The sequence below is a fragment of the Lacisediminihabitans sp. FW035 genome (genome assembly GCF_054880895.1).
The window spans coordinates 3,739,095-3,842,169 of sequence record NZ_CM142187.1 but is presented as its reverse complement, the minus strand read 5'-3'; the positions used below and the strand labels follow the sequence as shown (position 1 = coordinate 3,842,169).

The window sequence follows — 103,075 nt, the reverse complement described above, 5'->3', positions numbered from 1 at the left end:
TTTTTCCTCGCTGTGATCAGGGGTAGTTATACACAGGGTTATCCACCGTCTGTGCAGTCACACCACCTTAGTTCCGGTCGCATGTCGCTGCCACGCCGACTTTGTGGGAGTGTGGATAATGCGCGGGATCGCCCCAGAGTTTGACCGCAGCACTTTAAGACCGTATTTTTAATCAGTTGACTTCAGCCTGACGGCTAACCTTCACTTCCCTGGCTTCCTGGCTCCTCCCGAGCTGGCCATGCGGAGTTCTGACACGCGAGAGATCTAAATCATGAGCAAGAGAACCTTCCAGCCGAACAACCGGCGCCGCGCCAAGGTGCACGGATTCCGCCTGAGAATGCGCACCCGTGCCGGCCGCGCCATCCTGGGTGCGCGTCGTCGCAAGGGACGCACCGAACTCTCCGCGTAGTCGAGCCCACGTGTTGGCCAAAGCCAACCGGCTCGTCCGGGCTGACGACTATCGGCGCCTCGTGCGCCGTGGTCGGCGAGTGGCGACCCGCCATGCCCTTGTCTACGTCAATCGCGGCGACGCATCCCATCCCCCACGGTTCGGTTTCATCGTGCCGAAGACGGTGGGCGTGGCTGTCGACCGCAACCTCGTCCGGAGGCGGCTGAAGGCCCTCACCTTCTCGGCGATCCCACAACTCGCTCCGGGCACCGAGATCGTGATCAGGGCTTTGCCAGGCGCAGCGCAGGCTGGCTGGGATACCCTGCGTCTTGAGATCTCGGGAGTTTTGAGCGGAGGAGTGACACGAGCGTGAATTCCGTCGTGGCATTCGTGCTCCTGCTCCCCCGCAATCTCAGTGTGCTGATCCTGCGGGTCTATCGTGCAGTGATCTCACCGCTCTACGGCGACGTGTGCCGTTACTACCCCTCTTGTTCTTCCTACGCACTCCAGGCACTCCAGCAGTACGGCGTCATTCGCGGCAGTTGGATGGGAATCCGGCGGATCGCGCGATGCCACCCCTGGGCCGCCGGCGGTGTAGACGACGTTCCCCCACGGGTCGAGCAGAAGTACGCGGTGACTCGCTTTGGTTTTGTTGTATCGATGGCCACGGAAAGGTGACCTAAACGCATGGACATTATCGGCACCGTCCTTTGGCCCATCAAATGGGTCGTAGAACTCATCCTCGTGGGCTTCCACGAGTTCTGGACCTTCCTCGGTCTTGACCCAAATGCGGGTCTGACCTGGGTTTTGTCTATCGTGGGACTCGTCCTGGTTATCCGCGCGGCCCTCATTCCGATCTTCGTGCGCCAGATCAAGAGCCAGCGGCGCATGCTCGAGGTCGCACCCCAGTTGAAGAAGATCCAGGACAAGTACAAGGGTAAGAAAGACCAGTTCTCGCGAGAGGCGATGTCGCGCGAGACGATGGAGCTCTACAAGAAGACCGGCACCAATCCCCTCAGCTCCTGCCTCCCCCTGCTGCTGCAGATGCCCATCTTCTTCAGCCTGTTCTCGGTGCTTCACAACGCACAGACGGGCTTGGTGGGGGTCGGACTGCTCAACAAGGACCTCTCGAAGTCCTTCGGCTCCTCGTCACTCTTCGACATCGCTCCCCTGCACCTGGCGATCAGCACAGCGGACGGCAACGTCGCCGTCATCGTCATCGCAATCATCATGATTATCCTGATGACCGGATCTCAGTTCATTACCCAGCTTCAGATCATGTCGAAGAACCAGTCGGCTGAGATGAAAGCCAGCCCGATGTTCAAGCAGCAGCGCATCCTGCTGTACCTGCTGCCTCTGGTGTTCGCGTTCTCCGGCTATACGTTCCCCCTCGGCGTCATGTTCTACTGGCTCGTCTCGAATTTCTGGACGATGGGACAGCAGTTCCTCGTCATCCGCAACATGCCGACGCCCGGCAGCGAAGCCGCGCTTCAGCGTGAATCGCGGATGGCCAAGAAGGCGCAGCGCCGCGGGTTCTCGATCATCGAAGACCAGCCGCTCACCGTCGACGACGTGAAGATCAACACCCAGCGGATCCAGCCGGTGAACAAGAACCGCGCTAAGAAGACCGGCAACAAGAAGTAGCCCTCCCCCGCTTCACCCCAGCCTTCCCAGAAAGAGAGCTCCGCCATGTCAGAGACCATTCCCCAGCTCACGACCGACACCGATGTCGTCGCCGAAGACGTCAGCACCGAGACCGTCTCCTCGTCCCCCGAGTCACAGGAGGGTGCAGAGACGGATGCGTCCCGCTCGGGCGAGCCGGCACGTTCCGTCACTCAACTCGAGGAGGAGGGTGAGATCGCCGCCGATTACATCGAGGAGCTTCTCGACATCACCGATCTCGACGGGGACATCGACATCGACGCGCGTGATGGGCGTGCCTACCTCTCGGTCAACTCGAGCCAGGACAGCAACCTGCGCCTGCTCTCCAAGCCCGAGACGGTGAATGCGCTCCAGGAGCTCACCCGGATAGCGGTTCAAGCCAAGACCGGCGTGTTCTCACGGCTGATTCTCGATGTGGGCGGATCGCGCCAAGCGCGCGAGGCAGAGCTCGCACAGCTCGTCGAACGTGCCGCGGATCGCATCGAGGGGGGCGCACAGTCCGCGTCCTTGCCCCCGATGTCCTCCTACGAACGCAAGCTCGTGCACGATCTGGTGGCGGCGCGCGGCTTCGTGTCGCAGTCCGAGGGCGAGGGCTCCGATCGCCACACCGTCATCACCCGCGCATAGTTTCACGTGAAACAATTCGAGTTCAGGGTCGATCGTGGCTGAGGTCGACGGCGTCGATCGCCCGGAAGAAGTGGCTCTCGAAGCTGAGCCGGCGGCGGCGGTGACCCTGTTCGGCGACCGGGTCGATCGTGCACGCCAGTTCACCGCGGACCTGGCGGCGCGCGGCGAAGAACTCGGACTGATCGGGCCCCTGGAGATGCCACGGCTCTGGACCCGTCATATCCTGAACAGCGCCTTGCTCGCACCTCTCATCAGGCCGGGACGGGTGGGTGACATCGGCAGTGGAGCCGGCCTGCCGGGCCTCGTGCTGGCCATCGCCCGGCCGGATGCACAGTTCATCCTCATCGAGCCGATGGAACGCCGGGTCGACTGGCTGCGTCGCGAATCCGACGCGCTCGAGCTCGACAATGTCCAGGTCGTGCGCGCGCGCGCCGAAGAGGCGAAGCTCTCCCCGTGGCTCGACCAGGCCACAGCCCGCGCCGTGAGTGCGCTTTCCAAGCTGATCCCGCTCACCGTGCCGCTCGTGCGGTCGGGCGGTGAATTGCTCTTTCTCAAGGGAGCGAGCGTCGAAGCGGAGATCGAGGCCGCCTCCAAGGTGATTCGGCGCACTCGGCTCACGGGGGTGGAGGTGCTGACGCTCGGTGACGGGCTCGTCGCCGAAGTCACCCGCGTCTTTCGGGCTACAGTTGACTGACCGTTCTTCGCAGGCACACCGGGCCGCCGGATTCCTTGAAAGCCACCCGCGGACAGGTACCTGACATCCACCGTCGGCACGGCTCGCACTCGGCAGCGCCGAGCAGGACGAACCACCAGATCGAGAAGGTTTCACGTGAAACATCCGAATGACGATGGAATTCGCATCGACTACGCCGCGGAGATCTATGCGGCGATGCTGAACGATACCGGCGCATCGGACGGCAGCGCCGTGGTGAGTGATGCGGGGGATTCCAGCCACGCCGAGCGTCCGGCCGCGGACCCAGTGGACGGTCCGTTGGCCCCGAGACCGTCGGACCAGGGACCGACAGCTTTTCCGGAAGAATCCGCGGACGAGCCGACTCCGACCCCTCCCGTTCCGATCCCATTCTCGCTCGGAGACACGCCCCTCGCCCGTGAACTGTCGGAGATCACCCGACGTCGCCAGGCCCTCGCGGCCGAGATTCTGCCGCTTCCGGCAAAGACCAGGGTTTTCACCGTTGCAAACCAGAAGGGCGGGGTCGGCAAGACCACGACAACAGTGAACCTCGCCGCCGCACTGGCCCGGAGCGGTTCTCGTGTGCTGGTGATCGACCTGGATCCGCAGGGGAATGCGTCGACGGCGCTCGGCATCGAGCATCGATCCGAGACGATCAGCGTCTATGAGGTGATCATCAACGACGAGCCGGTCGAGAACGTGATCCAGAAGAGTCCCGACTTCGACACGCTCTACTGCGTTCCCGCCACCATCCACCTCGCCGGCGCCGAGATCGAGCTAGTTTCGATGGTGGCGCGAGAGCAACGCCTCCGCACCGCCCTCGAGAGGTTCCTGGAAGAGAGCGAAGAGCCCTTCCACTACGTCTTCATCGACTGCCCGCCGTCCCTCGGTCTGCTCACGATCAATGCCTTCGTGGCGGCGCAGGAGGTGTTGATCCCCATCCAGTGCGAGTATTACGCGCTCGAGGGACTGAGCCAGCTGCTCACGAACATCAAGCTCATCGAGCGGCATCTCAACCCCGTGCTCACGGTCTCCACGATCCTGCTCACCATGTACGACTCCCGCACCAACCTGGCCAACCAGGTCGCCCAGGATGTGCGCGACCACTTTCCCGACCAGGTTCTGGCGACACTCATCCCGAGGTCGGTACGGATCTCCGAGGCTCCGAGTTATGGTCAGACCGTCATCAGTTACGACACGAATTCACCCGGCTCGTTGTCGTATCTCGAAGCCGCAGCAGAAATCGCCCGAAGAGGAGCCCCGAACTGATGGCCGCACCGAAAAGAACTGGACTGGGGCGCGGCATCGGAGCGCTCATCCCGACCGACCTCGGCAGTCCCGCCCGCCCAGTGGACGTGTTCTTCCCGACATCATCGGCCGAGGCCGCGGAGAGCGCGACGGATCAGCTCGTGAGCGTTCCCGGCGCCCGACTCGCCAACCTCTCGCCGAATGACATCGTTCCGAACGCCGCGCAGCCCCGCACGACCTTCGTGCAGGAGGACCTCGACGAGCTTGTCGCGTCGATCCGGGAGGTCGGTGTGCTTCAGCCGATCGTGGTGCGCCCGATCGCGGGTGCCACGGCGGGGCAGGCGCAGTACGAACTGGTCATGGGTGAGCGTCGTTTGCGGGCGAGCAAGCTCCTCGGTCTCGAGACGATCCCGGCCGTTGTCAAGAACACCGCGGATGACGCGATGCTGCGGGATGCGCTGCTCGAGAACCTGCATCGCGCGAACCTCAACCCGCTGGAGGAGGCATCCGCCTACCAGCAGCTCCTTGCCGACTTCGGCATCACCCAGGACGAGCTGGCGACGCGCATCGGCCGATCCCGCCCGCAGATCACCAACACCATCCGCTTGTTGCGCTTGCCGATCGGGGTGCAGAACCGGGTCGCGGCAGGCGTACTGAGCGCCGGGCATGCCCGTGCCATTCTCTCGGCCGGGGACGAGGCCACCATGGAGCGTCTCGCCGACAAGATCGTGAACGAGGACCTCTCGGTACGCGCCGCCGAAGCGGCCGCGGGCCTGGTGACCACTAAGCCGACCCGGGCGAGCAAGCCGAGTGCCGGGCGCCGCCAGGGACACCTCGACGAGATCGCCGAACGACTGGGTGACCGACTCAACACGCGCGTCAAAGTGAGCCTCGGGTCGAGCAAGGGAACCATCGTGATCGACTTCGCCACGGTGGCCGACCTCAACCGGATCCTCGCGGAACTCAACGAGCCGGGATTTGGATAAATACCTGATCAGAGGCTATTTATAGCCTCGACTGGGAGTCGCGGATGGCCGCCTCGGCGAGGGCGGAATACACCCAACCGACGTCGTGCCCGGCGGCTTCGAGAGCGAGCGGGAGCAGCGACGTCTCCGTGAGCCCGGGCAGCACATTCGCCTCGAGGAACCAGGGTACCCCCGCGGCATCCACTATGAGGTCGATGCGGGAGATGTGGCGAAGCCCCAAAGCCCGATGGGCCAGAAGGGCCACTTCAGCGGCCCTCTCCGAGACTTCGTCGCCCAGTCGTGCCGGGGTATAGAAGCGGGTCTCGCCCGCGTTGTATTTCGCTTCGAAACTGTAGACACCTGAGAGAGGCTGGATCTCCACGGCAGGCAGGGCGACGGGGCCGTCGCCCGTGTCGATGACGCTGATTGCGATCTCGGTGCCGACCACGCGGTGCTCGACGATGGCGACGTCACAGTAGGTGTAGGCATCCACCATCGCCCGGGGGAGGTCGTCGCGGTCGTCCACGAGAGTGACACCCTGGGCGGACCCTCCCTGTGCCGGCTTGACCACGAGGGGCACGGGAAGGCCCTCGGCGAGGCTGTCGAGCACGCTCTTCGCGCCGAGCTCACGGAACGCATCGCGCGACAGGGCGATCGAGAGAGGCGTCGACACCCCGGCGCGGGACACCAGCACCTTGGCGGTCGGCTTGTCCCAGGCGAGACGCGCGGAGTCGGAGGTGGACCCGACATAGGGGATGCCGATGAAGTCGAGCAGGCCGCGCAGTGCCCCGTCTTCGCCGCTCGCTCCGTGCAGCGCCGGCCAGACCACGTCCGGGCGCGTCTCGGCGAGGAAGGAGAGGAGAGAGGCATCGGGGTCCCTCAGTGTGACCCTGATCCCGTGTTCCTGCAGGCGGTCGGCCACCTGCCGGCCGGAGCGGAGGGAGACGTCGCGTTCGTGCGAGATTCCACCAGCGAGGACCACGACCGATCGAACCGGAGAAGTGGGGGTCATCGGCTAACCGATGTTCGACGGCGGGCTCGCGATGCCCTGTTTGAGTGGGATCGTCGCCAGCGGTGACGTCTGCGAGAAGGTGTTGAGCAGGTCGAGCTCTCCGTTGATGACCACGGACAGTCGGCGGATGCCCTCCCGGATGAACTCGGGAGTCGGATAGCAGAACGAGAGCCGGATGTTGTTGCGCCCGTTGCCGTCGGCATAGAACGCAGTGCCGGGCGTGTAGGCCACCAGCTCCCTGACCGCGCGCGGCAGCATCGCCTTGGAGTCCATGTGGTCGGGCAGGGTGACCCACACATAGAACCCGCCGTTGGGCACCGTCCAGGAGAGTTGGGGGAGGTATTCCGCGAGGGCGGCGAGCATCGCATCGCGTCGTTCGCGATAGATGTCCCGGAAGGTGCTGATCTGGCCCTTCCAGTCCGCCGTCGCGAGGTATTCGGAGATCATGAGCTGGCTGAACGAGCTCGGCGACAGCACGGCCGCTTCGTTGGCGAGGATCAACTTCTCACGAATCGCGTGCGGTGCGAGCGCCCAGCCCACCCGGAAGCCGGGGGCGAGCGTCTTCGAGAACGTGCCGAGGTACACCACGCCGTCCTCATCGACCGAGCGCATCGCCTGCGGGGGCGGGGAATCGAAATACAACAACCCGTAGGGGTTGTCTTCGAGCACCAGGATGTCGTTGGCGCGGCAGATCTCGAGGATCTCGAGTCTTCGCTCCCACGTGAGAGTCACGCCGGCCGGGTTGCTGAAGGAGGGAATCGTATAAAGGAACTTGATCGTCTTGCCCGCTGCCTTCAGGCGCGAGATCGCCTGTCGCAACGCCTCGGGGATCAGTCCGTGCTCGTCCATCGGCACGTGGTTGATGTCGGCCTGGAACGAATTGAACACGACCATCGCGGTGACATAGCTCGGGCCTTCGGCGAGCACGACGTCGCCTGGGTTGATGAACAGCTTCGTGACGAGCTCGAGGGCGTGCTGGGATCCGGTGGTGACGACGACGTCGTCCACGCTCGCCCGGATGCCCTCCAGCGCCATTACCTCGAGGATCTGCTCGCGGAGCGCGGGGATGCCCTGCCCGGAGCTGTATTGCAGCGCCTGCGGCCCCTGGGTCGACATCATCCGCTCGAACGCACCGGCGATGAGCTCCGGCGGCAGTCCGGCAACGAACGGCATGCCTCCGGCGAGAGAAACGACCTCTGGGCGGGATGCCACGGCGAAGAGAGCGCGGACCTCGGAGGCGCTGAGGCCGGCGGTGCGGTCGGCGTACCGGTCGTACCAGGGATCGAGGTTCGTGCCGTCGGTGGTGGCGTCGTGTGTCATGGGGTTCCGCGTCGCTCGGTGGGGTGAAGGTTCAAGAATAGTCGGGGGATGACAAAAGGCCCGCTCACCCAGGGGTGAGCGGGCCGGTAACTCGGCTGACGGGTTACTTGAGCCACTCGGCGAAGTCGGCCTCGAGGGCGGGCTTCGGCTTGGCGCCGATGACGCTCTTGACGACCTCGCCACCCTTGAAGAGCTTCATGGCCGGGATCGAGGTGATCTGGTACTTGGCCGCGATCTCCATGTTGTCGTCGACGTTCACCTTGACGAGTTCGATCTTGTCGGAGTGCTCCGACGCGATCTGGTCGAGGATCGGGCTGACGGCGCGACACGGCCCGCACCATTCGGCCCAGAAGTCCACGAGCACGAGCTTGTCGGAATCGAGCACATCGGCCTGGAAGCTGGCGTCGGTCACATCTTTGGCAGTTGACATTGGGTTCTCTCTTTCGTGGAAGGTGGCCGTCAGGCCGGTACTGGTGCGGGCTCGGCGTCAGCGGTCGCTTTCGCCAGCAGGTCTTTGGGGAGCGACGCCAGATAGTGCTCGGCGTCGAGGGCGGCGACCGTACCGGAGCCGGCGGCCGTGACGGCCTGGCGGTAGGTGGGGTCGAGGACATCTCCCGCGGCGAACACGCCGGGGAGGTTCGTGCGGGAGCTGCGACCGTCGACGGCGATGGTGCCTTCGGTGGTGAAGTCGAGCTGGCCGTGCACCAGGTGGGTGCGGGGGTCGGCACCGATCGCGATGAACAGCCCACCGAGGTCGAGAGTCGTCTCCGAGCCATCCACTGTGTTGCGGAGGCCGACACCGGCGACCGCGCCATCGCCGTAGATGTGCTCGACGGTCTGGTTGAAGAGGAACTCGATCTTGGGATTCTCGAAGGAGCGGTCCTGCATCGTCTTCGAGGCGCGCAGCGTGTCGCTGCGGTGGATCACGTAGACCTTGTCCGCGAACTTCGTGAGGAAGTTGGCTTCCTCCATCGCCGAATCACCGCCGCCGACGACCGCGATGGTCTTCTTGCGGAAGAAGAAGCCGTCGCAGGTGGCGCACCAGGAAACGCCGTGGCCGCTCAGCCGCTCCTCGTCCTCGAGGCCGAGCCTGCGGTAGGCGGAACCCGTGGCGAAGATCACCGAGAGCGCTTCGTGCACGTCGCCGTTTCCGAGGGTGACGGTCTTGACGTCACCGCTGAGGTCGAGGGAGGTCACGTCGTCGAGCACGATCTCCGTGCCGAATCGCTCGGCCTGTGCCTGGAATGCGGCCATGAGATCCGGTCCCATGATCCCCTCCGGAAAGCCCGGGTAGTTCTCCACCTCTGTGGTCTTCATGAGTTCGCCGCCGGCTTCGACCGAGCTCGCGATGAGCAGGGGGTGAAGGTTGGCGCGAGCAGCGTAGATCGCAGCGGTGTAGCCGGCAGGACCGGAGCCGATGATGATGGTCTGGCGCAACGAAAACAACTCCTTGGGTGGGTGATGCCTTGCGGCAAGGCACGGTCTGTGCCCGTCCCACTGGGGGATACAACACATCCTATTCGCACGATATTCCGCGAATGCGGGGTGGACGGATCCGCCTACCGCCCGCGCCGGAACCGGGTCGAGAGGCTGCCCGTTACGGCGGCGAGCTCCGGGTTGCGGAACAGGGCGAGGAGCGCGAAATAGACGAGGGCCATGGCGGCCCCGGCCACCGCGATGCAGGTGATGGCTCCGACGAGCCCGGACTGGCCGAAACCATCGGCGGTGAACCCGCCGAGCAGCCGGACACAGCCGTAGCCGATCGCCCCGGCGATGAGCGACAGGCCGAGGTACTGGGCGAAGCGGCGAAGGATCAGCCGACCGTCGATACCGCCGAGGCGCCGGCGCACGAGCACGATCGCAACGACGGCCTGGGCGCTACCGGCTATGGAGGTTACAGCCGCGACCCCCACTCCGATGAGTTCGCTCGGCAGCATCATGCACAGGAGGGCGCCGATGACGAAGAGCCCCGATTGCACGCACTGCATGAAGAACGGAGTGCGGGTGTCGCCGAGGGCGAAGAACACCCGTTGCAGCACGAACAGCGTGCTGAAGAGGATGAGTCCGGGTAGGAACGCGAGCAGCACGTTCCCCATGCCGGCGACGGCCGCGAAGTCGGCACCGAGACTGAACACGCGGGCGAACGGGTAGGCGACCACCGACAGTGCGACTGCGGCGAAGACGATGAGGAGTCCGATCGATCGGAGCGAGGCCGACAGGTCTTCGCGCACTCCCTCGGTGCTGCCCGCGCTGGCGTTGGCGCTCATCCGGGTGAAGTAGACGGTGGCGATCGACACCGCGATCACCGAGTGCGGCAGCATGAAGATCAGCCAGGAATTCTGCAGTGCGAGGACGGATGGCCCGTGGTCGGTCGCCAGCGAGACGACGCGGGTCTGCACGATTCCGGCGAGCTGAGTGACGAGGATCATGCCGAACAGCCAGCCGGCGGCACGGCCGGTCGCGCCAAGTCCGACGCCGCGCCAGTGGAAGTCCGGACGGTACTTGAGCCCTGCGCGCTTCCAGAACGCGAACAGGATCAGCGCCTGGGCCGCCACCGCGAGCGTGGTGGTGGCACCGAGCAACACGATCCTCGAGGAATCCCAGTTCGCCACCTGGTTGTTGCTGTCGGCCGCACCGAACAGCACCATGAACGCGATCAACCCGGCGACGGACACCACGTTGTTGAGCACGGGGGCCCAGGTGAACGGGCCGAAGACCTTGCGGGCGTTGAGCACCTCGCTGAGCAGGCTGTAAAGGGCGTAGAAGAAGATCTGGGGCAGGCACCAGTAGGCGAAGGCGGTGGCGAGCGCGAAGCCCTCCGGCGTGAATCCGCGGCCGGTCTCCGAGCCGGAGGCGTAGACGCTCACCAGCACGGGAGCCGCAAGGGTTGCGGCGATGGTGACCACCGCGAAGATAACGATCCCGAGGGTGACCACCCGGTTGATGAACCGCTGACCGCCGTCGTCGTGGGACGCGGCCCGCACGATCTGCGGCACGAGCACGGCGCTGAGCACCCCGCCAGCTACCAGCGCATAGATGTTGTTCGGCAGCTGGTTGCCGACTCCGAAGGCGTCGCCGGCGGCAGCCTGTCCGATTGCAGCGGTGAGGACGACCGCGCGCACGAAACCGAGAACCCGGGATACCACCGTGCCCGCGGCGAGGATCGCGCTGGCACGGCCCATTCCTCCAGGTTTCGCGGCACTGCGCTCGGCGGTCGTCATGGGGCGGACGGGGCGTCGGGGGTCGGGTCACCGGAGTCCCGGGCATCCGCGCGCTTGGCCTTTCGGCGCTTGGCCACAGTTCGATAGATTCCGAAGCCGAACACCCCGAAGACGAGGACGGCGACGACGGCGGTGAAGGCGGTCTCCCACTGGGCCTGTACGTCGACATCGATGGTCGCCGGGGTCGTGATCTGCACGTTGGTCGCGCTCGAGAGCGACACCGTGAGGGTCACCGGCCCGTTGGCGTTGGACGTGACCGGAACGGTGGTCTTCGCCTGCGACTGGGCCTCGACCACGAGTTCGACCCGGTCATTGTCGATTGTGATGATGTTGGAGGGGGACCGGACAGTCACGTAGACCGTGACCGGCCAGGGCAGTTCGTTGGTCACGGTGATCGGCAGCGGACTATTGCGCGAGGTGAAGACGGTGGCGCTGCTGCGGGCGATCGTCACGGACTTCGTGACGTACCGATTCGATTTGGCCAGGTATTTCTTGGTCTCGGCCACCCAGGTGTCGTCGCCGGTCCACGAGTTCGAGAGCAACGCGAGCAGCGACAGGCGGCGCTCCCCGGTGATCTGGGTGGGGTCGGTGAGAACCGAGGAGAAGCTGCCGGCGGTGGCCTCCGCTGCGAGGAGGGCGGTCACCGTGGCGATGCGATCCGCCGACTCTGGTTTGGCGGTGAGGGTGGCGGTCGCCGGGAGCACGGCAGATCCGCTCCCGAACGCGGCATCCGCCTCCGACAGCGAAGCGGAACCCGCCCACGGCAGCGCAGCGAGCGCTGCGAGGGTCTGGGCGAGTCGGGAATCCGCACCGGGACGCGAACGGTCGAAGGTGGCGAGCATCGTGCGGGCAGCAGCGGGTCGTTCGAGCGAGATGACGGCGATCAGGCTCGACAGCTCCGACATCGCCTTCTCCCACTGGGCGGGAGTGGATGCCTGGACTGCCGCGTTGAGATCGGCGGAGAGGGCATCGTCCGACACCAGCGCCTTGTGCTTTCCGACCAGCGCTGCGGAGCTCGGCGTGTAGTCGAGATCGCCGTAACCGACATTGCCGGAACCGAGGATCGTCGTCGTGAGTCCGCCGGTCTCGAAACTGTCGAGGTCGGCCTCGACAACGCTGTCGCGAGCAGGCCACGCGACAGCGGGCACCGTGTAATCGAAGGCCTGCAGCGACGTGAGATCCGGAACGGGAGCGATCGTCGTCCCCCCGGTCGGCCTGGGCGTGGGACTCGACGACGGCTGGTCGGTCGGCGCCGACGTCGGCGCGTCGGGGAACAGCGACGGGTCGATGGGGAAGCTGGTGGGAGCGAGTAGGCGCGGCGCCTTCGCCTGGCTCGCCGCCGACAGGTCGGAGTCCGCGTAGCTCAGGGCGAAGGTGTCGTTCGTCGCCGCCTCGAGACGCCGAAGCCATGCGAAGGCCGAGGGTGGTACCGAATCGCCGAGGATACGGATCGAGGCGAGCACCCGCGGGTCGACGGCAATCGCGATGCCCGGCTGGTCGAAGACGGCGTCGAGCTGCCGGGAGAGGAGGCCGCCATCCGCGGTGTAGCCGGCGAGCAGGTCGCTGGGGATGAGTCCGTCCGTGCTCTGCGGAACGGTGAGGGGGATCACGAGGGCGATCCGGGTCGATTGAACGCCGGTGCCGGGATTCCAGACGATGCTGCTGCGGGCCTGCCCGATCTCAGAGCCCGCCGCTGTCAGCCGAACCGCGAGTGTGCGGGTGCCCCAGGCGGAACCCTGGGAACCGAAATCGATGGATGCCGCCGGCACCGTGAACTGCATGGGAACGGTGCGCCCGGCCGGCACCTCAGGAGTCGCCGCCGTCAAGACAGTCGTGCCGAGTGAATCGTCGCTCGAGGTCGCCGCCGGCGCGAGCCAGCTCGCGAGTTCGGAGCGGGTGCGCACCGGCGTTCGATTGAGTACGACGGCCGCGGATCCTGCCGAGATCGACTTCGTGGTGGGATTCGCCACGGTGCCGGAGATCACGAGGTCCTGCCCGGGCGAAAGCACGCCGTTGGACGCGGGAGCGAAGGTGAGGACGGCCTTTGCGTCATCCGCAGCCTGCACTACGGACGGTGCCACAGCCAGCGCGCCGCCAGGCGTGAGACCGGGCGCGATGATGGCACCGATGGCAAGGGCCACCGCGAACAGGGATGTGACGAGTCTCATAGCGAAGGGGGCCGGCGGAGCCACTGCCCCGGCCGTCCTCCAGTGATTCTAGGGTCTCGCACCCGGGCGGCGCCTGAGGTGCGACCGCGGTGCCGGCGGTCGGTCGCCGGTAGTCTTGCGGGCATGGAGAGTGTCGCTTCGGCAATTCAGCGACTGTCGGACCTCGCGTCCACCCCCCACATCTCGCGCCTTTCGGCGGCATTCGCCGCGGCAGGATTCGAACTGGCGCTCGTCGGCGGCCCCGTGCGCGACGCCTTCCTCGATCGCGAGCTCACCGACCTCGACTTCACCACCGACGCGCGACCGGATGACATCCTCGCCCTGGTGAAGCCGATCTCGGACGCCCACTGGGATATCGGCCGCGCCTTCGGCACCATCGGCGCGCGCATCGACGGCCACACCGTGGAGATCACCACCTACCGGTCCGACGCGTACGACGGCGAGACGCGCAAGCCGATCGTCGAGTTCGGGGATTCTCTCGAACACGACCTCGTGCGGCGCGACTTCACCGTCAATGCGATGGCACTCAGGCTGCCCGAACGTGTGTTGGTCGATCCCTCCGGTGGCCTCGAAGACCTCGTGGCGAAACGACTGACCACGCCGGGAGCTCCCGAGGACTCCTTCGGCGACGATCCGCTCCGGATGATGCGGGCCGCACGGTTCACCTCGCAGCTCGGGTTCACCGTGGCCGAGCCGACCGCCCTCGCCCTGCACGCCCTCGCCGATCGCATCTCGATGATCTCGGTGGAACGGGTGAGCGACGAGCTCGGCAAGCTGTTGCGTTCAGCCGATCCACGACCGGGACTCCAGCTGCTGGTCGACTCCGGCATCGCGGCGATCGTGCTTCCCGAGCTTCCGGCCCTCAAATTGCAGATCGACGAGCACTTCCACCACAAGGACGTCTACGAACACAGCCTCACCGTGCTCGACCAGGCGATCGACCTGGAGCGTTCGCGGCATCCGGGGTCCGAGCCCGACTTGATCCTTCGGTTGGCGGCGCTCCTGCACGACATCGGCAAGCCCGCGACCAAGCGCACCGAAGGCGACGGCGTGGTGACCTTCCATCACCACGACGTGGTCGGGGCGAAGCTCGCGAAAAAGCGACTGAGAGAGTTGCGCTACGACAAAGACACGATCGCGGCGGTGTCCCGTCTCATCGAGCTGCACCTGCGATTCTTCGGCTACACCGAGGGAGCCTGGAGTGATTCGGCGGTGCGCCGCTATGTGCGGGACGCCGGGCCGCTGCTCGAGCGCCTCCACATCCTCACCCGCGCCGATGTCACCACCCGCAACCGCCGCAAGGCCGATCAGTTGTCTTTCGCCTACGACGATCTCGAGCAGCGCATCGCGGTGCTCGGCGAGGAAGAGGAGCTTGCCGCGATCCGCCCCGACCTCGACGGAGAGCAGATCATGGCAGTCCTTGGCCTGAAGCCCGGGCGCGAGGTGGGCGAGGCCTACCGCTTCCTGCTCGAACTCCGGCTCGAAGAGGGCTCCCTGGGAGCGGATGCCGCCACCGAGCGCCTGCGCGCGTGGTGGGTTGCCCGCCCCTGACCCGGCTCGCCCCGAGGCTGCGTCGCGGGCTGCGTGCTTGGCTGCATTGCTTGGCTGCGCGCGCGAGCGGCCCTCGTTCTGTGCCTGTGCGGTGACTGTTCTGGGCCTGTGCGGTGACTGTTCTGAGCCTTTCTGCTGCCGGTTCGGTGCGAAATGCAGGACTGGGTGTGACTCCTGTGACGGGTGAGGGTCGCTAGTTGACTTCTGTCACAGGTGATCCTGCATTTGCGACGGATGGCCAAGCGCGCAGACGCGTTCGGCGGCACGGGCGCTTCACCGGAGAGTGTCGAGTGAGCGAACCGATCTCGGGAAGCTCCGTCGAGCTCTCACGTGACCAGAACAGCGGCGCCAGGTTCGAAATGCAGGACTGGGTGTGACTCCTGTGGCGGGTGAGGCTCGCTAGTTGACTTTCGTCACGGGGAATCCTGCATTTGCGACACCTGGGAGACCTGCGGCGCAACGAAGGCGCGACACCTTCCGCCGGCGGCGTCGTCAGCCGTGGTCGCGGATGAACTGCTCGAGCAGCTCGCGCGCAACGGGATCGGGATACTGCTTCGCCGGGCTCTTCATGAAGTAGGCGGATGCCGCCTCGACCGGGCCGCCGAGCCCGGCATCCAGTGCGACCTTGGCGGCGCGGATGGCATCGATCACGACCCCGGCGGAGTTGGGCGAGTCCCACACCTCGAGCTTGTATTCGAGGGAGGTCGGGGCATTCCCGAAGCCGTGCCCCTCGAGGCGAACGAACGCGAGCTTGCGGTCATCCAGCCACGGGATGTGGTCGCTCGGCCCGATGTGCACATCACGCGAGTTGAGCTGGGCCTCGACGTTGCTGGTGACCGACTGCGTCTTCGAGATCTTCTTCGACTCGAGGCGACGGCGCTCCAGCATGTTCTTGAAGTCCATGTTGCCGCCGACATTCAGCTGGTAGGTGCGGTCGAGCACGAGCCCACGCTCTTCGAACAGCCGGGCGAGCACGCGGTGAGTGATGGTGGCGCCGAGCTGGCTCTTGATGTCGTCCCCGACGATCGGCAGGCCGGCGTCGGTGAACTTCTGCGCCCATACCGGGTCGCTGGCGATGAAGACCGGCAGTGCATTGACAAAGGCGACACCCGCATCGAGCGCGGCCTGGGCATAGAACTTTGCACCCTCCTCCGACCCGACCGGCAGGTAGCAGACGAGCACCTCGGCGCCGGAGTCGCGCAGTGCCTTGGCGACGTCCACGACCGGCTGGGTGGACTCCTCTACCAGCTCTCGGTAATACTCGCCGAGTCCGTCGAGGGTCGGTCCCCGCTGCACGATCACTCCGGAGGTCGCGACCTCGGCGAACCGGAGCGTGTTGTTCTGGCTCGCCCACATCGCCTCGGCGAGGTCGAGGCCCACCTTCGCGGCATCCACGTCGAAGGCGGCGACGAAGGAGATGTCACCGATCGCGTAGCCGCCGAAACGCGTGTGCATGAGACCCGGAACGACCTCTGTCTCGTCGGCGTCCGCGTAGAACGAGACTCCCTGGATGAGGGAATTGGCGCAGTTTCCGACACCGGCGATGGCAACTTTCAGGGACATGCGAGGAGAGCTCCTTGATTGATGGGGATGCGACTGACTACACTAGGCAGGTTGTCTGCGAGCAATTCGCATTCAGACAACGATGCCAAAACCCTCCTGTCACAGATCGTCTGTGGCCGTTCTAGTCCAAAGGAGGTGGGTTAGTTATGCATCAGTACGAACTAATGGTAATTCTCGATCCAGAGATCGATGAGCGCACCGTGGCTCCGAGCCTCGATAAGTTCCTCAACGTCATCCGCAACGATGGTGGTTCGATCGACAAGGTCGACGTCTGGGGACGTCGTCGCCTGGCGTACGAGATCAACAAGAAGACCGAAGGCATCTATGCCGTCGTCGCCCTCACCGCGAACCCCGACGCGACCGTCGAGCTCGACCGCCAGCTGAAGCTCAGCGAAGCAGTCATGCGCACCAAGGTGCTCCGCGCCGAGGAAGCAATCGCTCAGGTCGCCGAGGCTGCAAAGCTCTCCGCAGAGAAGGCAGCCCGCAAGGCAGCCGCCCCCGCGAAGGCCGGCGCCGCCGCAGGCACCGCGACGAAGGCAGCGGATGTCGCATCCGCTCCCGTCACCGCTACTCCTGCCGCTCCGGCTGCAGCCGAAGCTCCCGTCGCACCGGTCGCTGAGTAGCAAATGGCCGGCGAAACCGTAATCACCGTGGTGGGCAACCTCACGAGCGACCCGGAGCTGCGCTACACGCAGAACGGGTTGGCGGTTGCCAACTTCACCATCGCATCCACCCCGCGCACCCTTGATCGGGGCAGCAACGAGTGGAAAGACGGCGAAGCACTCTTCCTTCGTGCGAGCGTCTGGCGCGAGTATGCCGAGCAGGTGGCCGGATCCCTCACCAAGGGTTCCCGCGTCATCGCGATCGGTCGACTCAAGCAGCGCTCCTACGAGACCAAAGAGGGCGAGAAGCGCACCAGCATCGAGCTCGAGATCGACGAAATCGGTCCGAGCCTTCGTTATGCGACCGCGCAGGTCACCCGCACCTCCCGCGAGGGTGGCGGCGGGAACGGTGGCGGCGCACCGCGCGGCGGCCAGGGTGCCAACGAGCCGTGGGCGGCGTCCGCTCCGGCCTCCGCGTCATCGGCGAGTGCCGCAGGCGGAGACGTCTGGAACACCCCCGGCAGCTACAACGACGAGACGCCCTTCTAGGTCTCACCATTCACGGTCTCGACACGGTCGCAAGAGCGACCTACTCGACCAACAGTTATTGAAAGCAGGAAACCATGGCTGGAAAGAGCAGCGGCGATCGCCGTAAGCCCCTCCGCACTCTCAAGGGCGGCAAGAACGCCGCCCCGGCGAAGTCCATTCGCGTCGGTGTTATCGACTACAAGGACGTCGCAACTCTCCGCAAGTTCATTTCGGAGCGTGGAAAGATCCGCGCCCGTCGTATCACCGGTGTCTCCGTGCAGGAACAGCGCCTCATCGCCCGCGCGGTCAAGAACGCGCGCGAGATGGCACTGCTCCCCTACGCCGGCTCAGGCCGTTAGGAGCAACGGATATGTCTAAATTGATCCTCACCCACGAGGTCACCGGTCTCGGTGCCCCCGGCGACGTCGTCGACGTCAAGACCGGCTACGGCCGCAACTTCCTCATCCCCCAGGGCTTCGCTGTCGCGTGGACCCGCGGAGGCGAGAAGCAGGTCGAATCCATCAAAGCAGCCCGCGTCGCACGCGAGCACGCCACGATCGAGGAAGCACAGGACCTCAAGGCGAAGCTCGAGGCAACCACCGTCAAGCTGACCGTCAAGGCCGGCGAAGGTGGACGCCTGTTCGGTTCGGTCAAGACGACGGATGTCGCCGAGGCTGTCGCCGCAGCGGGCCTTGGTGCCGTCGACAAGCGCAAGATCGAGATCTCGTCGCCGATCAAGGCCACGGGACAGCACGAGGCCACCGTGCGTCTTCGTGACGATCTCGTCGCCACGATCACTCTCACCGTGGTCGCCGCAAAGTAACAGCACCACAGCTCGAGAATAACCGCTGTCCCAGAGGGGGTAGCAGGAGGCGAAAGCCCCCTGCTACCCCCTCTTCGCGTGTCAATCCGCTGACGGGTTTGTGCCCCTGACCGGCACCTTTGTACACAACCCCTCAGCTGCGACCCCCAACCCTCAACCCGCACTCTAAACATGTTTCTACACATTGCCGCATAGCGGAGAAAACGCAGATCAAAGCCACTATTTTGGTCGAAAACCGATAGTTATGCACAGCTGAATCCACAGGTTGTTCACACGACGCGCCGCGTTTCACACGATCTACTAACACTTTTATCCACAGGCCGAAGTTGCACAGAGCGAAGCGGGGTTGCCGACCAATCAACGCATCCCTAGTGTGGGGCAGTGCCTCCCGCGAGATCGGGTCGCATACGACTCCCGGGGGTGGATGTCGGCTGCTTTCGGTAAGACTGGAAGCAGTGAAACTGCACGCGCAGAACGCGACAACAGAGAGTGGGCGAACGATGTCGATAGCCCACCTGGGCCTCGCGCCGAACCAGGGCGACGGACAACTCCGCGACGCGGGACAACGGGAGTCCAGCCAGCGCGCGTCGGAGCGCACTCCGCCGTACGATCTGCTCGCCGAGCAGAGCGCGATCGGCGGAATGCTGCTGAGCAAGGATGCGGTGGCCGACGTCATCGAGTCGGTGCGGGCCGTCGACTTCTACATCCCCAAGCACGAGATCATCTTCGACGCGATCCTCTCGCTCTACGCGCACGGAGAGCCCACCGACGTTATCGCCGTCACCGACGAGCTCACCAAGACCGGCGAGCTGATCCGGGCCGGCGGCGCGGAATACCTGCACACGCTCACCGGCATCGTGCCGACCGCCGCGAACGCGGGCTTCTACTCCACCATCGTCGCCGAGAAGGCGGTGCTGCGTCGACTGGTCGAGGCCGGAACCCGCATCGTGCAGATGGGTTACGCGAGCGAGGGCGAGGTCGTCGATCTCGTCAACAACGCCCAGGCAGAGATCTACGGCGTCATGGGCGGGGTCGAGGCGGAGGACTTTGTGCCCCTCACCGTCGCCGTCACCACCGCGATCGACGAGATCGAAGCGGCCCGCGGCCGCGACGGCTCGATGACCGGGGTCCCCACCGGTTTCGCCGAGCTCGACGAGCTCACCAACGGCCTGCATGGTGGACAGCTCATCATCGTCGCGGCCCGGCCTGCGCTCGGTAAGTCGACCCTCGCGCTCGACTTCGCCCGCGCGGCATCCATCAAGCACGACATGCCGTCGATCTTCTTCTCGCTCGAGATGGGTCGCTCGGAGATCGCGATGCGCCTGCTCTCCGCCGAGGCGGCCGTGCCGCTGCAGAGCATGCGCAAGGGCACCCTGCACACCGAGGACTGGACCAAGATCGCGTCGACTCGCGGCCAGATCAACGACGCGCCCCTCTACATCGACGACAGCCCCAACATGACCCTGGTCGAGATCCGCGCCAAGTGCCGTCGCCTCAAACAGAAGGTCGGTCTCAAGATGGTGATCATCGACTACCTGCAGCTGATGACCTCCGGCAAGAAGGTCGAATCCCGCCAGCAGGAGGTGAGCGAGTTCTCGCGAGCGCTCAAGCTTCTGGCGAAGGAGCTGCAGGTACCGGTCATCGCACTCTCGCAGCTCAACCGTGGCCCTGAGCAGCGGTCCGACAAGATGCCGGCGCTCTCCGACCTTCGCGAGTCCGGATCCCTCGAGCAGGATGCTGACATGGTGATCCTCCTGCACCGCGACAGCGCCTACGAGAAGGAGAGCACCCGCCCGGGTGAGGCCGACCTCATCGTTGCAAAGCACCGAAACGGTCCGACCAAGACCATCACCGTGGCGTTCCAGGGCCACTTCTCCCGCTTCCAGGACATGGCTCCGGCCTGATCTTGAGTCGCTGTCGCTCGCGTGCTCCGGGGCCTACGAGCATCGGGGAGGCTCACGGGTAGCGCAGCGTAAACTGTGCTCGGTCGCCCACCCGGCGGCGTCGCCCGCGGGCGACAGGGCAGGCAGGAGAGGGTTGGCCGTGTCACTCACCACCCCCGCACCGTCCAGCTCGTCGGCCGCCATCGAGGATGCCGCCCAGCGCGCCGCCTACTGGCCGATGCCGATCGCCCGGGCCGTGCCCGCGGCCGGGCTCGCCCTCGTGATCACTTTCTCCGCCGATCACTCGGCACAGTTCGGTCTGCTCGCCTTCGGTGTCTTCGGCGTCGTGGCGGCACTGGTGCTCGGCGCCGTGGCCTGGCTCCGGCTCGGCGGCACGCGCGTGCGGCCGTACTTCCTGACCCAGGCCGCGGTCACCCTCGTCGCGGGAGTCGTCGCTCTGCTCGTGAGCGGCGGACGCACCGACAGCACCGAGGTGAGATACCTCTTCCTCGTGCTCACCGTGTTCACCGCGGTCACCGGTTTCCTCGAGCTGTACAGCGGGGTGCGCAGCAGGCGTCGCTTCGTGGCATCCGGAGACTGGATCGCGGTGGGAGCGATCACCGTCGCAGCCGCGCTAGCCTTCGTGCTGATACCCCCGGACTACCGGCAGGTCTACGCCGGTCCCGACCACGTGAAGCGGGTGCTGGATGCCTCCGTCGTCGCGGTCGGAGCGCTCGGTGCCTTGGCCGCTATCTCCGCCGTGTTCCTGGTGATCGCCGGGCTCTCGGCCAAGTGGGGAACCCAGGCGCCCGTGGCATCCACCGGGCCCTCAGTCGAACCCGAAACGATGCATCAAGCAGAGAGCGAGAACCGAGCGTGACCGCTCCGAACAACAACCGTCCGAGCCGCCGGGATCGCCTCCGGCCCTTCGAGTACGTCGTCATCTCGGCGGTGGTCGCGCTGTTCATCGGATTCGTCGTCGTGTTCAGCACCCGCGAGGTGACGCTCGCCCTCGTGTTCGCGGGCATCACCTTCATCGTCTCGCTCGTCGTGATCGCGATGCTCGCGTTGGCCGTGAAGCCCGACGACGCGGAGAAGATCGACCTCACCGAGCAGGATCACCAGTCAGACAGCGGCCACTAGAACCGCCTGGCGCCCTGGTGTGCCGTGGCGTTCTGCCGGCGCGGCGAGATGTCGCGTTCGACTTGGCGCGGAGGGATGTCGCGTCGGACATCAGAATTTCGAACACGGGTGCGCTCAACAGCAGATATTCGCCCGTTATCGGCCTCGGAGAATGTGGAAGCACACGCGCCGACCGGCGATGAACCGCTACTGCGTCGCGGCGTAGTCCACCAGGTCGCTGGCGAGCCCGGCGTATCCGGCGGGGGTGAGCGCCACGAGGCGCGCCTTGGCATCGTCACCGATGTCCAGCGCTCGCACGAAGTCGATGAGCTCCGTCTGCCCCACCCGGCGCCCACGGGTGAGCTCCTTGAGCATGGCGTAGGGGTCCGCGATGGAGCTGCGACCCGCGGTGACCTCGGCGCGGATAACCGTCTGGATCGCCTCGCCGAGGATCTCCCAGTTGGCATCCAGGTCCTCCGCGAGACGCACGGTGTTCACGGCGATCTCTCCAAGCCCGCGCTGGATGTTGTCGAGAGCGAGCACAGAATGGCCGAGCGCGACGCCCACGTTGCGCTGTGTTGTGGAGTCGGTGAGGTCGCGCTGCAGGCGGGAGGTGACGAGAGTCGCGGCGAGCGAGTCGAGGAGCGCACTCGACAGCTCGAGGTTGGCCTCGGCGTTCTCGAAGCGGATGGGGTTGATCTTGTGGGGCATCGTGGATGACCCGGTGGTTCCGGCCTGCGGAATCTGGGTGAAGTACCCCATCGAGATGTAGGTCCAGATGTCGGTGCACAGGTTGTGCAGCACGCGGTTGGTGTGGCTGATGCGCTGGTAGAGCTCCGCCTGCCAGTCGTGTGGCTCGATCTGGGTGGTGAGCGGATTCCAGTCCAGGCCGAGCGAGGTGACGAACTCGCGGGAGATCGCGGGCCAGTCCTGGCTCGGGTCGGCGGCGACGTGGGCGGCGAAGGTGCCGGTGGCCCCGCTGAACTTGCCGAGGTATTCCACCGCCTCGACCTGGGTGACGAGTCGACGCAGCCGGCCGACGAAGACGGCGAACTCCTTGCCGACCGTGGTGGGTGTCGCGGGCTGGCCGTGCGTGTGGGCGAGCATCGCATCCGCCCGGTGGTCGACAGCACGTGAATAGAGGGCGTCGATCACTCCCGAGACCTTCGGCAGCCAGACCTCGTGCACCGCCGCGCTGATGGTGAGGGCGTAGGAGAGGTTGTTGATGTCTTCGCTGGTGCAGGCGAAGTGTGTCAGCTCAGCGACATCCGTGAGTCCAAGGTCGACCAAGCGTTTGCGCACGTAGTACTCGACGGCTTTCACGTCGTGGCGGGTCGTGGCCTCGAGGGCGGCGAGCTCGTCGATGTCGACCTGGCCGAAGTCCGAGGCGAGGGCGCGGAGGGACCTCGCCTGTTCGGCGTCGAGCCGGTGGGATCCGAACAGCTCGCGATCCGTGAGGTACAGCAGCCACTCGACCTCGACATGGATGCGCGCGCGGTTGAGGCCCGCCTCGGAGAGGTGCTCGCCGAGTCCGGTGACCGCGGCACGATAACGGCCGTCGAGCGGGCTGAGCGGTTGTTCGGGAAGGGGATTCATGAGGGTACCCGTCGGATTCCTGGTTCGATTTGGCGGAACAGCGCCGCGCTGGCTTTTTCGATCATGCCGAGCACGCCGTCGAACATTGCGGCATCGGAGTAATAGGGGTCTGGCACGTCGACCTGGGCGGCCTGCTCGCTGTCGAAGCTCAGCAGCATCTGCACCTTGCCGCGATCCTGCTCGGTGTTGGCCCACGCGCGCAGGATGCGCTCCTGGCTGCGGTCGAAGACCACCACCAGGTCGAGGTTGTCGAACCATTCCGGGTCGAACTGCTTCGCCCGGTGTCGGGATCCGTCGTAGCCGCGCGCACTGAGCGCAGAGGTCGTGCGCGCGTCCGATGGTTCGCCGACGTGCCAATCGCCGGTGCCGGCGGAGATCACCGTGACTGCGCCTTCGTAACCGGCTTTCTTCACGAGCTCCCGGAACACCGTCTCGGCCATCGGGGACCGGCAGATGTTGCCGGTGCAGACGAAGCAGATGCGGAAGAGTGCCGACTCGTCGAGGGTGCGGTCGAAACTCATGCGCCCATTCTCCCGCACATCCCGGCTGCGGTCACGTCGATGCTCCTCCACAGCCAGCGCCGTGCGCGGGATCTGCGCAGCATCCGTCGTCGCGGGGCGAGGGACGCCCTCCACGCTGGACCATGAGTGCGGGAAAGGGGCACGGATGACTAGTGGAATAGCCGGTGACGGGGCTGAACGGGCGCTACGCCAACAGGTCTCGGCGCTCGACGGGGTGGCCGATCGACTCGCCCACGCGCGGGTGCTGCTTCCGCCGGCGGGAGGTGGTGGAGTGTGGAGCGGGGACGCGCGGCGCATGTACGTGCTTGCCCTTCAGCAACTCTCGACACAGGTGCTGTCGGCCGGTGCGCACATCGATGATGCGATCCGGGATACGCGTGCCGCGCTGGCAACGCTGGCATCGCCGGGCGGAGCGCCCCATGGCCGATGACCTCGTCATCGGAGGCGGAGGATCCATCGCGGTGGCCACCTCGGAGCTCTTCGACGATGCGCGCCGCCTCGGCGACCTGCGTGCGGTGCTCTCAGAATCCCATCGCCGACTCATCACCATCGACCGCCTAGTGGGGTATCCGCAGCTCAACTCCTTGTCGTCCCCCGCCGCCGCGCTCGCCGCGGAACGGGCGATGGATGACGCGGCTGCGGCCCTCGCCCGCGCGGCACCCTCGGCAGAGCGACTCCAGGTCGCGCTGAACGCCTCAGCGGACGCCTACGGACTCGGTGAGCGGTTGGCGGAACGGCTCGCGCAGGAGGCCGCCGCGCGTTTCGGCGCGATACTCGGGCTGTTTCTTCCGGTGATCGCGCTCGAGGTGCTTCCGGCCCTGCTGGGCATCGGGGTGGGAGCGGCCATCGGCATTGCGCTGCTGCCACCGGAGAAGCGGGCGGCGCTGTTGCGTGCCCTTCCCGACTGGCTGCGGGGCAAGAGCGTGATGCTCACCGACCCGATGGTGGTGCAACTGGTGCGACTCACCGTGATGAGCGCCGACGATTTCGGCGGGGGCCTTCTTCACCTTCCACCGGAGTTGGTGCACGCGCTCGGTGACGAGGGACTCGGGATCGTCGGACTGGCGACCTCTTCGAGCGTCGTGGTGGGAGTCGCCGGAGCGCGCGGGGCACTCGTCGAGTCGGCGGTGTCGGTGACCCGGGCCGGGGAGACAGTTCCGGCGACGAGAGCCGAGAGCTACAGCGATCGGGCGGCCCGAATTCCGCAGGGAACCGCGCAGGTGCGCATCGACCGCTACTCACAACCGGGCGAGCCCGACCGCTTCGAGGTCTACATCGGTGGAACCCGGGACTTCTCCCTCGAGCCCGGCACCGAGCCGTGGGACATGACGAGCAACATGAACGCGGTCGCGGGGCGGGAAGCCGGCTCCTACCGGGCGGTGACGCAGGCGATGGCGGAGGCGGGGGTGACCGCATCCTCCCCCGTGCTGTTCACGGGCTACTCGCAGGGTGGCCTCATCGCGGCGGAACTGGCGGCATCCGGCGACTTCGACACCCGCGGCCTGTACACCCTGGGTGCACCGGCCGCGCAGGTCGAGGTGCCGGCCGGCATCCCCTGGGTCGCCCTTGAACACACCGACGACATCGTGCCGGCGGTCGGCGGCAGCTGGGCATCCGCAGATCCCGTGCTGGTTCGCCGGGAGCTGTTCGATGGCCGCCCGGTGCCGACAGACGTGCTGTTCCCCGCTCACCAGCTGGCCGGCTATCGCGAGACGGCGGCCCTCGTCGACGCGTCCCACGAGAAACGCGTCGTCACGACGCTCGACGCCTTCGACAGCTTCGGTGACGGCACCACGAGCGTCGACTCCACGCTGTACCGCGGAGTGCGAGATACAGCTAGCGCCGATCCCGCCCGACAATCGGGCGGATGAGGATGCCGATGAGCCAGCTGAGCAGGGCGAGCACGAGCGCCCCGAGCACGCCCCACCAGAAGCCGTCGACCACGAGGCCGAAGCCGAGGATTCCGGAGATCCAGCTCACGAGCAGCAGGAGAAGGCCGTTGACCACCAGAGCGAGGAGCCCGAGCGTGAGGATGTAGAGCGGGAAGGCAACGATGCGGATGAAATTGCCGATCACACCGTTGACGATGCCGAAGATGAGGGCCACAAGCAGATAGGTGAGCACCACCGCGAGCGTGTCCTGTGGGGGGAAGGCCACCACGGTCACGCCGGCCACGATGAGTGTCGTCAACCACAGGGCGACGGCGTTGACCAGGAGGCGCACCAGGAATCTCATGCGTCCACTATGCCGCCCGGGCACTGAAGCACGCAATCGACCCGGCGCTCCAGCGGCACGGAGGTCACTGTGCATTCGACCGCCGACGGCCTCGAACGGCCGGCTGCCCGTAGGCTTGCGGGGTGACGAACCCGCCCCCCACCGCTGTGCGATTGCGCCCGGAGATCGTGGCGCTTGCGGCCTACAAACAGGGCAAGCCCGCCGACACTGACGCGTTCAAGCTCTCCTCCAATGAGAATCCCTTCGACCCGATCCCGGAAGTCCTGGCGGCGATAGCCGCCAGTTCCGGGGTGAACCGCTACCCCGATGCCGCCGGGGTGGCACTCCGAACGCGTCTCGCGGAGCGCTTCGGAGTTCGCATGGAGGAGGTGCACCTCGGCGCCGGTTCCGTCTCGATCCTCGCGCAACTCATCTCCGCGGCCGCCGGACCCGGAGACGAGGTCGTCTACTCCTGGCGTTCGTTCGAGGCCTACCCCGGACTCGTCGCCGTCGCCGGCGCGACCTCTGTGCCGGTGCCGAATACCGCCGATGAACGCCACGACCTGCCGGCCATGCTGGCTGCTATCACCGATCGCACCCGCGTGGTGATCGTCTGCAGCCCGAACAACCCCACCGGCTCGATCGTGACCGCCCAAGAGTTCACGGACTTCATGGCTGCGGTCCCGGCGCACATCCTCGTCATCCTCGACGAGGCGTACATCGAGTTCGTCACCGACGAGTCGGTGGTCGACGGCAGCACGCTCAGCGGGAGGTACCCGAACCTCGTCGTCGCTCGCACCTTCTCGAAGGCCTACGGCCTCGCGGGGCTGCGGATCGGATACGCCGTCGGGCCGGAGTACATCCTCGATGCCGCGCGCACCACCTCCATTCCCCTCTCCGTGACCGAGGCGGCGCAACGTGCGGCCCTCGTGTCGCTCGACCACGAGGAGCTGCTATTCGACCGCGTACGAGCGCTCGCCGTGCGTCGGGACGAGGTCTGGCGTGCGCTTGTCGACCAGGGCTGGCCGGTGCCGCGCCCGCACGGCAACTTCGTCTGGCTCGCCACCAGCGGCGCGACGGCGGCTGCGGCGCAGATGTTCTCTGACGCAGGAATCGTGGTGCGTCCGCTCGGCGACGACGGCATCCGCGTCTCGATCGGGGAATCCCAGTCTGTGGATAAACTCCTAAAGGCCGCGGCGGAGGTTGTGCGTACCCTACCAACGCGCCGGTCCGAGCCCGCGTTAGATTAGAACGTCGCCGGCGGCCGGCGCGGAATCAGCCCGTCCCCGCCGATGAAGAACACCCGCCACCCCGATCGACTACAGGACTGTGAGGCCACCGTGGCAGGAACCGCACAGATGGTGCAGCTTCTCTCGACCGAGGGCACCATCCAGACGGACGACACGGCGGCGGAGTACCTCCCCTACATCGACGCGCTCTCCGATGACGCGCTGCGACAGTTCTATCGCGACATGGTGATCACCCGGCGGTTCGACCTCGAGGCCACCAACCTGCAGCGCCAGGGCCAACTCGCGCTCTGGCCACCGAGCCACGGGCAGGAGGCCGCACAGGTCGGGTCCGCCCGGGCCGCGCGCGCCCAGGACCACCTGTTCCCCTCCTACCGCGAACACTCGATCGGCATGATCCGGGGCGTCGACGTCGTCGACATCGTGCGTCTCATGCGCGGCGTGACGAACGGCGGCTGGAGCCCGGAGGAGAGCGGCAATTTCCACCTCTACACTCTCGTCCTCGGATCGCAGGCCCTTCACGCCACCGGGTACGCCATGGGAATCACCCTCGATGGCGAGACCGGCACCGGCGACCCGGAGACCGATCGGGCCGTCATGGTCTACTTCGGAGACGGGGCGACGAGCCAGGGCGATGTCAGCGAGGCACTCGTCTTCGCGGCGAGCTTCAACGCTCCCGAAGTCTTCTTCCTGCAGAACAATCAGTGGGCCATCTCCGTGCCGGTCCGCGTGCAGTCGCGGGTGCCGCTTTACTTGCGGGCAAGCGGGTTCGGCATGCCCGGCATCCAGGTCGATGGCAATGACGTGCTCGCGAGTTACGCGGTCACGCGCAAGAATCTCGACGAGGCCCGGTCGGGACAGGGTCCCCGCCTGATCGAGGCCCTCACCTACCGCATCGGCGCGCACACCACGAGCGACGATCCGACGAAGTACCGGATGGATGCCGAGACCGCATCCTGGGTGGCGAAGGATCCGATCACCCGGTACGCGAGCTATCTCCGCGGCCGCGGCGAGGGCGACGACTTCTTCGCGGCCGCCGCGACGGAGGCCGAGGACTTCTCCGCCGACCTGCGCCACCGCACCCTCGAGCTCACCGTGCCCTCGACGGACCTCATCTTCGATCACGTCTACTCCGAACAGCATCCCGTGATGGATGCCCAGAAGCAGTGGCTTGCCTACTACGAGGCCAGCCTGGGGGGCACCGCCTGATGACCGAGGAACTGCCCCTGGCCAAAGCGCTCAACGCCGGGCTCCGAAAGGCGCTCGCCGACGACCCGAAGGTCCTGCTGATGGGCGAGGACATCGGCCCGCTCGGCGGCGTCTTCCGTGTCACCGAGGGCCTGCAGGCCGAGTTCGGGGAACGGCGCGTGTTCGACACCCCGCTCGCCGAGTCCGGCATCATCGGAACGGCGATCGGACTTGCCATGCGCGGCTACCGCCCGGTCTGCGAGATCCAGTTCGACGGTTTCATCTTTCCCGGCTTCGACCAGATCACCTCGCAGCTCGCCAAGATGACGAGCCGCCACGAGGGCCGCATCACGATGCCCGTGGTCATCCGCGTTCCGTATGGCGGGCACATCGGCGCCGTGGAGCATCATCAGGAGAGCCCGGAGGCGTACTTCGCCCACACTCCCGGCCTGCGCGTCGTGAGCCCGAGCACCCCGAACGATGCGTATTGGATGATCCAGGAAGCGATCGCCAGCAACGACCCGGTGCTGTTCTTCGAGCCGAAGAGCCGCTACTGGAACAAGGGGCCGGTCGACCTCGATGCCAGCCCCTCCCCGCTCCACTCGAGCCGGGTGGTGCGCACCGGAAGCGAGGTGACGCTCGTCGGCCACGGGGCGATGGTCAACGTGCTGATGCAGGCCGCCGAGCTCGCGCAGCAGGAGGGGACGAGCGTCGAGGTCATCGACCTCCGCTCGCTCTCGCCGATCGACTACGTCCCGATCATCGCCTCGGTGCAGAAGACCGGTCGACTGGTCGTGGCATCCGAAGCGCCGGGATCGGTGAGCATCTCCTCCGAGATCGCCGCGACCGTCACCGAGAGGGCGTTCTATTCGCTCGAGGCCCCGGTGTTGCGGGTCTCGAGCTTCGACGCGCCCTTCCCGCCCGCAAAACTCGAAACCGTCTACCTTCCGGACGCCGATCGCATCCTCGAGGCCGTCGACCGCGCCCTGGCGTACTAACTCGCACTGGCCTACCAGCTAAGGACCATCGTGACCAGCTCAGAATTCACCCTCCCGGATGTCGGGGAAGGACTCACCGAGGCCGAGATCGTGGCGTGGAGGGTCAAGCCCGGTGACGAGATCACCGTGAACCAGGTGCTCGTGGAGATCGAGACCGCGAAGTCACTGGTCGAGCTGCCCTCGCCCTTCGCCGGCACGGTGACCGCGATCCTGGTGGCGGAGGGCCAGACTGTGGATGTCGGAACTCCGATCATCTCCGTCTCGTCGGGAGTGGATGACGAGGCGCCCGCGCCGGAAGGCACCGACACCGGCACCGAGACAGTCAGCGACACGGCCGGCAGCATCTCGAGTGAAACCGCCGGATCGAGCGACGGGGGCGGAGCCGTGCTCGTCGGGTACGGCATCAAGGGACACGTGGCATCTCGCCGTGCGCGCCCGGCAGCGGGTGCCGCTGGTGCGGAGGGCTCGACCAGCGCAGCATCCGGTATCGCAGCCTCAGCGCCCGAATCGGCGCCCCGCCCGAGCTCGGTGCCCGCGGCATCCGCGTCCGCCATCATTGCGAAGCCGCCGATCCGCAAGCTCGCCAAAGACCTGGCGGTGAACCTCGCCGAGGTGACCCCCACCGGTCTCGCCGGCGAGATCACGCGCGAGGACGTCGTGCGTCAGGCCTCGCAGGGCACGCTCTTCCGCAACATCGAGACGCCCGCGTGGGGCAGCGATCGCGAAGAGCGCATGCCGGTGAAGGGGGTGCGCAAGGCGATAGCGACCGCGATGGTCTCGAGTGCCTTCTCGGCGCCGCATGTGAGCCTCTTCGTCGATGTCGACGCCACCCGCACCATGGAGTTCGTCAAACGCCTCAAGACGTCCACGGACTTCGCCGGGGTGAAGGTCTCCCCGCTCCTGATCATGGCGAAGGCGATGATCTGGGCAGTGCGCCGGAACCCGACGGTCAACGCGCAGTGGACCGACAGCGAGATCATCGTGAAGCACTACGTGAACTTCGGTATCGCCGCCGCTACCCCGCGCGGACTCATCGTGCCGAACATCAAGGAGGCGCAGGAGCTCTCGCTGCGCGAACTCGCCTCGGCGATCGAGCAGCTCACGATCACCGCCCGCGACGGCAAGACGAGCCCCGCCGACCAGGCCGGCGGCACCATCACCGTGACCAACATCGGCGTCTTCGGCATGGATACCGGCACACCGATCCTCAATCCCGGCGAGGTCGCCATCGTGGCGATGGGCACCATCAAGCAGAAGCCGTGGGTGGTCGACGGCGAGGTGCGTCCACGTTTCGTCACCACGCTGGGCGCGAGCTTCGACCACCGCATAGTGGACGGGGATGTCGCGAGCCGCTTCCTCGCCGACGTCGCGAGTGTCATCGAAGAGCCGGCCCTCCTGCTCGACTGAGGTCGGCCCGGGAGGGCGCGGGCGACTCTGCGTGGCGCAGTGGACGCTGCTGCCGAATATCTCACCCCCGCACGACTCCGCGGCCGAAAGTCGCGCCCCCACCGACTCTGCTGCCGATAGTCGACCGTGCGGGCAAACGATTCGCCGCAGAGTCAACGGATGGCAGCGCAATCAGCTCGCCGGCGCGCTCAGCTGTCCGTCCCGGCGCCGACCACGGCCAGAGCGGCCCGGTTCGCGAAGAGCCCGGCGACGATGGTCGCCCCGAGCAGGACGACCGCGGCGACGATCGAGAGAAGTCGCGCCGCGGGTTCCAACGGGGGAAGGAACCCCGCAAGGGCGACACCGAGTGCGATGCCGGCGCCGGTCAGCTCTGCCGGAAGAGCTGCACGGTGACCGGCTCGCCAGGCCGCCTCGCTCATCATCACGCTACGGATGCGGATTCCGAAGACCGAATTGATCGGGATGCTCCCCCTCGCGCAGCCGATGGTGATGCCCGCGACAGTCACGGCTGCGGCGGCGACGACTAATAGCGCTATGAACATTCATCAAGAATATCGAGAGGGGTCGAGGATGCGTCGAGCGCACCCGATCTGGGGTGTACTATTGATAACGAATCTCATTACTGTTACCAGCACGACTTAGAAAGTCACACAATGCGCTCGAAAACCGCACCAGTCATCTCCGCCGTGGCACTCGGGGCCGCACTGCTCCTCTCCGGGTGCGCGGCCGGCTCCGGCCCCGCGGCCGAGTCCTCGGCCAACGCCAACGACGGAGTCATCCGTGTTGTGGCATCCACCAATGTCTACGGTGACATCGCCTCCCAGATCGGTGGCGACCTCGTGACGGTCGATTCGATCATCTCGGACCCGTCACAGGATCCGCACTCGTACGAAGCGGATGCGCAGGTGCAGCTCGCCCTCTCGAAAGCCGACATCGTGATCCAGAACGGTGGGGGCTACGACGATTTCGTCGACACCCTGCTGAAGGGCGCAAACAACTCCGACGCAACCGTGCTGAACGCGGCGACGATCTCCGGCTACGACCAGACGCCCGCGACCGGAGAATTCAACGAGCATCTCTGGTACGACTTCCCGACTGTAGAGAAGGTCGTCGGCCGCATCGTCACGAGCTTCACGAAACTGGATTCCGCCGCAGCGGGCACATTCACCGCCAATGCGGCGAAGTTCACGGCCGCTCTTGCGGTGCTCGAGAGCGATGAGGCGGCTATCAAGGCCACCTCCGCCGGGGAGGGCGTGGCGATCACCGAACCGGTGCCGCTCTACCTCCTGGACGCCGCCGGGCTTGTCAACAAGACGCCGGCCAAGTTCAGCGAGGCGATCGAAGGGGGAACGGATGTCTCGCCCGTCGTGCTCCGCGACACCCTCGCCCTGTTCAGCGAGCACGCCGTGAAGCTGCTTGCCTACAATGAGCAGACCAGCGGTCCCGAGACCCAGCAGGTTCTCGCTGCCGCGAAGAAGGCGGGAGTGCCCGTCGTCCCGGTCACCGAGAGCCTGCCGGAGGGCAAGCACTACCTGACCTGGATGACCGACAACCTCGCCGCGGTGAAAGCCGCCCTGGAATAGTCCGCGCCGGGGTGAGCCGCCCGAAGGTCACAGAATTTCGAGAGAAGAAGCCGTCCATGTCATCCGTCCCACCGGTGCTGAGCCTGCGGGCCGCAACGCTCTCTTTCGGCGACCGCGAGCTCTGGCGCAACCTGAACCTCGACATCCAGGCGGGAGAGTTCCTCGCGGTTCTCGGCCCCAACGGCACGGGCAAGACGAGTCTGCTGAAGACGATCCTCGGACAGCAGCAGCTCAGCTCGGGCTCGATCGAGTTCCTCGGCCGGCCGGTGGGCCGCGGCAGCCGTCAGATCGGATACATCCCCCAGCAGAAACTCCTCGAGCAGGGCACGCCGCTCCGGGCTCGGGATCTGGTGACCTTCGGGGTCAACGGTCATCGCTGGGGCCTGCCGATCTCGTCGAGGGCAGTGCGGACGAAGGTCGATGGCATCCTCGAGGCTGTCGGGGCATCCGACTACGCGAACGTGCCCGTGTCGACGCTCTCCGGCGGCGAGCAGCAACGCGTGCGGGTCGGCCAGTCCATCGCGGGTGACCCTCGGCTGCTGCTGTGCGACGAACCGTTGATCTCGCTCGACCTCCATCACCAACGCCAGGTGAGTGAATTGATCGACGAGCAACGCAAGGCGCTCAACACCGCGGTCGTCTTCGTCACCCACGACGTGAACCCGATCCTGGGAATGGTTGATCGCGTGCTGTATCTGGCCGGCGGACGCTTCCGGGTCGGCACGCCCGACGAGGTGCTGCGCAGCGAAGTGCTCTCCTACATGTACGACACCCCGGTCGAGGTGATCCGCAGTCGTGGCCGCATCGTCGTGCTCGGAGCGCCGGAGGGATACGGCGTGCACGATCATCTGGAGCACCATGTCGGAGCGGCAAGTTGAACGGCGACCTCTGGCACCAGATCTTCGGATTCGACAACTACGGCGAGCTCCTCGTGCTCGTCAAGAATTCGATCATCGCCGGGGCACTCCTCGGTGTGGTGGGCGGCCTGATCGGTCCGTTCGTGATGACGCGGGATCTCGCCTTCGCGGTGCACGGCATCAGCGAGCTGAGTTTCGCCGGGGCATCCGCCGCGCTCCTGTTCGGGATCAATGTCGTGGCCGGGTCGATCGGTGGATCCCTTCTCGCGGCCCTGCTGATCGGAATCCTCGGCGCTCGGGCTCGCGAACGCAACTCGATCATCGCCGTGCTGATGCCCTTCGGGCTCGGGCTCGGCATCCTCTTCCTCGCCCTCTACAAGGGCAGGAGCGCCAACAAGTTCGGCCTTCTCACCGGGCAGATAGTGTCGGTCGACAACCCGCAGCTGCTGATGCTCGTCATCATCGCCGCAATCGTGATCGCCGGCCTTGTGGTCGTGTGGAGACCGTTGAGCTTCGCGAGTGTCGATGCGGATGTCGCGCGCGCCAAGGGACTGCCGGTCACCGCGATCTCGATCATCTTCATGATCCTGCTTGGACTCGCGACGGCGGTGTCGATCCAGATCGTCGGGGCGCTCCTCGTGCTGTCGCTGCTCGTGACCCCCGCGGCGGCGGCCATGCGGGTGACGGCGTCTCCGTTCCTCACGCCCCTGCTGAGCGTGATCTTCGCCGTGGTCTCGGTGGTGGGAGGCATCCTGCTCGCCCTGGGCGGTGGCCTTCCGATCAGCCCCTACGTCACGACGATCTCGTTCCTGATCTACATCGTCTGCCGCGTCGTCGGTGCGCGACAGGCTCGCCGGGGCGACAATGGCCGGCGGTCGGCGGGGGTCTCGGCGAGCGGACCGGTCGTGGGAAAGGCGACGGCATGACCGTGCGACGCAACACCTGGCAGCGCGAAGCCGTTCGGGAGGCGCTCGGGCAGAGCGAGGGTTTCGTCAGCGCCCAGGGACTCCATTCCTCCCTCCGGGACGGCGGCTCCCCCATCGGGCTCGCTACCGTCTACCGCGCTCTCTCCGACCTCGCCGTCGAAGGCGAGGCCGATTCCCTGCAGTCGGTCGAGGGTGAGAGCCTGTATCGCCGGTGCACTCCCGGGCAACATCATCACCATCTGATCTGTCGCAATTGCGGGCTCACCGTGGAGATCGAAGCGGATCCCGTCGAGGCCTGGGCGCACAGCGTCGCGACCGACAACGGATTCACCGATGCCAGCCACGTCGTGGATGTCTTCGGGCTCTGCGCCGCGTGTTCGGCGAAGGTCTGACCGTTTCGCCGTTCCCCCCGTTCCCCCCGGCTAGGCTCGACAGGCAAAACACCACAACTTCTGGGGGAACCTCATGTCCACACTGTCCCGTACCGCTTTCGCCACAATTCTCACCGGCGCTGCACTCGCTCTCGCGCTCACCGGATGCTCCGCACCCGGGGCATCGTCGCCGGCGGCAGCCACCCAGACGAAGGCGGCGGCCTGCAAGTCGCTCGAGACCTCGGTGAGCGCCTCGACCACAGAGCTGGCGTCGAGTTTCGGCGAGATCTCCACCAATCCTGACAAGGCCATCACGGGACTCCAGTCGGTTGCTGATGCGTTCGACGCCGGCCTGAAGAAGGTCTCCAACGCCGATGTCAAGAAGGCGGGCACGGCGGCGGATGACTCGATCAAGGAGATGATCGTGGAGGTCAAGGCCGTCATCGGCAACCCCTCGGCCGACACCACCAAGCTCAAGGCGGCCGTCACCAACGTGCAGACCGAGTTCACCGCGATCGGTAAGGTCTGTTCCTGACCCGCCGCTCGCCTTGCGAAGTGCCCGCGGCATCCGTAGTATTGGACGCTGCTGCGCGCACTCTGCGCTGTGGCCTGTACACAAACCCTCCACGTTCATTCGGTGGGTGGTGTGTGCCGACAAGAAATCTTGGGTAGAGACACCTCGTCTCTACGGTAATCGGAGGAAAACCATGGCCGCAGTGTGCCAGGTGACTGGAGCCGTTCCCGGCTTCGGACACAACATTTCGCACTCGCACCGCCGGACGAAGCGTCGCTTCGACCCGAACGTGCAGAAGAAGACGTACTACGTTCCGTCGCTCAAGCGCAGCGTCACGCTGACGTTGAGCGCCAAGGGCATCAAGGTCATTGATGCTCGCGGCATCGAATCAGTGGTCAAGGACATCCTGGGCCGTGGGGTGAAGATCTAATGGCAAAGCAGCAGGACGTCCGTCCGATCATCAAGCTCCGTTCCACCGCCGGCACCGGTTACACCTACGTGACCAAGAAGAACCGCCGCAACGACCCCGACCGCCTCGTGCTGAAGAAGTACGACCCGGTAGTCCGCAAGCACGTCGAATTCCGCGAGGAGCGCTAACCATGGCGAAGAAGAGCAAGATCGCTGCCAACGAGCAGCGCAAGATCGTGGTCGCGCGCTATGCGACCAAGCGACTCGAGCTGAAGAAGGCTCTCGTCGACCCCGCATCCTCCGACGCCGAGCGCGAAGCCGCTCGCCTCGGCTTGCAGAAGCTTCCGCGCGACGCCTCTCCGGTGCGCGTTCGCGGTCGTGACGCCATCGATGGCCGTCCGCGTGGTTTCCTCAGCCAGTTCGGGGTTTCCCGTGTGCGTTTCCGCGATATGGCTCACCGGGGCGAATTGCCCGGTATTACCAAGTCAAGCTGGTAAATTACAGGCGGTTGCGGGGTTTGCGCCCCGCGACCGCATCTCGATCCAAGCAACCGAACTGCCAATCGACACAACTGATCGCCTGAGCAGCACTGATTGTTCTGAAAAGCACAACGTCCGAGGAGGACTTCAATGGCTGACAAGTCACTAAACCGTACCGAGCTCGTCGCGGCAGTTGCCGCTGAGTCTGGCCAGAGCCAGGCTGCAGTGAACGGCGTCCTCGACGCCCTGTTCGGAACCCTCGCCACTTCGGTCGGCGAAGGCACCAAGGTCACGATCCCGGGCTGGCTCGCGGTCGAGCGCACCCACCGTGCCGCTCGTGCCGGTCGCAACCCGTCCACGGGTGAGGCCATCCAGATCAAGGCGGGCTACGGCGTGAAGGTCAGCGCCGGCAGCAAGCTCAAGGCCGCTGCGAAGTAGTCTTTTTCTAGCGTCTCGAAGGGGATGCCGACCTCGCGGTCGGCATCCCCTTCGGTCGTTAATGGGCGCGCCCACCCGGAGCCGGCGCCCAGACGGCTCGCCTAGGCTTATGCCGTGCCACGGATCGTGAGAATCGCCGGTCCAGCGCTGCTCCTGGTCGTTGCCTTCGCATCCCTGTTCGCCGCGCTGGCGTTCGGCCATGCCGCCGACGCCCCCCGACTGATCGATCCGGGTGCGCTCGTGCGCTACGGCCTCCCGATCTCCACAATGCTCTTCAATCTCGGTGTGGCCGTCACGCTCGGTTCGCTCGTGCTGCTGTGTTTCGCCATGAGCGCCGACCAGCCCGAGTTCTCCCGAACTCTCGACATCGCCGCCGGCGCGGCGGGTTTCTGGGCGATCGCGTCGGCCGCCACCAGTTTCCTCACCTTCATGAACTTCTACACGAAGCCGATCACGCTCGATGCGGACTTCGGAAGCGTGCTGGGGGACTTCCTCACCAACCAGGAGATCGGGCAGGCCTGGCTCGCGAGCACCCTCATCGCGGCCGTGGTCACCGTGCTGTGCTTCGCGGTGCGCAACCGCACGATGCTCGTCTTCGTGACGCTCTTCGCCGCGGTCGGACTGGTGCCGCAGGCGCTTCAGGGACACTCGGCGGATGCCGCCGGGCACGATGCCGCGGTCACCTCCCTCGGTCTCCACGTGGTCTTCGCGGCGATCTGGCTCGGGGGACTCGTCACCATCGTGATCATCCGCAAAACCCTCGAGGGCGGACGGATCGGGCCGATCATCTCCCGCTACTCCACCCTCGCGATCATCTGCTTCGTCGTCGTCGCGGCGTCCGGCTACGTGAATGCGGCGCTTCGAGTCGGCACCATCACGCAACTGCTGACGCCCTATGGCATCCTCGTGCTGGTCAAGATCTTCGCCCTCCTGGCCCTCGGGCTGTTCGGGCTCGGGCAGCGGCGATTCCTCGTGGCGAAGATGCAGTCCTCCGCCAACAGCGGCAACCGGTTCTTCTGGTGGTTGATCGCGGCCGAGCTCGGCTTCATGGGGCTTGCCTCCGGGGTGGCCGCCGCCCTCGCGAAGACCGCGACGCCGGTTTCGCAGGACGCGACGCTCACGACCCCCGCCTGGATCCTCACCCAGGCTCCCCTGCCGCCGGAGCTCACCTTCTCGCGCTACTTCACCACGTGGAACTTCGACATCCTCTGGGTGCTGTTGATCGCGTTCCTCGCTTTCTTCTACATCGCCGGGGTGGTGCGGCTGCACCGCCGGGGCGACAAGTGGCCCGTGCATCGGCTGGTGCTGTGGCTTGCCGGGCTCGCCCTGCTGTTCTGGGTGACCAACGGCGGGATCAACGTGTATGAGAAGTACCTCTTCAGTGTGCACATGCTCGGGCACATGCTGCTCGGCATGATGATCCCGGTGCTGTTGGTGCCGGCGGCCCCTATCACGCTCGCCCTTCGTACGATCGCGAAGCGGTCGGACGGCAGCCGCGGCCCCCGCGAGTGGATCATGCTCTTCGTCCACTCCCGGGTGTCGGCGGTGCTCTCCAACCCGATCGTGGCCGCGGTGCTCTTCGTGGTCTCGCTGTGGGTCTTCTACTACACCCCGCTGTTCAGCTGGGCGACGACCGATCACATCGGGCACACCTGGATGATCGTGCACTTCCTGATCACGGGATACCTGTTCGTGCAGGCGCTCATCGGGGTCGATCCGCTTCCCTATCGTGCGCCGTACCCCATGCGGCTGCTCGTTCTGCTCGGCACGATGGCGTTCCATGCGTTCTTCGGGCTGTCGCTCATCACCGGCACAGGCCTCCTGCTCGCGAACTGGTACGGCGCGATGGGGCGGGCCTGGGGTGTGAGCGCGATAGCCGACCAGCAGACCGGTGGTGGCATCGCCTGGAGTGTCGGCGAGATCCCGACGATCATCCTCGCTATCACCGTGGCGATCATGTGGTCGAAGAGCGATGCGAAGGACGCCAAACGGCTCGACCGCAAGGCGGAACGCGACGGCGACGCTGAGCTGGTCGAATACAACCGGATGCTGGCCGATCGGGCCGCCCGGCGGTAGGCCTGCGCGGCCCTGGCGCGATCAGTCGTACTGGGCGGTGATCACCGGGCTGCCGTCGCCGGCGAAGGTGATGAGGTAGCGCACGGTGAACGGCACGTCGTCGTCGAAGGTCGAGAGGCTTCCGTCGAAGATCGACTTGACCTTCACCTTCAGGTGGGCGAGGCCGCCGGTCTCGGGGATCTGCCAACGGCCCGGCTTCGCCCCGGGCACTATCGTGACGATCGGGTAGCTCACGATCGACCAGGCCGGCGCGTCCTGAAGCCGGTCGGTGATCTGGGTCCCCATCGGGCATCCGGTGGGCAGCAGCACCTTCTGGGTCGTGCAGGCGGCGAGGAACCGGTCGAGCTCCTTCTGCACCTCGCGCACGAATGCGCGGTTGGCCTGGATGTCGACGGTCGCCTCCGTGACGCTGGCCGGCTCATCGACCCGGGCCGTCACCGGCGCGGAGGCGAGGTAGGTGGAGGTGTGGGTGAGCACGACCCGGCTCGGAGTCAGCACCCGGTAGGAATGGGCGCGTCCGTCGGCGACTCGGGGAAGGTGTACACCGTTCGCCACCACGCCATCGCCGTTCTGGACGGTGACGCTGAGCAACCCCTGCGGGGAGTCGACGAATTCCCAGGAGGAGAAGACGCCGAGACGCGGTCCCGTGTGCTCCACCTCGAAGGACGACGTTCCCGTGCTGCCCCCGATCGTGTAACCGTATAAGACGGTGTGGCGGCCTCCACCGTCATCCGTGTCCCTCAACAGGTGGATGTCGGTGAGGGGCGCGAGCGCTGTGGGGGCGAGAAGCTCGTCGGTCCCGTTCGTGCTGGTCGTGACGCCCGGCATGCGCCGGGCGCCGTCGACGTCATGACGGGCGACGGCGTCGAGGTAGGAGGCCACGAATCCCGACGCGCTGTAGAGGGTGAGATTGAGGGTGGTGACGGTGCCGAGGAATGCGATCAACAGTGCCCCTGCCAGCACGAGCCAGCGAGCAAGGATTCGGGGCGGCATCTCCACATCCTAAGTGGCCGTCCCGAGCCGGGCTTCTCTACAGGGGGGTGCCGCGCGAGGTCTCAGGGCTACGGGCGGCGGTAGATTGGAGTGCTGTCCGAATGCCAGGAAGAAGGAGTGTCGTGGCCGAATTCACACTCTCCACCGAGCAAGCCGCCGTGTTCGAGCTCATCGAGAACAGTCGCGAGAACATCTTCGTCACGGGTCGCGCGGGAACGGGCAAGTCGACGCTGCTGAACCACTTGTCGTGGAATACCTCCAAGCAGGTGGTCATCGCGGCCCCCACCGGAGTGGCCGCGCTCAATGTGGGCGGGCAGACCATCCACTCGCTCTTCCGCCTTCCGATCGGGGTGATCGCCGACCATGCGATCGATCAGGTGCCCGAGCTGCGCAAGCTGCTCAACACCATCGACACCCTGGTGATCGACGAGGTCTCCATGGTCAACGCCGACCTGGTGGATGCCATCGACCGCAGCCTTCGACAGGCGCGCCAGAAGCCCTTCACCGCGTTCGGCGGGGTGCAGGTGGTGCTGTTCGGCGATCCGTACCAACTCGCTCCGGTGCCGGGGGATGCCGATGAGCGCGCCTACTTCACCGACCAGTACCGTTCGATGTGGTTCTTCGACGCCAAAGTCTGGCAGGAGACCGAGTTGCGTATCTTCGAGCTGACCACCATCCACCGCCAGCACGAGGCCGAATTCAAGTTCATGCTCAATGCCGTGCGGCACGGCATGGTGACCGCAGAAATCGCGGGCAGGCTCAACGAGACGGGCGCCCGCCCGGCGCCGACGGATGGCACGATCACCCTCGCCACCCGCAACGACACCGTCAACCGCATCAATGCGGCCGCCCTCGCCCGGCTTCCGGGAGCTGTGAAGACGGCGAAGGCCGATGTCAGCGGGGAGTTCGGCGGGCGTTCCTATCCCGCCGACGAGTCGCTGCAGCTCAAGGTGGGGGCGCGAGTGATGTTCCTGCGCAACGATTCCGCCGGAGAGGGCGGCCAGCGCTGGGTGAACGGCACGGTCGGCACGGTCACGAAGATCTCGTCGACGGTGTTCGTGGAGGTCGAGGGCGAGGTTCACGAGGTGCAGCCGGCCATCTGGGAGAAGTTCAAGTACACCTATTCCGCCTCGACCAAGACCCTCAAGAAAGACATCGTGGCGGAGTTCACCCAGTTCCCGCTGCGGCTGGCCTGGGCGGTCACCATCCACAAATCCCAGGGCAAGACCTACGACCGAGCCATCGTGGACCTCGGTTCGGGCACGTTCAGCGCGGGCCAGACCTATGTGGCCCTCAGCCGCCTCACCGAGCTCGAGGGGCTGTATCTCTCCCGCCCGCTCCGGCCGAGCGACATCCGCGTCGATCCTGATGTGCAGCGCTTCATGAGCGGCGCGACCGCGCTGCCGGGCATCGAGGCCTGACCGCGCCAGGGCGGACTCCCCGGAAAGCGGGGCGTTGCGGACTTCCGGGGCCAGCGTGCCGGCCCGGATTGTCCGCGGACGCCCAGAGTTGAGCGAGTTTGCCGAAGTCGCGGGAGGCTACGCGGCGGCCTTCGCCCGCGACAGGTCTTCGAACAGCTCGGTGTTGAAGCGGTAGGCGATCAGCACCTCGTCGATCACCCGTTCGCGCTCGGAAGCATCCCAGCCCACGGCATCCAGCTGGTGGCGATAGGTCTCCTTGAACTGCTTCGGCCGGGCGATCTGGTCGAAGAGGTAGAAGCCGACGCCGTTGGTCTCGAATCCGAACTGGCGCTGCATGAGGGTGCGGATGACCTGCCCACCCGAGAGATCGCCGAGGTAGCGGGTGTAGTGGTGGGCGACGAAACCGCCGGCCCAGTGGGCCGCGACGGTATTCAGCCGCTCGACGTAGCGCTCGGTGGTCGGCAGCGGGACGATCTGCTGGTGCCAGCGGTCTCCGAGGAGGAACGCGAGGTCGAGGCGGATGGCGGGGAGGCGGGTCAGTTGCGGGCTGAGGAACGGCGCGGCCACGGGATCCGTCGCCATCCGCTCCCCCGCGGCCTCGAGGGCCTCGTAGATGAAGAAGTGCTGGGCCACGAGGGCGACATAATCGTCACGCGTGCCCTTGCCCGTCATGAGGTCCGACATGAAGCCGGCCCCCTCGCTGTCGCCGTGTCCGGACCAGGTGCGCTCGCGCAGGGCCTGGGAAAAGGGGATGACGGCGGTCATGGAGACTCCTGCGCTCAGGTTAGGTGACCCTAAGTGTAGTCAGGTGCGCAGGACCTAGTGATCCATTCCCGGCATGTTCATGGTCATCATGCCTCCCATGGTGCCGCCGTGCTCCCGGGCGACGGAACCGGCCTGGGTCGCAGCGAGCGCCGGTGTGGTCAGGGCTCCCACCAGCACGCCGGCCAGGATCACGCCGGAGAGGTATTTCAGGGCACCGGCCGGCTTGGCCGATTTCACAGGACGGTCACTGTCGGACTGACGTCGCAGGATGACGCTCAGGACGCCGGCGACGAAGAGTTCGAAGACTGCCGCAATGCCCATCGGAACGAAGCGAAGCGACGACGCGACCTGGGGCGCGGCGAGAAGTGTCGCTGTCACCGTCAGGAGACTCCAGAGCAGGAGCGGGGCGATCGCGCCGGCCTGTGCGAGCCGGGGGGCAACAAGGCGGTCCTTCACCAGGAGCAGTACGCCCCAGGCGAGTTCGGCGAGGCCGAACACCGCAAGGGGGATACCGATCGCGAGGGGAGAGCTGATCACGAGTGCCAGGTGGATGACTCCGGCACCGATTGCGGCGAAGGACAGCCACGAGCGGGTGATGACAGACATGGGCACTCTCCCCTGCGATCGGTGGTGCTGCTATGCGGTGGCGTGGGCGCGGACGACCTTGTCGGCGCCGAGGCCGACACCGAGCAGGATGATGGCGCTACCGAAGTGGAGCACGTTGTCCGCGGTGTTGATGGCCAGGATGTTGGCGGCCGAGTTCAGGATGAACAGGCCGACGATTCCGAGCAGCAGGTAGGCCGCGCCGACGACGGTGTTGACGGTCTTCGACGCCCGCACGTTGGACAGGCCGGCGATGAGCAGCGCGGCACCGATGAGCAGGTGAGCCACGTTGTGGAAGACGTTCACCTCGAAGATGCCGAGCAGGAGGCCACCCTTGACGTCGAAGAAGCCGACACCCGAGGTCGCCGTGAAGCCCAACAGGCCGACGAGAAGGTAGACCGCGCCGAAGACAGTTGCCAGCAGGCGGTTGGGGGACTTGGACATGATATTTCTCCTCTACAGCTCGACGGGCGTCTCGCTTGACTAGGTATTCGACACGGTGGGCTGCAGGGTTTGGTAGGAGACGTTCACCGGGCATCCAGCGAGCGTGCAGGGACCGCTGCTCAATGCTCCCGCGGGGTGGTGCCGAGCTGGACGTGCGCCCTGTCGTAGAGGGCCACTACCTCGCGACGGATCTCGGCGCGCTGCGTGATGGGCGCTGCCCACGGCATCCGCAACCCGGTGACCACTGCATCGACGGAGTAGTTCCAATACCCGGCATGGCCGTCGAGCGCGACCATCTCGGCGCTCGTCGCTGCCGGGTCGGCGAATGCCCGCGCGATGAGGAGGTTGTCGGCGGCGTGCTCCCCGTTCATGTGGGCGAGCACGGCGGCGACGATGGCGGGGTCGAACGTGGTCGCGGGCTCGAAGACGGGGGAGGTTGGCACGATTTCTACGGTACCCGGTGGCTGGGATGCGACACCATGGGATCATGCCGATCATCCCCGACACCAAGAACTGGACCTGGGTGGGCGAGCGCCCCTGCCCGGAGTGCGGCTTCGACGCCTCGACCTTCACCGCGCGCGATGTCGCCGGCATGGTCCGCGCGAACGCCGCGGCGTGGCCGGCCGTGCTGCAGAGACCGGATGTCCGGGTGCCGCCCGATGACAGCACCTGGTCCGCGCTCGAGTACGGCGCGCACGTACGGGACGTGTTCCGCATCTTCCGCACCCGCCTCGCCTTGATGCTCGACACCGACGACCCGGTCTACGCCAACTGGGACCAGGACGAGACGGCGGTGGCGGAGCGCTATAACGATCAGGATCCCGGGACGGTCTCGCGCGAGCTCGTCGAGGCGGGAGAGGCGCTCGCCGACGCCTTCGACGCGGTGCCGGATGATGCGTGGAGCCGGCCGGGCCGACGCAGCGACGGCGCCGCATTCACCGTCTCGAGCTTCGCGGTCTATCTCGCCCACGACCCGACGCACCACCTCTGGGACGTGCGCGCACCCCTGAGTGACACGCGCGCCTGAAAATACAGGCGCGCGTGTCACTCGGCAGCGCGACGATGCGAAGACCCGCGGGCGCGCGGCCTACTTGTTGGTGCCCTGAGAGACGGAGCCTTGCAACTGGCGCTGGAAGATCAGGTACACGATGAACACGGGGATGATCGTGATGACGACCCCGGCGAAGAGCGCCCCGAAGTCCACCGAGTATCCGGCCTGTGAAGCGAAGGTCGCCATGCCCTGGGTGAGCACGTAGTTCTTCGGATCCGAATTGAGGGCGACCGGCAGCAGGAACTGGTTCCACAGCCCGACGAAGTTGAGGATCGCGACGGTGGCGAGGCCGGGCCGAGCCATCGGAAGCATCACCTGGAAGAACGTGCGCCACTCGCCCGCGCCATCCAGTGCCGCCGCCTCGGCGATCGAGTTCGACAGGGACTTGAAGAACGAGAACAGGAAGAACACGGTGAACGGCAACGCGAAGGCTGCGTAGGTGAGGATGAGCCCCGGCAGGGTGTTGAGCAGCCCGATGCTCCGCAACACGAAGAACAGCGGCACGATCGCGAGGAAGATCGGGAAGGTGAGGCCGGCCAGCATCAGGTAGTAGATGGCCCGGCTTCCCGGAAACTGGAAGCGCGCGAGCACGTAGGCGCACATGGATCCGAAGAGCATCGTCACGATCAGCGCACCGAACACCACGAAGATCGTGTTGAGCAGGAAGCTGCCGATGCCGGCCGTGGTCCACGCGTTGACGTAGTTGTCGAAGCTGAATCGCGTCGGCAGACTGAACGGCGACGCGAAGATCTCCTTACTGGTCTTGAAAGAGGACATGACCGTCCAGAGCAGCGGCACGACGACGACGATCGACCAGAGCGTGAGCACAGTGTGCGAGACACCGCCGACCACCCGGTCGCCCGTCGTGGTCGACCGGCGCCGGGATGCGGCCGTGCCGGCAAGCTTCACGGTGCTCATTCGGCCACCTCGTTCGATCCGCCGGTGAGCCGGTTCACGAGGAAGACGATCGCCGCGAAGATCAGGGTGATCACGGCGAGCACGACGCCCATCGCACAGGCGACGCCGAACTGCCCCTTCGTGAAGGCCGTGGTGAACAGCTGCTGGGACATCACGAGGGTGGTGTTGTTGGGGCCGCCACCGGGGTTGAGCGCCGACATGTAGACGAAGGCATCAAGCGCGAGGATGCCCATGTAGATGTAGGCGGTCTGGATGTTGTCTCGCAGCAGCGGGATCGTGATGGTGACCGCCGTGCGAAGCCGCCCGGCACCGTCGATCCGCGCGGCCTCGAAGACCTCGGCGGGGATGCCCTTGATCGCCGCGATGAACAACACCATGTAGAAGCCAACGAGACCCCACACGATCACGAAGATCGTCGCGATCATCGCGGTGCGGGGATCCCCGAGCCAGGCGAAGGACTGGAACTGGGTGAGCCCGACGCCGTTCAGCACGCCGTTCAGCAGACCGCCGGGAGTGTAGACCTGGCTCCAGATGATGCCGATCACGATCGCGGGGATCACATACGGGAAGAAGGAGACCACCCGGTAGAGGCTCGAGTTGCGCAGCCCGCGGATCGGTCCCTGGCTCGGTCCGCCGATGGTGACGAGGGTCGCGAAGACGAGGCTGATCACAAGGGTGACGACAGGCAGCACGAACAGCAGTGTGACGCTGTTGCGCATGGCCGTGAGGAAGATGTTGTCGCTGAGGATCTTCCCGTAATTGACGAAGCCGATGAAGTTCATGCCCGGGGTGAATCCCGACCAGTCGGTGAGGGAGTAGTAGAACGCCTGGATGAAGGGCCACACGACGAAGAGCACGTATCCGACCACTGGCAACACCAGGAAGACCAGCATGAAGCTGATCTTGTCGAAGGTCAGGTCACGGCGGCCAAACCGCCGAGCGGTGGACCCACGTCCACCGCCCGGCGCTGTCGTCGGAGGGACGACAGCTGTCATTTGACCGTGACCTTCTTCACTGAACTGTCGTTGCGCACCTTGTCGGTGATCTCCTGCAGTGACGCGGTGAGCTGGGCGACCGAGGAACCGCCCTGCAGGAAGGTGTTCCACACCACGAGCTGGTCGGTGTTGAGTCCGTAGAGGTCGACGAAGTTCCAGGAGAAGACGTCGCTGCCGGCGCCTTCGAGCAGCTTCACCTGCGAAACCAGCGCGGTCGAGCCGAAGCCGTCGGCGGGGATGGTGCCTTTGACGATGGTGGACGAGAACGTGGTCTTGGCGAAGTTGACCGCAGCCTCGTTCGACAGCATCGCGCGCAGGAACTCCTTGCCGCCTGCCGCGTTCTTGGCCTGGGACGGCACGATGTAGCCCTCGCCCGCGGTGGAGTGAAGCGCCTTCTGCGGGAACTTCGACGAAGTGGTCACCGTGAGCTCGGGAGCTCCGGTCATCTTGAAGCCCTCCTTGGTCTGCGTCTTCATCTCGTTCTCGATCCAGCCGCCCGAGGGGTAGAGGAGGAACTTCTCCTCGTTGCTCCACTGGGCCTGGGCCGCGGTGAACTGCGTTCCGGCGCCACCGGGCTGCATGTAGCCGGCGTCGATGATCTTCTTGAGCCCGGCGAACACGTCCTGGATGGGCTGGAGCGACCAGCACCCGTCCTTCAGGTTCTCGAGTGCGAGGCGCACGTCGTCGCCGCCCTCTTTGATCGCCGAGGCGATGGCCATCGTCTGGTAGTAAGTGGCCGCTTCCTTGCCCCAGCCGAACAGGTACTTGCCCTGCGCCTTTGCCTTGGCGCCGAGGGCGAGGGCCTCTTCGTAGGTTGTGGGAACCGTCCAACCGTTGGTCTCGAAGAGCGCTGCCGAGTACCACATGGCGTAGACCGTGAGTACGTAGTTGAGCTGCACGAACTTGCCGTCGAAGGTACCGGGCTCGATCACACCGGCGTACAGGGTGTCCTTGATCACCTTGCCCTCGAGGTTCTTGGCCTCGATCACCGAGGTGAGGTCCTCGAGCTGGCCGCGGATGGTGTTGATGCCGATGAGGTTGGCGCCGCTGTTGTCGATCACATCCGGCGGGTTCCCGCCGACGAAACGCGGCTGGAGGGACTGCGCGATGTTGGTGGCCGCGGTGACCTTCACCGTGGATCCGGCCTGTGCCTTCTCCACCACCTTGCCGGCGAATTCGGCGTAGGCGATGCCGTAGCCGCCCTTGAAGATGACCGCATCGACCGTCGACTTGTCGGCCATGCCGAAGGGGTTCTTGGCCGAGACGGTGCCTCCGGGGGCGGTGGTGGTGCCTCCGCCGCCGACACAGGAGGCGAGCATTCCCGTGGCGGGGATGAACACGGCGGCGGTGAGTGCGCCGCGCAGGAACTGGCGCCGCTGCAGCGGCTTGCCGGCGGTGCTGACTGCCGAGGAGGTGTAGTCCGAGATCGTCATTGTTGTCTTACCTTCCATTCGTGGTGGGGCGGGGGTGTCGCAGGTGGTGGAGTGATCAGGCGGTGCGGGTGATGTTGTACTGCAGTTCCAGGGCTTTGTTGTGTTCGTCGCCGCCCGGGATGTTCGCCGAGATGTAGAGGGGAGGCGTCGTGCCCCGCGCGGCGATGCGCTGGGCCGTGCCGATGGTGAGGATCTGGGCGATGTAGGCGGCGGTGATCGACGACACGGCGCCGACCGGGATGCCGCCGGCGAGCTCGAGGGTCGCATCGCCGAACGGTGCGAGATTGTCGAGCACGACATCGGCCACATCGCGGAGCCGCTTGCCGCTGGAGTGCTTCGGCTCGACGCGCATGGTGTGGTCGAGGCTGGTGACGGCCACTACCGGATGCCCGTGCTGCTTCGCCTCGAGCGCGAGACCGACGATCGAGCCGTTGACGCCGGAGTTGGAGGCGATCACGAAGACGTCATTCGGGCCGGCATCCGCGATCGCGAAGAGCTCGGCGGCGATGTCGGGGTTGCGCTCGAGGGACGATCCTCCGAGGGCGCTGATGTCGAGGCTGCCGCGCAGCACCACGTCGCGCAGCGCGATCTTCTTGGTGGGGATGAGGCCGCCGGCACGCCCGGCGATCTCCATGGCGAAGGCCTCCGAGTGGCCGGTGCCGAAGGCCTGGATCACCCCACCACGCTCGATCGCCGAGGCGAAGAGTTCGATTGCCGTATCGAACGCTCCCGCCTGCGCGCTCGCGGCCAGCTCCTCGATACGGGACTGCACCTCGCGGGTGAAGCGGCTGTCCAGGTCGGACTGGGTGACGGTTTCTGGCACGGTGACTCCTGTTTTCAGTCGATCGATGGTGAGGTCTCGCGCGCGGGGCGCGGGGGACTCGGGGCGCGCCGCGGACGGCGGTGCGTGGCGACCGCAAGGGCCGACGCCGCGAGGTTGTCGGTGGACCGAGAGAAGTTCTCCTGGGCGGTCAGCAGGTAGAGCAGGTCGAGCACGAGTAGCTGGCCGTGCTTGGCTGAGAGGTCGTCGGGCTGGAGGAACTGCTCGTAGACCGAGGTCACGATCGTGAGGTTCGCGTTCTCGGCGAGCGGTGACGTCGGGTTGTTGCTGATCGCGACGGTGAGCGCACCGGCCCGCCCGGCTTCCCGCAGCATCTGGATGGTCTCCTCTGTTCGCCCGGAGTTCGAGATCCCGATTGCGACGGATCCCGAGTTCTGGATCGCAGCGCTCGTGAGACCGGCGTGCACCTCCGACCAGACGTGGGTGTTGATGCCGATGCGATAGAGCCGTGCCTGCATCTCTTCCGCGAGAAAGGCGCTTCCCCCCACCCCGTAGATGTCGACATGGCTGCTGGTGGCGAGGCGGTTGGCAATCATTTTCATCAACGGGAGGTCGATGGCGGCGGCGGTCTCCCGCAGCGTGCGGGAGTGCGCGTTGATGAGGGTGCTCAGCACATCCGCGGCCGAGTCGTGGGGTCCGAACGCCCGGCCGATGTCGGTCTTCCACGAGTCCCGCGCCGTGTTCCTGCCGAAGTCGGTGGCGATGCTCACGCGGAACGGAACGTAGCCGGCATAGCCGATCAGGCGGCAGAAGCGGGTGACAGTGGCGGCGGAGGCCCCAGCCTGGGCCGCGAGCTGACCGATCGAGAGCTTGAGCGGCGCCTGCGGGTACTCGAGAAGGTAGTCCGCGATCTTCGCCATGGCGCCGGACATCTCCGGGCGCCGCAACTGTATGCGGTTGGCCACACTTGCACCCTGGTCGGCGCTGCCGGCGACGGGTGGCGGAGCGATGGTGGTAATTACAATCTCCTTTTGGAGAGGTTCACGAAAATTATTCTTACAGTACAGTGTGCTCAGATCCCAAATATTTCGAAGAAGTAACGATGCGAAAAATTCTGGCCGTCGACGCCGGGGGCACCTCGTCGCGCGCGGTGCTGCTCGATGAGTCGGGCGCATGCTCCGGTCTCGGTCGCGCCGGTGGGGGCAATCCCACCGCCGTCGGGATAGTGGCAGCAGTCGATGCCCTTGCGGCCGCCGTGGGAGGCGCTCTAGGGGAGGGCGACGTGACCTCGACCGACCAGGACTCACTGGTGGTCATCGCGCTCGCCGGCACCGCGACTCCGCCGTTCCTCGCGATGCTCGAGGCGCGCCTGGCTGGACTCGGCCTCGGTGGGCGCACCGTCATCGAACCGGATCTGCTCGGAACCTTCTGCGCGGGCACCGCGGAGACCCGGGGATACGCGGTGATCGCCGGCACCGGAGCCATCGCGGCGCGCGTCGTCGACGGGCAGATCGAGACGGTCAAGGGCGGATCGGGCTGGCTCCTCGGGGACACCGGATCCGGATTCTGGATCGGCCAGCAGGTCGCGCGAGCCGTGGTTGCCTCTCTCGACGGGCTGGGGCCGTCGACGGCGCTCACTCCGCTGCTGCTCGAAGCGACCGGCGTCGAACGCACGAGCGCGCGCAGTCGCGGGAGGGCGGAGGAGCTCTCCCTGCTCGTGCACGAGCTCTACGCTCTGCGGCCGGTGGAGCTCGCCCGATTCGCTCCCTTCGCCTTCTCCGCGATCGATCAGGCGCCGCCGGATGCGGTTGCGCACGACATCCTCGACGCCGCGGCCGTCGGAATCGCCCAGGTCCTCGCCGCAGCGCTCGAGCCCGTCGCCCACGACGACGCTGCCGCACTTCCCGGAGTAACGGTGCCCGGAGTGATCGTGATGGGGGGCAGCGTCTTGGCGGCGGGCCTCGCGCGCGCGCCGGCCATCTTCACCCCGCGACTGCGTGCCGCAGCAGGCGACGCACAGTTCGTGCCGGTGGAAGACGGCATCGTCGGTGCTGCGGTTCTCGCCTTCCGTCACCTCGGCATCGCCGTCGACGACGAACTCCACCGTCACCTCACGGCAGAAATCGACCGTGCACGCGCCGCGGACCCCAAATGACTGTGGAGCCCGAATGACTGTGGAGCCCGAATGACTGTGGAGCCCGAATGACCGGCATCGCGATCGTCGGGCGCGGAGCTATGGCCCATGCTCACGCCCGGGCCTGGAGTGAGCTGGGACTCGGGGACCAGATCCTGTATGTCAACACCCTTACGGCCGAAGCACCCCTTCCGCACGCACCGCTCGCCCACTTCGAGGCGGACCTCGATGTGGTGCTCGCGGACCCGCGCGTGACGATCGTCTCGGTTTGCACGCCGACCCCGACCCACGCTCCGATCGCCCTCCGAGCCCTGCGCGCGGGCAAGAGCGTGCTTCTCGAAAAGCCGATCGCCCTCACGATGAGTGACGCCATGGCGCTGCGGGATGAGGCGGCCAGAAGCCCGGGCACACTGATGGTGGCGCATGTGGTGCGCTTCTTCGACGGCTACCGATCGGTGCGCCGGTCGGTGGAGTCCGGGATGCTCGGACAGGTGCTGTCCGTGCGCGCCGGGCGGTTCAGCCCCGCTCCGCGCCCGTCGACCTGGTGGCACGACGAGTCGATGTCGGGCGGTCCGGTGGTGGACTTCAGCATCCACGACTTCGACCAGCTCAACCTGTTCCTCGGGGTGCCGCTGTCAGTGACCGCGCGCCTCTCCTCAGCGGGTGGCCCGGTCGAGGCATCCGTCGACTATGAGGGCGGAGGACTCGGGCACGTCATCGGCTTCATGGGCATGCCGCCGGGCTTCACCTTCGCCTCCACCCTCGACCTGGTCGGGGCGGCGGGCATCGCGACCCACGGCTATGCCGGCGCACTCGACTCCGGAACGCTGTCGTCGGTGCCGGATACCGTGCGACTGCAGACCGCAGCGGGAGTGACCGAGCACCTGATCGCCGCGCACAACCCCTACCGTCACCAGGCCGAGTACTTCCTCGAGTGCGTGCGTGCGGCATCCGCCCCCGCGTACTGTCCGGTCGATGCCGCGGTGCTCGCGCTCGCCGTGGCACTGGCCGCGCGTGAATCGCTGCAGACGGGGGCGCCGGTCGACATCGTCGCGTGACTGCGCCTCAGTCGAGTAGGTGGTCTTCGAGAAATGACGAGGTGCGCGCGAAAGCGAGTGCGGCGGCGTTGACATCCACTCGATCCGGGATGCTCGCATTGGCGAAGGAATGCACGGTGGCAAGGTAGGTCCACTCGGTGATCGGAGTGCCATGATCTTTCAGCCGGTCGATGAACGACTCGGGATCCTCGCCTTCGTCCCACTCATCGATCTCGGCGAGGTGCAACAGCACCGGCGCCGGAATGACGCCGTGCTGGGCGGGCCCGAGGGTGGCGTAGTACGCGACTACCGCATCCGCCGCCCCACTCTGGGCGTGGAGCAGGCCGAGCCAGCCGCCGAGAGAGAACCCGACGACCCCGGCGCGCGTCGAGCCCTCAGCGCGGGCCGCTTGGATGATGTCATCGAGCTCCGCGAGTGCGCCGGCGACATCCAACTGCGCCATCAGCACTTCCGCCGTTCCCGTCTCGGTGGTCGCGACACCGTTGTAGAAGTCGGGAACGATCACGCGATAGCCCTGGCTGGATAACGCCGTGGCATAGCTCTCGAGCCAGGGGAGGCGCCCGTACCAGTCATGCACGATGATCACCAGCGGCCGGCCTGATTCTCCGAAACTGAGCGGGATTCCCGGCGAGGGGATGGGGACGAGCTGTGACATACCGGCCCTTAGTGAGAACGACGGGTGGTCTCGATGCACGTCACTCTAGCCGAGGCGGGTGCCCCGGGGACTCAAGCGAGCCGGATCAGGCCGAGCGCACGGCGAACTCCGCCTGCAGCGGCCAGTCCTGGTCGTCGAGGATCACTTGGGCGCAGGCCCCGGTGTGCACATTGACCACGATCGGGGCAAGGAGGTTCATGCGTGTGCCACTCTCGCCCGGATTCGCGACCACCAGCACCATCGCGTCGTCCGCGGTGTGAAGGTCGATGGCCCGGCAGTGTTCGTCGGAGATCTCCGGAGAGTAGTCGGGAAGATAGATGGCGGCATCGAGCACGAAGAGGCGGATGGCACTGTTGTCGATCGCACGCAGGGAATAGAGGCCGTCGGCCCCCGAGACCTCGTTGAGGGTGAACCGGGTGAGCGGCGCGAGCCCGGCGGGGGGCGTGACGAAGGCGAGGGCGGCGCTCATCGCAGGAAGTCCATGAGGGTGGGCTGCAAGGTGCGCGCGGTCACGGCGAGGGCCGCCTGGTAGGTGACCTCCTGTTGCTTGAGCTTGATCACGATCTCTCCCACGTCTACGTCTTCGATTCCCGCGCGCTGCGCCTCGAGGTTTCCGGTCTTCGACACGATGGCATCCTTCGCTGCGGTGATCTGGTTCTGGCGAGCGCCGGCGGCGGTCTGGGTGTTGAGCATCGCGGTCATCCGGCTGTCGATCGCGGCGAGACTCGGGCCCACGTTCACTCCGGAGCGGAGGTCGGCGACGATGGAATCGATGAGGGCGAAGGCCGAGGTGGGTCCGGTGCCGTAGGCCGCGGCGCCGTCGGCGTCCACGGGAACGGTGGCGTTGGTGTCGATACGACGGGTGACGGATGCCCCGGTGCCGGTGTAGCTCAGGTCGGGACGGAAGGCGACACCGGCGTCGGAGCTGCCGGCGAAGACCGTGCGGCCGAGGTAGGTGGAGTTGGCTTTGCCGAGGAGGTCGGTGCGCAGGCCCTCGAGAGCGGTGGCGATCGCCTCCTTGGCGGTGGGCGACAGCGCACCGTCGTTGGCTCCCTGCACCGTGAGATCGCGCACCTGCCGCATGATGTCGGTGGAGGAGGTGAGCGCGGAGTCCACGGTGGAGAGCCACCCGATGCCGTCGTCGACATTGCGCCCGAACTGGGCGGTCTGGCTCTGGGCGGCGCGCACGCGCATCGAGTCGGCAGTGCCGGTCGGGTCATCCGACGGCGTCGAGATCTTCTTGAGGCTCGTCGCCGTGTCCTGCAGCTTGGCCAGAAGTGCGGCAGCGGACTGCAGGTTCAACTGCGAGTTCGCCATCCTGGTCTGGCTTGTCACGCGATCGACCATGATCTACCTCCCCACGATTCCGGTGCGGTTGATGAGAGTGTCGAGCATCTCGTCCACGGCGGTCATGACGCGAGCGGCTCCCTGGTATGCCTTCTGAAAGGTCAGCATGTTGACGTTCTCCTCGTCGAGGTCGACCGAGGAGTTGGCGAGTTGGGCGGCGGTGGCGGCGGCGGTGACCGAATCGGCGAGCGTCGCCTGCTGCAGCGCAGACTTCGAGGCGGTGCCGATCTTCGTGACGAAGGTCGACCAGACGGCGTCGGGAGAGTTGGCACCCGAGCCGAGCTGAGAGATCGCGTCGGCGTTCGATCCATTGTTGCCACCCGCACCGGGGGTTCCGGCGGCGATCTGGGCGGCACTGGTCGGCACGACCGACAGGCCGAGGGCGGCCGGCCCGGTCGCCGACAGGGCGAAGAAGTCGAGGCCGGTGGTGCCGGACGGGGTCGCCCCGGCCTGGTGCGCGGCGTTGACGGTGGTCGCGAGGTATGTGGCGAACTTGTTGTAGCCCGCGGCCGCTTCGGCGATCGCACCGCCGGTGCCGGTGCCGTTGGCCGCCGCGAGCATCGAGATGGAGCCGGCGATCTCGCCGGACTCTACGGCGACGGACTGGCCGGGGCGGTTGGTCCACTCGAGGGTGACGGGCGAGCCGGCGGCGCCGGCGAGGGAGTTGCTGCCGGTGACGGTGACGGAGCGGAACACGTCGCCAGAGACCAGGGCGTTTCCACCAACGAGAACCTCGGCGGTTCCGTCGGGAAGCGTGCGAACCGTGCCGCCAGTGAGGGCGGCGATCGAGGTGGTCAGCGCCGAGCGCTGGTCGAGCATCTCGTTCACGGATCCGCCGGTGGCGAGCGTGTCCCGGATCTGCCCGTTGAGCGCGGCGACGCGGGTGCCGGCATCGTTGAGCTCCGCGGCCATGCCGTCGAGCTTGGTGCGTACATCGGTCCAGGCGGAGTCGACGGCGGAGTAGCCGGTGGCGATCTGGCCGGCGATCTGGCCGGCTTTCTGCAGAAGAACGCCGGAGGCTGCCTCGTCCCCCGCGCGGTTCGAGACATCCCCCCAGGCCGACCAGAAAGCCTGCAGCTGGGACGAGATGCCGTTCTTGCCCGGCTCGTTGAGTGAGGCTTCGACGGTGCTCAGGGCGTTGGATCGCACGGCGAGGTTTCCGGATGTCGCGGATGAGCTGCGCACGCGGCCGTCGAGGATCACGTCCCCGAGCCGGGCGATACCGTCGACGGTCACCCCCTGGCCCACCTGGGCACGGGCGAGTACCAGCGGGCCGATCTGGGTGAGGGATCCGGCGGCAGAAGTACTCACCCGTTGGCGGGTGTAGCCCTTGGTGCCGGAATTGGCGATGTTCTGACCGACGACATCGAGTCCCTGGCGAGCGGCATTGAGGCCGGTGAAGGCCGTGTTCAGGCCGCTGAAGGTACTCATGGGATCACAGCTTCAGGTCGAAGATCTGGGCCGAGGGGGTGGCGACGCCGGATTCACCATTCGCGTCATAGGTGCCGCTCTCGGTGCTGCCGTCGGCTTGCGCCTCCTGGATGAAGCGCAGGGCGGTGCGAAGGTAGTGCTCGTTGAGGTCGCGGAGGTCGCGGATCTGCTCCGTGTACTCGGTGAGGGCGGCGAGGTGGGCGGTGAAGATGTCGGCCCACGGACCATCCGGAGCGGTGTCCACGAGTTCGCGGAGGGTCGCATTCTGGGGCGCTCCCCACTCCTCGGCCACGACGGCCGCTTCGACCGATCGCGCCAGGCCGGCGGCACGCAGGCGTTCCATCACCTGTTCGACCTCGCGGGTGGCGTACTGGAGCCAACGGGACTTGCCCGTGGTGAGAAGGAACTGCTCCTCCTCGAGCTTGAACGCGAGCAGGTCGAGGAGCTCCCGCTCCCGCCACAGGCAGGCTGAGAGTTCGTTCGCGCTCATGCGGGCTCCCGTTCGGTCGTCCACCACAGTGGACGATTCCCGTGCTCGTTCTACCGACTGCATTTTCTCCACCTCGCTTGACGAGATGAACTATCGGCAAGGGTATCCCGCAGGTAAGCGGCACAGCCGGTAAGTCGAAGAGCTGAGCATTCGACGTGTCCACTAGAAGGAGGACAAGCGGGACCGATCGGGGTACATTCGCCCCCGTAATGGGGACAGAATGCGAGTAAATACCACTAAAAAGGGGGGCAGGGTGGGGTACTTCCGGCCTATAGAGTCGCCTCAGATCGACGGGGAATCCGATCCTCGAACTCCTTCTACACCCGCTTCAGTAACCACCCGAGACACCCGAAACACCACCCGAAGCATTTGCACCACCTGTGTGACCCTTACCCGAAAAACAGTCCGTTTTTTAGCAGGCGCTCTCCTCTTATCTAGAGCAGGAGGCGCCGACCGCAACGCGATCACTGGGATCGCATCCGGGGGCAAGGCACGTGAACAGGACAGAACGCAACGCGCTCGTTGTGCAGAATCTTCCGCTGGTGGGTTACCTCGTCTCCGAGGTCTGGGCCAAGGCGACGCACCTGTCCCGTGACGACCTGGCCTCGGCCGGCGCTGTCGCGCTGATCACCTCCGCGGATGCCTTCGACCCGACCCTCGGCATCCCCTTCGGTGCGTTCGCCCGCCGCCGCATCGTCGGTGCGTTCGCCGACGAGATGCGATCGAGCGACTGGGCCAGCCGCGGAGCCCGTCGTCGCATCAAAGAGACCGTCGCGGTGAAGGACACCCTCACCGCCGCCCTCGGTCGCACTCCCTCCGTCGACGAGATCGCCTCATCGCTCGGTGTCGATCGCAGCGAGGTCACCGCCGGTCTCACCGATGCCGCCCGCACTGTCTCTCCCCTCGATGACACCACCTCCGAGTTCCTCATCGCGGACACGGCCCTCCCCGAGGAATCGCTCCTCTCTGCTGAGCGGCTCGACTACCTGGCCGCTGCCGTCGAAGCGCTGCCAGAGAAGATGCGCGTTATCGTGCGCCAGGTCTACTTCGAGGATCGCTCCGTCAAGGAGATCGCGGACGAGATGGGCATCACCCACTCCGCCGTCTCGCAGCAGCGGGCCGAAGCCATCCGCCTCCTGCGCGACGGTCTCGAGACGCACTACTCCGACTCCTACTACTCCGACGAGCTGCCCACCGGCAGTGACGCCGGCTACCAGCCGGTGTCGCGCATCGCTCCGGCGGCTCGCAGCGCCTACCTTGCCCGCGTCGCGAGCTACGCGATGGCCGAGCTCTCCCACATCTCCCAGCCGCGCACCGCAAGCGCGGCGTCGTAAAGAAGAACAAAAGATTTCAGCCCGGCTGCTAACGCGATTGCGCGAACTGCCGATAGCTGAAGGTGTCGGACCACGGATGGGCCGATTCGAATAACCCAACATCACGGAGGAATACATCATGGGTATGCAGGTCAACACCAACATTTCGGCACTCAACTCGTACCGGAACCTCAGCAACACGCAGAACGATCTCGCAAAGTCGCTCGAGAAGCTCTCCAGCGGCCTTCGCATCAACCACGCCGCGGATGACGCAGCTGGCCTCGCAATCTCCCAGGGTCTGCAGTCGCAGGTCGGAGGCCTCACGGTCGCCAGCCGCAACGCGCAGGACGGCATCAGCGTCATCCAGACCGCTGAAGGTTCGCTCTCCGAGGTTCAGACCATCCTGCAGCGCGTTCGTGACCTCGCCGTTCAGTCCGGTAACGACTCGAACAACGCCGATTCACGTACCGCGATCCAGACCGAAGTCACGGCCCTGACAAGCGAGCTCACGCGAATCAGCACGTCGGCGAACTTCAACGGAACCAAGCTCGCTGACGGATCCGTCGCCACGCTGACCTTCCAGGTTGGTGCCGGCTCGGTTGCGGCCGACGACCAGATCGCGGTCAGCACTACGAACGTGGGATCGATCGCCACCGCGATCGGGGCGCTCACGTTCACCAGTGCCGCGACCGCGCTGACTTCGATCGCCGCGGTTGACACGCAAATCACCGCGGTTTCGACCGCTCGCGCCAGCCTCGGTGCGCAGCAGAACCGTTTCGAGAGCGTGATCCGCAACCTCAGCGTCTCCACGGAGAACCTGACGGCGGCGAAGTCGCGCATCACCGACACCGACATGGCGTCCGAGATGGTCAAGTACACGCGCTCCAACATCCTGTCCCAGGCCGGCACCGCGATGCTCGCGCAGGCCAACCAGGGCAACCAGGGCGTGCTGCAGCTCCTCCGCTAGATCGGATAGCTCGGCAGGCGTGTAACAAGCAACGCCCGGTGGCTGTCGCGAGGGGAACTGGACCTCTCACCGTGATGGCCGCCGGGCGTTTACCGCACCACCAGAAGCATCATCGACCACCGCCAGACGAAGGGACGGATGGACATGGGAATTTCCCTCGACGGGCTCTCCAGCGGCCTCGACACCACCTCCCTCATCACCCAGCTCATGACGGTCGCGGCCCAGCCGCAGACCCTCCTCAAGGCCCAGGTGGCCAGTACCACAAGCGAAATGACCGCCTTCCAGGGGCTCAACACCCGCATGGCGACCCTCGCCGATTCGGCCTCGGCCGCCGCGAAGAACGGCGGCCTCGACCTCTACTCGGCAACCAGCTCCGCCCCGGCGCTCTCGATCGCCATCGCGACCGGTGCGAGCGCCGGCGAACTGCAGGTCGTGGTCAGTGCCCTCGCCCAGTCGCAGGTCGGAGTCTCCGCCGCGATGGCGACCTGGCCGACCCCCTCAACCATCACCATCGTTGGGCACTCCGGCACTCCCGTCGAGATCACCCCGGCCTCGAGCTCGCTCGACGACGTCGCGACCGCCATCAACGCGTCCACCGCAGGGGTGACGGCCACCAAGGTCGCCTCCGGTGTCGACGGATCGGGCAACGCCCTGTACCGCCTGCAGTTCTCGAGCAAGACCACCGGTGCGAACTCGTCGTTCTCCGTCTATCAGGGCACCTCAGCGGACGTCACCGGCGGCACGGCGACGAACGTGCTCACCGCGCCGGGCAGCGCCGTCATCCGCGTAGCGCAGGACGCCAGCGTCACCCTGTGGAAGGGCACTTCGGCCGAACAGGTCGTCACTTCTTCAAGCAACACCTTCACGAACCTGCTCCCCGGAGTCAGCATTACCGCGACGGCGGTCTCCGCCGATCCGGTGACGATCACCGTGAGCCGCGACGACAAGAAGATCAGCGCGGTCGCGAGCGGCCTCGTCGACTCCCTCAACAGCGCCTTCGTGCTGATCGCCGCGCAGACCGCGGTCTCGACCTCCACCGACGCCAACGGGGTGACGACGACCAAGGCCGGCGTGTTCGCCGGAGATGCGACAGTGCGGGACCTTCGACAGAAGGGACTGGATGCGATCGGCCTCCCGATCGACGGCCACTCGCCCTCCGAATACGGCATCTCGGTGACGCGCACCGGAACTGTCACGTTCGACGCCGACAAGTTCGCCGCAGCGCTCGCCGCCGATCCGAAGACGGTGATGGCGGCGATCCAGACCATCGCGACGCGACTGGCCACGACGGCGACCGCGGCATCCGACAAGTACGACGGCACCATCACCAATCGGATCACCGGAGACCAGACCCAGATCCGCAGTCTTGGCGACCAGGTCGCGGCCTGGGACACCCGCCTCGCGATCCGCAAGTCGACCCTTCAGCGCACCTTCTCCCAGATGGAGGTGCTGCTCAGCAACCTCAAGTCGCAGTCGGCGGCCCTCACTTCCCAGCTCTCCTCACTCTCCAGCTCGACCACGACGGGATAGCCATCATGTCCATGACGCTCAGCGCCCAGCGCTCGCAGTACACGAACGACGCGATCCTCTCGGCCTCGCCGGTGCGGTTGCTCACCATGCTCTACGACCGACTGCTGCTCGACCTCGACCGCGCGTCGATCGCGCACGCCGAACAGAACTGGGCGGTCGCCTCGTCGAACCTGCTCCACGCGCAGGCGATCGTCGCCGAACTCACCTCCTCGCTCAAGGTGGAGCTGTGGGACGGCGGCGAGGGACTCCTCGCCCTGTACAACTACTGCCGCAACCTTCTGGTGCTCGCGAATGTGCGCCGGGACGGGGCATCCATCCAAGAGAGCATCGAACTGCTCTCCCCGCTGCGCGAGGCCTGGCACGAGGCCGCGAGCCAGCTCTCGGTGCCGGAGCCCGCGTCGCGTGGCGAGTCCCGGGACCTCGGCGTTGCCTGACCTCGGATCTCGGCCGATGGAGCCGTCGCACCGCGCGCGCCACGACGGCTGGTCCGATGTGCTCGCCACGATGGAGCACGACCTCGACGACTCCCGCGGCGCGCTCGCACACGCAGCTCACTCCGAGTGGAGCCTCCCGGCGGACCTCGGGTCACTGCCGGACGAACTCCGTTCCCGGGCCGAGAGTCTCCTTCACTCCCAGCAGCGGGCGATCGACGCGCTCGAGGAGCGGATGCTGCTGACGGGCCGTCACCTCGCCGCCCTCGACAGCATCCCCCGTGTCGCCTCCACGGGAACCGCCGCATATCTCGACGTCACCGGCTGACCTCTTCTTCGAGACCCCCCTTTCGGGAGCAGGGCCTAACGGCGTGAATCTGTTGTCCGATAGGTGTGGCTAAGGGCACGGATTGCTCGACACAAGGCCACGGATCGGCCGTCAGGACATTGACGACGAAACGGAACCGCTGTGCTCGAATCCGTCACCGCTGCGGCGCTGGGAAGCGCCCTCGATGGCCTGGCATTGCGCCAGCGCACCATCGCGGACAACATCGCGAACGTCAATACCCCCGGCTACCACGCCAAGCGCGTGGTGTTCGAGGCGGCGCTCGCCAAGTCCGTGGCGAACGGTAACGGGCACGTCGTCGCCGAGACCAAGCGCTCGCTCGAGCCGACGCTGATCGACGGCAACAACGTCAATCTCGACACCGAGACGCTTTCGAACGTCGATACCGTGCTGCGCTACCAGTTCGCCACCCAGGCCGCCGGCAACGAATTCTCGGCCATGCGCGCCGCGCTCCGGAGCAACTGATGACTTTCGACGCTATCGGGATCGCCGGCAGCGGCCTCACTCTGCACCGCAAGTGGCTCGATGCGGTCTCCGACAATCTCGCCAACATCAACACGGTGAAGCCCACAAGCGGACCGGCTTTCCAGGCCCGCTACGTCGTCGCCCAGGAGGGCGCAGGCAACACCGGCGCCTATGTTCAGGGAATCGCCTATGGCAACGCCGACGGTCGTCTCGTCTACGAGCCCGCCAACCCCCTCGCTGACAAGGACGGCTACGTGAAGTACCCCGACATCGACCTCGCCTCGCAGATGGGCCAGCTCATCATGGCCCAGCGCGGGTACCAGGCCAACGCTGCGGTCGTCGACCGCGCGAAAGAGACCTACCAGGCGGCACTGCAGATCGGTCGTGCCTGATGGACATCTCATCGATCGGATCGGTCTCCGGCGTCTCGGGTGTCTCGGGCACGAGCGCGCTCTCCCCCACCGGTGGCACCAACGCCACGAGCGCCACCAGCTTCGCGAACGAGCTCGGCGGGGCGGTAGACAACCTCCAGCAGCTGCAGTCGACCTCCAACACGCTCGCCATCCAGGCCGTCACGGGCAACCTCTCCGACATCCACAACGCCACCATCGCCTCGACCAGGGCCCAGGTGACCCTCGAACTCGTGGCCGCCGTGCGTAACAAGGGCGTCGACGCGTTCAACGAGATCATGAGGATGCAAGCCTGATGCCCGCTCCGATCAGTTCGGTGCTCCGCCGACTCACCCACACCATCCGCGAGTTCACCATCGCGCAGCGCACCATGGCGATCATCGGCTTCGCCGTGCTCGCGCTCGGCATCGTCGCCCTGTCGTTCTGGGTCACCCGCCCGCAGTACAGCCCGCTGTTCTCGGGGCTCAGCGGCACCGACGCGAACACCATCGTCGAGCAGCTGCGCACCGACGGCGTTCAGTACGAGATCACCGGCGGCGGCGGCACGATCATGGTGCCGGAGGAGAGCGTCTACTCCGAGCGCCTCAAGGCGGCGGCGGCCGGTCTCCCCTCCTCTTCGACGGGAGGCTACTCGCTGCTCGACAAGATGGGCGTCACGGCATCCGAGTTCCAGCAGAACGTGACGTACAAGCGTGCGATCGAGGGCGAGCTCGCCAATACCATCGCGGCCATGAAAGGGGTCAAGACGGCATCCGTGCAGCTCGCGATCCCCAAGGACACCGTCTTCGTCTCGGAGAAGACCGACCCGACGGCATCCGTCTTCATCGCCACCGACAACGGCGTGACCCTCAACGACGAGCAGGTGCAGGCGATCGTGCACCTCACCTCATCCTCCATCGACGGCATGAAGACGAGCGATGTCTCCGTCGTCGACGCCCAGGGTCTCGTGCTGTCCGCAGCGGGAGTGGATGCCGCGGGCAGCGGCTCGAAGCAGGCATCCGACTACGAGGACCGCGTGCGCAGCTCGGTGCAGGCCATGCTCGACAAGGTGGTCGGACCGGGCAACGCCACAGTCGTCGTGGCCGCCGATGTGAGCCAGAATTCGGGCCAGCGCACCGCCGAGACCTTCACCACCCCAGACGGCTCGCCGGCACTCAGCGAGTCCGCGCAGAGCGACGGCTCGGGAAGCGCCGCCGGCTCCAACGGTGCCGCTGGCATCCTTGGCCCCGACAACATCGCCGTGCCGAGCGGCACCTCGACCGCGAACCCGACGACCGGAACAACCACGGGCGCCACCGGCGCCACTTCGGTCACCAAGAACAACGCGATCAACAAGGTGACGGAGCAGACCACCATCCCCGCCGGTTCGATCACCCGCCAGACGGTCTCGGTCGCCGTGAACAAGGCGATCTCCGGGGTCAACAAGGCCAACCTGATCTCCCTTGTCAACGCCGCCGCCGGCATCGACAAGACGCGGGGTGACTCGGTGGCCATCGAACTGGTGTCATTCAACACTGCGGGTGCCGCCGCGGCGACGAAGGCCCTCGCCGCCGCCGACGCCGCCGCGAGTGCCGACCGCACGGCCGGCCTCATCCGCACCGCGGTCACCTCGCTCGCCATCGCACTGCCGATCATCATCGCGCTGTTCCTCATCTCCCGCCGGTTCAAGAGCCGCAGCCAGGAAGACCGGGAGCTACAGGAGATGACGGAGCTCGCCGAGCTCCGCGCCATGATGAGCGACCAGACCCGGCCGATCGCACTCACCGCGACCGAGCCACCGGCGGCTCTGACCTACACGCAGGTCCCCCTCATCGAGCCGGGCGATACGGAGCGTAAGCGTGCCGAGATCGACGCTCTGGCGGGCAAAGACCCCGAGCGCACCGCCGAGATCCTCCGCGGGCTCATGGACGATCGGCAGCCCGCATGAACGAAACATCCCTGACGCTGTCGGGCACCCAGAAGGTGGCCGTCGTGCTCATGAACATGGACCAGGTGCGCGCCGCCGCGGTCATGAAGCAGTTCAACGACACCGAGGCCGAGGAGATCGCCGCCGAGATCATCAGGCTGCGTCGGGTCGACACCATCGTCTCGGAGCGCACCATCCTCGAGTTCCACGAACTCGCGACGAAGGGTGGTCGCAAGTCCCACGGCGGCCGTGAGTTCGCGGTCGGCCTGCTGGAGGCATCCTTCGGGGCCGAGAAGGCCGCCGGAGTCATGAACCGCGTCACCTCCACGATGGCCGGCAAGGCCTTCGAGTTCCTCGACACTGCCGAGACCGGCCAGCTTCTCACGCTGCTCGACGGCGAACTGCCCCAGACCATCGCGCTCGTTCTCGCGCACCTCCGCCCCGACCACGCGTCCCCGGTCTTCGCCGGGCTCGACGGCAGCCTGCGCACCGATGTCGCGAAAGCCATCGCCACCATGGGCACGGCCACCCCCGAAGCGGTGCGCGTGGTCGCTGAGACGCTCAAGATCCGTGCGAGTGCGGTGGTGACCGCGCGCGACACCGTCGAGATCGTCGGCGGGGTCCAGGCCGTCGTCGACCTCATCAACCGGGCGGATGTCTCGACCGAGCGTGCCGTGCTCGATGGGCTCGACGGGCTCGACCCGACCCTCGCCGAAGAGGTGAGATCGCGCATGCTCACCTTCGCCGACCTGGTGAAATTCGACCGCAAGGACGTACAGCAGGTGCTGCGAGGCATCGATTCGAGCATCCTCGCCGTGGCGATGAAGGGCTCCGACGAGGCACTCGTCGAGGTCATCCGAGCCAATATCTCGGAGCGCAACCGCGAGATCCTCGAAGACGAGATCGCCTCCCTCGGCCCGGTAAAGATGACCCAGGTCGAGGAAGCCCGTGCCGAAGTGGTGCGGGCGATCCGCAACCTCGAGGCCGAGGGCATCATCACGCTGCAGCGCGGAGACGAGGAAGAATATGTCGCTTGACTTCCTCCCCGTGAGCTTCCCCTCCCTGCCGCCGACGGCGCAGCAGGAGAAGGCGGATGCCGACAGCCGCGCTGCCGGACACGCCGCGGGCTACGCGGCCGGGCTCCGGGCCGCGGGTGCGGAGCTCGCCGGTCAGAAAGCAGCCCTCGACGCCGAGCACCGTGCGGCGCTCCTGCACGACGGCGCGCGCACCGACCGGGCGATCGCGGTGCTCTCGGCCAGCGCGCGTGCGCTCGACAACCGCCTGCTTCCCGTGGTGACCGACGCACAGGACGCGATCGCGGCATCCGCTCTCGACCTGGCCGAGACGATCATCGGTGCAGAACTCTCCGACGGCGAACGCTCGGCGAAGGCGGCACTCGGCCGCGCGCTCGCCGTGGTCGATCCCGCGACGATCACGACCATCCGCCTCAATCCCCTCGATCTCGGCGTTCTGAATGAGACGGTGCGGGCCGCCGCCGGCGTCTCGTTCACGGCGGATGCCTCCATCGCCCGCGGCGACGCGATCGCCGACCTCCCGCTCGGCTACCTCGATGCCCGCATCTCGACAGCGGTGGCGCGGGCCCGTGCGGCGATCCTCGGGGAGATCTCATGACCACGACCTGGCGCCCGCACGCCGACCGCTTCCGCACCGCGCTCGCCGCGGCACGGCCCGAGCGCGTCGGAGTGGTCTCGTCCATCGTCGGACTCGGACTCGAGATCAGCGGGCTGGACTGCGCCATCGGCGACCTCGTTCGCGTCGGCGACAGTGTCGACGACGGTGGAACCGGCTTCCTCGATGCCGAGGTGATCGCCACGACGCCCTCGGGCATCCGCTGCATGCCGCTCAGCCGCCTCACCGGCGTCAACGCCGGCGCCCCGGCCCGATCACGCGGTCTGCCGGTGCTCGTGCCGACCGGAAACGGTCTCTTCGGTCGCGTGATCGACGGGCTCGGTCGCCCGATCGACGGCAAAGGACCGCTCGACATCACTCGTCTCGTGTCGATCGACAACGACAGCCCCTCCGCGATGCACCGCGCGCGAATCGACACCCCCTTGCAGACCGGCGTGCGAGTGCTCGACACCCTCACCACCCTCGGCAGGGGCCAGCGCCTTGGGCTCTTCGCCGGGTCCGGGGTCGGCAAGTCATCGCTGCTCTCCATGATCGCGCGAGGAACCGACGCCCAGGTCTCGGTGATCGCGCTGGTCGGCGAGCGGGGGCGCGAGGTGCGCGAGTTCCTCGAGGACGACCTCGGCGCGGAGGGCCTCGCCCGCTCGATCGTCGTCGTGTCCACCTCCGACGAGCCGGCGATGATGCGCCTGCGCGCCGCGTTCATGGCCACCCGCATCGCCGAGTCGTTCCGCGATCAGGGCGCAGACGTCATGCTCATGATGGATTCCCTCACCCGCGTCGCGATGGCGCAGCGTGAGATCGGACTCTCCGTCGGCGAACCCCCGGCCACCCGCGGGTATCCGCCGTCGACCTTCTCGCTCCTCGCGCAGCTGCTCGAGCGTGCCGGGACCGCCGAGACCGGATCGGTCACCGGCATCTACACGGTGCTCGTCGACGGTGACGACCACAACGAGCCGATCGCGGACGCGGCCCGCTCGTTCCTCGACGGCCATGTCGTGCTCGACCGCAAGCTCGCTGTCTCGGGCCACTTCCCGTCCATCGACGTGCTCGGCTCGATCTCCCGCGTCGCCTCCCGGGTGATCTCGCCCGACCAGGTGCACACCGCCCAGGTGCTGCGCAAGACGCTCGCCGCGCGGCGGGCCGCCCAAGATCTCCTCGACGTCGGCGCCTACCAGCGCGGCGCCAACCCACTCGTCGACGCGGCCGTCGACCACGAATCGTCGATCAATGCGTTCCTGCAGCAGAGGATCAGCCAGCAGTCGACTTCTGACGACGCGTGGGCGCAGCTCAGCTCGCTCGTCCGAACACTGGAAGGCAACTGATGGCCCGCTCATTCCCGCTCGCCGGACTTCTCCGGCTCCGCCAGGTGCAACAGGACCAGGCTGCGATCGACCTCTCGGCCGCCAACGCCCGCGTCGCGGAGGGCACCGCGCGCCAGCGACGCGCCCGATCCGCCCTCGGAGCCGGCTCGACCGAGGCCACAAGCGCCGCCGTGCTCTATGCCGTCGCGGCATCCCGGGCCGCCTCGCGCGGAATGCTCGCCGAACTCCAGGCGCTCGACTGCGACCACCGCGTCTCGCTCGACGCCGCGAACACCGCCTTCACGGCAGCCCGAGCCCGCTCGATCGGGCTCGAGAAGCTCGAGGTGCGGTTCGACGACGCCGTGGCGAACGGCATGCTGATGGCCGAGCAGGCCGTGCTCGACGAGATCTCGTCGACCAGCTGGCACCGCACGCGAGAGGTGGACGCCGGATGACTCTCGTCGCCCTCTCCCCGGCACCGACCGCGACTTCGTCCGCGGGCCCGACGAGCAACTCGACCCCCGACTCGGCTGCCGGGTTCGGTGCGGTAATGACCGACGCGAAGGCCGCGCAGGCCTCCGCCGATGGCTCCGCGGACTCTCCCGCCGGCCCCGCGGCGCCGTCCGTTCCTGCTGTTCCGGCCGCACCTGTGGTCTCTACTCCGCCGGCCTCGCCCGCCTTACCCTCAGCCGTCGCTGCGATGATCCCGGGACTCGGCGCATCCAGCGCGCCTGCCTCCCCTGACGCTCCGGTGAAGGACGCCGCGAAGGACGCAGCGGAGCCGGCATCCCCCGGGGCCGACCAAGCGGTGCCGAACGCGGTGCCGACTCCCGTGCCGATTCTCGCTCCGTTGCCCACCGCGGTTTCGGTGACGGATGCCTTCGTCACCACGGCGTCGACAACGGTCGCCGCGTCGACAGCGGTCGGCGCGTCGACAACGGTCGCCGCCAGTGCGCTCTCAGCGACAGGGCCGGCTCTTGCTCTTGTCTCCGCTTCTGCTACTCCTGCTCCTGCTGCTCCTCCTGTCTCCGCTTCCGCCGCTGCTAGTGGCAGTTCCAGTGCCACTGCCACTGCCACTGCCACTGCCACTGCCACTGCCACAGTGTCCAGCGCAGCGGGCGTCGCTGCCGGCCAGCCCGCCGCTGCTCTCGCCGCCCGTCCGGCCAGTCCAACAGCGGATGTCTCCACCGACGCGCCGCCGGCATCCTCCGCCGCACCGACCGGGGTAGCCGCGGCGCCGCTGTCCGCGCCATCGACCGCATCTTCACCCTCCTCCGCCGTCGTGAATCCGGCCCCGATCACGTCCTCTCTCGCCCCGACGGCCCCGGCCCCGGTGACATCTGCTGTCCCCGAGACGCGCACCAAGCCGGCACCGACGACGGATGCTTCGATTCCGGTGTCGATCGCCATCACGACCGGCCCGCGGCTCGATCCGGTCGCCGCGCCGACTCCCGCCGCGGCCTCCACTCCGGCCCAGAACACCCCCTTCGCCGGGCAGCTCGCCCGCCCGATCTTCACTCTCGCCGCCGCCGGTCCCGGATCCCACACCATGACCATCAGCGTCACGCCCGACACCCTCGGCCCCGTCACGGTGCGCGCGCACGTGAGTCCGGAGGGCATCCGTGTCGAACTGTTCGCGCCGACGGACCTGGGGCGGGACGCGATCCGCGCGATCCTCCCCGACCTGCGCAAGGACCTTGCGGGCGCGGGGGTGGGCGCCAACCTCGACCTCTCGTCCCAGAACCAGCCGAGCGACGCCGGCGACCGCCGTGGCGACACCGCACCTCGCAACGAGCGCGCCTATGTCGTTCCCGTCGGGATCATCACGGACGACGATGTCGCCGCCGCGGCTACCCGCATCCTCAGCTCTTCATCCATCGACGTACTGGCATAGGAAGACTCACTCATGGCAATCGACGGAATCACCGGAACGGTAGCGACGGCGGCCGCCGACACGGCATCCGGGATCTACAGCGGATCGACCACCCGCGCGCCCAAGCAGACCATGGACTCGGAAGTGTTCATGAAGCTGCTCGTCACCCAGCTGCGCACGCAGGACCCGAGCGCGCCGATGGACACCAACCAGATGATCTCCCAGACCACCCAGCTGTCGATGATGGAGAAGATGACGGAACTCAGCACCACGAGCACCGAGAACTTCTCGCTGCAGATGCGCATCGCGGCCGCAGCGATCGTGGGAAAACAGGTCAGCTATTCGGATGCCGCCGGCGTCAGCCACACCGGCACCGCGTCGAGCGTCTCCTTCGCCGGCAGCGTTCCCCAGGTGAAGGTGGGCGGCGTCGACGTTGCGCTCGACACCATCTCCGGCATCACCAGCACGCCCTAGTCACCGCAGTCCCCTGATTCACCACATCCAACCGAAAGGCAGCACCTCATGCTCCGCTCACTGTATTCCGGGATCTCCGGACTCCGCTCGCACCAGACCATGCTCGATGTCACCGGCAACAACATCGCCAACGTGAACACCACGGCGTTCAAGTCGTCGGCCACCCAGTTCCAGGACACCCTCTCCCAGCTCACCCAGGGCGCGGGCGGACCGCAGGAGCAGATCGGTGGCACCAACCCGGCCCAGGTCGGGCTCGGGGTGCGCGTCGCCGGCATCTCCACCAACTTCTCTCAGGGATCCGCGCAGTCCACCGGCCGCGCCACCGACATCATGATCTCCGGCGACGGATTCTTCGTCACGAAGACCGGCACCCAGACCCTTTACACCCGCGCCGGGTCCTTCGACTTCGACGGTGCCGGTCGCCTGGTGACCCCGGACGGATCCATCGTGCAGGGCTACTCCGCCGTCAACGGCGTCGTCTCCGACGGCGGCCCGACCAGCGACATCACGCTTCCGCTCGGAGTCGTCGCCCCGGCCGCGGCCACGACCTCCGCCACCGTCGGCGGCAACCTGCCCTCCGACGCCGCGGTCGGCACTGCTCTCCTGCGCGACGTCCAGGTCTACGACAACACCGGCACCGCCCGCACGGTCTCGCTCAGCTATACCAAGACCGCAGCCGGCTGGGATGTCGCGGGCACCGACCCCAACGGAGCCACCGGCACCGCCTCGCTCACCTTCGCCGCCGGGGTGCAGACCTCCGCGGGCACGATGACGATCGGCGGCATCGCGGTCGACATGTCGAAGCTCACCGGATTCGCGGGCCTCACCACGGTGTCGGTCTCGAACCAGGACGGCCGCGCCGCCGGCACCCTGAAGTCCTACACGATGTCGAAGGACGGCACGCTCGTCGGATCCTTCAGCAATGGCGCGTCCCAGGCGATCGCCCGCATCGTGCTCGCGACCTTCTCCAACCCCGGCGGTCTCGAGAAGGCCGGATCCTCCGGGTACAAGGCCACCTTCAACTCCGGCAACGCCGAGATCGGCACCCCCGGATCCGGAAGCCTCGGCTCGCTGCAGGCCGGCGCGCTCGAGATGTCCAACGTCGACCTCTCGCAGGAGTTCACCAACCTGATCGTCGCCCAGCGCGGCTTCCAGGCAAACGCCCGCATCATCACCACCTCCGACGAGGTGCTTCAGGAGCTCACCAACCTCAAGCGCTAGCGGCGACATCGCAGAACGCCCCCGGCCGGTTCGGTCGGGGGCGTTCTGCATTCCCCCCACGCGCTCGACAGCAGGCAACACCCTTTACAGCCGAGACCCTGCTGTCGAAGCACCCAGCCGTCGAAGATCTGCTGTCGAGCGCACAGGGTCGCCGCCGACACGCCCGACCCCGCGCCATCCACTAACCGGATGCCATCGGCGGCCGATAGTGCTCAGTAACGGACCAGGATGGACCGGTTTCACCACCAGCAGGGATGCGCTCATGATCGTAGTTACGCGGCTCAACGACAGCCATTTTGCGATAAACCCCGATCTCATCGAGCGCATCACCGCCAATCCCGATACGACGCTGATCATGGTGGACGGCGCCAAGTACATCGTCACCGAGACCATGTCCGAGGTCATCGAGCGCATCTCGCGCTATCGCGCGACGGTTATCGCCCTCACCCATGAACTCTCGATGAGCGGGCACCAGCAACGCGCACTCGAGCTGGTCGAGAACGACGACGACGACAACTCCGTTCCCCTGCGACCGAGGAAGATCTGATGGATCCCGCAACAATCATCGGCATCCTGGTGGCGTTCGGCGCCCTCTTCGCGATGCTCACGCTCGAGGGTTCCCACCTCAGCTCCATCCTGCTTCCGGCACCGATGGTGCTGGTGTTCGGCGCGACGATCGCTGTAGGCATCGCCGGTGGCACGATCAAGGACCTCATCCTCTCGGTGAAGGCGCTGCCCCGCGCGTTCACGGGCAAGACCCAGAAGCCGCAGGTGGTGATCGACCGTCTGGTCGAGATCGCGGAGAAAGCCCGGAAGGAAGGCCTGCTCTCACTCGAGCAGGAGGCCGAGACCGTCGACGACCCGTTCCTGCGCGGTGCCCTGCAGAGCATCGCCGATGGCGCCGACGGTGAAGACCTCCGCATGTCACTGGAAGACGAGATCGCCACGAAGACGCGCTCCGATCGCACCGCCTCCAAGTTCTTCCTCAGCCTGGGGGGCTATGCCCCCACCGTCGGAATCATCGGCACCGTCGTCTCGCTCACTCACGTGCTGGAGAACCTGTCGACGCCTGGCAAGCTCGGTCCGCTCATCGCCGCGGCTTTCGTCGCGACCCTGTGGGGTCTCCTCTCGGCCAACTTCATCTGGCTTCCGATCGGCACCCGACTCCGCCGCCTCGCCGACCTCGAAGGGGAGCGGATGACCCTGATCATGGAGGGCGTGCTCGCCGTGCAGGAAGGCAGCCAGCCCCGCCTGCTCGCGGAGCGCCTTCGCGCGATGGTTCCGGCAGAGCAACTGGGCAAGCCGTCAAGCGAGAAGTCCGCCGAGAAGGCGAAAGCGGCGTAACGGATCATGAGCAGGGGTCGCAAGAAGCACGCGGAAGAGCACGAGGAACACGGGCCGGATGAACGCTGGATGGCCTCCTATATGGACATGGTCACCGTGCTGATGTGCATGTTCATCGTGCTGTTCGCCATGTCAACGGTCGACGCGAAGAAGTTCGATCTACTGCGTAACTCGCTGGCGACCGGATTCGGCCAGACCGACATCGGCAAGCTCGACACCGCGAAGGGCACGATCGTCGATCCGGTGCACGCGAGCAAGAGCGGGGAGAGCTTCGGTGCCGGGCCTCAGACGCAGAAGGCAGCGGCGGCAGCCGCAGCCGCAAAAATCGCGGAGGCGGCCGCCGTCAAAGAGGTCGACGCGATCAAAGATCTGCAGGCGAAGGTGAGTTCCAGTCTCGCCGTGCAGGGGCTCCAGGGCACTGTGCAGTACACGATCGACCAGCGCGGTCTCACCATCCGGCTGGTCGACCAGCAGGCGTTCTTCGCGCCGAACAGCACAGTGTTGCAGGGCTCTGCTCCGCTGGTCCTCGACGATATCGCCCGGGTTCTCGGTCCGACCGGTGAAGACATCGCTGTGGAGGGTCATGCCGACAGCCGAGCGACGCTTCCTCCGTTCCCTACGAACTGGGAGCTGTCATCCGGTCGGGCGGTCTCAGTGCTCCGACGGATGGTGGAGAGCGGCGGAGTGCAACCGGCCAAGATCGGAGCCGTCGGTTACGGGTCGTCACGACCCCTCTCACTCGGAACGACCACGGCCGACTTCGCGCAGAATCGGCGCGTCGACATCATCGCCCTGTCGAATGCCTCCGAGTCCGTGCGGGCCCTCATCCCGGATGTGGTCTCCGGAAAGATCCCGGGAGCCACGACGACCGCGGCGACCGTTCCCTCCGCCACCCCGGCCGCGACAAGCTGGATTCCCGTCGTCACCAATTCCGAGCCGCTGATCCTCTTACCTCCGGGTGCCGCCGGCCGATAGTGCCCTGTGTGACGGTCCAGGAACAAACTTCTATCGGCGTGCCCGCAAGATCGGGCCCGGCGGTGGAGCCCTATGACTTCCGCCGTCCCACCACTCTCGCCCGGGAACACACCAGGGTGCTCGAGCTCGCACTCGAGACTTTCGCCCGGCAGTGGGGAACCCAGCTCACCGCCAAAGTGCGGGTGGTCTCGCAGGTGACCTGCGAGCAGATCGTCATGGAGACCTACGACGAGTACGCCTCCTCGCTTCCCGCCACCACCGCAATGATCCTCTGCACCATCGCCGGGATCGATGCCCGCGCGGTCATCCAGTTCCCGGCGTCGGCCGCGCTCACGTGGGTGTCGTACATGCTCGGCAGCAACACCGCGCAGGTCGTCCCCGAGCGCAAGTTCACTCCGGTGGAGCAGGCACTGGTGCGTCGCCTCTTCGACGATGCCCTCGAGGACCTCCGGTACTCGCTCGGCCCGATTCTCGAAGCCGGCATCTCCATCGACACCATCCAGTACAACTCGCAGTTCGCCCAGGCGGCAGCGACGGCCGACCTGATGATCGTCACGAGCTTCTCGATCCGTGTCGGCGACAGCTCTACCACCGCCACGCTTGCGATCCCCGCCAAGGCGCTGCTGCCACAGCTCGGCCAGCCGGCTGTCGAACCGGCCACTGGCAACACCCGGGAACAGGTGGCCGCCCAGCTCGGGTGGGTGCCCGTCGAGGTGGCCCTCAGCCTCAACCCGGTGCTGGTGAAGCCGAGCCGCGTTCTCGGGCTCGCCGTCGGCGACCTGCTCACCATCCCGCATCCGCAGCACCGACCCCTCAACCTCACCGTCGACGGCGAGACGCTCGCCCGCGCTGCGGTCGGAGCCAACGGCGCCAGGCTCGCGTGCGTCGTCGTCTCCGCCACCCCGGACAACTAACCAGACCAGAAGAGAAAGGCCGAACCAGTGAAGAAGTCCACCGTCATCGATCCACGCTCCGCCGCTGCGGAGGCACTCGCGCGGCTGCTGCCGAGCACGTCCATCCTCGAGGCGATCGCGATCGAGGGAGTGCCGGCCGGCCCCTTCGACAGCGCTGTTGTCGCCTCTTTCGTCGGGGAGTCATCCGCCGACCTTGCCATCGTCTTCCTCGACCCGATCGAGACGGCGGATGCCGCGGTCGCGGACTCGCAGCTCGTCTCGATCGTCGATGTGCTGCGCCCGGCTCTCGATGCCGCCGCCGCCGTCCTCGGCTCCGGCGTGCTCGGCGCCGCCAGGGTGGATGACGCCACGGCACTGTTCTCCGACCCGACCACCGAGGTCTTCGCTCTCTCCACCGGCGGCAGTGCGGCCGGCTGGTTCGCCATCCGTATGCGGGAGAGCCTCGCCGGCGCCGTCCCGATCTCCCAGGAGTCGCTCGTGAACAACCTCAGTCGCATCAACAACGTCGAGATGGCGCTCACTGTGGAGATCGGTCGCACCCGCATGTCGGTGCGCGATGTGCTCGGTCTCGAGCCCGGCGCGGTCATCGAGCTCGACCGCTCGGCCGGCGCTCCGGCCGACGTGCTGCTCAACGGTCGTCTGATCGCCCACGGCGAGATCGTGGTCGTCGACCAGGACTACGCCGTGCGCATCACCCAGATCCTCGACGTCGCCGAGGGTCTCAACTAACCGTGGACACGCTCTTCGTCGCGTTGCGCGTACTGCTCTCCCTCGCCGCTGTGGTGGGGCTGCTGTGGTTTCTGCAGCGACGCATCACGAAGGGCACCCGTTCGACGCGTGCGACCAAGCTGGTGAACGTCGTGACCCGCCAGGGCCTGGCGCAGAAGGCATCCGTCGTCGTGATCGACGTGGAGGGCAAGAGGTTCCTGCTTGGAGTCACCGAGCACTCGGTGACCGTGCTCGATGCGACCGAGATCGCAGTGCCAGACACTGCCGCTGCCTTCGAGTCTGCGCTGACCGAAGCGGAATCGAGCGCCACGGCGGCTCCCCGCAAGGCGGTAACGACGCCGATCCCCTTCCCGCAGCAGTTCGACCCTCGCACCGGGATGCCGCGGCGCGCCGGTGCGCTCGACGGTTCGATCCTCTCCCTCTCCACCTGGAAGCGCGCGGCCGTGGCACTGCGGTCCTCCCGGTGAGCGGGCACGCCACGACGGCGCGCACAACGCTCAGCGCCCGCTTCTGGAACGGCCCGGCCGCCCGCATCGTCGTCATCGCATTGCTCGTGCTCGTGGTCGCCGCGGCCCTGATCCTCATGACGAGTACCGCGAGCCACGCCTCGGTCCCCACGGTGGACGCCCCGACCCCGCCGGTCGCGCCGACCAGCCCCGGCGGCCTTTCGGTTGACATCAACGGCCCGGACGGCACCCCGTCCTCCGCCATCGTCACCCTCGTCGGCATCACGCTGCTGTCGGTGGCCCCGGCGCTGCTGCTGATGATGACCTCGTTCACCAAGATCTTCGTGGTCCTGGCGATGGCCCGCAACGCCCTCGCGCTGCCCTCCATCCCGCCGAACCAGGTGCTCGCCGGCCTCGCCCTCTTCCTCAGCCTGTTCATCATGGCGCCGGTGATCACCGACATCAACACGCACGCTCTGCAGCCTTACCTCAACGGCCACATCGATTTCACTCAGGCGATCGACCTCGCCACCAAGCCCCTTCGCACCTTCATGCTCGCCCACACGCGGGAGGAGGATCTCGCCCTCATGACGCGGGCCGCCGGCCTTCCCAACCCGAAGGATCCGTCGTCGGTCTCGCTGCCGACCCTCATCCCGGCGTTCATGATCTCCGAGCTCCGCGCCGCGTTCATCATCGGGTTCGTCATCTTCGTGCCGTTCCTCGTGATCGACCTCGTCGTATCGGCAGCGCTGATGTCGATGGGCATGATGATGCTGCCGCCGGTGATGATCTCGCTGCCGTTCAAGATCCTCCTGTTCGTGCTCGTCGACGGCTGGGGGCTCATCATCACGACGCTCATCAGCAGTTATCGGGGGACTTGATGAACCAGAACGCCGTCATGGATGTCGCGCTGCAGGGCCTGCTCATCGCTGCCAAGCTCTCCGCGCCGATCCTGGTCACCGCCCTCGTCGTCGGCTTCGCCATCTCGCTCCTGCAGTCGATCACCCAGATCCAGGAGGTGACGCTGTCGTTCGTGCCGAAAGCGATCGCCGTCTCCATTGCTCTCATCGTGTCGGGCCAGTGGATGATCTCCGAGCTCGTGGCCTTCACCCACTCGCTGTTCGAGAAGATCCCGAACCTGCTGAGCGGGGGGTGAGATGGCGTTCACGCTCAACTTCCCGTGGATCGAGGCGGTGATGCTCGCCTCCGTGCGCATGACGACGTTCCTGGTGATAGCCCCGCCGTTCTCCACCAACGCGTTCCCCCTCCGCATCAAGGCGATGCTCGGGATCGGACTCGCGCTCGCCGTCTCGCCGCGGGTCGCGAGCGGCTATGTCTCCCCGGACACCGCAGGATTCGTCGTCGGTTTGCTTGTGGAGCTCGTCACCGGTGCGCTGCTCGGCTTTCTCGTGATGATCGTGTTCTCGGCAGTGCAGTCGGCGGGCAACTTGGTCGACCTGTTCGGCGGCTTCCAGTTGGCGCAGGGCTTCGACCCGCAGATGATGATCAACGGCGCACAGTTCGCGCGCCTCTACCAGATGACCGCTCTCGCCCTGCTCTTCGCCTCCGGTGGCTACCAGCTGATCGTCGGCGGACTCGCGCGCAGCTTCGACGCACTTCCCGTGGCCGGCACGCTCGACCTTGCGGCACCCATCCATGCCATCACTCTCGCGGTCGGCCAGATGATGCTCTCGGCCGTGCAGATCGCCGGCCCGCTGATCGTGGTGCTCTTCCTCGCGGATGCCGGGCTCGGCCTGCTCACCAGGGTCGCCCCGGCACTCAACGCCTTCGCCCTCGGCTTCCCGCTCAAGATCTTCATCACCCTCGCCCTCGGCGTCTTCGTCTTCGCCGCCCTCCCCCAGATCGTCGCGGCGATCACGGGCCAGGCCGTCTCCATCTTCACGGGGGTGAAATAGGCATGCCCGAAGCAGACTCCGGCGAGAAGACAGAACTCGCCACCGAGAAGCGCATGAAAGAGGTGCGGGCAAAAGGCCAGCTCGCGAAGTCGCAGGACATGACCGCCTGGGTGGCCGTCGGTGTGGCAGCGGTGATGATCCCGGCGACCGTCTCGGCGGGCGCCGCCGCGACATCCGCCCCCCTGTACCAATTGCAGGAGGTGATGGACCACCCCGATTCCGCCCACGCGCTGAGAGCACTCTTCGACGGACTCGGCTCGGTGGGCGGGATCATCCTGCCGCTGCTCCTGGTGGTGACGATCGCGGTGCTCGTGACCGCGGCCGCGCAGGGGGGCATCCACTTCAAGAAGTTCACCGGCAAGTTCGACCAGTTCAACCCGGTGGAGGGCCTCAAGCGCACCTTCGGCATGCAGGCGGCCTGGCAGGGCGTGAAAGCGCTGTCGAAGACCGTCGTGGTCGGGCTCGTGCTACTTGCCGTGATCCAGGGACTCATGCCCGTGCTCATGAGCGGTGGAGGTCTTCCCGCTTCCACTCTCATCCAGGCGGCGACCGACGGCACCGCCTCGCTCGTGCGCTCCGCAGTGATCGCCGGTCTCATTCTCGCCGCCGCCGATGTCTTCGTGATCATGCGCCGCAACCGCAAGCGCACCCGGATGACCAAGAAAGAAGTGAAGGACGAGAACAAGTCCTCCGAGGGCGACCCCATGATCAAAGGGCAGCGCCGTTCCCGCCAGCTCGCCATGAGCCGCAACCGCATGATGGCCGCCATCGTGGATGCCGACGTGGTGCTGGTGAACCCCACCCACTTCGCCATCGCGCTCAAGTATGAGCCGGGCAAGTCAGCCCCTCGCGTCGTCGCGAAGGGTGCCGGAGAGATCGCGCTGCGCATCCGGGAGCAGGCCGAGACCGACCGGGTGCCGATCGTCAAGGACATCCCGCTCACCCGCGCACTTCACAAGGCCTGCGATCTCGGTGACGAGATCCCGGTCGACCTGTACAACGCGGTCGCCCGCGTCCTCGCGTTCGTGCTCGCGCTGCGCAAGCGCGGGTCGTCACGGGGCGTGCATGAGATGAACCAACTAGTCGCCGCTGGAGGGCACTGACAATGAACAAGAACCTCGCGAAGCTCGCTGTGCCGCTGGGAGTGGTCGGCATCATCCTTCTGCTCGTCGTGCCCATCCCGGCCTTCGTGCTCGATCTGCTGATCATCGTCAACATCATGCTCGCGCTTGTCACGCTCCTCACCACGATGTTCGTGAAGAAGCCGCTCGACTTCTCCGTCTTCCCCTCGCTGCTGCTCGTGGCGACGCTCTTCCGCCTCGGCCTCAACGTGGCCTCCACCCGTCTCGTGCTCGGCAACGGGTATGCGGGAGAGGTGATCGGCGCGTTCGGTCACGTGGCGGTCGGCGGCTCGATCATCATCGGCGCCGTGATCTTCCTCATCCTCGTCGTCATCCAGTTCGTGGTGGTAACCAAGGGTGCGGAGCGCGTCGCGGAGGTGGGTGCCCGCTTCACCCTCGACGCCATGCCCGGCAAGCAGATGGCCATCGACGCCGACCTCAACGCCGGCCTGATCACCGACGTTCAGGCTCGCGAACGTCGGGCCGAGGTCTCCGCCGAGGCGGACTTCTACGGCGCGATGGATGGTGCGTCGAAGTTCGTCAAGGGTGATGCGATCGCCGGCATCATCATCATCATCATCAACGTCGTCGGCGGGATCGCGATCGGCGTGATCCAGAGCGGACTGTCCATCGGTGACGCGGTGAGCAAGTACACCCTGCTCACCATCGGAGACGGCCTCGTCACCCAGATCCCGGCACTGCTGATGGCCGTCTCCACCGGCATGATCGTGACGCGATCGAACGCCGAGTCCGACATGGGGTCCACCGCTGGCGCCCAGCTCAGCCAGTCCCGGTACGCCCTCATCATCGCCGGGGTCGCGGCGATCCTGATGGCGTTCATCCCCGGCATGCCGATCATCCTGTTCATCATCGTCGGCGCCTCGCTCATCATCATCGCCCAGCGCATCAAGGCCCGCGAGGCAGTGAAGAAGCTCGAAATCGAGACCGCGGCCGTCGCCGATCCCGCCAGCGGCACGACCACCGAGAACCTGATCGAGCAGATGCGGGTACACGCCCTCGAGATCCTGCTCGCCCCCGACCTCGTGGACCTGGTCTCGGATGCCTCGGACGATCTGCTCGCCCGGGTGCGGTCGCTCCGCCGCAAGATCGCGATGGACATGGGCCTGGTCGTGCCTCCTGTGCGCACCCGGGACAGCATCGAACTTCCGCCATCGACCTACGTGATCCGCATCGCCGGTGTCGAGGCCGGGCGCGGGATCGCCCCCGCCGGCAAGGTTCTCGCTCTCGGGGAGGCCCTCGATCCGCTGCCCGGTGCCGTGACGCTCGAACCGGTCTTCGGACTCGCCGGCAAATGGGTGCCGAGCGAGATGCGCCACAGCGCCGAGATGACGGGTGCCACGGTGATCGACCGCGTCTCGGTGGTCGTCACCCACCTCTCTTCCATCATCATGGGCAATGCCGCGCGCCTGCTCACCCGCGAAGACGTGCGGGTGCTCACCGAGGGCGTGAAGGAGATCAACCCGGCTGCGGTCGACGAGCTCGTTCCCACCCTCCTCAGCCTCGCCGAGGTGCAGCGGGTGCTCCAGGGGCTACTGCTCGAGCAGGTGCCGATCAACGACCTGCCCCGCATCTACGAGGCGCTGTCGCTGCGAGCGAAGGTCTCCGCCGATCCGGAGGGCCTCATCGAAGCAGCCAGGGCCGCTCTCGGCCCGGCCCTCAGCGCCCGCCACCTCGACGGCCAGACGCTCCACGTGATCATGATCGATCCGCTGTTGGAGCAGTCGATGCTCGAGGGGCTCCGCCCGTCGGAACTCGGCACCCAGATCCTCATCGACCAGCACGCGCTCGAGTCGCTGCTCGGCTCGGTTCGCGATGTCGTCTCCCGCGTGGAGGGTACCGGGATGTCGGCGGTGCTGGTCTGCGCGCCGGCACTGCGTCCCGCCATCCGCCGACTCGTCTCCGCGCAGTCGGGCGGGCTGCCGGTGCTGTCGTACCAGGAGGTCACGTCTGCCAATGTGAACATCGAGACAGTGGGGGTGGTGCGCGGTGCCGAGTCGATATCAGCTTGAGGGTGCGTCGCTCGACGAACTGAATGCGCGGGTGCTCGCGGAGCACGGCCCGCTGGCGAAGGTCATCGCGGTCAAGGCCGTGACCTCCGGGGGCATCTCCGGATTCTTCGCTTCGCGCCGCTACGAGATCGAGGTGGACGTGCCGGATGGCACGGCGCGCGACGCCCACACCTTCGACCTGCCCACACGGGCGGGGATCGCCCGACTGCTCGACGATGCGGACACCGCCGAGGCGATCTCCCACTACGGCGACCTGATTCCCCGGCTCTCCACCCACTCGGTCGACTTCGACTCGATCATGGCGGATCTCACCTATAACACCGCCGCGATCGTGCCGCTCATCGATGGGCCGACGGTGTTCCGGCAGACGCCGCTCGAAGCTGCGGGCGATCTCGTCGTTGTCGTGGGACTCGGCGACGACCCGCTCCAGGTGGCGCGCGACATGTCGCAGGCCTCCGGTCTCCGGGCGCTCAGCATCGCGGGTGCGGTCACCGCGGACGGCTACTTCCGGGTGAAGGATCGCATCAGTGCCATGGCCGCTCGCGCGGCCGGAGTGCGCGAGAAGCACAGCGTGTTCATCGCTCTCGGCATCCCACGTGGCGGTCTCGATGCCGACGCTATCGCCGCGCTGGACTATCTCAAGGCAGACCAGGTCTGGGTGGTGGTGGATGTCGGTCGCAAGACCGAAGACACCGCACGCTGGGTCAAGGCGGTGCAGTCACACGTGCACATCGATGCGATCGCCGTCACCGGCAGCGAGACCACCGAGACCCCGGAGACGGTGCATCAACTCGGCATCCAGGTCGGTTGGCTGGAGAGTGGTTCGGTAGGCTGAGACGATGCTGGTATTGACCCGCAAGGCGGGCGAGAAGATCGTGATCGGTGACGACATCACCATCACCATCCTTGACGTGCGTGGCGACGGTATCCGCATCGGGATCGATGCCCCTCGCGGCATCAAGATCCAACGCGAAGAGGTGTTGCTCGCCGTCGCCGAGGCCAACATCGCCGCCGCCGCCGCGGACGATTCGGTCGAGCAGCAGCTGAAGTCTGCGCTCGGTATCTCCCCGGAACAGGCCTCCTGACCCAGGTTCCCCTGGGGGACAATCTGGGGTACAAATCGTGTCCCCTCTACTGGGGACTGTGACTCCACGACGGGATGGAGCATCGTGTCTATAGGGGAACCACTGATATATCAGCCGAAGGGGTTTCTCGATCCTGTTACGAGAAACGGAAGCCCGATGAGTCCCGACGCGAAGGTCCACTACCTGACCCGTGCAACCTTCGATCCCGATGACTCCACAGTGCAGGCGCGTGCCATCGTCGACGCCGAGATGAACCACCGTATGGACCTCGTGCACCAGCTCGCAGTTCGCCTCAGCGCCTTAGAGGCGACCATCGCCGCGGTGGATGCCGCCCGTCACGCCGCGATCGCGGCCGGCTGGAGCGAAGCCCAGCTTCTCGACCTCGGCCTCGGTGCCGTAGAGAACTCGAAGCAGTCCAGCGGTCGCCGGGTCGCCCGCACCGAGACCGACTCCGCGCTCGCAACAGAGCTGGCCGGATAACCGCTCGCAGTCGCCTTCCCGGGTCGACGGGCATCGAACCCTCGACACCTACGGCGACGCACGGCCAGCGCCGTCGAAGACCTCCCAATTCTCGCGCAGCCGGGCGTTCGCGATAGCGATCGAAGCCATGGCCGCGAACGACTCCAAGAGCTGTTCGTCTTCGGTGGTGAAGTCGTACCTTCCGTCACGTCCGAGGGAAAGCACGCCGTGTGTCTCGTCGTCGCGACGCAGCCGCAGTTCCCTCCGGTGCGACTCCGGCGGCCGATCCGTCAGGGTGCCGCAGCGAAGTACCCGTCGCGGATGCTCCCTGGTCGCGAAGACCTCGAAGACTCCGGACCCTGCCCCGACGAGGGCGACCGCCGAGTTCAGGATGCCGTTGAGCAACGAGCCGAGGTCGCGGTAGTCGGCTACCGTCCGATTTGCCTCGAGGAGTTCGCGCAGGCGGGTCTGGGTGAGCATTACCCGACGAGCAGCGAGGACCACCTCGTCGAGGGAGAGGTCGAGGCGCGCGCGCGACTGCGCGGGGAAGAGCAGGCTCTTGCGGGCGCGCATCGCTTCTGACCGGGAACCCGGGAGCAGCTGGTCCGCCCTCTTCGACGGGGTCTTAGCACTGAACATTTCTCTCCCAGGTCGATGGAACCATCAACCGCCGGGGATCAGAGCGACTCCCTCAACTCTAGCCACGCCCAGAACAGGCGTCAAAGCCCCCGGCCCGCAAGGGCGTACGGTAGGGGGCAGTGCGCAGCATCGTCTTCGCACGCAGTCGACGCGTTCTCCCGGTGCCGAATGTTCCGCGAACCATGTTCGAGGGCGTCTCATGAGCAGCACCGACAGCGCGGGGGACTCGGCCGCCATGAGCGACAAGCACGCCCTTTGGCCGGGAGACGACCTCTGCCAGCCGTTCGTCGAGCTGCTACCGGTGACCGGTGCATCCATCTCGTTGATCGGAAGGCGCTCGCGCCGGGTGACTGTGTGCTCGAGCGACAGCGTGGCCGCGCGGCTCGAGGGCCTGCAGTTCGACCTCGGCGAAGGGCCGCAGTGGTCCGTCATGAAGACTGGCACCGCCTCACTCAGCGCCGACCTCTCGCCTGCCCACACCACCGAATGGCCGGTATTCGCGGCTGCCGCGGCCCGCCTCGGGGCCGCCGCTCTCTTCGCTTTCCCCATCACGATGGCGGCCGTCACCGTCGGGGTCATCGACCTCTACCGTTCGAGCCCCGGTGCGCTCGACGACGGTGCAGTCGCGCTCGCGCGCGAATTGGCGACACGGGTGGCTGGTCCCGCAGTCCAGGCTGCCATCCGCTCGGCCGAGCAGGAGGATGTGGCAGAGGTGGCGGGCTCTCCCACGATGCGCCGCGAGGTTCACCAGGCGACGGGCATGATCCTCATTCAACTCGAGACGACTGCGACGGAGGCGTTCTCCCTTCTGCGCGCCCATGCGTTCGTCTCGGGTCGCACCGTGGAGGACGTCGCGAAAGATGTCGTCGCTCGACTGCTCGACTTTCGTCAGCTATCGAATTGAGTGAGGGATACGATTGGGAAACAGGAGCGACCGATGAGCACAATGTCTCGAGAAGCACGGCTGAATGCGGCGTTCGTCAGCGTCGCGGATACGCTCACTGCCGACTACGACGTGGTCGAACTGCTGCACACCCTCGTGACGGAGTGCACGGAGATACTCGATGCGCAGGCCGGTGGCCTCATGCTCGCGGACAGCGCCGGGCGACTGCAGGTGGTCGCATCCACCAGCGAGCGTGCGGACCTCGTCGAGGTCATGCAGCTTGCCGCCGGGGCCGGGCCGTGCGTGGACTCTTTCACGACCGGGCTCGCGGTGTCGGTACCCGACATCCAGAAGTCGACCGAGGACTGGCCGGCCTTCCGGGTGGCCGCGCTCGAGCAGGGCTTCCTGTCGGTGCATGCCACTCCGATGCGGCTCCGCGGCGAGGTGATCGGCACGATGAACCTCTTCGGCACATCGGTCGGCACCTTGAATCGGCGGGATGCCGCTGTGGCCCAGGCGCTTGCCGATGTCGCGACCATCGCGATCCTCCAGGAGCGAATCGCGGCCCAATCCCAGGTGGTCACCGAGCAGTTGCAGCGGGCACTGGACAGTCGCGTGCTCATCGAGCAGGCAAAAGGGGTGCTCTCCCAGTCCGGGGGTCTCTCGATGGAGGAGGCATTCCTGCTGCTTCGAGCCCACGCTCGCAACAACAACCTCACCCTGCGGACAGTCGCCGAGGGCGTCGCCAACCGCTCGCTCGACCTCATTGCGAAGTCGACGTCCGGCGCGAAGCCCGGGCCGGTGATCTAGGGCCTCCAGCCCGGCTGGAGCGGGGCTTTCTTTCCGCTGGTCCGAGGACTACTTTGGGCGTGTTGCTCCAGATCGTCGGCAGCAGTTCACGCGAACGCTTCCCTGGGAGAACGATATGGATTCTGCAGCCGCATCACCCGAACCCGGACCGACGATCATCCGCCTCCCCGTCCCATTCGACGATGGCTTCCCGGCGACCGAGCCGATCATCGTCATCCTCGCGCTGCTCGCGATCGTGACGGCGATGGCCTTCGTGCTGCTGTCGACGATCGGCTCCGCCCCGGTCTAGCAATCAGGCGATCCGGGCTGCCCCCCAGGGAGCCCGGCAGCGAGCCTGTCGATCGCTTCGGCGAGGATCGCTGCCGACGTGGCGAAATTGAGCCGAACGTGTCCCATTCCGCCGGTGCCGAAGGTGGCGCCCTCACTGAGCGCAACCCGCGACCGGGCGAGGAATGCCTCCGCAGGGGCGTCCCACCCGAGCGCCCGGCAGTCCAACCAGGCGAGATAGCCGCCCTGCGGCGGCATCCAGCCGACCTGTGGAAGAGCCGTCTCGATCAGCCTGCCTAGGAGTGCGCGATTCTGGTCGAGTCCCGACAGCAGGGCGTCGAGCCAGTCGCCGCCCGACCGGAGCGCGGCCACATGGGAGATCACCCCGAGGTGGCTCGGACCGTGGGTGACGGTCTCGGGCATGCGTGCGAGATCGGTCGCGGCATCCGGCCCCGCAATTGCCACCGCCGCTTTGAGGCCGGCGAGATTCCACCCCTTGGAGGCGGACATCACCGCGAAGGCGTTCTCGGCTCCAGGGATGCTGAGGTAGGGCACGAACGCGGCGCCCTCGAGCACCAGGGGGGCATGGATCTCGTCGGAGACGACGCGCACGCCGAACCGGGCCGCGAGTTGCGCCACCCGGGAGAGTTCCGACGCCGTATGCACCACGCCGGTGGGGTTGTGCGGGTTACAGAGGAGAAATGCCGCGGGCAGGCCGGTGGAGGATGCCCGCTCGAAGGCGCTGCCCAGCTCGTCGAAGTCGATGCGCCCGTCGGCACCGAGACGCGCCTCGGTCACCCTCCGATCGGCGTGGGTCACGAATGCGGAAAAAGGTGGGTAGACAGGGGAGTTGATCACGACGGCGGACCCTCGTTCTGTCACGAGGCGAAGCATCTCCACGACTCCCGTCATCACGTCGGCGACGACGGCGGTGCGCGCCACCGCGAGGTCGTGCCAGCCCCAGCGCTCCGATGCGAAGTCGCGGAGGGCCGCCGCGTAGTCCGCGCCGACGGCATACCCGGTGTCACCGCGGGCGATGGCGTCCCTCACCGCACCGGCGACCGGCGCGGCCAGCGCGACATCCATCTCGGCCACCCAGAGGGGGAGCACGTCGTCGGGGAAGGTCCGCCATTTCGCGCTGGTGCGCTCTCGAAGCTCATCGATGCCGAACCGCTCGAGAGGATTGGGGAGGGATGCCGTCACACCTCATTCTGGCCCGCCCCGGCAGCCCGCGAGTGTCGCGGGGGCGGCTGCGGTGATCTATGCGATCCTGAGATTCGCGAATCGGCACCGGACGCACTACTGCCCGGCGCTGGGGCCTCCCATTTCGGGCGGGTCGACGTCGGCGCCCAGCGACGGGCAGCATGTCGAACGGATCGATCAGCGATTCAGCGGATCGGGTACCGGTCAGGTGATTGCTAGATGAGTGAACAGATTAATTATCAAGGTAACTTGTCGCCGAATCAAGTAGGAATTCCGCCTGTTTCGGAGGGCGAAGACCGCGAGAGCGAAGAGGGTTCGATGTACCGGCTCATTGGAGATATCCACTCCCTCAAAGGCCTCCCGGGGGCATCGGCGGAGTTCCTGAGGGCGCTGGAATCGATTCGTCGCGGTATCGCGATCTCCGCGAACCTCACCGGGAGCGAGCTGCGGGCGATGGCCCGCATCGCAGAGGGCGAGGACATCACCCCGAAGGCACTCTCCGAATACCTGGAACTGACTACCCCGGCCGTGACTGCCATCACCACCGGGCTGGTCGATCGCGGACTGATCGTGCGCGTCGCCCATCCGAGTGACCGGCGCAGTCTCTTCCTGCAGTTGACCACCGCCGGCCACGACGTGATGGAGACGACCTACCGCAGCTTCCAGAATGCGATCACGGTCTCCGCCGAAGCGCTGGATGTGGCGCAGACCGTCGTGCTGGAATCCGCGCTCGGAGACCTCGCTCGCTCGCTCGGCTCCTACGGTACCGACGGCGCAGCTGCCGAGTGACCTAGAGGTGCGTCGCGGGTGAAACCGGCGGGTCGCCCATGCGGTACGGGGCGCCTGCACCGAGATCCGGCGCCAGATTCTGATGCCTTTTCATCGATCTCGCCACCGACTGAAGCGTGCTCGTGAAGTTGTTCAGTTCGGCGGCGGCAAGGTCGTTCGTGGCGGCCTCAAGGAGAGCCACGAAATCATGATGGATGTCGAGCATCATCTCGTGAGCGAGCGGCGTGAGCTCGAGGTAGAGGCTGCGCCGATCGTTCGGATGATCCACCCGGTGCAACAGCCCGGCTTCTACCAGGCGTCGTGAGATGAAGGTAATCGCGGCCGTGGTCATATCGAGGTAGTCGGCGAGTTGCTTGGGAGTCACGCTCACCTCGGCGGCGACGCGGAACAGGGCTCGGAGTTCGCTCGGCGACAGGCCGGCATCCTTGCCGATCCTCTCGCGATTGTGCTGCATGACGTTGACGAATTCGACCGCGGCGGCGGGAAACCCGTCGAGGGTGTGTGACTGGCCGGCCTCTGTGCTCACGAGACCTCCAGCCTCTCAGGGATAACCAGTTTACGGGGCCGAACACTACTCATCCAGCGATCCGAGGTCAAGCATTTGATTATCTTGATAACTTACCGCTTTAATTAGGTAGTTCAATCACTTTAACAACTCGTCCAAGGAGGACCCAGTGATTCCTGACATCCTGTCGCATGGGCAGTACGCCACCGTCTACAACTTCCTGTCGCTCGTCATCGCGTCGCAGTTGTTCACGGCGGTGTTCCTGCTCATCTCTCTGCCGCGGATCCTTCCGCGTTACCGGCAGGCGATCACGGTGGCGATCATCGTCTGCGGAATCGCCGCGTATCACTACTTCCGCATCTTCGACTCGTTCAAGGAGGCCTTCGTCACGAAGTCCGTCGGTGGCACCGGTGACTACAGCCAGGCCGTCGGCGCCTCGTTCAACGAGGGCTACCGCTACGTGGACTGGCTCCTGACGGTGCCGCTTCTGCTCGTCGAGCTCGTCGCGGTGCTTGCGCTGGCGCGCAAGGTGCAGTCCGGTCTGCTCATGCGCCTCGTGCCCGCCGCGGCGCTCATGATCGCCCTCGGCTACCCCGGCGAGATCAGTGGCGACAACGGACTCCGCGGTCTCTTCGGCCTCCTGTCCACAATCCCTTTCGCATACATCCTCTATGTTCTCTTCGTGCAGCTGAGCAAGTCGCTTGCAACCCAGCCGACATCGGTTCGCAAGACTCTCGGTCGACTGCGCTTCCTGCTTCTGCTGAGCTGGGGCGTCTACCCGATCGCCTACCTCCTTCCGCTGCTCAACATCGCGGGCGCTGACGCCTGGGTGTTCAAGCAGGTCGGATACTCGGTGGCCGACATCCTGGCGAAAGCCGTCTATGCCTTGATCATCTTCGGCATCGCGAAGGCGAAGTCGTACGAAGACGATCCGGAATTCGCCACCGTGGAGATCTCCCACGACGACGCGACCGCTATCCGCAAGTAGCGTCCGGGTTCCCGCCCGGTCCTGCACCGGCTCCGGCGACGGCGCGCCTCCCGTGAGGGGGCGCGCCGTTCGGCGTTAACGGCACCCGCGCGTTCGACCGCAGTTTCTGTGGCACCCGGGTGCTCGACAGCAGGATCTCCTCCCACAGGCTCACTGCCTGATCGCGAACCGTGCACTGGTGCATCGTGCAGTGGTGCATCGAGCCCGCGGGGAAAATCGATTTTGTGCTAGCCTCTAACGACCATTCGGCACAGGGGCGATCAGCGACGTCCTCAGCCTAAGACTCAGACACTGCGGTTGGAGATCGGCGAGAATGACGAAACGTGTCGGTATCTCCGACGTCGCGCTGGCCGCCGGGGTCTCGGTGACGACGGTATCGCACGCGCTGAGCGGCCAGGGCAATCTCAGCGAGAAGACTCGCGAGCGCGTGCAACGGATCGCCTCCGAGCTCAAGTACTCGCCCAACCGCATCGCTAGTGCGCTCCGCCTGCAGAGGACCGGCATCATCGGCTTCGTGAGCGACGAGATCGCCACGACGCCCTTCGCGGGCAAGATCATCCTGGGAGCCCAGGACGCGGCGACGGCCCGCGGGCTGGTGCTCATGCTCGTGAACTCGAACCGCGACAGGGCGGTGGAGTCGCGCCAGATCGAGACGCTGCTCGAGCAGCAGGTCGATGCGATCGTCTATGCCCGCATGTCCCACGATCTCGTCGACCTTCCCCAGCGACTCCGGGGTGTGCCCACCGTGATCGTCGACGCGGAGAATCCCGAGGGACTCGCTCCCTGGGTCGCACCCGACGAAGCGGGCATCGGCTACACCGCCACCGTGCGCCTGATCTCGGCCGGTCACCGTGAGATCGTGCACCTTTCGGTCGACGACCCCGGGCCCGGTGTGGACGGGAGAATCGCCGGGTACTCCCGAGCGATGCTCGAAGCCGGGCTTGAACCGCGTATGGTGCAGGTCGCCGGGCGCGCGGACGCGAGCGCGGGCCGCGAGAGCTTCGGAGTCGCGTTGGAGCGGCACCCGCAACTCACGGCCGTCTTCGCGTTCAACGACCCGATGGCGATGGGCGTCTATCAGACCGCTGCCGCCCGGGGCATGAACATCCCGGTCGACCTCTCGCTCGTCGGCGTAGACAACCTCGAGGTGATCGCGGCCCAGTTGCAACCCGGCCTCACCACCGTGGGCCTGCCGCACTACGAAATGGGGCGTTGGGCCATCGAACAACTCTCCAGGATGATCGGCGACCGGGAGTGGGCGAGCAATCGCACCCAGGTCGAGCTGGCCTGCCCGCTCATCGAGCGTGGCTCGGTGTCCCGCCCGAGGGGGTCCTGAGATGCTCGAGCTACCGGACTCCTGGGTGTGGGACTTCTGGTTCGCCGACACCGGTGACGAATTCCATCTCTTCTTCCTCTTCGCCTCGCGCGCACTGCACGAGGAAGAGGCCCGTCACCGGCGGGCATCCGTCGGCCATGCGGTCTCGACCGACCTGCGCAACTGGACCCGCGTGGCCGATGCGCTGGTGCGTTCGGACGCGCCGGCGAGCGACGACGTCGCAACCTGGACGGGATCTACCGTGCGTGGCGACGACGGACTGTGGTACCTGTTCTTCACCGGGTGCAACGACGATCCGGTGCCCGCAGCCCAGCGGGTGATGGTGGCGACCTCCCACGACCTGATCACGTGGGACAAGCGGTCGGCACCGCTCGCCGTCGCCGATCCCCTGTGGTACGCGACCGGCGCGGATGGCCCGGATGAGCCGTTCCGAGACCCCTGGGTCTTCCGCCTCGACGACGGATGGCACATGTTCACGACGGCGCGCTCCCGCACCGGGTCGCCGACGGAATCCGGCGTTGTCGGCCACGCGACATCCCCGGACCTTCTCGACTGGACGGTGCAGCCGCCGGTGTCTGCGACCGGCAGTGGTTTCGGCCAGCTCGAAGTGACCCAGGTATTCGAGTTCGACGGCCGCTGGTACCTGCTCTTCAGCTGCCTGCGCAACGAGATCGCTCCACGCAAGCACGCGGCAGCGGGACCCGGCGGCGTCTGGCTGGTAGAAGGCGAGGGGCCCCTCGGACCCTTCGACGTCGAGGGGGCGACCCTGCTCACGGACGACTCCCTGTACTCCGGCCGTGTCATCCCGGATCGCGACGGGGTGCTGCAGTTCCTGGCCTTCGAGAACTTCCGGGACGGCGGCTTCATCGGCAGGCTGACGGATCCGATGCCCTTCGCCGAAGCGCTGTCCGCGGTGGCCGCACTCCCCGCCTGAGAATCAGTCGCGCCGCGTCGGTGGACAGGGCGTCTTCCGCTGCGGCCCGTTACCGGCGGACCACAAGCGCGCCCACAACACGGACCTCGGATCGCATCGTTACCAATTCGTGACCGATGTGAACTTTTGCGCTCCGGACGCTGCCGCTGGGTTGTGATCTACAAAAACGATTTTGTAAATCGTTTCTCCCCCCAAGGAAGGTCGAAGTAATGAGGCTTCGTAACAAAGCAGCGACCGCTGCTGTAGTCATCGTGGGCACGGTTGTTGCCCTCACCGGTTGTTCGTCATCCGGTTCCGGTACCGCAAAGGCGACGGTCGAGATCAGCGGAGGTTTCACCGCAGCCCAGGCCACCGCATTCCAGGCAGATCTCAACAAGTGGTCTGAAGGCAAGAACATCACCGTCAAGTACTCGGGAAGCACCAACTTCCAGCAGTCGATCGTGACCCGGGTCACGGCGGGCAACCCGCCCGACATCGCGATCTACCCACAGCCCGGCGTGCTCAAGCAGCAGATCAGCTCGCTGAAGCCGCTCAACGAGCTCGGCGTGGACATCAAAGCCGTCACCTCGGATGAGCCGAACGGCCTCGGCGACATCGGCAAGTTCAACGGCAAGACCTACGGCCTCCCCTACAGCATCAACGTCAAGTCATTGGTCTGGTTCAACCCGGCCGCCTTCACGGCGCGCGGGTACGAGGTGCCGACCACCGACGCCGAGATGACGACGCTCGAGAAGAAGATCATCTCGGATGGCGCGGGCTATCCCTGGTGCGTGGGAATCGAATCCGGTGCAGCGACCGGCTGGGCGATGACCGACTGGCTCGAGGAATACGTGCTGCGCTACGGCGGGCTCGACAAGTACAAGGACTGGATCAGCCACAAAGTGCTGTTCAACTCCGACCTGGTGAAGCAGGCCGCGGCGAAGGTGCAGTCGGAGATCCTCGCTGACGGCCAGGTCAACGGTGGCGGCAAGGCCATGGCGACCACCAACTTCGGCAAGGCGGGCAACCAGCTCTTCGTCACCGGCAAGGACCAGGGCCAGTGTTTCATGATGCGCCAGGGCACCTTCATCGCGGACTTCTTCCCGGACAACATCAAGGCGGAGATCGCGAAGAAGGACACCACGAACGTGAATGTCTTCACCCTGCCGACGCCGGCGGATGCGAAGACCACGGGAACACTCGGCGGTGGCGATCTGGTGGGCGCGTTCAACACGAACGCCGCCACCAAGAAGGTCGTGCAGTACCTGGTGGGCAAGCAGTTCGGCACGAACGGCTACGCATCGCAGGCGATCTTCCTGTCGCCGCACACCACCTTCGACAGTTCGCTCTATTCCAGCCCGTTCCAGGCGGCGGCCCAGAAGGCCGTATCCGAGGCGAAGGTATTCGGCTTCGACGCCTCCGACCAGATGCCCGGTGCTGTGGGTTCGGGCACGGAATGGACCGGGCTCACCGCCTGGACCACCGGCCAGAAGTCGCTGAACGACGTACTGAAAGACATCGACTCGTCCTGGCCGTAAGCCAGTCCTGACCCGAGTCGGTCACTGACCGGGTGGTGCTCGCCTCTGCGGCGGCGGGCACCACCCTCCCTCGAACCCCGCTTCATCCCTCACAACGTCGTTAGGTGCTCCCTGTGCAAATACTCAGCGCATTGGCCTCCGTCGCCGGTGGCCTCGCCGTCTCTTTCCTCGTCTATCTGGGTCTCAACTTCATCGTCGGCAAGACGAACACGAAGTGGAACCGCCGGCTTCTGCCGTACGTGTTCATCGGCCCCGTTTTGCTTCTGCTCCTCGGTTTCCTCGTCTACCCCACCGTTCGCACGATCATCCTCAGCTTCGTCGATTCGACGACGAACAGCTTCAACGGGGTCGGCGACTACGTCTCGCTCTTCAAGAGCGGGGACTTCCTCAGCACGTTGCTCAACAACTTCCTGTGGATCCTCGTCGTGCCGGCCTTCACCGTGGTCATCGGACTCGGCGTCGCGGTACTCGCCGACCGCCTCGGCCCGAAGCGTGAGAAGACGTTCAAATCGATCATCTTCTTTCCGATGGCCATCAGCTTCGTCGCCGCTGCGACGATGTGGCGGTTCATCTACACCTACGACGCTCCTGGCCAACCACAGACCGGCCTCCTCAACGCGATCTGGACGGGGATCACGCACGCCGACCCCATCGCCTGGATCACGATCGACGCTGGCAGACTCAACTCTTTCCTGCTCATGATCATCGTCATCTGGCTCAATGCCGGGTACGCGATGGTGCTGCTGTCCGCAGCGATCAAGGGTGTGCCGGAAGAGACGCTCGAGGCGGCGCGGATCGATGGCGCCACGGACCGGCAGATCTTCTTCCGGGTCGTCGCGTCGCAGATCCAGACCACGATCGTCGCGGTGTTCGTCACCGTGCTCATCGGGGTGATGAAGATCTTCGACATCGTGTTCGCTATGACCGGCGGCACATACAACACCAACGTGCTCGGTGTGGAGTTCATCAACCAGTTCTTCAACTTCGGCAACCCGGGCAAGGCGTCCGCGGTGGTCGTCATCCTGATGCTCGCCGTCATCCCGGTGATCGTCTACCAGGTTCGCAGCTACCGAGGCCAGGAGGCACTCCGATGACTGAGATCGTCCCCACCATCGTCACCGGTCGCACCTCGACCAAGGCCAAGCCCATCGCGCGGTTCTCGACCTCTCACGGTCGCAAACGCCACATCACGCTGAACATCGTGCTCGGCGCGTTCGCGCTGCTCTGGATGATTCCGGTCATCGGTCTGGCGTTCACGGCCTTCCGGTCGACCACGGATGCCCAGAGCTCGGGATGGTGGACCACCATCGGCAACTTCTTCGGCCAGAACTGGACGGTGTCGAACTTCACCAGCGCCTTCACCAATCTCGACATCGGCAACAACTTCTTCAACAGCATCGCCGTCACCATCCCCGCGACGATCCTGCCGATCATGTTCGCCGCGTTCGCCGCCTACGGCTTCACCTTCCTCGACTTCCGGGGCAAGGAGGCCTTCTTCGCCACCATCGTCGGCCTGCTCGTGGTGCCGACCCAGGTGGCGCTGATCCCGGTGCTGCAGGCTTACATCTCCTTCACCAAGATCACCGGCATCCAGATCGTCGGCACTTTCCCGGCGGCCTGGATCTACCACTCCGCCTTCGCGCTTCCTCTCGCCATCTTCATCCTGAGGAACTACATGGCGACGCTGCCGGTAGCCCTCATCGAGGCGGCACGCGTCGACGGAGCGAGTCACTTCCAGATCTTCTGGCGACTCATCGTCCCGATGTCGGTACCCGCGCTCGCGTCGTTCGCCATCTTCCAGTTCCTCTGGGTATGGAACGACTATCTGACGGCGTACATCTTCATCGGCGACGCGCATCCGGTGCTCACGCAGGCGCTGTACAACCTTCTCGGGCAGTACGCGCAGGGCTGGAACCTCGTCGCGGCGGGATCCTTCATCACGATCATCGTTCCGCTCGTCGTATTCTTCGCGCTGCAGCGGTTCTTCGTGAGGGGCCTCACCGCGGGGGCGGTGAAGTAGGGGCTCCCTCGAACGGGTCCCGGCAGCTCCGCAGAGGCGAGGCTGCCGGGGCTTCCGTGCCCGCTGCGCGTGCCCGCCGCGCGTGCAACAGCAGCTTTTCGGGCATCCGGTTGCTCAACAGCCGCAATTCGGCCATCAGCGGCATCGGCTGATGTTGAACCTACCGGGCGGTCGCGGCACGCTGCGGCATGCAGGGGGTACGGGCCCACACCTGGGATATACACACAGAGAGCGAGCGACGGGAATCGAACCCGCACTACCTGCTTGGGAAGCAGGAGTTCTGCCATTGAACTACGCTCGCGTGGCCGCATCCGAGACTGCACTGCGGCACCTATGAATACTAGCAACGACGGTTTCGGAAGGGTCTGCGCCTTTCGATAGGCTCTGTGCATGCTGCTCTCGGATCGCGATATCAAACTCGAACTCGACTCCGGACGCATCGGCCTTGAGCCCTACGAACCGGCGATGATCCAGCCGTCGAGCATCGATGTGCGGCTCGACCGCTTCTTCCGGCTGTTCGACAACCACAAGTATCCGTTCATCGACCCGGCCGTCGACCAGCCCGACCTCACCAGGCTCGTCGAGGCGGCGCCCGACCAGCCCTTCATCCTGCACCCGGGGGAGTTCGTGCTCGGCTCCACCTACGAGCTCGTCACGCTGCCGGATGACGTCGCAGCCCGCCTCGAAGGCAAGAGCTCGCTTGGCCGGCTCGGCCTTCTCACCCACTCCACCGCGGGATTCGTCGACCCGGGATTCAGCGGTCACGTCACGCTGGAGCTCTCGAACGTCGCGACGCTGCCGATCAAGCTCTGGCCCGGGATGAAGATCGGCCAGCTCTGCTTCATCCGGCTGACGTCTCCCGCCGAGAAGCCCTATGGGTCGGCCGAGTACTCATCGCGATACCAGGGGCAGCGTGGGCCGACGGCCTCGCGGTCGTTCCAGAACTTCCACCGCACGGATATCTCGAGGGATGAAAGCCTGCTGGACTGAGTCGGTCTCGATACGGGCGCTGAGCGCCCTACTCGACCGGCGGGTGTCGCAGGATTGCGACACCGCGGCCACGCGATAGCGACATCCGCTCGATATCGTTGGGGCATGTCCCGCCCAACGTCCCTGATTTCCGGCCTCTCCGGAATACTGGCTGCCACGCTCCTGCTCGCCGGGTGCAGCGTCGTGCCGCTCGGAGGCACACCGCAGAAGACCTCCAGTGCCCCAAAATCGACAGTCACGCCTCCGGCTGATGCAGTGGAGGGATTCCGCGTCGGCGAGATTCCCCCGGTGCCCCTCTTCACGCTTCCAGATCTTTCGTTGCTCAATGACTCGCTGTCTGGCTTCACCGTGAAACTCAAGATCGCTGTCGGCACCTATCCCGGCATCATGGTGGCTCCCGCGGCGTGCGATACCGCGGGTCAGGTGCGCGCCGGTGCCGGCTCGGTCTATCTCTACGGCGACGGATCCAGCAGCTATACGGGCGCGGATGGCAGCATCCAGAACTATGGCGACGGTTCCGGGTCATACGTGATCGGGGGAGTGACCGTGAACGTCTACGGGGATGGCTCTGGAAGCTTCGTCAACGGAGAGGTGAGCATCCAGAACTACGGTGACGGGTCCGGATCATTCGTGGACGGCACCAAATCGATCAAAATCTACGGGGATGGCTCCGGAGCATTCGTCGACGGCACCACAAGCATCCAGAACTATGGCGACGGTTCGGGAAGTTACACGCGCGGGGCGGTGAGCATCCAGAACCGGGGAGACGGATCCGGCAGCTACACCGATACGAAGCTGAGCATTCAGAACTACGGGGACGGCACCGGCACCCTCAACGGCAAACCGATCTCACCGAAACCGCTCATCCCGGTGCCCACGCTCGGCAAGTTTCCGCCTCTTGCGGTGCTTGCGCCCATCACCTCCTGTGGCTCCACCATCACTCTCGATGCCGGCGTGCTCTTCGACTTCGACAAGGCCACGATTCGGGCAGAGGCCGCGGCAACGCTCGACTCGCTCGCGAAGGCTCTCACCGACACAGCTGCCCCTCGAGCAGAGGTGGGAGGACACACCGATTCCATTGGCAGCGCCTCTTACAATCAGACACTTTCTGAAAAGCGAGCCGACGCGGTAGTCGCCGCGCTGAAGTCGCGAGGGGTAAAGACCGCACTCGACGCCACAGGGTACGGCGAGGAGCGCCCAGTCGCACCCAACGTGTCGGCCACGGGTGTGGACAATCCGGCCGGCCGCCAACTCAATCGTCGCGTCGAGATCTTCGTGCCGACGGTGTGAGGCGCGACTTCGATGAGCTGGTTACCCGGGAACCGACAGTGAGAACAATGATCAGGGAACGAAGTCTGCGGTTGGGTGCCATGCTCGGGCTGCTCACCGTGGCAGCGCTCGTGCTCGGCGGCTGCACGATAGAGATCGTGCGCGCACCGTCACGATCCGTCGCTTCGACCGATTCCGGTGCGGGGGACACCCCTCCGTTGCCGGGGAACGATCCACCCACATCTCATCGCCAACGAGTGGACTACGAGAACAGCGTCTCCTCCACCGTGACCTGCAGCGGCGCTGAGCTCGAGATATCTTCCACCGGAACAGTAGTCTCCCTGACGGATGACTGTGCAAAGCTGACGGTGTCGGCGACCGGGGCAGTGATGCTCGCGCAATCGGTGGGGGTATTGACTGTGAGCGGCAGCGCAAACACAGTCTTCGTGAGCGGGGTCACCACAGTGGTGCTGACCGGAACGGGCAACACCGTGTACTGGCGAGAAGGAACACCAGAGGTGCGCGATAGCGGCATCGCAAACACAGCAGTGAAAGGCACTTGATGACTGACAACTATGGACGACCCGGATACCCGGCGTATGTATATGTCGCTCCCGCCCGCACCAATGGCCTCGCCGTGGCATCCTTCGTGCTGGCACTTCTCGGTTTCAGCATTCTTCCCGTGGTGCTGGGTCATGTGGCACTGCGACAGATCAGTGCGCGAAATGAAGCCGGCAGCGCGTTCGCGATCATCGCTCTCGTGCTCGGCTACATCGAGCTGATCGGCATCGTTCTGCTCATCGTCCTGATCGTCTCTGGGCTGGGTTTCGCCGGGTTCATGTCGGCCGTCAATTCGAATGGTGGATGAGCAGCGGGAGGCGGATCGCCGCACCCGGCTACTCCTCGTCGATGATGAGCCCGCGATAACCGATGGGCTGGCACCGTTTCTCGAGCGCTCGGGATTCGACGTTCGGGTGGCGGGCGATGGCGCGACCGCCCTCGACACATTCGACAGCTGGAATCCCGACATCGTTGTCTCGGACGTGATGATGCCTCGGATGGACGGCCGAGAGCTCGTGCGGCGATTGCGCACCCGCGAAGTCTGGACTCCCATCGTGCTCCTCACCAAAGTGGGAGAGTCCGTCGAGCGCTCGGCCGCGCTCGACGAGGGCGCGGACGACTACCTCAACAAGCCCTTCGATCCGCAGGAACTGGTCTCCCGGGTACGCGCGGTACTGCGTCGGGTTGTCGCGAATCAGCCTCCTCTGACCACGGCGGACCGCCTGGTGAGCGGCGACCTCGTCTTCGATCGCACCGCTCGGCGAATCTGGCTCAGCGGGGCCGAAGTGGTGCTCACCCCTCGCGCGGCCCTCCTTCTCGAATACCTGATGGGACGCCCAGGCGAGGTCCACGCGCGAGAGAGCCTTCTTCGCTCGCTGTGGGGATTCGACTTCGCGGCAAACACCCGGGCTATCGACCACCGGGTGGCCGAGATCCGCAGGGAACTCCATGATGACGCGGCAGATCCCCGTTTCATCGAGACTGCCCAGAGCCTGGGTTACCGCTTTGCGGGCACCGTGACGCGAGGGTGACGATGTCGATCAGACGATGGATGCTCGTTCTCGCCGCGATGCCGTTCCTGATCGGCGGCGTGATCGCGATAGTCCTCGCTCTCAGTGCGCGGGGGGTGAGTGCGCGCGTCACCGTGCCGCTTCCCGTTGTGGCGCTCGAGATCGGACTCGGTCTCTCGGCGGTGGCGACGCTTGGCTTGGCCATCGCCGCGATCTCACGCCGCACTCGCGAACGATCGCTGGCCCTCGGGCGGGTCGAGGGCGAGGAGCGACAGCGGCAGGCCCATCGTCGCTTCCTCGCACGACTCGATCACGAGCTCAAGAATCCGATCACGGCCATCAATGCGGCGGTTGCCGCCGCGGATGAACCGAGCTCCACACCACTCCGCGTCATCGACTCCCAATCGCGCCGTCTCACGTCCCTGGTCTCCGAATTGCGCAAGCTCGCCGATCTCGAGACCAAGCCGATCGAGTGCGAGCCGGTGGATCTCGAGGAGCTGACGGCGGACGTCGTCGCGGCGGTCTCGGAGCATCTCGAAACAACCGGAGGCGGGACCCGGCAGTTTCACATTGTCTTCCCTCAGGCGCCGTGGCCGATCGCCCGGGTCATCGGAGACGTCGATCTGCTCTTCCTTGCCCTTTACAACCTCGTGTCGAACGCGGCCAAGTACTCCGAGGCCGGATCGAGTATCGAAGTTCGTGGAAGCGAGGACGACGGATGGGCGGTCATCGAGGTCGCGGATACCGGCGCGGGAATTGCCGCACACGAGGTGGATCTGGTCTGGGACGAACTCGCGCGCGGCGAGAATTCCCGGGGCATCCCCGGCTCCGGTCTCGGCCTGTCACTTGTCAACGCGGTGGTGCTTCGGCACGGCGGTCAGGCGAGTTTGCGATCCCGGGAGGGGCAGGGGACCAGTGTTCGTGTGCGCCTGCCGCTCACGCCCGGGTCTCGACCACCCGGGTCTCGATACGGGCGCTGAGCGCCCTACTCGACCGGCGGGACTTCGAGCTGCTCCAGCTGCCATCCGAGCCACGGGCTGAAGGCGAACGGTGCCGCGGTCACGGCCCGCCTGAGCGCGTGCGGGTCGAGCCAGGCGAACTCCGAGACCTCCGCGGGGTTCGGCTTCACCGCATCCGCCGTCACCGCTCGGTAGACCGGGCAGACCTCGTTCTCCACGATGCCCGAGGCGTCGACGGCGCGATACCGGAAGTCGGGAAGCACCACCTCGAGCCCGGTCACGGTGATGCCGAGTTCGAAAGCGGCGCGCCTTGCGATGGCGTCCTCCTGCGGCTCACCGGGAAACGGATGCCCGCAGAAAGAGTTGGTCCAGACGCCGGGCCAGGTGAGTTTAGAGAGCGCACGCCGGGTGACCAGCACTCGCCCGTCGCCGTCGTAGACGTGGCAGGAGAACGCGAGGTGCAGGGGAGTGGAGACGCCGTGCACGGAGAGCTTGTCGGCCTCGCCGATGGGCGCGCCCGACTCATCCAGAAGTACTACAAGCTCTGTACCACTCTGCACAAGCCCTGTGCTGGTTTCCATGTGTGTCCGTTACCCTGAGGAGGTGACCGGCCACAACCTGAGGGCTCCTTCGAGAGGGAGCGGATTTCGGGTGGAAGCCGTGCTGAAGCGTCGCTCCAGCCTAACCTCCGCTTCGCCGGTCAGGACCGCATCATGACGAACGACAGCAACCAACCGGATGCCGCACCCAGCCTGTACGACCGCGTAGCCGAAGAGACGGCGAGCGTCGTCATCCACCGCTATTCCACCTCGTTCGGGCTGGCCTCCCGCCTCCTCGCGCCACCGATCCGCCGCCATGTCGAGAACATCTACGCCCTCGTGCGGGTGGCCGACGAGGTGGTGGATGGGGGAGCGGCGGATGCCGGGCTCGATCCGCTCGCCGCGGCCCGGGTTCTGAATGATTTCGAGCGCGACACCGAGGCGGCCCTCGACTCCGGCTACAGCACGAACCTCGTGATCCACGCCTTCGCGCGCACCGCCCGCGCCACCGGCTTCGGACGCGAACTCACGCAGCCGTTCTTCGAATCGATGCGCATGGACCTCGTGCAGACCGAACACGACGCCCAGAGCTTCGAGACCTACGTCTACGGATCGGCGGAGGTGGTGGGCCTCATGTGCCTCAGCACCTTCCTGCAGGGGATTGCCGTCTCGCCGGCGGAACTCGCCCGGTTCGAGCACGGAGCGCGCAAGCTCGGGGCGGCGTTCCAGAAGGTCAACTTCCTTCGTGACCTGTCTGCGGACTTCGAGACCCTCGGCCGCAGCTACTTCCCGGGGGTCAGCGTCGAATCGTTCAGCGAGACGGACAAGACCCGGTTGCTCGACGACATCGACGCGGACCTGCGGGATTCGGCCGCCGTCGTACCGCTGCTGCCGGCGGGCTCGAGACGGGCCGTCGCGCTTGCCCAGGGTCTCTTCACCGAGCTGGCGGTGCGCCTGCGCGCGACCCCGGCGGATCGACTCGTCAACACGCGCGTGCGGGTGCCCAACCCGGTGAAGTTGCGCATCGCCGCGGGCGCGATGGCCGGCCGCACGCCCCGAGGCGAACTTCCCCGCACCACCACACCGAAAGCAGCATCATGAGCAACATCGTCGTCATCGGCGGAGGAATCGCGGGTCTCGCCTCCGCCGCCCTCCTCGCAAAGGACGGGCACGAGGTCACATTGCTCGAGGGCCGGTCGAGCGTCGGGGGCCGTGCAGGCTCCTGGGAGCGGGACGGCTTCCGATTCGACACCGGACCGAGCTGGTACCTGATGCCGGAAGTGTTCGACCACTTCTTCCGCCTGCTCGGCACGACCGCCGACGAGCAGCTGAAGTTGATAACCCTCGATCCCGGTTACCGCGTGCTGTTCGAAGGGGTCTCGGAACCGATCGACATCACCGCGAGCCGCGAGGAGAACCTCGAGCTTTTCGATCGGATCGAACCGGGATCTCGCCGCCGCATGGAGAAGTACCTCGACTCCGCGCGGGACGTCTATGAGATCGCCAAGCGGCGCTTCCTCTACACGAGCTTCGCCGACATCCGTCCGCTGTTTCGCAAGGATGTGCTCACACGCACCGGCACCCTCGTATCGCTGTTGCTCACTCCCCTCGCGACGCTCGTACGCCGCACCGTCAAGGACGCGCGGCTGCAGCAGATCCTCGGATACCCCGCGGTGTTCCTCGGCTCCTCGCCATATATCGCTCCGAGCATGTATCACCTGATGAGTCATCTCGACCTCGAGGGCGGCGTGCTGTATCCAATGGGCGGCTTCACCGAACTCATCACCCGCATCGAAGCGCTCACCGAGGCGCAGGGTGTGACCATCATCACGGACTCGCCTGTCACGGCGATCAACTCGCGCGACGGCGTCGTCACCGGCGTCGACTACACGGATGCTTCGGGCACCACCCGCACGCTCGTGGCGGATATCGTGGTGTCCGCCGCCGACCTGCACCACACCGAGACAGAGCTGCTGCCGCCGGCGCTGCAGACATTCCCGTCGGAGTACTGGGATCGCAAGGTGCCCGGACCGAGCGCCCTCCTCATCTACCTGGGGGTGTCAGGCGAGCTGCCGGAGCTCGAGCATCACACGCTCTTCTTCGCGCGGGACTGGAAGGCCGGCTTCGACAAGATCTTCGGCGAGAATCCGTCTATTCCCGATCCGGCATCCATCTACGTCTGCAAGCCGAGCGGCATCGACCGCTCCACCGCTCCGGAAGGCTACGAGAACCTCTTCGTACTGGTGCCGATCCCGGCCGACCCCAGTATCGGAAAGGGGGATGTCGACGGCGACGGCGATGCGCGCATCGAGACCCTGGCCGATCGGGTGATCACCCAGATCTCGGTCTGGGCGGGCATCCCGGATCTCGCTTCGCGCATCACGCTTCGTCGCACCCTCGGCCCCGGCGACTTCGCGAGCGATCTCAACTCCTGGCGCGGAACGGCCCTCGGCCCGGCCCACACCCTCGCTCAGAGTGCGATGTTCCGCGCCGGCAACAAGAGCCGAAAGGTCGAGGGGCTGTTCTACGCGGGCGGATCCACGATCCCCGGCATCGGTCTTCCCATGTGTCTCATCAGTGCCGAGGTCGTGCTCAAACGCATCCGCGGCGACGTTTCGACCGAACCGCTCGCCGAGCCGTTGCAGCGCACTCTTCCCTGATGGCGATTCTGTATCTCGCGGCCCTCGCCGTCGCCCTCACCGGGATGGTGATGCTCGACCGTCGATTCCGGCTGTTCTTCTGGAGGGATGGGCGCCGGGCGGCGATCGTCCTGGCGGCCGGCCTCGTCTTCTTCCTCGCCTGGGATGTCTCCGGCATCGGCCTCGGCATATTCTTCCGCGGTGAGACCTCGTTCATGACCGGCCTCGTGGTGGCGCCGGAGTTGCCGGTGGAGGAGATCTTCTTCCTCACCCTGCTCTGCTACCTCACGATGAACCTGTTCGGGTTCCTCTCCCGCTGGTCGAGTGGGCCGTCCGCGGCCGTGGCGAGACCCCGCGCCGGAGAAGACCCCCGATGAACTACTGGCAGCTCAACGCGATCTTCCTCGCGGTGGTCGTCGTGATCGGATGCCTCGCGCTCGTCAAATCCCGGCGCGCGCTGCCCTGGCTGCCGATCGTCGGCACTCTCGTCATCCTGCTGCTCGTGACCGCGGTGTTCGACAACGTCATGATCGGGATCGGCCTGGTGGGCTACGACGCCACGAAGATCAGCGGAGCGTTTATCGGCATCGCCCCGCTCGAGGACTTCGCCTACGCTGTGGCGGCTGCGGTGTTGCTGCCGTCGCTCTGGCTGCTGTTGCCCGGGAGGCGCCGTGAAGAACCTTAAGAGCCTGTTCGTCTCGTCGCGGCCGCTGAGCTGGGTGAACACAGCCTTCCCGTTCGCGGCGGCGTACTTCATGTCGACCCGCCAGATCGACGTCGTGTTCATCGTGGGCACGATCTACTTCCTCATCCCGTACAACCTCGCGATGTACGGCATCAATGACGTGTTCGACTACGAGTCCGACCTGCGCAATCCACGCAAGGGTGGGGTCGAGGGCGCGCTGCTGGATCCGAGTGTCCACCGCCTCACGCTGCGCGCCGCGGTCGTCCTCAACGTGCCATTCCTCGTGTTCCTGGTAGTGGTGGGCAACCCGCTGTCGTGGTTCGTGCTCGCCGTGAGCGTCTTCGCGGTGATCGCCTACTCCGCCCCGGGCCTGCGCTTCAAGGAGCGCCCCTTCGTGGACTCGCTCACCTCGAGCACCCACTTCGTGTCGCCGGCGATCTACGGATTCGTGCTCGCGGGCGTGGCGTTCACGCCGTCGCTGTGGGCGCTACTCGCCGCCTTCTTCCTCTGGGGGATCGCCTCGCATGCGTTCGGCGCGGTGCAGGACATCGTGGCCGACCGCGAGGGTGGGATCTCATCCGTCGCCACCGTGATCGGCGGCCGGGCCACCGTGCGGCTTGCGTTCTCGGCTTACCTGCTTGCCGGCATCCTGCTGCTCTTCACCCGCTTCCCGGGGCCTTTTGCGGCGATCCTGGTGCTGCCTTATGCGTTCGCCGTTCTGCCTTTCTGGAACATCACGGATGCCGACGCCGAGACCGCAAATCGGGGCTGGAGGCGGTTCCTCGCTATCAATTTCGTCGTCGGATTCCTCGTGACGATGCTGCTCATCTGGTACGGGCTGCTGACCGCGGGGTGTGCCGGCACCACGGTGAGCTATTCGGGGTCGTACGTGCCGCTCACGCTGGTGAAGTCCGAGCTGGGGCAGGCGCAGGACTTCGTCGCCTGCCGGTGACGCGGTCGGGCGCGTCGCTGAGCTATGCGGCGATTCGGCGACAGTGCGCCCGAAAGTCGCCCAGTGGGGGTTCGTCTAACGACTGTGCGCCCTTTCGTTGACTGTGCGTCCGAACAATCGGGCGCACGGTCAACAAAAGGCCGCGCGGTCCGGGTGTGCGAGCGTGAGCGCGTCGCGGGTAACGCGGCGACCCCCGAGGCGCAGCGAATACACTCGCCTGTGAGCAACACTCGCCGGTCGAATCGAGCCGACCGTCGTGCCGTGCGAGCAACTCGAGGGGGACCGATGAATAAGACCGCAACGGTCTACGACGTCGCCGCCCATGCCGGAGTGTCGATCGCGACGGTCTCGCGGGTCTTTCGTCGTCCCGATGATGTACGCGCATCCACCAGGGAACACGTGCTGGCGTCAGTGCGCGAGCTCGGCTACGTGCCGAACGCCAGCGCCCGCGGTCTGGCCGCGCGGCGCACCGGGGTGCTCGGCCTCTACTTCCCTGACTTCGATGCGGTCGAGGATGCCGATGACGACCCCCTCGCCGACGCCGCTCACGGCCGCGACGACGCGACCATGGACGTCCCCGGTGCCGGCAGCCCCGATGCCGAAGGCGACATCCCCAGTGCCGACACGCCCGTTGCCGACACCCCCAGCGCCGGCCCGAGCGCCGCCGCAGCCGCCGCTCGCTCCCGGCCCGCTCCGGTCGAGATCGTCCTGGATATGCCCGACTCCGGCACCGAGCGACGGCCGAACCTCTATTTCGACGAGGTCTTGAGCGGCAGCGAGCTACAGGCCTGGCGCGACGGATTCACCCTGATGGTTGGCGTCGGCCGGGGCGCGAACGCCGTGGACATCGTGGCGGATATCGCCGGTCGGGTCGACGGCCTCGCCCTGCTCGCCGGCAGCGTTCCCGATGCGATGCTCCAGCACCTGTCGCGGCGAATACCGATCGTGCTCATCGCGGGCGCCCGCCGCGACGACGACTACGACCATGTGACGGTGGCGAACGCCGAGGGGATGCACGCGCTCACCCGGCATGTGATCGACGATCTCGGTGTGCGGGATGCTGTGTACGTCTCCGGTCCGCAGAGCACGCCCGACGACCGCGAGCGCTACGACGGTTTTCGTCGGGCGCTCGCCGAGAGCAACATCGACGCCGACATCCTTCCCGTCTACCACGGGGACTTCTCCCGACACAGGGGACGGGAAATCGCGGCGGAGATCCTGGCCGCTGGGCGCCCGCCGCGAGCCCTCATCTGCTCGAACGACCAGATGGCGCTCGGCATCATGGAGGTGCTGCAGGCGCGAGGCATCCGCATCCCCGCGGACACGATAGTCACCGGTTTCGATGGCATCGAAGACGGACGGATGTCGAGCCCTCGCCTCACCACTGTGCAGCAGCCGATGGTGAAGCTCGGCCGCGCGGCGATGCGGGTGATGCGTGGTCGCCTCGAGGATCCGGCTCAGCCGCCGATCGCCGTGCGCCTCCCGGTGAAGCTGCTGCTGCGCGAGAGCTCGGAGGGCGCGGCCACCCCACCGAGCAGGGCGTAGCTCGACGGGGCCTCGAGTCGCGCTGCAGAATCGCCCGAAAACCCGTTGCGAATGGCCGCCCGCCGGTCGTGAACCTCTTGGCGGGGGATACGTCCGCTCGTGGAGGCGGGACCGCATCGCGGACGGAGAAACGCCTCCCGCCGCGATCCCTTAAACCCGCCGCGAAGGCCGGACCGGTCGATGCTTCGCCACCGGTGTCACTCGCGCACCGCAGGCCCCACGGCGGGGACGGCACCGCCACCGCGGCCCCCACGGCGGGGAGCGAACCGCCACCGCGGGCCCCACCGGCGGGCAGCGGATCCGCGCCAACGAGCCGACGCAGCGGGGGGGCCAAACCGCCGCCGGGCGCCTCCGCAGAACGCACCGACCCTTGCAATCCCCGATGTATGCGCATACACTCACTCAGGCAACCG

General features: G+C 66.3%; 117 protein-coding genes, 1 tRNA gene and 1 pseudogene. 88 read left to right on the top strand and 31 right to left on the bottom strand.

Annotated elements, in window-relative coordinates; translation table 11 throughout:
* The first annotated feature begins 271 nt into the window (after positions 1 to 271).
* From rpmH to ACVXZ4_RS18290, 8 genes are all read left to right on the top strand, one after another.
* The gene (rpmH, locus tag ACVXZ4_RS18325; protein WP_010204566.1) at positions 272 to 409 is read left to right on the top strand and encodes a 50S ribosomal protein L34; all 138 of its coding nucleotides are present in this window, start codon (positions 272 to 274) and stop codon (positions 407 to 409) included.
* A gap of 10 nt (positions 410 to 419) precedes the next feature.
* Positions 420 to 761: a ribonuclease P protein component gene (gene rnpA / locus ACVXZ4_RS18320; RefSeq protein ID WP_461796210.1), complete on the top strand. Its 342-nt coding sequence runs from the start codon at positions 420 to 422 to the stop codon at positions 759 to 761.
* Positions 758 to 1,066, top strand: a complete 309-nt coding sequence (gene yidD, locus ACVXZ4_RS18315; protein ID WP_461796209.1) for a membrane protein insertion efficiency factor YidD — start codon at positions 758 to 760, stop codon at positions 1,064 to 1,066. The genes rnpA and yidD overlap by 4 nt, the downstream gene beginning before the upstream one ends.
* A gap of 9 nt (positions 1,067 to 1,075) precedes the next feature.
* Positions 1,076 to 2,032 carry a membrane protein insertase YidC gene (gene yidC / locus ACVXZ4_RS18310; protein WP_461796208.1) on the top strand — a complete coding sequence of 319 codons (957 nt, stop codon included), beginning with the start codon at positions 1,076 to 1,078 and terminating at the stop codon, positions 2,030 to 2,032.
* 45 nt (positions 2,033 to 2,077) lie between these two features.
* Complete coding sequence (locus ACVXZ4_RS18305; RefSeq protein ID WP_461796207.1) at positions 2,078 to 2,677, top strand: Jag family protein; 600 nt, start codon at positions 2,078 to 2,080, stop codon at positions 2,675 to 2,677.
* Positions 2,678 to 2,711: 34 nt separating this feature from the next.
* Positions 2,712 to 3,371, top strand: coding sequence for a 16S rRNA (guanine(527)-N(7))-methyltransferase RsmG (gene rsmG, locus ACVXZ4_RS18300; protein ID WP_461796206.1), 660 nt, complete (start codon positions 2,712 to 2,714; stop codon positions 3,369 to 3,371).
* 381 nt (positions 3,372 to 3,752) lie between these two features.
* Entirely contained in the window at positions 3,753 to 4,637 is an 885-nt protein-coding gene (locus ACVXZ4_RS18295) for a ParA family protein (RefSeq protein WP_461798025.1), read from the top strand.
* Positions 4,637 to 5,602: a ParB/RepB/Spo0J family partition protein gene (locus ACVXZ4_RS18290; RefSeq protein WP_461796205.1), complete on the top strand. Its 966-nt coding sequence runs from the start codon at positions 4,637 to 4,639 to the stop codon at positions 5,600 to 5,602. The genes ACVXZ4_RS18295 and ACVXZ4_RS18290 overlap by 1 nt, the downstream gene beginning before the upstream one ends.
* A gap of 19 nt (positions 5,603 to 5,621) precedes the next feature.
* Here ACVXZ4_RS18290 and ACVXZ4_RS18285 read toward each other — a convergent pair whose 3' ends face one another.
* From ACVXZ4_RS18285 to ACVXZ4_RS18260, 6 genes are all read right to left on the bottom strand, one after another.
* On the bottom strand, positions 5,622 to 6,593 hold the full coding sequence (locus ACVXZ4_RS18285; RefSeq protein ID WP_461796204.1) for a D-alanine--D-alanine ligase family protein: 972 nt from the start codon (positions 6,591 to 6,593) through the stop codon (positions 5,622 to 5,624).
* 3 nt (positions 6,594 to 6,596) lie between these two features.
* Complete coding sequence (locus ACVXZ4_RS18280; RefSeq protein WP_461796203.1) at positions 6,597 to 7,913, bottom strand: aminotransferase-like domain-containing protein; 1,317 nt, start codon at positions 7,911 to 7,913, stop codon at positions 6,597 to 6,599.
* Between the two features lie 103 nt (positions 7,914 to 8,016).
* Positions 8,017 to 8,343, bottom strand: coding sequence for a thioredoxin (trxA, locus tag ACVXZ4_RS18275; RefSeq protein ID WP_461796202.1), 327 nt, complete (start codon positions 8,341 to 8,343; stop codon positions 8,017 to 8,019).
* Between the two features lie 29 nt (positions 8,344 to 8,372).
* Positions 8,373 to 9,350, bottom strand: a complete 978-nt coding sequence (trxB, locus tag ACVXZ4_RS18270) for a thioredoxin-disulfide reductase (RefSeq protein WP_461796201.1) — start codon at positions 9,348 to 9,350, stop codon at positions 8,373 to 8,375.
* Positions 9,351 to 9,472: 122 nt separating this feature from the next.
* Complete coding sequence (gene murJ / locus ACVXZ4_RS18265) at positions 9,473 to 11,095, bottom strand: murein biosynthesis integral membrane protein MurJ (RefSeq protein WP_461796200.1); 1,623 nt, start codon at positions 11,093 to 11,095, stop codon at positions 9,473 to 9,475.
* Between the two features lie 35 nt (positions 11,096 to 11,130).
* Complete coding sequence (locus ACVXZ4_RS18260) at positions 11,131 to 13,302, bottom strand: DUF6049 family protein (RefSeq protein WP_461796199.1); 2,172 nt, start codon at positions 13,300 to 13,302, stop codon at positions 11,131 to 11,133.
* Positions 13,303 to 13,425: 123 nt separating this feature from the next.
* Here ACVXZ4_RS18260 and ACVXZ4_RS18255 point away from each other — a divergent pair, with 123 nt between their 5' ends.
* Positions 13,426 to 14,853: a CCA tRNA nucleotidyltransferase gene (locus ACVXZ4_RS18255; protein WP_461796198.1), complete on the top strand. Its 1,428-nt coding sequence runs from the start codon at positions 13,426 to 13,428 to the stop codon at positions 14,851 to 14,853.
* Positions 14,854 to 15,345: 492 nt separating this feature from the next.
* On the opposite strand, the gene ACVXZ4_RS18250 is transcribed toward ACVXZ4_RS18255, so the two are convergent.
* Positions 15,346 to 16,416, bottom strand: a complete 1,071-nt coding sequence (locus tag ACVXZ4_RS18250) for an inositol-3-phosphate synthase (RefSeq protein WP_461796197.1) — start codon at positions 16,414 to 16,416, stop codon at positions 15,346 to 15,348.
* A gap of 146 nt (positions 16,417 to 16,562) precedes the next feature.
* Between ACVXZ4_RS18250 and rpsF the strand changes: the two are divergent.
* The 7 genes and pseudogenes from rpsF to ACVXZ4_RS18215 all read left to right on the top strand — a co-directional run.
* Positions 16,563 to 16,925: pseudogene (rpsF, locus tag ACVXZ4_RS18245) on the top strand (30S ribosomal protein S6); the annotation flags it as partial.
* A gap of 117 nt (positions 16,926 to 17,042) precedes the next feature.
* On the top strand, positions 17,043 to 17,567 hold the full coding sequence (locus ACVXZ4_RS18240; RefSeq protein ID WP_461796196.1) for a single-stranded DNA-binding protein: 525 nt from the start codon (positions 17,043 to 17,045) through the stop codon (positions 17,565 to 17,567).
* 74 nt (positions 17,568 to 17,641) lie between these two features.
* Positions 17,642 to 17,905, top strand: coding sequence for a 30S ribosomal protein S18 (gene rpsR, locus ACVXZ4_RS18235; protein WP_196830392.1), 264 nt, complete (start codon positions 17,642 to 17,644; stop codon positions 17,903 to 17,905).
* An 11-nt stretch (positions 17,906 to 17,916) separates the two neighbouring features.
* Positions 17,917 to 18,369 (top strand): 50S ribosomal protein L9, encoded by a 453-nt coding sequence (gene rplI, locus ACVXZ4_RS18230; protein ID WP_185202018.1) that lies wholly within the window; start codon positions 17,917 to 17,919, stop codon positions 18,367 to 18,369.
* A gap of 500 nt (positions 18,370 to 18,869) precedes the next feature.
* Positions 18,870 to 20,273 carry a replicative DNA helicase gene (gene dnaB / locus ACVXZ4_RS18225; RefSeq protein WP_461796195.1) on the top strand — a complete coding sequence of 468 codons (1,404 nt, stop codon included), beginning with the start codon at positions 18,870 to 18,872 and terminating at the stop codon, positions 20,271 to 20,273.
* 139 nt (positions 20,274 to 20,412) lie between these two features.
* Positions 20,413 to 21,132 carry a hypothetical protein gene (locus ACVXZ4_RS18220; protein ID WP_461796194.1) on the top strand — a complete coding sequence of 240 codons (720 nt, stop codon included), beginning with the start codon at positions 20,413 to 20,415 and terminating at the stop codon, positions 21,130 to 21,132.
* A complete protein-coding gene (locus tag ACVXZ4_RS18215) occupies positions 21,129 to 21,395 on the top strand; it encodes a hypothetical protein (protein WP_461796193.1) in 267 nt (88 codons plus the stop codon). Before ACVXZ4_RS18220 ends, ACVXZ4_RS18215 begins: the two co-directional genes overlap by 4 nt.
* Positions 21,396 to 21,581: 186 nt before the next feature.
* Here ACVXZ4_RS18215 and purB read toward each other — a convergent pair whose 3' ends face one another.
* Entirely contained in the window at positions 21,582 to 22,970 is a 1,389-nt protein-coding gene (gene purB, locus ACVXZ4_RS18210; protein WP_461796192.1) for an adenylosuccinate lyase, read from the bottom strand.
* Positions 22,967 to 23,491, bottom strand: a complete 525-nt coding sequence (locus tag ACVXZ4_RS18205) for a low molecular weight protein-tyrosine-phosphatase (RefSeq protein ID WP_461796191.1) — start codon at positions 23,489 to 23,491, stop codon at positions 22,967 to 22,969. Before ACVXZ4_RS18205 ends, purB begins: the two co-directional genes overlap by 4 nt.
* 145 nt (positions 23,492 to 23,636) lie before the next feature.
* On the opposite strand from ACVXZ4_RS18205, the gene ACVXZ4_RS18200 reads away from it, so the two are divergent.
* Together ACVXZ4_RS18200 and ACVXZ4_RS18195 are read left to right on the top strand one after the other, a co-directional pair.
* Positions 23,637 to 23,921: a hypothetical protein gene (locus ACVXZ4_RS18200; protein ID WP_461796190.1), complete on the top strand. Its 285-nt coding sequence runs from the start codon at positions 23,637 to 23,639 to the stop codon at positions 23,919 to 23,921.
* Complete coding sequence (locus ACVXZ4_RS18195; RefSeq protein WP_461796189.1) at positions 23,911 to 25,362, top strand: hypothetical protein; 1,452 nt, start codon at positions 23,911 to 23,913, stop codon at positions 25,360 to 25,362. Before ACVXZ4_RS18200 ends, ACVXZ4_RS18195 begins: the two co-directional genes overlap by 11 nt.
* Here the strand turns inward: ACVXZ4_RS18195 and ACVXZ4_RS18190 are convergent.
* Positions 25,328 to 25,726 (bottom strand): phage holin family protein, encoded by a 399-nt coding sequence (locus ACVXZ4_RS18190; RefSeq protein WP_461796188.1) that lies wholly within the window; start codon positions 25,724 to 25,726, stop codon positions 25,328 to 25,330. The genes ACVXZ4_RS18195 and ACVXZ4_RS18190 overlap by 35 nt on opposite strands.
* A gap of 122 nt (positions 25,727 to 25,848) precedes the next feature.
* On the opposite strand from ACVXZ4_RS18190, the gene ACVXZ4_RS18185 reads away from it, so the two are divergent.
* From ACVXZ4_RS18185 to ACVXZ4_RS18170, 4 genes are all read left to right on the top strand, one after another.
* Positions 25,849 to 26,955: a histidinol-phosphate transaminase gene (locus ACVXZ4_RS18185; RefSeq protein WP_461796187.1), complete on the top strand. Its 1,107-nt coding sequence runs from the start codon at positions 25,849 to 25,851 to the stop codon at positions 26,953 to 26,955.
* Positions 26,956 to 27,063: 108 nt separating this feature from the next.
* Complete coding sequence (locus ACVXZ4_RS18180) at positions 27,064 to 28,161, top strand: thiamine pyrophosphate-dependent dehydrogenase E1 component subunit alpha (RefSeq protein WP_461798024.1); 1,098 nt, start codon at positions 27,064 to 27,066, stop codon at positions 28,159 to 28,161.
* Positions 28,161 to 29,138, top strand: coding sequence for an alpha-ketoacid dehydrogenase subunit beta (locus ACVXZ4_RS18175; protein ID WP_461796186.1), 978 nt, complete (start codon positions 28,161 to 28,163; stop codon positions 29,136 to 29,138). Before ACVXZ4_RS18180 ends, ACVXZ4_RS18175 begins: the two co-directional genes overlap by 1 nt.
* 30 nt (positions 29,139 to 29,168) lie before the next feature.
* Positions 29,169 to 30,545, top strand: a complete 1,377-nt coding sequence (locus ACVXZ4_RS18170; protein WP_461796185.1) for a dihydrolipoamide acetyltransferase family protein — start codon at positions 29,169 to 29,171, stop codon at positions 30,543 to 30,545.
* A gap of 188 nt (positions 30,546 to 30,733) precedes the next feature.
* Here the strand turns inward: ACVXZ4_RS18170 and ACVXZ4_RS18165 are convergent, their stop codons facing one another.
* The gene (locus ACVXZ4_RS18165; protein WP_461796184.1) at positions 30,734 to 31,087 is read right to left on the bottom strand and encodes an SdpI family protein; all 354 of its coding nucleotides are present in this window, start codon (positions 31,085 to 31,087) and stop codon (positions 30,734 to 30,736) included.
* Between the two features lie 111 nt (positions 31,088 to 31,198).
* Between ACVXZ4_RS18165 and ACVXZ4_RS18160 the strand changes: the two genes are divergently transcribed.
* The 10 genes from ACVXZ4_RS18160 (at position 31,199) to ACVXZ4_RS18115 (ending at position 38,197) form a co-directional block, all read left to right on the top strand.
* Positions 31,199 to 32,128 (top strand): metal ABC transporter solute-binding protein, Zn/Mn family, encoded by a 930-nt coding sequence (locus tag ACVXZ4_RS18160; RefSeq protein WP_461796183.1) that lies wholly within the window; start codon positions 31,199 to 31,201, stop codon positions 32,126 to 32,128.
* Positions 32,129 to 32,184: 56 nt separating this feature from the next.
* Positions 32,185 to 33,006: a metal ABC transporter ATP-binding protein gene (locus tag ACVXZ4_RS18155; protein ID WP_461796182.1), complete on the top strand. Its 822-nt coding sequence runs from the start codon at positions 32,185 to 32,187 to the stop codon at positions 33,004 to 33,006.
* Complete coding sequence (locus ACVXZ4_RS18150) at positions 33,003 to 33,911, top strand: metal ABC transporter permease (protein ID WP_461796181.1); 909 nt, start codon at positions 33,003 to 33,005, stop codon at positions 33,909 to 33,911. Before ACVXZ4_RS18155 ends, ACVXZ4_RS18150 begins: the two co-directional genes overlap by 4 nt.
* On the top strand, positions 33,908 to 34,303 hold the full coding sequence (locus ACVXZ4_RS18145; protein ID WP_461796180.1) for a Fur family transcriptional regulator: 396 nt from the start codon (positions 33,908 to 33,910) through the stop codon (positions 34,301 to 34,303). The genes ACVXZ4_RS18150 and ACVXZ4_RS18145 overlap by 4 nt, the downstream gene beginning before the upstream one ends.
* 73 nt (positions 34,304 to 34,376) lie before the next feature.
* Positions 34,377 to 34,817 (top strand): hypothetical protein, encoded by a 441-nt coding sequence (locus ACVXZ4_RS18140; protein ID WP_461796179.1) that lies wholly within the window; start codon positions 34,377 to 34,379, stop codon positions 34,815 to 34,817.
* Between the two features lie 172 nt (positions 34,818 to 34,989).
* On the top strand, positions 34,990 to 35,226 hold the full coding sequence (rpmB, locus tag ACVXZ4_RS18135) for a 50S ribosomal protein L28 (RefSeq protein ID WP_185202000.1): 237 nt from the start codon (positions 34,990 to 34,992) through the stop codon (positions 35,224 to 35,226).
* A complete protein-coding gene (rpmG, locus tag ACVXZ4_RS18130) occupies positions 35,226 to 35,393 on the top strand; it encodes a 50S ribosomal protein L33 (protein WP_185201999.1) in 168 nt (55 codons plus the stop codon). The genes rpmB and rpmG overlap by 1 nt, the downstream gene beginning before the upstream one ends.
* 2 nt (positions 35,394 to 35,395) lie before the next feature.
* Positions 35,396 to 35,701, top strand: a complete 306-nt coding sequence (rpsN, locus tag ACVXZ4_RS18125) for a 30S ribosomal protein S14 (RefSeq protein WP_185201998.1) — start codon at positions 35,396 to 35,398, stop codon at positions 35,699 to 35,701.
* Positions 35,702 to 35,833: 132 nt separating this feature from the next.
* Positions 35,834 to 36,121: an HU family DNA-binding protein gene (locus ACVXZ4_RS18120; protein ID WP_461796178.1), complete on the top strand. Its 288-nt coding sequence runs from the start codon at positions 35,834 to 35,836 to the stop codon at positions 36,119 to 36,121.
* Between the two features lie 114 nt (positions 36,122 to 36,235).
* The gene (locus ACVXZ4_RS18115; RefSeq protein WP_461796177.1) at positions 36,236 to 38,197 is read left to right on the top strand and encodes a cytochrome c oxidase assembly protein; all 1,962 of its coding nucleotides are present in this window, start codon (positions 36,236 to 36,238) and stop codon (positions 38,195 to 38,197) included.
* 21 nt (positions 38,198 to 38,218) lie between these two features.
* Here ACVXZ4_RS18115 and ACVXZ4_RS18110 read toward each other — a convergent pair whose 3' ends face one another.
* Positions 38,219 to 39,190, bottom strand: coding sequence for a hypothetical protein (locus tag ACVXZ4_RS18110; RefSeq protein WP_461796176.1), 972 nt, complete (start codon positions 39,188 to 39,190; stop codon positions 38,219 to 38,221).
* A 122-nt stretch (positions 39,191 to 39,312) separates the two neighbouring features.
* Between ACVXZ4_RS18110 and ACVXZ4_RS18105 the strand changes: the two genes are divergently transcribed.
* Positions 39,313 to 40,611 carry an ATP-dependent DNA helicase gene (locus ACVXZ4_RS18105; protein WP_461796175.1) on the top strand — a complete coding sequence of 433 codons (1,299 nt, stop codon included), beginning with the start codon at positions 39,313 to 39,315 and terminating at the stop codon, positions 40,609 to 40,611.
* A 117-nt stretch (positions 40,612 to 40,728) separates the two neighbouring features.
* Here the strand turns inward: ACVXZ4_RS18105 and ACVXZ4_RS18100 are convergent, their stop codons facing one another.
* The 4 genes from ACVXZ4_RS18100 to ACVXZ4_RS18085 all read right to left on the bottom strand — a co-directional run bounded on the left by ACVXZ4_RS18100 (position 40,729) and on the right by ACVXZ4_RS18085 (position 42,866).
* Complete coding sequence (locus ACVXZ4_RS18100) at positions 40,729 to 41,376, bottom strand: biliverdin-producing heme oxygenase (RefSeq protein ID WP_461796174.1); 648 nt, start codon at positions 41,374 to 41,376, stop codon at positions 40,729 to 40,731.
* A 54-nt stretch (positions 41,377 to 41,430) separates the two neighbouring features.
* Positions 41,431 to 41,982 (bottom strand): hypothetical protein, encoded by a 552-nt coding sequence (locus ACVXZ4_RS18095; protein WP_461796173.1) that lies wholly within the window; start codon positions 41,980 to 41,982, stop codon positions 41,431 to 41,433.
* Positions 41,983 to 42,012: 30 nt separating this feature from the next.
* Entirely contained in the window at positions 42,013 to 42,423 is a 411-nt protein-coding gene (locus tag ACVXZ4_RS18090; protein WP_461796172.1) for a DUF4383 domain-containing protein, read from the bottom strand.
* A gap of 119 nt (positions 42,424 to 42,542) precedes the next feature.
* Positions 42,543 to 42,866, bottom strand: coding sequence for a DUF2470 domain-containing protein (locus ACVXZ4_RS18085; RefSeq protein WP_461796171.1), 324 nt, complete (start codon positions 42,864 to 42,866; stop codon positions 42,543 to 42,545).
* 44 nt (positions 42,867 to 42,910) lie between these two features.
* Here ACVXZ4_RS18085 and ACVXZ4_RS18080 point away from each other — a divergent pair, with 44 nt between their 5' ends.
* Positions 42,911 to 43,450 (top strand): DinB family protein, encoded by a 540-nt coding sequence (locus ACVXZ4_RS18080; protein ID WP_461796170.1) that lies wholly within the window; start codon positions 42,911 to 42,913, stop codon positions 43,448 to 43,450.
* A gap of 60 nt (positions 43,451 to 43,510) precedes the next feature.
* Here the strand turns inward: ACVXZ4_RS18080 and ACVXZ4_RS18075 are convergent, their stop codons facing one another.
* The 5 genes from ACVXZ4_RS18075 to ACVXZ4_RS18055 are packed head-to-tail and all read right to left on the bottom strand — an operon-like array spanning position 43,511 to position 48,566.
* Positions 43,511 to 44,392, bottom strand: a complete 882-nt coding sequence (locus ACVXZ4_RS18075; protein WP_461796169.1) for a carbohydrate ABC transporter permease — start codon at positions 44,390 to 44,392, stop codon at positions 43,511 to 43,513.
* Positions 44,389 to 45,387, bottom strand: a complete 999-nt coding sequence (locus ACVXZ4_RS18070) for a carbohydrate ABC transporter permease (RefSeq protein WP_461796168.1) — start codon at positions 45,385 to 45,387, stop codon at positions 44,389 to 44,391. The genes ACVXZ4_RS18075 and ACVXZ4_RS18070 overlap by 4 nt, the downstream gene beginning before the upstream one ends.
* Entirely contained in the window at positions 45,384 to 46,820 is a 1,437-nt protein-coding gene (ngcE, locus tag ACVXZ4_RS18065) for an N-acetylglucosamine/diacetylchitobiose ABC transporter substrate-binding protein (RefSeq protein WP_461796167.1), read from the bottom strand. The genes ACVXZ4_RS18070 and ngcE overlap by 4 nt, the downstream gene beginning before the upstream one ends.
* A gap of 55 nt (positions 46,821 to 46,875) precedes the next feature.
* Positions 46,876 to 47,643: a sugar isomerase domain-containing protein gene (locus tag ACVXZ4_RS18060; RefSeq protein ID WP_461796166.1), complete on the bottom strand. Its 768-nt coding sequence runs from the start codon at positions 47,641 to 47,643 to the stop codon at positions 46,876 to 46,878.
* 14 nt (positions 47,644 to 47,657) lie between these two features.
* A complete protein-coding gene (locus ACVXZ4_RS18055) occupies positions 47,658 to 48,566 on the bottom strand; it encodes a MurR/RpiR family transcriptional regulator (RefSeq protein ID WP_461796165.1) in 909 nt (302 codons plus the stop codon).
* Positions 48,567 to 48,703: 137 nt separating this feature from the next.
* Here ACVXZ4_RS18055 and ACVXZ4_RS18050 point away from each other — a divergent pair, with 137 nt between their 5' ends.
* On the top strand, positions 48,704 to 49,756 hold the full coding sequence (locus ACVXZ4_RS18050) for an N-acetylglucosamine kinase (RefSeq protein WP_461796164.1): 1,053 nt from the start codon (positions 48,704 to 48,706) through the stop codon (positions 49,754 to 49,756).
* A gap of 47 nt (positions 49,757 to 49,803) precedes the next feature.
* A complete protein-coding gene (locus tag ACVXZ4_RS18045) occupies positions 49,804 to 50,793 on the top strand; it encodes a Gfo/Idh/MocA family protein (protein ID WP_461796163.1) in 990 nt (329 codons plus the stop codon).
* Positions 50,794 to 50,800: 7 nt separating this feature from the next.
* On the opposite strand, the gene ACVXZ4_RS18040 is transcribed toward ACVXZ4_RS18045, so the two are convergent.
* The 5 genes from ACVXZ4_RS18040 to ACVXZ4_RS18020 form a co-directional block, all read right to left on the bottom strand.
* Positions 50,801 to 51,448, bottom strand: coding sequence for a dienelactone hydrolase family protein (locus tag ACVXZ4_RS18040; RefSeq protein WP_461796162.1), 648 nt, complete (start codon positions 51,446 to 51,448; stop codon positions 50,801 to 50,803).
* A gap of 85 nt (positions 51,449 to 51,533) precedes the next feature.
* Positions 51,534 to 51,917 (bottom strand): flagellar assembly protein FliW, encoded by a 384-nt coding sequence (locus ACVXZ4_RS18035; protein ID WP_461796161.1) that lies wholly within the window; start codon positions 51,915 to 51,917, stop codon positions 51,534 to 51,536.
* Positions 51,914 to 52,795 carry a flagellin N-terminal helical domain-containing protein gene (locus ACVXZ4_RS18030; RefSeq protein WP_461796160.1) on the bottom strand — a complete coding sequence of 294 codons (882 nt, stop codon included), beginning with the start codon at positions 52,793 to 52,795 and terminating at the stop codon, positions 51,914 to 51,916. The genes ACVXZ4_RS18035 and ACVXZ4_RS18030 overlap by 4 nt, the downstream gene beginning before the upstream one ends.
* Positions 52,796 to 52,798: 3 nt before the next feature.
* On the bottom strand, positions 52,799 to 54,226 hold the full coding sequence (flgK, locus tag ACVXZ4_RS18025; protein ID WP_461796159.1) for a flagellar hook-associated protein FlgK: 1,428 nt from the start codon (positions 54,224 to 54,226) through the stop codon (positions 52,799 to 52,801).
* Positions 54,227 to 54,230: 4 nt separating this feature from the next.
* Positions 54,231 to 54,716 (bottom strand): flagellar protein FlgN, encoded by a 486-nt coding sequence (locus tag ACVXZ4_RS18020; protein ID WP_461796158.1) that lies wholly within the window; start codon positions 54,714 to 54,716, stop codon positions 54,231 to 54,233.
* A 494-nt stretch (positions 54,717 to 55,210) separates the two neighbouring features.
* Here ACVXZ4_RS18020 and ACVXZ4_RS18015 point away from each other — a divergent pair, with 494 nt between their 5' ends.
* The 30 genes from ACVXZ4_RS18015 to ACVXZ4_RS17870 all read left to right on the top strand — a co-directional run bounded on the left by ACVXZ4_RS18015 (position 55,211) and on the right by ACVXZ4_RS17870 (position 79,643).
* Positions 55,211 to 56,050, top strand: a complete 840-nt coding sequence (locus tag ACVXZ4_RS18015; RefSeq protein WP_461796157.1) for a sigma-70 family RNA polymerase sigma factor — start codon at positions 55,211 to 55,213, stop codon at positions 56,048 to 56,050.
* A gap of 118 nt (positions 56,051 to 56,168) precedes the next feature.
* Positions 56,169 to 56,996 (top strand): flagellin N-terminal helical domain-containing protein, encoded by an 828-nt coding sequence (locus tag ACVXZ4_RS18010; RefSeq protein WP_461796156.1) that lies wholly within the window; start codon positions 56,169 to 56,171, stop codon positions 56,994 to 56,996.
* Positions 56,997 to 57,134: 138 nt separating this feature from the next.
* Entirely contained in the window at positions 57,135 to 58,526 is a 1,392-nt protein-coding gene (gene fliD / locus ACVXZ4_RS18005; RefSeq protein ID WP_461796155.1) for a flagellar filament capping protein FliD, read from the top strand.
* A gap of 5 nt (positions 58,527 to 58,531) precedes the next feature.
* Positions 58,532 to 58,960: a flagellar export chaperone FliS gene (gene fliS, locus ACVXZ4_RS18000; protein WP_461796154.1), complete on the top strand. Its 429-nt coding sequence runs from the start codon at positions 58,532 to 58,534 to the stop codon at positions 58,958 to 58,960.
* Positions 58,961 to 58,976: 16 nt separating this feature from the next.
* Complete coding sequence (locus tag ACVXZ4_RS17995) at positions 58,977 to 59,285, top strand: hypothetical protein (RefSeq protein ID WP_461796153.1); 309 nt, start codon at positions 58,977 to 58,979, stop codon at positions 59,283 to 59,285.
* A gap of 141 nt (positions 59,286 to 59,426) precedes the next feature.
* Positions 59,427 to 59,768 (top strand): flagellar basal body rod protein FlgB, encoded by a 342-nt coding sequence (locus ACVXZ4_RS17990; protein WP_461796152.1) that lies wholly within the window; start codon positions 59,427 to 59,429, stop codon positions 59,766 to 59,768.
* Entirely contained in the window at positions 59,768 to 60,160 is a 393-nt protein-coding gene (locus tag ACVXZ4_RS17985; protein WP_461796151.1) for a flagellar basal body rod protein FlgC, read from the top strand. Before ACVXZ4_RS17990 ends, ACVXZ4_RS17985 begins: the two co-directional genes overlap by 1 nt.
* Positions 60,160 to 60,474, top strand: coding sequence for a flagellar hook-basal body complex protein FliE (gene fliE / locus ACVXZ4_RS17980; protein WP_461796150.1), 315 nt, complete (start codon positions 60,160 to 60,162; stop codon positions 60,472 to 60,474). Before ACVXZ4_RS17985 ends, fliE begins: the two co-directional genes overlap by 1 nt.
* Positions 60,474 to 62,105, top strand: coding sequence for a flagellar basal-body MS-ring/collar protein FliF (gene fliF / locus ACVXZ4_RS17975; RefSeq protein ID WP_461796149.1), 1,632 nt, complete (start codon positions 60,474 to 60,476; stop codon positions 62,103 to 62,105). Before fliE ends, fliF begins: the two co-directional genes overlap by 1 nt.
* On the top strand, positions 62,102 to 63,121 hold the full coding sequence (fliG, locus tag ACVXZ4_RS17970; RefSeq protein WP_461796148.1) for a flagellar motor switch protein FliG: 1,020 nt from the start codon (positions 62,102 to 62,104) through the stop codon (positions 63,119 to 63,121). Before fliF ends, fliG begins: the two co-directional genes overlap by 4 nt.
* A complete protein-coding gene (locus tag ACVXZ4_RS17965; protein WP_461796147.1) occupies positions 63,111 to 63,716 on the top strand; it encodes a FliH/SctL family protein in 606 nt (201 codons plus the stop codon). The genes fliG and ACVXZ4_RS17965 overlap by 11 nt, the downstream gene beginning before the upstream one ends.
* Positions 63,713 to 65,056: a FliI/YscN family ATPase gene (locus ACVXZ4_RS17960; RefSeq protein WP_461796146.1), complete on the top strand. Its 1,344-nt coding sequence runs from the start codon at positions 63,713 to 63,715 to the stop codon at positions 65,054 to 65,056. The genes ACVXZ4_RS17965 and ACVXZ4_RS17960 overlap by 4 nt, the downstream gene beginning before the upstream one ends.
* Complete coding sequence (locus tag ACVXZ4_RS17955) at positions 65,056 to 65,490, top strand: flagellar export protein FliJ (protein ID WP_461796145.1); 435 nt, start codon at positions 65,056 to 65,058, stop codon at positions 65,488 to 65,490. The genes ACVXZ4_RS17960 and ACVXZ4_RS17955 overlap by 1 nt, the downstream gene beginning before the upstream one ends.
* Positions 65,487 to 66,929 carry a flagellar hook-length control protein FliK gene (locus tag ACVXZ4_RS17950; protein ID WP_461796144.1) on the top strand — a complete coding sequence of 481 codons (1,443 nt, stop codon included), beginning with the start codon at positions 65,487 to 65,489 and terminating at the stop codon, positions 66,927 to 66,929. The genes ACVXZ4_RS17955 and ACVXZ4_RS17950 overlap by 4 nt, the downstream gene beginning before the upstream one ends.
* Before the next feature lie 12 nt (positions 66,930 to 66,941).
* Positions 66,942 to 67,382 carry a flagellar hook assembly protein FlgD gene (locus ACVXZ4_RS17945; protein WP_461796143.1) on the top strand — a complete coding sequence of 147 codons (441 nt, stop codon included), beginning with the start codon at positions 66,942 to 66,944 and terminating at the stop codon, positions 67,380 to 67,382.
* 48 nt (positions 67,383 to 67,430) lie between these two features.
* Positions 67,431 to 68,603, top strand: coding sequence for a flagellar hook protein FlgE (locus ACVXZ4_RS17940; RefSeq protein WP_461796142.1), 1,173 nt, complete (start codon positions 67,431 to 67,433; stop codon positions 68,601 to 68,603).
* A gap of 262 nt (positions 68,604 to 68,865) precedes the next feature.
* Entirely contained in the window at positions 68,866 to 69,150 is a 285-nt protein-coding gene (locus ACVXZ4_RS17935) for a flagellar FlbD family protein (RefSeq protein ID WP_461796141.1), read from the top strand.
* Positions 69,150 to 69,947, top strand: coding sequence for a motility protein A (locus tag ACVXZ4_RS17930; protein WP_461796140.1), 798 nt, complete (start codon positions 69,150 to 69,152; stop codon positions 69,945 to 69,947). The genes ACVXZ4_RS17935 and ACVXZ4_RS17930 overlap by 1 nt, the downstream gene beginning before the upstream one ends.
* A 6-nt stretch (positions 69,948 to 69,953) precedes the next feature.
* On the top strand, positions 69,954 to 70,922 hold the full coding sequence (locus ACVXZ4_RS17925; RefSeq protein ID WP_461796139.1) for an OmpA/MotB family protein: 969 nt from the start codon (positions 69,954 to 69,956) through the stop codon (positions 70,920 to 70,922).
* Between the two features lie 38 nt (positions 70,923 to 70,960).
* Positions 70,961 to 71,836, top strand: a complete 876-nt coding sequence (locus ACVXZ4_RS17920; protein WP_461796138.1) for a flagellar motor switch protein FliM — start codon at positions 70,961 to 70,963, stop codon at positions 71,834 to 71,836.
* 27 nt (positions 71,837 to 71,863) lie between these two features.
* Positions 71,864 to 72,565, top strand: a complete 702-nt coding sequence (gene fliN, locus ACVXZ4_RS17915) for a flagellar motor switch protein FliN (RefSeq protein ID WP_461796137.1) — start codon at positions 71,864 to 71,866, stop codon at positions 72,563 to 72,565.
* A gap of 2 nt (positions 72,566 to 72,567) precedes the next feature.
* Positions 72,568 to 73,032: a FliO/MopB family protein gene (locus ACVXZ4_RS17910; protein ID WP_461796136.1), complete on the top strand. Its 465-nt coding sequence runs from the start codon at positions 72,568 to 72,570 to the stop codon at positions 73,030 to 73,032.
* A 116-nt stretch (positions 73,033 to 73,148) separates the two neighbouring features.
* A complete protein-coding gene (fliP, locus tag ACVXZ4_RS17905; protein WP_461798023.1) occupies positions 73,149 to 73,892 on the top strand; it encodes a flagellar type III secretion system pore protein FliP in 744 nt (247 codons plus the stop codon).
* Positions 73,892 to 74,167, top strand: coding sequence for a flagellar biosynthesis protein FliQ (gene fliQ / locus ACVXZ4_RS17900; RefSeq protein WP_461796135.1), 276 nt, complete (start codon positions 73,892 to 73,894; stop codon positions 74,165 to 74,167). The genes fliP and fliQ overlap by 1 nt, the downstream gene beginning before the upstream one ends.
* A 1-nt stretch (position 74,168) precedes the next feature.
* Positions 74,169 to 74,927: a flagellar biosynthetic protein FliR gene (locus ACVXZ4_RS17895; protein WP_461796134.1), complete on the top strand. Its 759-nt coding sequence runs from the start codon at positions 74,169 to 74,171 to the stop codon at positions 74,925 to 74,927.
* A 2-nt stretch (positions 74,928 to 74,929) separates the two neighbouring features.
* Entirely contained in the window at positions 74,930 to 76,030 is a 1,101-nt protein-coding gene (locus tag ACVXZ4_RS17890) for an EscU/YscU/HrcU family type III secretion system export apparatus switch protein (protein WP_461796133.1), read from the top strand.
* 2 nt (positions 76,031 to 76,032) lie between these two features.
* Positions 76,033 to 78,078 carry a flagellar biosynthesis protein FlhA gene (locus tag ACVXZ4_RS17885; RefSeq protein WP_461796132.1) on the top strand — a complete coding sequence of 682 codons (2,046 nt, stop codon included), beginning with the start codon at positions 76,033 to 76,035 and terminating at the stop codon, positions 78,076 to 78,078.
* A complete protein-coding gene (locus tag ACVXZ4_RS17880; RefSeq protein WP_461796131.1) occupies positions 78,056 to 78,913 on the top strand; it encodes a hypothetical protein in 858 nt (285 codons plus the stop codon). The genes ACVXZ4_RS17885 and ACVXZ4_RS17880 overlap by 23 nt, the downstream gene beginning before the upstream one ends.
* Before the next feature lie 4 nt (positions 78,914 to 78,917).
* Positions 78,918 to 79,163 carry a carbon storage regulator CsrA gene (csrA, locus tag ACVXZ4_RS17875; RefSeq protein WP_461796130.1) on the top strand — a complete coding sequence of 82 codons (246 nt, stop codon included), beginning with the start codon at positions 78,918 to 78,920 and terminating at the stop codon, positions 79,161 to 79,163.
* A 156-nt stretch (positions 79,164 to 79,319) separates the two neighbouring features.
* The gene (locus tag ACVXZ4_RS17870) at positions 79,320 to 79,643 is read left to right on the top strand and encodes a hypothetical protein (protein ID WP_461796129.1); all 324 of its coding nucleotides are present in this window, start codon (positions 79,320 to 79,322) and stop codon (positions 79,641 to 79,643) included.
* Between the two features lie 48 nt (positions 79,644 to 79,691).
* Here the strand turns inward: ACVXZ4_RS17870 and ACVXZ4_RS17865 are convergent, their stop codons facing one another.
* Positions 79,692 to 80,261: a GAF domain-containing protein gene (locus ACVXZ4_RS17865; RefSeq protein WP_461796128.1), complete on the bottom strand. Its 570-nt coding sequence runs from the start codon at positions 80,259 to 80,261 to the stop codon at positions 79,692 to 79,694.
* 199 nt (positions 80,262 to 80,460) lie between these two features.
* On the opposite strand from ACVXZ4_RS17865, the gene ACVXZ4_RS17860 reads away from it, so the two are divergent.
* The 3 genes from ACVXZ4_RS17860 to ACVXZ4_RS17850 all read left to right on the top strand — a co-directional run bounded on the left by ACVXZ4_RS17860 (position 80,461) and on the right by ACVXZ4_RS17850 (position 82,243).
* Positions 80,461 to 81,165, top strand: a complete 705-nt coding sequence (locus tag ACVXZ4_RS17860; RefSeq protein WP_461796127.1) for a GAF and ANTAR domain-containing protein — start codon at positions 80,461 to 80,463, stop codon at positions 81,163 to 81,165.
* 33 nt (positions 81,166 to 81,198) lie between these two features.
* On the top strand, positions 81,199 to 81,954 hold the full coding sequence (locus tag ACVXZ4_RS17855) for a GAF and ANTAR domain-containing protein (protein WP_461796126.1): 756 nt from the start codon (positions 81,199 to 81,201) through the stop codon (positions 81,952 to 81,954).
* Between the two features lie 115 nt (positions 81,955 to 82,069).
* Complete coding sequence (locus ACVXZ4_RS17850; protein WP_461796125.1) at positions 82,070 to 82,243, top strand: hypothetical protein; 174 nt, start codon at positions 82,070 to 82,072, stop codon at positions 82,241 to 82,243.
* Here the strand turns inward: ACVXZ4_RS17850 and ACVXZ4_RS17845 are convergent.
* Positions 82,240 to 83,424, bottom strand: a complete 1,185-nt coding sequence (locus ACVXZ4_RS17845) for a MalY/PatB family protein (protein ID WP_461796124.1) — start codon at positions 83,422 to 83,424, stop codon at positions 82,240 to 82,242. The genes ACVXZ4_RS17850 and ACVXZ4_RS17845 overlap by 4 nt on opposite strands.
* 318 nt (positions 83,425 to 83,742) lie before the next feature.
* On the opposite strand from ACVXZ4_RS17845, the gene ACVXZ4_RS17840 reads away from it, so the two are divergent.
* A complete protein-coding gene (locus tag ACVXZ4_RS17840; protein ID WP_461796123.1) occupies positions 83,743 to 84,213 on the top strand; it encodes a MarR family winged helix-turn-helix transcriptional regulator in 471 nt (156 codons plus the stop codon).
* A 1-nt stretch (position 84,214) separates the two neighbouring features.
* On the opposite strand, the gene ACVXZ4_RS17835 is transcribed toward ACVXZ4_RS17840, so the two are convergent.
* Positions 84,215 to 84,739 carry a MarR family winged helix-turn-helix transcriptional regulator gene (locus ACVXZ4_RS17835; protein WP_461796122.1) on the bottom strand — a complete coding sequence of 175 codons (525 nt, stop codon included), beginning with the start codon at positions 84,737 to 84,739 and terminating at the stop codon, positions 84,215 to 84,217.
* Between the two features lie 148 nt (positions 84,740 to 84,887).
* Here ACVXZ4_RS17835 and ACVXZ4_RS17830 point away from each other — a divergent pair, with 148 nt between their 5' ends.
* From ACVXZ4_RS17830 to ACVXZ4_RS17805, 6 genes are all read left to right on the top strand, one after another.
* The gene (locus ACVXZ4_RS17830; protein ID WP_461796121.1) at positions 84,888 to 85,706 is read left to right on the top strand and encodes a bacteriorhodopsin; all 819 of its coding nucleotides are present in this window, start codon (positions 84,888 to 84,890) and stop codon (positions 85,704 to 85,706) included.
* Between the two features lie 313 nt (positions 85,707 to 86,019).
* The gene (locus tag ACVXZ4_RS17825) at positions 86,020 to 87,042 is read left to right on the top strand and encodes a LacI family DNA-binding transcriptional regulator (protein ID WP_461796120.1); all 1,023 of its coding nucleotides are present in this window, start codon (positions 86,020 to 86,022) and stop codon (positions 87,040 to 87,042) included.
* Position 87,043: 1 nt separating this feature from the next.
* The gene (locus tag ACVXZ4_RS17820) at positions 87,044 to 87,976 is read left to right on the top strand and encodes a glycosyl hydrolase family 32 (RefSeq protein ID WP_461796119.1); all 933 of its coding nucleotides are present in this window, start codon (positions 87,044 to 87,046) and stop codon (positions 87,974 to 87,976) included.
* 209 nt (positions 87,977 to 88,185) lie between these two features.
* Positions 88,186 to 89,493, top strand: coding sequence for an ABC transporter substrate-binding protein (locus ACVXZ4_RS17815; RefSeq protein ID WP_461796118.1), 1,308 nt, complete (start codon positions 88,186 to 88,188; stop codon positions 89,491 to 89,493).
* Between the two features lie 113 nt (positions 89,494 to 89,606).
* Complete coding sequence (locus ACVXZ4_RS17810) at positions 89,607 to 90,587, top strand: carbohydrate ABC transporter permease (RefSeq protein ID WP_461796117.1); 981 nt, start codon at positions 89,607 to 89,609, stop codon at positions 90,585 to 90,587.
* Positions 90,584 to 91,513 carry a carbohydrate ABC transporter permease gene (locus tag ACVXZ4_RS17805; RefSeq protein WP_461796116.1) on the top strand — a complete coding sequence of 310 codons (930 nt, stop codon included), beginning with the start codon at positions 90,584 to 90,586 and terminating at the stop codon, positions 91,511 to 91,513. The genes ACVXZ4_RS17810 and ACVXZ4_RS17805 overlap by 4 nt, the downstream gene beginning before the upstream one ends.
* A gap of 230 nt (positions 91,514 to 91,743) precedes the next feature.
* Here the strand turns inward: ACVXZ4_RS17805 and ACVXZ4_RS17800 are convergent.
* A tRNA-Gly gene (locus tag ACVXZ4_RS17800) sits at positions 91,744 to 91,814 on the bottom strand.
* 89 nt (positions 91,815 to 91,903) lie between these two features.
* On the opposite strand from ACVXZ4_RS17800, the gene dcd reads away from it, so the two are divergent.
* The 6 genes from dcd to ACVXZ4_RS17770 all read left to right on the top strand — a co-directional run bounded on the left by dcd (position 91,904) and on the right by ACVXZ4_RS17770 (position 96,323).
* Positions 91,904 to 92,503, top strand: coding sequence for a dCTP deaminase (dcd, locus tag ACVXZ4_RS17795; protein WP_461796115.1), 600 nt, complete (start codon positions 91,904 to 91,906; stop codon positions 92,501 to 92,503).
* 105 nt (positions 92,504 to 92,608) lie between these two features.
* Positions 92,609 to 93,793: an OmpA family protein gene (locus ACVXZ4_RS17790; protein ID WP_461796114.1), complete on the top strand. Its 1,185-nt coding sequence runs from the start codon at positions 92,609 to 92,611 to the stop codon at positions 93,791 to 93,793.
* 47 nt (positions 93,794 to 93,840) lie between these two features.
* A complete protein-coding gene (locus ACVXZ4_RS17785; protein ID WP_461796113.1) occupies positions 93,841 to 94,335 on the top strand; it encodes a DUF3060 domain-containing protein in 495 nt (164 codons plus the stop codon).
* Positions 94,335 to 94,640, top strand: a complete 306-nt coding sequence (locus tag ACVXZ4_RS17780; RefSeq protein ID WP_461796112.1) for a DUF4190 domain-containing protein — start codon at positions 94,335 to 94,337, stop codon at positions 94,638 to 94,640. Before ACVXZ4_RS17785 ends, ACVXZ4_RS17780 begins: the two co-directional genes overlap by 1 nt.
* Positions 94,630 to 95,364: a response regulator transcription factor gene (locus tag ACVXZ4_RS17775; protein ID WP_461796111.1), complete on the top strand. Its 735-nt coding sequence runs from the start codon at positions 94,630 to 94,632 to the stop codon at positions 95,362 to 95,364. The genes ACVXZ4_RS17780 and ACVXZ4_RS17775 overlap by 11 nt, the downstream gene beginning before the upstream one ends.
* Before the next feature lie 2 nt (positions 95,365 to 95,366).
* Entirely contained in the window at positions 95,367 to 96,323 is a 957-nt protein-coding gene (locus ACVXZ4_RS17770; RefSeq protein WP_461796110.1) for a sensor histidine kinase, read from the top strand.
* A gap of 5 nt (positions 96,324 to 96,328) precedes the next feature.
* Here the strand turns inward: ACVXZ4_RS17770 and idi are convergent, their stop codons facing one another.
* The gene (idi, locus tag ACVXZ4_RS17765) at positions 96,329 to 96,883 is read right to left on the bottom strand and encodes an isopentenyl-diphosphate Delta-isomerase (RefSeq protein ID WP_461796109.1); all 555 of its coding nucleotides are present in this window, start codon (positions 96,881 to 96,883) and stop codon (positions 96,329 to 96,331) included.
* 132 nt (positions 96,884 to 97,015) lie between these two features.
* Between idi and ACVXZ4_RS17760 the strand changes: the two genes are divergently transcribed.
* The 6 genes from ACVXZ4_RS17760 (at position 97,016) to ACVXZ4_RS17735 (ending at position 102,662) form a co-directional block, all read left to right on the top strand.
* Positions 97,016 to 97,942, top strand: coding sequence for a phytoene/squalene synthase family protein (locus ACVXZ4_RS17760; protein WP_461796108.1), 927 nt, complete (start codon positions 97,016 to 97,018; stop codon positions 97,940 to 97,942).
* Positions 97,939 to 99,501, top strand: a complete 1,563-nt coding sequence (crtI, locus tag ACVXZ4_RS17755; protein WP_461796107.1) for a phytoene desaturase family protein — start codon at positions 97,939 to 97,941, stop codon at positions 99,499 to 99,501. The genes ACVXZ4_RS17760 and crtI overlap by 4 nt, the downstream gene beginning before the upstream one ends.
* Positions 99,501 to 99,857 carry a lycopene cyclase domain-containing protein gene (locus tag ACVXZ4_RS17750; protein ID WP_461796106.1) on the top strand — a complete coding sequence of 119 codons (357 nt, stop codon included), beginning with the start codon at positions 99,501 to 99,503 and terminating at the stop codon, positions 99,855 to 99,857. Before crtI ends, ACVXZ4_RS17750 begins: the two co-directional genes overlap by 1 nt.
* On the top strand, positions 99,854 to 100,165 hold the full coding sequence (locus ACVXZ4_RS17745) for a lycopene cyclase domain-containing protein (RefSeq protein WP_461796105.1): 312 nt from the start codon (positions 99,854 to 99,856) through the stop codon (positions 100,163 to 100,165). The genes ACVXZ4_RS17750 and ACVXZ4_RS17745 overlap by 4 nt, the downstream gene beginning before the upstream one ends.
* A complete protein-coding gene (locus ACVXZ4_RS17740; protein WP_461796104.1) occupies positions 100,152 to 101,117 on the top strand; it encodes a prenyltransferase in 966 nt (321 codons plus the stop codon). Before ACVXZ4_RS17745 ends, ACVXZ4_RS17740 begins: the two co-directional genes overlap by 14 nt.
* Positions 101,118 to 101,402: 285 nt before the next feature.
* Positions 101,403 to 102,662: a LacI family DNA-binding transcriptional regulator gene (locus tag ACVXZ4_RS17735; RefSeq protein WP_461796103.1), complete on the top strand. Its 1,260-nt coding sequence runs from the start codon at positions 101,403 to 101,405 to the stop codon at positions 102,660 to 102,662.
* Positions 102,663 to 103,075: the final 413 nt, after the last annotated feature.

Bases quoted from the DNA above. Each gene is read 5' to 3' on its own strand.
- rpmH (WP_010204566.1), top strand. From the start codon at position 272: ATGAGCAAGAGAACCTTCCAGCCGAACAACCGGCGCCGCGCCAAGGTG.
- yidC (WP_461796208.1), top strand. From the start codon at position 1,076: ATGGACATTATCGGCACCGTCCTTTGGCCCATCAAATGGGTCGTAGAA.
- ACVXZ4_RS18305 (WP_461796207.1), top strand. From the start codon at position 2,078: ATGTCAGAGACCATTCCCCAGCTCACGACCGACACCGATGTCGTCGCC.
- ACVXZ4_RS18290 (WP_461796205.1), top strand. From the start codon at position 4,637: ATGGCCGCACCGAAAAGAACTGGACTGGGGCGCGGCATCGGAGCGCTC.
- ACVXZ4_RS18285 (WP_461796204.1), bottom strand. From the start codon at position 6,593: ATGACCCCCACTTCTCCGGTTCGATCGGTCGTGGTCCTCGCTGGTGGA.
- ACVXZ4_RS18280 (WP_461796203.1), bottom strand. From the start codon at position 7,913: ATGACACACGACGCCACCACCGACGGCACGAACCTCGATCCCTGGTAC.
- trxA (WP_461796202.1), bottom strand. From the start codon at position 8,343: ATGTCAACTGCCAAAGATGTGACCGACGCCAGCTTCCAGGCCGATGTG.
- murJ (WP_461796200.1), bottom strand. From the start codon at position 11,095: ATGGGCCGTGCCAGCGCGATCCTCGCCGCGGGCACGGTGGTATCCCGG.
- ACVXZ4_RS18260 (WP_461796199.1), bottom strand. From the start codon at position 13,302: ATGAGACTCGTCACATCCCTGTTCGCGGTGGCCCTTGCCATCGGTGCC.
- ACVXZ4_RS18255 (WP_461796198.1), top strand. From the start codon at position 13,426: ATGGAGAGTGTCGCTTCGGCAATTCAGCGACTGTCGGACCTCGCGTCC.
- ACVXZ4_RS18250 (WP_461796197.1), bottom strand. From the start codon at position 16,416: ATGTCCCTGAAAGTTGCCATCGCCGGTGTCGGAAACTGCGCCAATTCC.
- ACVXZ4_RS18240 (WP_461796196.1), top strand. From the start codon at position 17,043: ATGGCCGGCGAAACCGTAATCACCGTGGTGGGCAACCTCACGAGCGAC.
- rpsR (WP_196830392.1), top strand. From the start codon at position 17,642: ATGGCTGGAAAGAGCAGCGGCGATCGCCGTAAGCCCCTCCGCACTCTC.
- rplI (WP_185202018.1), top strand. From the start codon at position 17,917: ATGTCTAAATTGATCCTCACCCACGAGGTCACCGGTCTCGGTGCCCCC.
- dnaB (WP_461796195.1), top strand. From the start codon at position 18,870: ATGTCGATAGCCCACCTGGGCCTCGCGCCGAACCAGGGCGACGGACAA.
- purB (WP_461796192.1), bottom strand. From the start codon at position 22,970: ATGAATCCCCTTCCCGAACAACCGCTCAGCCCGCTCGACGGCCGTTAT.
- ACVXZ4_RS18205 (WP_461796191.1), bottom strand. From the start codon at position 23,491: ATGAGTTTCGACCGCACCCTCGACGAGTCGGCACTCTTCCGCATCTGC.
- ACVXZ4_RS18200 (WP_461796190.1), top strand. From the start codon at position 23,637: ATGACTAGTGGAATAGCCGGTGACGGGGCTGAACGGGCGCTACGCCAA.
- ACVXZ4_RS18195 (WP_461796189.1), top strand. From the start codon at position 23,911: ATGGCCGATGACCTCGTCATCGGAGGCGGAGGATCCATCGCGGTGGCC.
- ACVXZ4_RS18190 (WP_461796188.1), bottom strand. From the start codon at position 25,726: ATGAGATTCCTGGTGCGCCTCCTGGTCAACGCCGTCGCCCTGTGGTTG.
- ACVXZ4_RS18180 (WP_461798024.1), top strand. From the start codon at position 27,064: ATGGTGCAGCTTCTCTCGACCGAGGGCACCATCCAGACGGACGACACG.
- ACVXZ4_RS18175 (WP_461796186.1), top strand. From the start codon at position 28,161: ATGACCGAGGAACTGCCCCTGGCCAAAGCGCTCAACGCCGGGCTCCGA.
- ACVXZ4_RS18165 (WP_461796184.1), bottom strand. From the start codon at position 31,087: ATGTTCATAGCGCTATTAGTCGTCGCCGCCGCAGCCGTGACTGTCGCG.
- ACVXZ4_RS18160 (WP_461796183.1), top strand. From the start codon at position 31,199: ATGCGCTCGAAAACCGCACCAGTCATCTCCGCCGTGGCACTCGGGGCC.
- ACVXZ4_RS18155 (WP_461796182.1), top strand. From the start codon at position 32,185: ATGTCATCCGTCCCACCGGTGCTGAGCCTGCGGGCCGCAACGCTCTCT.
- ACVXZ4_RS18145 (WP_461796180.1), top strand. From the start codon at position 33,908: ATGACCGTGCGACGCAACACCTGGCAGCGCGAAGCCGTTCGGGAGGCG.
- ACVXZ4_RS18140 (WP_461796179.1), top strand. From the start codon at position 34,377: ATGTCCACACTGTCCCGTACCGCTTTCGCCACAATTCTCACCGGCGCT.
- rpmB (WP_185202000.1), top strand. From the start codon at position 34,990: ATGGCCGCAGTGTGCCAGGTGACTGGAGCCGTTCCCGGCTTCGGACAC.
- rpmG (WP_185201999.1), top strand. From the start codon at position 35,226: ATGGCAAAGCAGCAGGACGTCCGTCCGATCATCAAGCTCCGTTCCACC.
- rpsN (WP_185201998.1), top strand. From the start codon at position 35,396: ATGGCGAAGAAGAGCAAGATCGCTGCCAACGAGCAGCGCAAGATCGTG.
- ACVXZ4_RS18120 (WP_461796178.1), top strand. From the start codon at position 35,834: ATGGCTGACAAGTCACTAAACCGTACCGAGCTCGTCGCGGCAGTTGCC.
- ACVXZ4_RS18110 (WP_461796176.1), bottom strand. From the start codon at position 39,190: ATGCCGCCCCGAATCCTTGCTCGCTGGCTCGTGCTGGCAGGGGCACTG.
- ACVXZ4_RS18100 (WP_461796174.1), bottom strand. From the start codon at position 41,376: ATGACCGCCGTCATCCCCTTTTCCCAGGCCCTGCGCGAGCGCACCTGG.
- ACVXZ4_RS18095 (WP_461796173.1), bottom strand. From the start codon at position 41,982: ATGTCTGTCATCACCCGCTCGTGGCTGTCCTTCGCCGCAATCGGTGCC.
- ACVXZ4_RS18090 (WP_461796172.1), bottom strand. From the start codon at position 42,423: ATGTCCAAGTCCCCCAACCGCCTGCTGGCAACTGTCTTCGGCGCGGTC.
- ACVXZ4_RS18080 (WP_461796170.1), top strand. From the start codon at position 42,911: ATGCCGATCATCCCCGACACCAAGAACTGGACCTGGGTGGGCGAGCGC.
- ACVXZ4_RS18075 (WP_461796169.1), bottom strand. From the start codon at position 44,392: ATGAGCACCGTGAAGCTTGCCGGCACGGCCGCATCCCGGCGCCGGTCG.
- ACVXZ4_RS18070 (WP_461796168.1), bottom strand. From the start codon at position 45,387: ATGACAGCTGTCGTCCCTCCGACGACAGCGCCGGGCGGTGGACGTGGG.
- ngcE (WP_461796167.1), bottom strand. From the start codon at position 46,820: ATGACGATCTCGGACTACACCTCCTCGGCAGTCAGCACCGCCGGCAAG.
- ACVXZ4_RS18050 (WP_461796164.1), top strand. From the start codon at position 48,704: ATGCGAAAAATTCTGGCCGTCGACGCCGGGGGCACCTCGTCGCGCGCG.
- ACVXZ4_RS18045 (WP_461796163.1), top strand. From the start codon at position 49,804: ATGACCGGCATCGCGATCGTCGGGCGCGGAGCTATGGCCCATGCTCAC.
- ACVXZ4_RS18040 (WP_461796162.1), bottom strand. From the start codon at position 51,448: ATGTCACAGCTCGTCCCCATCCCCTCGCCGGGAATCCCGCTCAGTTTC.
- ACVXZ4_RS18035 (WP_461796161.1), bottom strand. From the start codon at position 51,917: ATGAGCGCCGCCCTCGCCTTCGTCACGCCCCCCGCCGGGCTCGCGCCG.
- ACVXZ4_RS18030 (WP_461796160.1), bottom strand. From the start codon at position 52,795: ATGGTCGATCGCGTGACAAGCCAGACCAGGATGGCGAACTCGCAGTTG.
- flgK (WP_461796159.1), bottom strand. From the start codon at position 54,226: ATGAGTACCTTCAGCGGCCTGAACACGGCCTTCACCGGCCTCAATGCC.
- ACVXZ4_RS18020 (WP_461796158.1), bottom strand. From the start codon at position 54,716: ATGAGCGCGAACGAACTCTCAGCCTGCCTGTGGCGGGAGCGGGAGCTC.
- ACVXZ4_RS18010 (WP_461796156.1), top strand. From the start codon at position 56,169: ATGGGTATGCAGGTCAACACCAACATTTCGGCACTCAACTCGTACCGG.
- fliD (WP_461796155.1), top strand. From the start codon at position 57,135: ATGGACATGGGAATTTCCCTCGACGGGCTCTCCAGCGGCCTCGACACC.
- fliS (WP_461796154.1), top strand. From the start codon at position 58,532: ATGTCCATGACGCTCAGCGCCCAGCGCTCGCAGTACACGAACGACGCG.
- ACVXZ4_RS17995 (WP_461796153.1), top strand. From the start codon at position 58,977: ATGGAGCCGTCGCACCGCGCGCGCCACGACGGCTGGTCCGATGTGCTC.
- ACVXZ4_RS17985 (WP_461796151.1), top strand. From the start codon at position 59,768: ATGACTTTCGACGCTATCGGGATCGCCGGCAGCGGCCTCACTCTGCAC.
- fliE (WP_461796150.1), top strand. From the start codon at position 60,160: ATGGACATCTCATCGATCGGATCGGTCTCCGGCGTCTCGGGTGTCTCG.
- fliF (WP_461796149.1), top strand. From the start codon at position 60,474: ATGCCCGCTCCGATCAGTTCGGTGCTCCGCCGACTCACCCACACCATC.
- fliG (WP_461796148.1), top strand. From the start codon at position 62,102: ATGAACGAAACATCCCTGACGCTGTCGGGCACCCAGAAGGTGGCCGTC.
- ACVXZ4_RS17965 (WP_461796147.1), top strand. From the start codon at position 63,111: ATGTCGCTTGACTTCCTCCCCGTGAGCTTCCCCTCCCTGCCGCCGACG.
- ACVXZ4_RS17960 (WP_461796146.1), top strand. From the start codon at position 63,713: ATGACCACGACCTGGCGCCCGCACGCCGACCGCTTCCGCACCGCGCTC.
- ACVXZ4_RS17955 (WP_461796145.1), top strand. From the start codon at position 65,056: ATGGCCCGCTCATTCCCGCTCGCCGGACTTCTCCGGCTCCGCCAGGTG.
- ACVXZ4_RS17950 (WP_461796144.1), top strand. From the start codon at position 65,487: ATGACTCTCGTCGCCCTCTCCCCGGCACCGACCGCGACTTCGTCCGCG.
- ACVXZ4_RS17945 (WP_461796143.1), top strand. From the start codon at position 66,942: ATGGCAATCGACGGAATCACCGGAACGGTAGCGACGGCGGCCGCCGAC.
- ACVXZ4_RS17940 (WP_461796142.1), top strand. From the start codon at position 67,431: ATGCTCCGCTCACTGTATTCCGGGATCTCCGGACTCCGCTCGCACCAG.
- ACVXZ4_RS17935 (WP_461796141.1), top strand. From the start codon at position 68,866: ATGATCGTAGTTACGCGGCTCAACGACAGCCATTTTGCGATAAACCCC.
- ACVXZ4_RS17930 (WP_461796140.1), top strand. From the start codon at position 69,150: ATGGATCCCGCAACAATCATCGGCATCCTGGTGGCGTTCGGCGCCCTC.
- ACVXZ4_RS17925 (WP_461796139.1), top strand. From the start codon at position 69,954: ATGAGCAGGGGTCGCAAGAAGCACGCGGAAGAGCACGAGGAACACGGG.
- fliP (WP_461798023.1), top strand. From the start codon at position 73,149: ATGACGAGTACCGCGAGCCACGCCTCGGTCCCCACGGTGGACGCCCCG.
- fliQ (WP_461796135.1), top strand. From the start codon at position 73,892: ATGAACCAGAACGCCGTCATGGATGTCGCGCTGCAGGGCCTGCTCATC.
- ACVXZ4_RS17895 (WP_461796134.1), top strand. From the start codon at position 74,169: ATGGCGTTCACGCTCAACTTCCCGTGGATCGAGGCGGTGATGCTCGCC.
- ACVXZ4_RS17890 (WP_461796133.1), top strand. From the start codon at position 74,930: ATGCCCGAAGCAGACTCCGGCGAGAAGACAGAACTCGCCACCGAGAAG.
- ACVXZ4_RS17885 (WP_461796132.1), top strand. From the start codon at position 76,033: ATGAACAAGAACCTCGCGAAGCTCGCTGTGCCGCTGGGAGTGGTCGGC.
- csrA (WP_461796130.1), top strand. From the start codon at position 78,918: ATGCTGGTATTGACCCGCAAGGCGGGCGAGAAGATCGTGATCGGTGAC.
- ACVXZ4_RS17870 (WP_461796129.1), top strand. From the start codon at position 79,320: ATGAGTCCCGACGCGAAGGTCCACTACCTGACCCGTGCAACCTTCGAT.
- ACVXZ4_RS17865 (WP_461796128.1), bottom strand. From the start codon at position 80,261: ATGTTCAGTGCTAAGACCCCGTCGAAGAGGGCGGACCAGCTGCTCCCG.
- ACVXZ4_RS17860 (WP_461796127.1), top strand. From the start codon at position 80,461: ATGAGCAGCACCGACAGCGCGGGGGACTCGGCCGCCATGAGCGACAAG.
- ACVXZ4_RS17855 (WP_461796126.1), top strand. From the start codon at position 81,199: ATGAGCACAATGTCTCGAGAAGCACGGCTGAATGCGGCGTTCGTCAGC.
- ACVXZ4_RS17850 (WP_461796125.1), top strand. From the start codon at position 82,070: ATGGATTCTGCAGCCGCATCACCCGAACCCGGACCGACGATCATCCGC.
- ACVXZ4_RS17840 (WP_461796123.1), top strand. From the start codon at position 83,743: ATGTACCGGCTCATTGGAGATATCCACTCCCTCAAAGGCCTCCCGGGG.
- ACVXZ4_RS17825 (WP_461796120.1), top strand. From the start codon at position 86,020: ATGACGAAACGTGTCGGTATCTCCGACGTCGCGCTGGCCGCCGGGGTC.
- ACVXZ4_RS17820 (WP_461796119.1), top strand. From the start codon at position 87,044: ATGCTCGAGCTACCGGACTCCTGGGTGTGGGACTTCTGGTTCGCCGAC.
- ACVXZ4_RS17815 (WP_461796118.1), top strand. From the start codon at position 88,186: ATGAGGCTTCGTAACAAAGCAGCGACCGCTGCTGTAGTCATCGTGGGC.
- ACVXZ4_RS17805 (WP_461796116.1), top strand. From the start codon at position 90,584: ATGACTGAGATCGTCCCCACCATCGTCACCGGTCGCACCTCGACCAAG.
- dcd (WP_461796115.1), top strand. From the start codon at position 91,904: ATGCTGCTCTCGGATCGCGATATCAAACTCGAACTCGACTCCGGACGC.
- ACVXZ4_RS17790 (WP_461796114.1), top strand. From the start codon at position 92,609: ATGTCCCGCCCAACGTCCCTGATTTCCGGCCTCTCCGGAATACTGGCT.
- ACVXZ4_RS17785 (WP_461796113.1), top strand. From the start codon at position 93,841: ATGATCAGGGAACGAAGTCTGCGGTTGGGTGCCATGCTCGGGCTGCTC.
- ACVXZ4_RS17780 (WP_461796112.1), top strand. From the start codon at position 94,335: ATGACTGACAACTATGGACGACCCGGATACCCGGCGTATGTATATGTC.
- ACVXZ4_RS17775 (WP_461796111.1), top strand. From the start codon at position 94,630: ATGGTGGATGAGCAGCGGGAGGCGGATCGCCGCACCCGGCTACTCCTC.
- ACVXZ4_RS17770 (WP_461796110.1), top strand. From the start codon at position 95,367: ATGTCGATCAGACGATGGATGCTCGTTCTCGCCGCGATGCCGTTCCTG.
- idi (WP_461796109.1), bottom strand. From the start codon at position 96,883: ATGGAAACCAGCACAGGGCTTGTGCAGAGTGGTACAGAGCTTGTAGTA.
- ACVXZ4_RS17760 (WP_461796108.1), top strand. From the start codon at position 97,016: ATGACGAACGACAGCAACCAACCGGATGCCGCACCCAGCCTGTACGAC.
- crtI (WP_461796107.1), top strand. From the start codon at position 97,939: ATGAGCAACATCGTCGTCATCGGCGGAGGAATCGCGGGTCTCGCCTCC.
- ACVXZ4_RS17750 (WP_461796106.1), top strand. From the start codon at position 99,501: ATGGCGATTCTGTATCTCGCGGCCCTCGCCGTCGCCCTCACCGGGATG.
- ACVXZ4_RS17745 (WP_461796105.1), top strand. From the start codon at position 99,854: ATGAACTACTGGCAGCTCAACGCGATCTTCCTCGCGGTGGTCGTCGTG.
- ACVXZ4_RS17735 (WP_461796103.1), top strand. From the start codon at position 101,403: ATGAATAAGACCGCAACGGTCTACGACGTCGCCGCCCATGCCGGAGTG.